At 69.8% G+C, this 112,588-nt stretch carries 108 protein-coding genes and 1 pseudogene (1 of these 109 running past the window's edge); 51 read left to right on the forward strand and 58 right to left on the reverse strand.

What is annotated here, in order from left to right; all coding sequences use genetic code 11:
- Window positions 1-118: 118 nt before the first annotated feature.
- From AQJ91_RS06360 to AQJ91_RS06370, 3 genes are read right to left on the reverse strand one after another with little or no spacing between them, the layout of a single operon-like run.
- Window positions 119-1,126, reverse strand: coding sequence for an ABC transporter permease (locus AQJ91_RS06360; protein ID WP_067017295.1), 1,008 nt, complete (start codon window positions 1,124-1,126; stop codon window positions 119-121).
- Window positions 1,119-2,042, reverse strand: coding sequence for an ABC transporter permease (locus AQJ91_RS06365; protein ID WP_067017297.1), 924 nt, complete (start codon window positions 2,040-2,042; stop codon window positions 1,119-1,121). Before AQJ91_RS06365 ends, AQJ91_RS06360 begins: the two co-directional genes overlap by 8 nt.
- Window positions 2,043-2,048: 6 nt before the next feature.
- Entirely contained in the window at window positions 2,049-3,665 is a 1,617-nt protein-coding gene (locus tag AQJ91_RS06370) for a peptide ABC transporter substrate-binding protein (protein WP_067017299.1), read from the reverse strand.
- Window positions 3,666-4,012: 347 nt separating this feature from the next.
- Between AQJ91_RS06370 and AQJ91_RS06375 the strand changes: the two genes are divergently transcribed.
- Genes AQJ91_RS06375 through AQJ91_RS06395 form a run of 5 tightly spaced genes read left to right on the forward strand, consistent with a single transcriptional unit; the run spans window position 4,013 to window position 9,958 of the window.
- Window positions 4,013-5,857 carry an ABC transporter substrate-binding protein gene (locus AQJ91_RS06375; RefSeq protein ID WP_067017301.1) on the forward strand — a complete coding sequence of 615 codons (1,845 nt, stop codon included), beginning with the start codon at window positions 4,013-4,015 and terminating at the stop codon, window positions 5,855-5,857.
- 6 nt (window positions 5,858-5,863) lie between these two features.
- Complete coding sequence (locus tag AQJ91_RS06380) at window positions 5,864-6,916, forward strand: ABC transporter permease (protein ID WP_067017302.1); 1,053 nt, start codon at window positions 5,864-5,866, stop codon at window positions 6,914-6,916.
- Entirely contained in the window at window positions 6,913-7,830 is a 918-nt protein-coding gene (locus AQJ91_RS06385; RefSeq protein WP_067017303.1) for an ABC transporter permease, read from the forward strand. Before AQJ91_RS06380 ends, AQJ91_RS06385 begins: the two co-directional genes overlap by 4 nt.
- Entirely contained in the window at window positions 7,827-8,972 is a 1,146-nt protein-coding gene (locus AQJ91_RS06390; RefSeq protein WP_067017314.1) for an ABC transporter ATP-binding protein, read from the forward strand. The genes AQJ91_RS06385 and AQJ91_RS06390 overlap by 4 nt, the downstream gene beginning before the upstream one ends.
- Complete coding sequence (locus tag AQJ91_RS06395) at window positions 8,969-9,958, forward strand: ABC transporter ATP-binding protein (RefSeq protein ID WP_067017316.1); 990 nt, start codon at window positions 8,969-8,971, stop codon at window positions 9,956-9,958. Before AQJ91_RS06390 ends, AQJ91_RS06395 begins: the two co-directional genes overlap by 4 nt.
- On the opposite strand, the gene AQJ91_RS06400 is transcribed toward AQJ91_RS06395, so the two are convergent.
- The 3 genes from AQJ91_RS06400 to AQJ91_RS06410 are packed head-to-tail and all read right to left on the reverse strand — an operon-like array spanning window position 9,948 to window position 11,494.
- Complete coding sequence (locus AQJ91_RS06400) at window positions 9,948-10,343, reverse strand: VOC family protein (protein ID WP_067017318.1); 396 nt, start codon at window positions 10,341-10,343, stop codon at window positions 9,948-9,950. The genes AQJ91_RS06395 and AQJ91_RS06400 overlap by 11 nt on opposite strands.
- Window positions 10,344-10,377: 34 nt before the next feature.
- The gene (locus tag AQJ91_RS06405) at window positions 10,378-10,578 is read right to left on the reverse strand and encodes a DUF397 domain-containing protein (protein WP_067017320.1); all 201 of its coding nucleotides are present in this window, start codon (window positions 10,576-10,578) and stop codon (window positions 10,378-10,380) included.
- Between the two features lie 10 nt (window positions 10,579-10,588).
- On the reverse strand, window positions 10,589-11,494 hold the full coding sequence (locus tag AQJ91_RS06410) for a DUF5753 domain-containing protein (RefSeq protein ID WP_324617976.1): 906 nt from the start codon (window positions 11,492-11,494) through the stop codon (window positions 10,589-10,591).
- 108 nt (window positions 11,495-11,602) lie between these two features.
- Here AQJ91_RS06410 and AQJ91_RS06415 point away from each other — a divergent pair, with 108 nt between their 5' ends.
- The 4 genes from AQJ91_RS06415 to AQJ91_RS06430 all read left to right on the forward strand — a co-directional run bounded on the left by AQJ91_RS06415 (window position 11,603) and on the right by AQJ91_RS06430 (window position 13,701).
- Window positions 11,603-12,019, forward strand: coding sequence for an ATP-binding protein (locus tag AQJ91_RS06415; RefSeq protein WP_067017321.1), 417 nt, complete (start codon window positions 11,603-11,605; stop codon window positions 12,017-12,019).
- Between the two features lie 484 nt (window positions 12,020-12,503).
- Window positions 12,504-12,896 (forward strand): DUF6247 family protein, encoded by a 393-nt coding sequence (locus tag AQJ91_RS06420; RefSeq protein WP_067017322.1) that lies wholly within the window; start codon window positions 12,504-12,506, stop codon window positions 12,894-12,896.
- Window positions 12,897-13,051: 155 nt separating this feature from the next.
- Window positions 13,052-13,321: a hypothetical protein gene (locus AQJ91_RS06425; protein WP_067017325.1), complete on the forward strand. Its 270-nt coding sequence runs from the start codon at window positions 13,052-13,054 to the stop codon at window positions 13,319-13,321.
- Complete coding sequence (locus AQJ91_RS06430) at window positions 13,318-13,701, forward strand: hypothetical protein (RefSeq protein ID WP_067017328.1); 384 nt, start codon at window positions 13,318-13,320, stop codon at window positions 13,699-13,701. The genes AQJ91_RS06425 and AQJ91_RS06430 overlap by 4 nt, the downstream gene beginning before the upstream one ends.
- 103 nt (window positions 13,702-13,804) lie before the next feature.
- Here AQJ91_RS06430 and AQJ91_RS06435 read toward each other — a convergent pair whose 3' ends face one another.
- From AQJ91_RS06435 to AQJ91_RS06480, 10 genes are all read right to left on the reverse strand, one after another.
- Window positions 13,805-14,953, reverse strand: coding sequence for an ABC transporter ATP-binding protein (locus AQJ91_RS06435; protein WP_067017331.1), 1,149 nt, complete (start codon window positions 14,951-14,953; stop codon window positions 13,805-13,807).
- Entirely contained in the window at window positions 14,946-16,004 is a 1,059-nt protein-coding gene (locus AQJ91_RS06440) for an ABC transporter ATP-binding protein (RefSeq protein ID WP_067017332.1), read from the reverse strand. Before AQJ91_RS06440 ends, AQJ91_RS06435 begins: the two co-directional genes overlap by 8 nt.
- A 14-nt stretch (window positions 16,005-16,018) precedes the next feature.
- Window positions 16,019-16,978, reverse strand: coding sequence for an ABC transporter permease (locus AQJ91_RS06445; protein WP_067017333.1), 960 nt, complete (start codon window positions 16,976-16,978; stop codon window positions 16,019-16,021).
- Entirely contained in the window at window positions 16,971-17,900 is a 930-nt protein-coding gene (locus AQJ91_RS06450) for an ABC transporter permease (protein ID WP_067017334.1), read from the reverse strand. Before AQJ91_RS06450 ends, AQJ91_RS06445 begins: the two co-directional genes overlap by 8 nt.
- A 164-nt stretch (window positions 17,901-18,064) precedes the next feature.
- Window positions 18,065-19,684, reverse strand: coding sequence for a peptide ABC transporter substrate-binding protein (locus tag AQJ91_RS06455; protein WP_067017336.1), 1,620 nt, complete (start codon window positions 19,682-19,684; stop codon window positions 18,065-18,067).
- Window positions 19,685-20,250: 566 nt separating this feature from the next.
- The gene (typA, locus tag AQJ91_RS06460; protein ID WP_067017338.1) at window positions 20,251-22,158 is read right to left on the reverse strand and encodes a translational GTPase TypA; all 1,908 of its coding nucleotides are present in this window, start codon (window positions 22,156-22,158) and stop codon (window positions 20,251-20,253) included.
- 137 nt (window positions 22,159-22,295) lie between these two features.
- Window positions 22,296-22,910: a hypothetical protein gene (locus AQJ91_RS06465; protein WP_107122361.1), complete on the reverse strand. Its 615-nt coding sequence runs from the start codon at window positions 22,908-22,910 to the stop codon at window positions 22,296-22,298.
- Window positions 22,911-23,332: 422 nt separating this feature from the next.
- A complete protein-coding gene (locus AQJ91_RS06470; protein ID WP_234381850.1) occupies window positions 23,333-23,638 on the reverse strand; it encodes a helix-turn-helix domain-containing protein in 306 nt (101 codons plus the stop codon).
- Complete coding sequence (locus AQJ91_RS06475; protein WP_079084724.1) at window positions 23,635-23,985, reverse strand: type II toxin-antitoxin system RelE/ParE family toxin; 351 nt, start codon at window positions 23,983-23,985, stop codon at window positions 23,635-23,637. Before AQJ91_RS06475 ends, AQJ91_RS06470 begins: the two co-directional genes overlap by 4 nt.
- Before the next feature lie 87 nt (window positions 23,986-24,072).
- Window positions 24,073-26,289 carry an ABC transporter family substrate-binding protein gene (locus AQJ91_RS06480; protein ID WP_067017342.1) on the reverse strand — a complete coding sequence of 739 codons (2,217 nt, stop codon included), beginning with the start codon at window positions 26,287-26,289 and terminating at the stop codon, window positions 24,073-24,075.
- 337 nt (window positions 26,290-26,626) lie between these two features.
- Here AQJ91_RS06480 and AQJ91_RS06485 point away from each other — a divergent pair, with 337 nt between their 5' ends.
- Genes AQJ91_RS06485 through AQJ91_RS06500 form a run of 4 tightly spaced genes read left to right on the forward strand, consistent with a single transcriptional unit; the run spans window position 26,627 to window position 30,511 of the window.
- The gene (locus tag AQJ91_RS06485) at window positions 26,627-26,917 is read left to right on the forward strand and encodes a hypothetical protein (protein WP_067017344.1); all 291 of its coding nucleotides are present in this window, start codon (window positions 26,627-26,629) and stop codon (window positions 26,915-26,917) included.
- Window positions 26,918-26,946: 29 nt separating this feature from the next.
- Window positions 26,947-27,768, forward strand: coding sequence for a hypothetical protein (locus AQJ91_RS06490; protein WP_067017345.1), 822 nt, complete (start codon window positions 26,947-26,949; stop codon window positions 27,766-27,768).
- Window positions 27,768-29,744 carry a fumarate reductase/succinate dehydrogenase flavoprotein subunit gene (locus tag AQJ91_RS06495; protein WP_067017346.1) on the forward strand — a complete coding sequence of 659 codons (1,977 nt, stop codon included), beginning with the start codon at window positions 27,768-27,770 and terminating at the stop codon, window positions 29,742-29,744. Before AQJ91_RS06490 ends, AQJ91_RS06495 begins: the two co-directional genes overlap by 1 nt.
- The gene (locus AQJ91_RS06500; RefSeq protein WP_067017347.1) at window positions 29,741-30,511 is read left to right on the forward strand and encodes a succinate dehydrogenase/fumarate reductase iron-sulfur subunit; all 771 of its coding nucleotides are present in this window, start codon (window positions 29,741-29,743) and stop codon (window positions 30,509-30,511) included. Before AQJ91_RS06495 ends, AQJ91_RS06500 begins: the two co-directional genes overlap by 4 nt.
- A gap of 7 nt (window positions 30,512-30,518) precedes the next feature.
- Here AQJ91_RS06500 and AQJ91_RS06505 read toward each other — a convergent pair whose 3' ends face one another.
- The 3 genes from AQJ91_RS06505 to AQJ91_RS06515 all read right to left on the reverse strand — a co-directional run bounded on the left by AQJ91_RS06505 (window position 30,519) and on the right by AQJ91_RS06515 (window position 33,150).
- The gene (locus AQJ91_RS06505) at window positions 30,519-30,827 is read right to left on the reverse strand and encodes a hypothetical protein (RefSeq protein ID WP_067017352.1); all 309 of its coding nucleotides are present in this window, start codon (window positions 30,825-30,827) and stop codon (window positions 30,519-30,521) included.
- Complete coding sequence (locus tag AQJ91_RS06510) at window positions 30,824-31,552, reverse strand: phosphotransferase family protein (RefSeq protein ID WP_234381852.1); 729 nt, start codon at window positions 31,550-31,552, stop codon at window positions 30,824-30,826. The genes AQJ91_RS06505 and AQJ91_RS06510 overlap by 4 nt, the downstream gene beginning before the upstream one ends.
- 380 nt (window positions 31,553-31,932) lie before the next feature.
- Entirely contained in the window at window positions 31,933-33,150 is a 1,218-nt protein-coding gene (locus tag AQJ91_RS06515) for a glycoside hydrolase family 18 protein (protein ID WP_079084725.1), read from the reverse strand.
- 230 nt (window positions 33,151-33,380) lie between these two features.
- Here AQJ91_RS06515 and AQJ91_RS06520 point away from each other — a divergent pair, with 230 nt between their 5' ends.
- Together AQJ91_RS06520 and AQJ91_RS06525 are read left to right on the forward strand one after the other, a co-directional pair.
- The gene (locus AQJ91_RS06520; protein ID WP_234381906.1) at window positions 33,381-35,024 is read left to right on the forward strand and encodes a hypothetical protein; all 1,644 of its coding nucleotides are present in this window, start codon (window positions 33,381-33,383) and stop codon (window positions 35,022-35,024) included.
- Between the two features lie 105 nt (window positions 35,025-35,129).
- The gene (locus AQJ91_RS06525; RefSeq protein ID WP_067017356.1) at window positions 35,130-35,693 is read left to right on the forward strand and encodes a hypothetical protein; all 564 of its coding nucleotides are present in this window, start codon (window positions 35,130-35,132) and stop codon (window positions 35,691-35,693) included.
- Between the two features lie 40 nt (window positions 35,694-35,733).
- Here AQJ91_RS06525 and AQJ91_RS06530 read toward each other — a convergent pair whose 3' ends face one another.
- From AQJ91_RS06530 to AQJ91_RS06555, 6 genes are all read right to left on the reverse strand, one after another.
- Window positions 35,734-38,424, reverse strand: coding sequence for a SpoIIE family protein phosphatase (locus AQJ91_RS06530; RefSeq protein ID WP_067017358.1), 2,691 nt, complete (start codon window positions 38,422-38,424; stop codon window positions 35,734-35,736).
- Between the two features lie 260 nt (window positions 38,425-38,684).
- Window positions 38,685-39,116: an ATP-binding protein gene (locus tag AQJ91_RS06535; protein WP_067017360.1), complete on the reverse strand. Its 432-nt coding sequence runs from the start codon at window positions 39,114-39,116 to the stop codon at window positions 38,685-38,687.
- 172 nt (window positions 39,117-39,288) lie between these two features.
- The gene (locus AQJ91_RS06540; RefSeq protein ID WP_067017362.1) at window positions 39,289-39,690 is read right to left on the reverse strand and encodes a (deoxy)nucleoside triphosphate pyrophosphohydrolase; all 402 of its coding nucleotides are present in this window, start codon (window positions 39,688-39,690) and stop codon (window positions 39,289-39,291) included.
- Window positions 39,691-39,732: 42 nt separating this feature from the next.
- Window positions 39,733-39,960 (reverse strand): SPOR domain-containing protein, encoded by a 228-nt coding sequence (locus tag AQJ91_RS06545; RefSeq protein WP_067017364.1) that lies wholly within the window; start codon window positions 39,958-39,960, stop codon window positions 39,733-39,735.
- A 306-nt stretch (window positions 39,961-40,266) separates the two neighbouring features.
- A complete protein-coding gene (locus tag AQJ91_RS06550; protein WP_067017366.1) occupies window positions 40,267-41,019 on the reverse strand; it encodes a GntR family transcriptional regulator in 753 nt (250 codons plus the stop codon).
- A gap of 147 nt (window positions 41,020-41,166) precedes the next feature.
- A complete protein-coding gene (locus AQJ91_RS06555) occupies window positions 41,167-42,393 on the reverse strand; it encodes a DUF4190 domain-containing protein (protein WP_067017368.1) in 1,227 nt (408 codons plus the stop codon).
- Between the two features lie 148 nt (window positions 42,394-42,541).
- Here AQJ91_RS06555 and AQJ91_RS06560 point away from each other — a divergent pair, with 148 nt between their 5' ends.
- Complete coding sequence (locus AQJ91_RS06560) at window positions 42,542-43,747, forward strand: serpin family protein (protein ID WP_067017369.1); 1,206 nt, start codon at window positions 42,542-42,544, stop codon at window positions 43,745-43,747.
- Between the two features lie 5 nt (window positions 43,748-43,752).
- Window positions 43,753-44,937 carry a serpin family protein gene (locus tag AQJ91_RS06565; RefSeq protein WP_067017370.1) on the forward strand — a complete coding sequence of 395 codons (1,185 nt, stop codon included), beginning with the start codon at window positions 43,753-43,755 and terminating at the stop codon, window positions 44,935-44,937.
- Between the two features lie 27 nt (window positions 44,938-44,964).
- Here the strand turns inward: AQJ91_RS06565 and AQJ91_RS06570 are convergent, their stop codons facing one another.
- Together AQJ91_RS06570 and AQJ91_RS06575 are read right to left on the reverse strand one after the other, a co-directional pair.
- A complete protein-coding gene (locus AQJ91_RS06570) occupies window positions 44,965-46,533 on the reverse strand; it encodes a S8 family peptidase (protein ID WP_067017372.1) in 1,569 nt (522 codons plus the stop codon).
- 180 nt (window positions 46,534-46,713) lie between these two features.
- Window positions 46,714-48,897 carry a DEAD/DEAH box helicase gene (locus AQJ91_RS06575; protein ID WP_067018007.1) on the reverse strand — a complete coding sequence of 728 codons (2,184 nt, stop codon included), beginning with the start codon at window positions 48,895-48,897 and terminating at the stop codon, window positions 46,714-46,716.
- Window positions 48,898-49,000: 103 nt separating this feature from the next.
- Here AQJ91_RS06575 and AQJ91_RS55235 point away from each other — a divergent pair.
- From AQJ91_RS55235 to AQJ91_RS06605, 7 genes and pseudogenes are all read left to right on the forward strand, one after another.
- Window positions 49,001-49,124: pseudogene (locus AQJ91_RS55235) on the forward strand (LysR family transcriptional regulator); the annotation flags it as partial.
- A gap of 252 nt (window positions 49,125-49,376) precedes the next feature.
- Window positions 49,377-51,077, forward strand: a complete 1,701-nt coding sequence (locus AQJ91_RS06580) for a trypsin-like serine peptidase (protein WP_067017375.1) — start codon at window positions 49,377-49,379, stop codon at window positions 51,075-51,077.
- Window positions 51,078-51,150: 73 nt separating this feature from the next.
- Window positions 51,151-53,322 carry a tetratricopeptide repeat protein gene (locus AQJ91_RS06585; RefSeq protein ID WP_067017378.1) on the forward strand — a complete coding sequence of 724 codons (2,172 nt, stop codon included), beginning with the start codon at window positions 51,151-51,153 and terminating at the stop codon, window positions 53,320-53,322.
- A 74-nt stretch (window positions 53,323-53,396) separates the two neighbouring features.
- Window positions 53,397-54,809, forward strand: coding sequence for a vWA domain-containing protein (locus tag AQJ91_RS06590; RefSeq protein WP_067017380.1), 1,413 nt, complete (start codon window positions 53,397-53,399; stop codon window positions 54,807-54,809).
- Window positions 54,806-55,696: a hypothetical protein gene (locus tag AQJ91_RS06595; protein ID WP_159054499.1), complete on the forward strand. Its 891-nt coding sequence runs from the start codon at window positions 54,806-54,808 to the stop codon at window positions 55,694-55,696. The genes AQJ91_RS06590 and AQJ91_RS06595 overlap by 4 nt, the downstream gene beginning before the upstream one ends.
- On the forward strand, window positions 55,693-56,910 hold the full coding sequence (locus tag AQJ91_RS06600; RefSeq protein ID WP_067017382.1) for an extracellular solute-binding protein: 1,218 nt from the start codon (window positions 55,693-55,695) through the stop codon (window positions 56,908-56,910). Before AQJ91_RS06595 ends, AQJ91_RS06600 begins: the two co-directional genes overlap by 4 nt.
- Window positions 56,911-56,933: 23 nt before the next feature.
- On the forward strand, window positions 56,934-57,281 hold the full coding sequence (locus AQJ91_RS06605) for a CU044_2847 family protein (RefSeq protein WP_067017384.1): 348 nt from the start codon (window positions 56,934-56,936) through the stop codon (window positions 57,279-57,281).
- A gap of 320 nt (window positions 57,282-57,601) precedes the next feature.
- Here AQJ91_RS06605 and AQJ91_RS06610 read toward each other — a convergent pair whose 3' ends face one another.
- The 10 genes from AQJ91_RS06610 to AQJ91_RS06655 all read right to left on the reverse strand — a co-directional run bounded on the left by AQJ91_RS06610 (window position 57,602) and on the right by AQJ91_RS06655 (window position 65,716).
- Complete coding sequence (locus AQJ91_RS06610; protein ID WP_067017386.1) at window positions 57,602-59,287, reverse strand: Na(+)/H(+) antiporter subunit D; 1,686 nt, start codon at window positions 59,285-59,287, stop codon at window positions 57,602-57,604.
- Window positions 59,277-59,582, reverse strand: coding sequence for a hypothetical protein (locus tag AQJ91_RS06615; protein WP_067017388.1), 306 nt, complete (start codon window positions 59,580-59,582; stop codon window positions 59,277-59,279). The genes AQJ91_RS06610 and AQJ91_RS06615 overlap by 11 nt, the downstream gene beginning before the upstream one ends.
- Window positions 59,579-61,060, reverse strand: coding sequence for a proton-conducting transporter transmembrane domain-containing protein (locus AQJ91_RS06620; RefSeq protein ID WP_199847865.1), 1,482 nt, complete (start codon window positions 61,058-61,060; stop codon window positions 59,579-59,581). The genes AQJ91_RS06615 and AQJ91_RS06620 overlap by 4 nt, the downstream gene beginning before the upstream one ends.
- Window positions 61,053-62,531 carry a monovalent cation/H+ antiporter subunit D family protein gene (locus AQJ91_RS06625; protein ID WP_067017390.1) on the reverse strand — a complete coding sequence of 493 codons (1,479 nt, stop codon included), beginning with the start codon at window positions 62,529-62,531 and terminating at the stop codon, window positions 61,053-61,055. The genes AQJ91_RS06620 and AQJ91_RS06625 overlap by 8 nt, the downstream gene beginning before the upstream one ends.
- Complete coding sequence (locus AQJ91_RS06630; protein ID WP_199847866.1) at window positions 62,528-62,932, reverse strand: cation:proton antiporter subunit C; 405 nt, start codon at window positions 62,930-62,932, stop codon at window positions 62,528-62,530. The genes AQJ91_RS06625 and AQJ91_RS06630 overlap by 4 nt, the downstream gene beginning before the upstream one ends.
- On the reverse strand, window positions 62,929-63,921 hold the full coding sequence (locus AQJ91_RS06635; RefSeq protein WP_199847867.1) for a DUF4040 domain-containing protein: 993 nt from the start codon (window positions 63,919-63,921) through the stop codon (window positions 62,929-62,931). Before AQJ91_RS06635 ends, AQJ91_RS06630 begins: the two co-directional genes overlap by 4 nt.
- Entirely contained in the window at window positions 63,918-64,232 is a 315-nt protein-coding gene (mnhG, locus tag AQJ91_RS06640; protein ID WP_067017391.1) for a monovalent cation/H(+) antiporter subunit G, read from the reverse strand. The genes AQJ91_RS06635 and mnhG overlap by 4 nt, the downstream gene beginning before the upstream one ends.
- Window positions 64,229-64,510, reverse strand: coding sequence for an MrpF/PhaF family protein (locus AQJ91_RS06645; RefSeq protein WP_067017392.1), 282 nt, complete (start codon window positions 64,508-64,510; stop codon window positions 64,229-64,231). Before AQJ91_RS06645 ends, mnhG begins: the two co-directional genes overlap by 4 nt.
- Window positions 64,507-65,046 (reverse strand): Na+/H+ antiporter subunit E, encoded by a 540-nt coding sequence (locus tag AQJ91_RS06650; RefSeq protein ID WP_079084727.1) that lies wholly within the window; start codon window positions 65,044-65,046, stop codon window positions 64,507-64,509. The genes AQJ91_RS06645 and AQJ91_RS06650 overlap by 4 nt, the downstream gene beginning before the upstream one ends.
- A 208-nt stretch (window positions 65,047-65,254) precedes the next feature.
- A complete protein-coding gene (locus tag AQJ91_RS06655) occupies window positions 65,255-65,716 on the reverse strand; it encodes a CBS domain-containing protein (RefSeq protein WP_067017393.1) in 462 nt (153 codons plus the stop codon).
- A 245-nt stretch (window positions 65,717-65,961) separates the two neighbouring features.
- On the opposite strand from AQJ91_RS06655, the gene AQJ91_RS06660 reads away from it, so the two are divergent.
- Entirely contained in the window at window positions 65,962-67,128 is a 1,167-nt protein-coding gene (locus AQJ91_RS06660; protein ID WP_079084728.1) for a PucR family transcriptional regulator, read from the forward strand.
- Window positions 67,129-67,189: 61 nt separating this feature from the next.
- Here the strand turns inward: AQJ91_RS06660 and AQJ91_RS06665 are convergent, their stop codons facing one another.
- From AQJ91_RS06665 to AQJ91_RS06675, 3 genes are all read right to left on the reverse strand, one after another.
- Window positions 67,190-68,197, reverse strand: a complete 1,008-nt coding sequence (locus tag AQJ91_RS06665; RefSeq protein WP_067017398.1) for an SPFH domain-containing protein — start codon at window positions 68,195-68,197, stop codon at window positions 67,190-67,192.
- A 4-nt stretch (window positions 68,198-68,201) separates the two neighbouring features.
- On the reverse strand, window positions 68,202-68,633 hold the full coding sequence (locus tag AQJ91_RS06670; protein WP_067017400.1) for an NfeD family protein: 432 nt from the start codon (window positions 68,631-68,633) through the stop codon (window positions 68,202-68,204).
- Window positions 68,634-68,780: 147 nt separating this feature from the next.
- Window positions 68,781-70,220, reverse strand: a complete 1,440-nt coding sequence (locus AQJ91_RS06675) for an ATP-binding protein (RefSeq protein WP_067017401.1) — start codon at window positions 70,218-70,220, stop codon at window positions 68,781-68,783.
- Window positions 70,221-71,070: 850 nt separating this feature from the next.
- Here AQJ91_RS06675 and AQJ91_RS06685 point away from each other — a divergent pair.
- The 7 genes from AQJ91_RS06685 to AQJ91_RS53400 all read left to right on the forward strand — a co-directional run bounded on the left by AQJ91_RS06685 (window position 71,071) and on the right by AQJ91_RS53400 (window position 79,175).
- On the forward strand, window positions 71,071-71,451 hold the full coding sequence (locus AQJ91_RS06685) for a CPCC family cysteine-rich protein (RefSeq protein ID WP_067017403.1): 381 nt from the start codon (window positions 71,071-71,073) through the stop codon (window positions 71,449-71,451).
- Window positions 71,448-72,179: a HEAT repeat domain-containing protein gene (locus AQJ91_RS06690; RefSeq protein WP_067017404.1), complete on the forward strand. Its 732-nt coding sequence runs from the start codon at window positions 71,448-71,450 to the stop codon at window positions 72,177-72,179. The genes AQJ91_RS06685 and AQJ91_RS06690 overlap by 4 nt, the downstream gene beginning before the upstream one ends.
- 366 nt (window positions 72,180-72,545) lie before the next feature.
- Window positions 72,546-73,793, forward strand: a complete 1,248-nt coding sequence (locus AQJ91_RS06695) for a helix-turn-helix domain-containing protein (RefSeq protein ID WP_067018017.1) — start codon at window positions 72,546-72,548, stop codon at window positions 73,791-73,793.
- 308 nt (window positions 73,794-74,101) lie between these two features.
- Window positions 74,102-74,896, forward strand: a complete 795-nt coding sequence (locus AQJ91_RS06700) for a toll/interleukin-1 receptor domain-containing protein (RefSeq protein WP_055418048.1) — start codon at window positions 74,102-74,104, stop codon at window positions 74,894-74,896.
- Window positions 74,893-76,893 carry a hypothetical protein gene (locus AQJ91_RS06705; RefSeq protein WP_067017407.1) on the forward strand — a complete coding sequence of 667 codons (2,001 nt, stop codon included), beginning with the start codon at window positions 74,893-74,895 and terminating at the stop codon, window positions 76,891-76,893. Before AQJ91_RS06700 ends, AQJ91_RS06705 begins: the two co-directional genes overlap by 4 nt.
- Window positions 76,890-78,230 (forward strand): hypothetical protein, encoded by a 1,341-nt coding sequence (locus AQJ91_RS06710; RefSeq protein WP_067017408.1) that lies wholly within the window; start codon window positions 76,890-76,892, stop codon window positions 78,228-78,230. Before AQJ91_RS06705 ends, AQJ91_RS06710 begins: the two co-directional genes overlap by 4 nt.
- Window positions 78,231-78,728: 498 nt before the next feature.
- A complete protein-coding gene (locus tag AQJ91_RS53400; protein WP_055418051.1) occupies window positions 78,729-79,175 on the forward strand; it encodes a phosphoribosyltransferase in 447 nt (148 codons plus the stop codon).
- On the opposite strand, the gene AQJ91_RS53405 is transcribed toward AQJ91_RS53400, so the two are convergent.
- Window positions 79,153-79,506 (reverse strand): hypothetical protein, encoded by a 354-nt coding sequence (locus AQJ91_RS53405; RefSeq protein WP_159054500.1) that lies wholly within the window; start codon window positions 79,504-79,506, stop codon window positions 79,153-79,155. The genes AQJ91_RS53400 and AQJ91_RS53405 overlap by 23 nt on opposite strands.
- 153 nt (window positions 79,507-79,659) lie before the next feature.
- Here AQJ91_RS53405 and AQJ91_RS06720 point away from each other — a divergent pair, with 153 nt between their 5' ends.
- Window positions 79,660-80,724, forward strand: a complete 1,065-nt coding sequence (locus AQJ91_RS06720) for a serine/threonine-protein kinase (protein ID WP_067017409.1) — start codon at window positions 79,660-79,662, stop codon at window positions 80,722-80,724.
- Here the strand turns inward: AQJ91_RS06720 and AQJ91_RS06725 are convergent.
- Window positions 80,721-81,194: a hypothetical protein gene (locus AQJ91_RS06725; RefSeq protein ID WP_324617978.1), complete on the reverse strand. Its 474-nt coding sequence runs from the start codon at window positions 81,192-81,194 to the stop codon at window positions 80,721-80,723. The two genes, AQJ91_RS06720 and AQJ91_RS06725, sit on opposite strands and share 4 nt — an antisense overlap.
- Window positions 81,195-81,564: 370 nt before the next feature.
- Here AQJ91_RS06725 and AQJ91_RS06730 point away from each other — a divergent pair, with 370 nt between their 5' ends.
- Window positions 81,565-81,825, forward strand: a complete 261-nt coding sequence (locus tag AQJ91_RS06730) for a hypothetical protein (RefSeq protein WP_067017411.1) — start codon at window positions 81,565-81,567, stop codon at window positions 81,823-81,825.
- Between the two features lie 18 nt (window positions 81,826-81,843).
- Here AQJ91_RS06730 and AQJ91_RS06735 read toward each other — a convergent pair whose 3' ends face one another.
- The 3 genes from AQJ91_RS06735 to AQJ91_RS06745 are packed head-to-tail and all read right to left on the reverse strand — an operon-like array spanning window position 81,844 to window position 84,195.
- A complete protein-coding gene (locus tag AQJ91_RS06735; RefSeq protein ID WP_079084730.1) occupies window positions 81,844-82,305 on the reverse strand; it encodes a hypothetical protein in 462 nt (153 codons plus the stop codon).
- Window positions 82,302-82,838: an NUDIX domain-containing protein gene (locus tag AQJ91_RS06740; RefSeq protein WP_055418056.1), complete on the reverse strand. Its 537-nt coding sequence runs from the start codon at window positions 82,836-82,838 to the stop codon at window positions 82,302-82,304. The genes AQJ91_RS06735 and AQJ91_RS06740 overlap by 4 nt, the downstream gene beginning before the upstream one ends.
- A 1-nt stretch (window position 82,839) precedes the next feature.
- Entirely contained in the window at window positions 82,840-84,195 is a 1,356-nt protein-coding gene (locus AQJ91_RS06745) for an NsdA family TPR-like regulatory protein (RefSeq protein WP_067018021.1), read from the reverse strand.
- A gap of 223 nt (window positions 84,196-84,418) precedes the next feature.
- Between AQJ91_RS06745 and AQJ91_RS06750 the strand changes: the two genes are divergently transcribed.
- From AQJ91_RS06750 to AQJ91_RS06765, 4 genes are all read left to right on the forward strand, one after another.
- Window positions 84,419-85,168 (forward strand): hypothetical protein, encoded by a 750-nt coding sequence (locus AQJ91_RS06750; RefSeq protein WP_067017412.1) that lies wholly within the window; start codon window positions 84,419-84,421, stop codon window positions 85,166-85,168.
- 79 nt (window positions 85,169-85,247) lie between these two features.
- Window positions 85,248-86,159 carry a phosphotransferase family protein gene (locus tag AQJ91_RS06755; RefSeq protein WP_067017413.1) on the forward strand — a complete coding sequence of 304 codons (912 nt, stop codon included), beginning with the start codon at window positions 85,248-85,250 and terminating at the stop codon, window positions 86,157-86,159.
- Window position 86,160: 1 nt separating this feature from the next.
- The gene (locus AQJ91_RS06760; RefSeq protein WP_067017427.1) at window positions 86,161-86,853 is read left to right on the forward strand and encodes a class I SAM-dependent methyltransferase; all 693 of its coding nucleotides are present in this window, start codon (window positions 86,161-86,163) and stop codon (window positions 86,851-86,853) included.
- Window positions 86,854-86,887: 34 nt separating this feature from the next.
- Window positions 86,888-87,433 (forward strand): HAD domain-containing protein, encoded by a 546-nt coding sequence (locus AQJ91_RS06765; protein WP_067017428.1) that lies wholly within the window; start codon window positions 86,888-86,890, stop codon window positions 87,431-87,433.
- A gap of 66 nt (window positions 87,434-87,499) precedes the next feature.
- Here the strand turns inward: AQJ91_RS06765 and AQJ91_RS06770 are convergent, their stop codons facing one another.
- On the reverse strand, window positions 87,500-88,003 hold the full coding sequence (locus AQJ91_RS06770; protein ID WP_234381855.1) for a hypothetical protein: 504 nt from the start codon (window positions 88,001-88,003) through the stop codon (window positions 87,500-87,502).
- A 90-nt stretch (window positions 88,004-88,093) separates the two neighbouring features.
- Between AQJ91_RS06770 and AQJ91_RS06775 the strand changes: the two genes are divergently transcribed.
- Window positions 88,094-88,627 (forward strand): hypothetical protein, encoded by a 534-nt coding sequence (locus AQJ91_RS06775; RefSeq protein ID WP_067017429.1) that lies wholly within the window; start codon window positions 88,094-88,096, stop codon window positions 88,625-88,627.
- 51 nt (window positions 88,628-88,678) lie between these two features.
- Here the strand turns inward: AQJ91_RS06775 and AQJ91_RS06780 are convergent, their stop codons facing one another.
- The 4 genes from AQJ91_RS06780 to AQJ91_RS06795 form a co-directional block, all read right to left on the reverse strand.
- Complete coding sequence (locus tag AQJ91_RS06780) at window positions 88,679-90,379, reverse strand: relaxase/mobilization nuclease domain-containing protein (RefSeq protein ID WP_067017430.1); 1,701 nt, start codon at window positions 90,377-90,379, stop codon at window positions 88,679-88,681.
- Window positions 90,369-90,944, reverse strand: coding sequence for a MobC domain-containing protein (locus tag AQJ91_RS06785; protein WP_067017431.1), 576 nt, complete (start codon window positions 90,942-90,944; stop codon window positions 90,369-90,371). The genes AQJ91_RS06780 and AQJ91_RS06785 overlap by 11 nt, the downstream gene beginning before the upstream one ends.
- A 315-nt stretch (window positions 90,945-91,259) precedes the next feature.
- A complete protein-coding gene (locus tag AQJ91_RS06790) occupies window positions 91,260-92,513 on the reverse strand; it encodes a DUF3631 domain-containing protein (protein WP_067017432.1) in 1,254 nt (417 codons plus the stop codon).
- A gap of 484 nt (window positions 92,514-92,997) precedes the next feature.
- Window positions 92,998-93,192, reverse strand: coding sequence for a helix-turn-helix transcriptional regulator (locus AQJ91_RS06795; RefSeq protein WP_067017435.1), 195 nt, complete (start codon window positions 93,190-93,192; stop codon window positions 92,998-93,000).
- A gap of 121 nt (window positions 93,193-93,313) precedes the next feature.
- Between AQJ91_RS06795 and AQJ91_RS06800 the strand changes: the two genes are divergently transcribed.
- Window positions 93,314-93,814 (forward strand): helix-turn-helix transcriptional regulator, encoded by a 501-nt coding sequence (locus AQJ91_RS06800; protein WP_067017437.1) that lies wholly within the window; start codon window positions 93,314-93,316, stop codon window positions 93,812-93,814.
- 24 nt (window positions 93,815-93,838) lie between these two features.
- Entirely contained in the window at window positions 93,839-94,957 is a 1,119-nt protein-coding gene (locus AQJ91_RS06805; RefSeq protein WP_067017438.1) for a tyrosine-type recombinase/integrase, read from the forward strand.
- A 108-nt stretch (window positions 94,958-95,065) separates the two neighbouring features.
- Here the strand turns inward: AQJ91_RS06805 and ychF are convergent, their stop codons facing one another.
- The gene (gene ychF / locus AQJ91_RS06810; protein ID WP_067017439.1) at window positions 95,066-96,154 is read right to left on the reverse strand and encodes a redox-regulated ATPase YchF; all 1,089 of its coding nucleotides are present in this window, start codon (window positions 96,152-96,154) and stop codon (window positions 95,066-95,068) included.
- A gap of 343 nt (window positions 96,155-96,497) precedes the next feature.
- Here ychF and AQJ91_RS06815 point away from each other — a divergent pair, with 343 nt between their 5' ends.
- Window positions 96,498-96,893: a DUF6542 domain-containing protein gene (locus tag AQJ91_RS06815; protein ID WP_067017440.1), complete on the forward strand. Its 396-nt coding sequence runs from the start codon at window positions 96,498-96,500 to the stop codon at window positions 96,891-96,893.
- A 7-nt stretch (window positions 96,894-96,900) separates the two neighbouring features.
- On the opposite strand, the gene ppgK is transcribed toward AQJ91_RS06815, so the two are convergent.
- On the reverse strand, window positions 96,901-97,647 hold the full coding sequence (gene ppgK / locus AQJ91_RS06820) for a polyphosphate--glucose phosphotransferase (protein WP_067017441.1): 747 nt from the start codon (window positions 97,645-97,647) through the stop codon (window positions 96,901-96,903).
- A 29-nt stretch (window positions 97,648-97,676) separates the two neighbouring features.
- Window positions 97,677-98,702, reverse strand: coding sequence for a 4-hydroxy-3-methylbut-2-enyl diphosphate reductase (locus AQJ91_RS06825; RefSeq protein WP_107122362.1), 1,026 nt, complete (start codon window positions 98,700-98,702; stop codon window positions 97,677-97,679).
- Window positions 98,703-98,782: 80 nt separating this feature from the next.
- On the opposite strand from AQJ91_RS06825, the gene xseA reads away from it, so the two are divergent.
- From xseA to AQJ91_RS06840, 3 genes are all read left to right on the forward strand, one after another.
- On the forward strand, window positions 98,783-99,991 hold the full coding sequence (gene xseA, locus AQJ91_RS06830) for an exodeoxyribonuclease VII large subunit (protein WP_067017444.1): 1,209 nt from the start codon (window positions 98,783-98,785) through the stop codon (window positions 99,989-99,991).
- Between the two features lie 9 nt (window positions 99,992-100,000).
- Window positions 100,001-100,240 (forward strand): exodeoxyribonuclease VII small subunit, encoded by a 240-nt coding sequence (locus AQJ91_RS06835; protein WP_067017445.1) that lies wholly within the window; start codon window positions 100,001-100,003, stop codon window positions 100,238-100,240.
- A gap of 129 nt (window positions 100,241-100,369) precedes the next feature.
- Window positions 100,370-100,960: a malonic semialdehyde reductase gene (locus AQJ91_RS06840; protein WP_067017446.1), complete on the forward strand. Its 591-nt coding sequence runs from the start codon at window positions 100,370-100,372 to the stop codon at window positions 100,958-100,960.
- A gap of 68 nt (window positions 100,961-101,028) precedes the next feature.
- On the opposite strand, the gene AQJ91_RS06845 is transcribed toward AQJ91_RS06840, so the two are convergent.
- Window positions 101,029-101,550: a DUF4245 domain-containing protein gene (locus tag AQJ91_RS06845; RefSeq protein WP_067017447.1), complete on the reverse strand. Its 522-nt coding sequence runs from the start codon at window positions 101,548-101,550 to the stop codon at window positions 101,029-101,031.
- Between the two features lie 125 nt (window positions 101,551-101,675).
- On the opposite strand from AQJ91_RS06845, the gene glpX reads away from it, so the two are divergent.
- Window positions 101,676-102,710 (forward strand): class II fructose-bisphosphatase, encoded by a 1,035-nt coding sequence (gene glpX, locus AQJ91_RS06850; RefSeq protein WP_067017448.1) that lies wholly within the window; start codon window positions 101,676-101,678, stop codon window positions 102,708-102,710.
- Between the two features lie 71 nt (window positions 102,711-102,781).
- Here the strand turns inward: glpX and AQJ91_RS06855 are convergent, their stop codons facing one another.
- Together AQJ91_RS06855 and AQJ91_RS06860 are read right to left on the reverse strand one after the other, a co-directional pair.
- Complete coding sequence (locus tag AQJ91_RS06855; RefSeq protein ID WP_067017449.1) at window positions 102,782-103,162, reverse strand: WhiB family transcriptional regulator; 381 nt, start codon at window positions 103,160-103,162, stop codon at window positions 102,782-102,784.
- Between the two features lie 163 nt (window positions 103,163-103,325).
- On the reverse strand, window positions 103,326-104,051 hold the full coding sequence (locus AQJ91_RS06860) for a DUF1707 SHOCT-like domain-containing protein (protein WP_067017451.1): 726 nt from the start codon (window positions 104,049-104,051) through the stop codon (window positions 103,326-103,328).
- A gap of 156 nt (window positions 104,052-104,207) precedes the next feature.
- Here AQJ91_RS06860 and AQJ91_RS06865 point away from each other — a divergent pair, with 156 nt between their 5' ends.
- Window positions 104,208-105,899, forward strand: coding sequence for a fumarate hydratase (locus AQJ91_RS06865; protein WP_107122370.1), 1,692 nt, complete (start codon window positions 104,208-104,210; stop codon window positions 105,897-105,899).
- 454 nt (window positions 105,900-106,353) lie between these two features.
- Here the strand turns inward: AQJ91_RS06865 and AQJ91_RS06870 are convergent, their stop codons facing one another.
- Window positions 106,354-106,635, reverse strand: a complete 282-nt coding sequence (locus AQJ91_RS06870) for a DUF397 domain-containing protein (RefSeq protein WP_067017453.1) — start codon at window positions 106,633-106,635, stop codon at window positions 106,354-106,356.
- Window positions 106,628-107,428 (reverse strand): helix-turn-helix domain-containing protein, encoded by an 801-nt coding sequence (locus AQJ91_RS06875; RefSeq protein ID WP_067017454.1) that lies wholly within the window; start codon window positions 107,426-107,428, stop codon window positions 106,628-106,630. The genes AQJ91_RS06870 and AQJ91_RS06875 overlap by 8 nt, the downstream gene beginning before the upstream one ends.
- A gap of 115 nt (window positions 107,429-107,543) precedes the next feature.
- On the opposite strand from AQJ91_RS06875, the gene AQJ91_RS06880 reads away from it, so the two are divergent.
- From AQJ91_RS06880 to AQJ91_RS06895, 4 genes are all read left to right on the forward strand, one after another.
- Window positions 107,544-108,929, forward strand: coding sequence for a class II fumarate hydratase (locus tag AQJ91_RS06880; RefSeq protein ID WP_067017455.1), 1,386 nt, complete (start codon window positions 107,544-107,546; stop codon window positions 108,927-108,929).
- Window positions 108,930-109,001: 72 nt separating this feature from the next.
- Window positions 109,002-109,694 carry a cytidylyl-2-hydroxypropylphosphonate hydrolase gene (fomD, locus tag AQJ91_RS06885; RefSeq protein ID WP_199847868.1) on the forward strand — a complete coding sequence of 231 codons (693 nt, stop codon included), beginning with the start codon at window positions 109,002-109,004 and terminating at the stop codon, window positions 109,692-109,694.
- A 295-nt stretch (window positions 109,695-109,989) separates the two neighbouring features.
- The gene (locus tag AQJ91_RS06890) at window positions 109,990-112,071 is read left to right on the forward strand and encodes an ATP-binding SpoIIE family protein phosphatase (RefSeq protein ID WP_079084733.1); all 2,082 of its coding nucleotides are present in this window, start codon (window positions 109,990-109,992) and stop codon (window positions 112,069-112,071) included.
- 93 nt (window positions 112,072-112,164) lie between these two features.
- A protein-coding gene (locus AQJ91_RS06895; protein WP_067017461.1) for a catalase crosses the window boundary here: on the forward strand, window positions 112,165-112,588 show its start. The gene runs 1,040 nt beyond the window's last position; only the first 424 of its 1,464 coding nucleotides appear in the window; its start codon is at window positions 112,165-112,167; its stop codon lies off the right edge, out of view.

The following is a 112,588-nucleotide window of genomic DNA, read 5'->3' on the forward strand; positions in this document are numbered from 1 at the left end:
GGTCGAAGACGTCGCGCACCCGGTCCCCAGGCGCGACGCCGGAGCGGTACGGCCAGCTCAGGACAGTCCCCTGGTGGGCCTCGCCCGGCGCCTCACGCACTGCCCGTGTCATCACCCGTCACCTCAGCTTCGGGTCAAGGGCGTCGCGGACCGCGTCGCCGAGCATGATGAAGGCCAGGACCGTGATCGCGAGGGCGCCGGAGGGCCAGAGGAGGGCGTGGGGGGCGTTGCGGATGTAGGGGGAGGCTGCGGAGATGTCGATTCCCCAGGACACGCTCGGTGGTTTCAGGCCTACGCCCAGGTACGACAGGGTCGCCTCCAGTGCGATGTACGTGCCCAGCGCGATGGTCGCCACGACGATCACCGGGGCGACCGCGTTGGGTGCGATGTGCCGGAGCATCAGGCGGGAGTTGGAGGCGCCCAGGGCGCGGGCGGCCTGGACGTAGTCGTTCTGTTTGGCGGTGATGACCGAGCCGCGGGCGATGCGGGAGAGCTGCGGCCAGCCCAGCAGCACCATGAACCCGATGACCGGCCAGACCGTGCTGCTGGTCACCACCGACAGCAGGACAAGGCCGCCCAGGACGACCGGGATCGCGAAGAAGACGTCCGTGATCCGCGACAGGATCGAGTCCCAGGTTCCGCCGAAGAACCCGGCGAGCGCGCCCAGGACCGAGCCGAGGATCGCGACGCCGAGGGTGGCGCAGACGCCGACCGTGACGGACGTACGGGCGCCGTAGACGGTGCGTGTGTAGACGTCGCAGCCCTGGCCGTCGTAGCCGAAGGGATGGCCGGGCTGGGAGCCCCCCTGGGCCTTGGCGAGGTCGCACTTGAGGGGGCTGCCGGAGGCGATCGCCGAGGGCCACAGGGAGATGACGACCAGGAAGAGGATGATCAGGCCCGAGATGATGAAGACGGGGTTGCGGCGCAGGTCGCGCCAGGCGTCCGACGAGAGGGAGCGAGGCTTGCCGGCAGGGCCTGTGTCCTCCGGGCCGCCCGGTGCCCGTCCGCCGGAGGCGGCTGATGGATGCTGCTCCAGGGTCTCCGCCTCGCCCGTCGCCAGGTCCATCGTGCCGCCCATGCCGGTGCCCGCGACGGCGCCGTCCTTCTCGTACGGCTGCTCAGGCATAGCGGATCCTCGGGTCGAGTACGGCGTAGAGGAGGTCGACGACCAGGTTGGCGACCAGGAAGACCAGGACGAGGACGGTCACGAAGCCGACGACGGTCTGGGTGTTCTGGCGGAGGATGCCCTGGTAGAGCTGGTAGCCGACGCCGTGGATGTTGAAGATCCGCTCGGTGACGATCGCGCCGCTCATGAGGAATCCGATGTCGGCGCCGATGAAGGTGACGACCGGGATCAGGGAGTTGCGCAGGAGGTGCCGGATCACCACCCGGTGCCGGGGCAGCCCCTTGGCGACGGCCGTACGGACGTAGTCGGACCGCCGGTTCTCCGCGATGGAGGTGCGGGTCAGGCGGGTCACGTAGGCGAGCGACACCGAGGCCAGGACGAGGCCGGGGAGGATCAGCTCGTCGAAGGGGGCCTCCGGGGAGACGGACGGTCTGATCCAGCCCCACTCCACGCCGAGCAGCAGCTGGAGCAGCAGGCCGGTGACGAAGGTGGGGACCGAGATGACGACGAGGGTGAACAGGAGCACCGACGTGTCGACGGGGTGGCCGCGCCGCAGACCGGTGACGACCCCCAGGGTGACGCCGATGACGATCTCGAAGAGGATCGCCACGACGGTCAGCCGGATGGTGACGGGGAACGCCGACCCCATCAGCTCGGTGACCTCCTGGCCGTTGAACGCCGTACCGAAGTCGCCGGTGAAGACGTTCCCCATATAGGTCAGGTATTGCTGCCACACGGGCTTGTCGAGGCCGAACTCCTTGCGCAGCTGGGCGGCCGTCGCCGGGTCGCACTGCCGGTCACCGCACAGGCCCGCGATGGGGTCGCCCATCACGTTCACCATCAGGAAGATCAACAGCGTGGCGCCGATGAACACCGGGATCATCTGCAGCAGACGCCGGACGACGTACCGTCCCATGCGGGCTCAGCTGACCTTGATCTCGTTGTAGACGGGGACGCTGAACGGGTTGAGTGCCACGTCGGAGAGGCGGTCCGACCAGCCGGCGCTGCCGTTCTGGTACCAGAGCGGGATGGCGGCCATGTTGTCGCGGACGACTTCCTCGGCCTGCTGGAAGAGCTCGATCGCCTTGCGGGTGCCGGTCTCCGCGTTGGCCTCGTTGACTAGCCTGTCGAACTCCTTGTCGGACCACTTGCCGTCGTTGGAGGAGGCGTCGGTGTAGTAGAGCGGTTCCAGGAAGTTCTGGATCAGCGGGTAGTCCATCTGCCAGCCCGCCCGGAAGAGGCCCGAGAGCTTCTGCTGCGAGGCCTGGCTGCGGAAGTCGGCGAAGGTGCCGACCGGGTTGCCGACGCAGGCCCTCTCGTTGTCCAGGGCGTTGTTGATGGAGTTGCAGACGGCGTCGACCCACAGTTTGTGGGAGCCGGCGTCGGCGTTGTACGTGATCCTCACCTGGCCGCCGGGGATGCCGCCGCCCTCGGCGATCAGCTCCTTGGCCTCTTCGGCGTCGTACTGGCACCACTCACCGCACAACCCCTCCTTGTAGCCGCCCTCCTCGCCCAGGACCGGGGAGGTCCAGTCGGTGGCCGGGGTGCGGGTCTTCTGGAAGATGGTGTCGGTGATCTGGTCGCGGTCGATCGCCCGGGACAGGCCCTTGCGGACCTTGTCGGAGCCGGCCTTGTTCCAGTCCGCGTCGTAGAACGGGAAGGCGAGGGTCTGGATGATGCCGGCGGGGGTGTTCAGATACCGGTCGCCGAGGTCGCTCTTGACGTTCTTGAGCTGCTGGGCGGGCACGTCGTCGACGAGATCCAGGTTGCCGGCCATCAGGTCGGTGTAGGCGGTGTTGTTGTCGGTGTAGACCTTGAGGGTGACGCCGCCGTTCTCGGCCTTGTCGTCGCCGGGGTAGTCGTCCCATTTCTTCAGGGCCATCTGTGAGCCTTTGGTGTACGACTCGACGGCGTACGGGCCGTTGCCGATCGGCTTGTTCAGGAAACCGGCGTGGTCGTCGAAGAAGGCCTGGGGCAGCGGGTAGAAGGCGGTGTACCCGAGGGTGTCGGGGAAGGTGGAGAACTTCTGCGTCAGCTCGACGGTGAAGGTCCTCTCGCCGGTGACCTTCAGCCCGGACAGGGTGTCGGCGCTCTGCTCGCCCTCCTCCGGGTGGACCTTGTCGTAGCCCTCGATGTACTGGAAGAAGGGGGCGTTCTTCTGGTTGTTCTTCAGGCCGGCGCCGTAGTTCCAGGCGTCGACGAAGGACTTCGCGGTGACCTTCTCACCATTGCTGAAGGTCCAGCCGTCCTTGACGGTGATGGTGAAGTTCTGCGAGTCGGTGGTCTCGATCTTCTCGGCGAGCATGTCGTTCGCGGCGCCGGTCCTGGGGTCGTACCGCTTCAGGCCGCGGAAGATCATGTCCATCACCTTGCCGCCCTGCACCTCGTTGGTGTTGGCCGGCTCCAGCGGGTTCTGCGGGTCGGTCCACGAGGAGCTGAGCACCGCGCCGCCGTCGCTCCCGTCGCCTCCGCAGGCCGTCGCCGCGAGGGCGACCGCCACCGCGCATGCGGCCCGTCTGGCGTGCGTGGCTCCACTCATGGAGTACCTCCTCTTGACCGCGCCGCCGGTGAGCGCTGTGGCGCCGGCGCGGGAGCGTTGATCCATTACCGGTCAATATCGCCACAAAGAGCACTTTGTGCACATCAGCGACACCCGCATGGGCGCACCGACTGGGAACAGCCCGCCGGGAAACCGGCGGGCCGCTCTGCCGTCAGGGCCTCACCAGGGACTCTTCAGTGGTGTGGACCAATGAGGGCTGAGGTGCCGTCAACTTCTTGTTTCCGCAGGCCACAAGGGGTACGTGCGCCGTTGACGCGTGCAGACCGGCGCTGATAAACACTCTCAACCAGCCGTCCCTGTGCGATCGATGACGCGAGGTCAGATCCATGAGCACACCAGACCAGCACGGCAGAGTGAACGCACGTGTCCCTCGACTCCTCGCCCTGACCGGAGCCGCCGCCCTCACCCTCACGGCCGGTTTCGCGACCCCGCTCGATCCTGCCCCCCGGCAGGCCGCCGCCGCGGACGGCGACAAGGTGCTCACCGTGGCGGTCGCGCAGAGCGTCGACTCCCTGAGCCCCTTCCTGGCGGCGCGTCTGGTCAGTACCAGCATCCACCGGCTGATGTACGAGTACCTGATCAACTACGACCCCAAGGACAACCATGCCGTCCCGGGCCTGGCCACCAGGTGGGAGCCGTCGCCGGACAAGCTGACCTGGACGTACACGATCCGCACCGACTCCAAGTGGTCGGACGGCCGGCAGGCCACCGCCGAGGACGCGGCCTGGACGTTCAACAAGATGATGACCGACGACGACGCGGCCACCGCCAACGGCAGCTTCGTCACCAACTTCGAGAAGGTCACCGCCCCCAGCCCGACCCAGCTGGTCGTCAGGCTGAAGAAACCGCAGGCCACCATGGCCGCCCTCGATGTGCCGATCGTGCCCAGGCACGTGTGGGAGAAGGTCGACGACTTCTCCGAGTTCAACAACGACAAGAGTTTCCCGGTCGTGGGGAACGGGCCGTACATCCTCACCGACTACAAACCCGACAGTTACGTCCGGCTCAAGCCCAACAAGACGTTCTGGCGCGGCGCCCCGAAGTTCGACGAGCTGGTCTTCAAGTACTACAAGGACGGCGACGCCGCCGTCGCCGCCCTGCAGAAGGGCGAGGTCTCCTTCGTCTCCAACCTGACGCCCGCCCAGGCGGCGTCCCTCAAGACCCAGGACGACATCCGCGTCAACGACGCCCCCGGCCGCCGCTTCTACGCCCTCGCCACCAACCCGGGCGCCCGGGCGAGGAACGGCCAGAAGTTCGGCGACGGCCACCCCTCCCTGCTGGACGAGCGGGTGCGGCACGCCCTCTTCATGGCGGTCGATCGGAAGACCGTCATCGACAAGGTCTTCCAGGGCCACGCGGTGGAAGGTGAGGGGTACATCCCGCCTCGCTTCTCCACCTACTTCTGGGAGCCGTCCGACGGCCAGACGCTCGCCTACGACCCGGCCAAGGCCGCCCAGCTCCTCGACCAGGCCGGCTACAAGAAGAACGGTGACGGGAAGCGTCTCGGCAAGGACGGCAAACCCATCAACTACCGCATCCTGTGCCACGCCACCGACCCCAACGACAAGGCGATCGGCCAGTATCTGCAGGAGTGGTGGGGTGAACTGGGCATCGGCGTCACCCTCAACTGTCTCGACAACGTGAGCGATCCCTGGCTCGCGGGGACCTACGACCTCGCCTTCGACGGCTGGTCCGTCAACCCGGACCCGGACTTCGTCCTGTCCATCCACACCTGCGCCGCCCTGCCCGCCACCCCCAAGGACACCGGCGCCACCGACAACTTCATCTGCGACAAGCAGTACGACGACCTGTACGCGAAGCAGCTCGCCGAGTACGACCCCGCCAAACGGGCGGACATCGTCAAGCAGATGGAGTCACGGCTGTACGACCTCGGGTACATGAACGTCATGGCGTACCCGAACGCGGTCGAGGCCTACCGCACGGACCAGATCAAGTCGATCACCACCATGCCCGAGAAAGCGGGCAACATCATGGGTCAGGACGGTTACTGGAGTTGGTGGTCGGCGGTCCCGGCCGACTCGGGCGGCTCCTCCGACAGCTCCGGTTCCACCGGCGTCGTCGTCGGGGCCGTCGCGGGTGCCGCGGTGCTCGTCGGCGCGGGCGTGTTCTTCGCGCTGCGCCGCCGCGCCACCGCCGAGGACCGCGAGTAGCCGCTGATGACCGCCGACGCCACATCCGCCCCGGCCGCCAAGGCCGCCGCACCGGCGGCCCGCGGCCCACGGGCCCGCACCACCACGGGGTATCTGCGCTACGGCGCCGGCAAGGTGGGCGGCGCCGTCGTCTCCCTGCTCGCCGTCCTCGTCACCGGGTTCTTCCTGTTCCGGCTGATCCCCGGCGACCCGGTCAAGACCATGACGGGCGGCCGGCCCATCTCCGCCGAGCAACTGGCCGCCTACCGGAAGGAGTTCGGGCTCGACCTGCCCCTGTGGGAGCAGTTCACCGACTACTGCGGCAAGGCGCTCACCGGCGATCTCGGCACGTCGTACCAGGTCCGGGCGCCCGTCATCGACAAGATCTCCGAGGCGCTGCCCAACACCCTGCTGCTCACCGGCACCGCGTTCGTGCTGTACACCGTGCTCGGCATCGTCCTGGGGACGCGTTCGGCGTGGCGCAACGGCGGGCTCGGCGACCGGCTCAACACCGGGCTGGCGCTGACGCTCTACTCGATCCCGTCGTTCTGGCTGGGGCTGCTGCTGATCATCGTGTTCTCGGTGGGCATCGGCCCGATCCCGGGCCTGTTCCCGACCGGTGGCATGGAGTCGGGGGGCGAGGAGGGCTTCGCGTACGTCCTCGATGTCGCCCACCATCTGGTCCTGCCGGTCGTCACGCTGGTCGCGGTCGAGTACGGGCAGACGCTGCTGGTCGCCCGGTCGGCGCTGCTCGACGAGATGGGCAGTGACTATCTGACCACCGCGCGGGCCAAGGGGCTCCGGGACGATCTGGTGCGGCGGCGGCATGCCGTGCCGAACGCCCTGCTGCCGACCGTGACGCTGGTCTTCGTCAACCTCGGGCGGACGGTGGCCGGGGTGATCCTGGTCGAGACCGTGTTCTCCTGGCCGGGGCTCGGCGGGCTCTTCTACCAGGCCCTGAGCGTGCCCGACCTGCCGCTGGTGCAGGGCCTGTTCCTCTTCTTCGCCTCGGCGGTGATCGTCATGAACACCCTGGCCGATCTGGTCTATCCGCTGCTCGACCCGAGGGTGGGCCGATGACGACCGAGACGAAAGGGGTGACGGCCGGTCCGCGCGCGCTCGCCTGGCAGCGGCGGCGCCGGTCCGCCGTACGGTTCTGGCAGCAGTACCGCACCCATCGCGCCGGTCTGGCCGGCCTGGCCGGGCTCGCCTTCTTCGCGCTGCTGGCGCTGACCGCGCCGCTGACGGTCGGCTCCGACGTGTCCAGCGTGACCGGGGCGCCGGGGCGGCCGATGGAGAGCCCGAGCGGTGAATTCCCGCTGGGGACCGATCAGTTCGGGCGGAATCTGCTGGGCTTGGTGGTGTGGGGCTCGCGGGTCTCGCTGCTGGTCGGGCTGCTCGCGGCCGCGCTGTCGGTGGCGATCGGCGCGCTGGTCGGGATCACCGCGGGGCACTTCAAAGGGGCGTACGCCACCGTACTGATGCGGATCACCGACTGGTTCCTGGTGATGCCGACGCTGGTCCTGGCCATCGCGCTGGCGACCGTCATGTCCCGTTCGCTGGGCACGGTCGTGCTGGCGATCGGGGTGACGTCCTGGCCGACCACGGCCCGGCTGGTGCGGGCGCAGACGCTGGCGGTGGAGTCACGGCCGTACATCGAACGCGCGAAGGCGCTCGGCGGCGGGCACTGGCACATCATGTCCCGGCACGTGCTGCCCAATGTCATGCCGCTGGTGCTGGCCCAGACGACGCTGATGATCTCCTCCTCCATCCTCGCCGAGGCGACGCTCGCCTTCCTGGGGCTGGGCGATCCGACGGTGGTGTCCTGGGGCGGCCTGCTCCAGGACGCGCGGGAAGCGGGCGCGGTGAGCTCCGGGAACTGGTGGTATCTGGTGCCGCCGGGCATCGCGATCGCGGTGGTCGCGCTGGCGTTCACGCTGTGCGGGCGTGCGGTGGAGTCCGTGCTCAACCCCAGGCTGGGGGTGGCCCGTTGACGCTGCTGGAGGTCCGGAACCTCGAGGTGACCTATCCGGGCGGGGCGGCCGCCGTACGCGGGGTGGATCTGTCGCTGGCGGCCGGGCAGAAGCTCGGCATCGCGGGCGAGTCGGGGTGCGGCAAGTCCACGCTCGCCCTGGCGCTCCTACGACTGCTGCCGGCCGGGACGCGGATCGGCGGCGAGGTCCTGCTGGACGGCGAGGACGTGCTCACCATGAAGTGGGGCCGGGTACGCGCGGTCCGCTGGGCGGGCGCCTCCATCGTCTTCCAGGGCGCGATGCACTCGCTCAACGCCGTGCACCGCGTCGGCGACCAGATCGCCGAGCCGATCCTGCTGCACCGGAAGGCGACGGCGGCGGGCGCGAAGAGGAAGGTCGGCGAGCTCCTGGAGCACGTGGGCCTCCCGGCGGCCCGCGCATCGGCGTACCCGCACGAGCTCTCCGGCGGGCAGCGCCAACGCGTCATGATCGCCATGGCACTGGCCTGCGACCCACGCCTGATCATCGCCGACGAGCCGACCACGGCCCTGGACGTGATGATCCAGGCGCAGATCCTGCGGCTGATCGAACAGCTGGTCGCGGAGCAGGACTTGGGCCTCATCATGATCAGCCACGACCTGGCGGTCCTCGCCGACACCTGCGACCGGCTCGCGGTGATGTACGCGGGGCGCGTGGTCGAGGAGGGCCCGGCGAGGGAGATCTACGAGGACGCCCGACACCCGTACGGCAAGGCGCTGTCGGAGGCATTCCCGAGGATCGGCGACCCGGCATCGCGGTTCGCGCCACGCGGCCTGCCCGGCGACCCACCGGACCCGGCGGCCGTGCCCTCCGGGTGCTCCTTCCATCCGCGCTGCCCGGTCGCGCTGGAGTCCTGCGCGGTGGACGACCAGGTACTGCGGGAGGCGGGCGCGGAGCGGCGGGCGGCTTGCGTGCACGTGGCGGGGGCGGGGGCCGGGGCGTCCGCGATAGCTGCGGGGGCCGACGGAGGCCCCACCACGGCGGCGTACGGCGTCGCAGGGCCCGCAGGCACAGCGGGGGACCCCCCGCCCACAGCGCAGGACACCGGCGGCCCGGTCGCCGGGTCCGTGGAGGAGACGAGAGGGTCGGCGACCTCGGCCGGCGAGCCGAGGAGTGCTTCATGACGACGTCGCCGTCCCTGCTCGCCGCCCAGGACCTGCATGTCGCCTTTCCCGGTCGGCACGGCGCCGCTTCCGCCCGTGCGGTGGACGGCGTCGAACTCGACATCGGGGCCGGGGAGATCGTGGCGCTGGTCGGCGAGTCGGGGTGCGGCAAGACGACGCTGGCCCGTGCGCTGCTGGGCCTGGTGCCGCCGACGCGAGGGCGCGTCGTCTTTCGCGGGGAGCCGCTGACGTACTCCTCGCGCGCCCTGAAGGCGTACCGGCGGCGCGTCCAGCTGATCCTCCAGGATCCGACCGGATCGCTGAACCCGCGGCACACGGTGTACGACGCGGTGGCCGAGGGGCTCAGGATCCACGGGTACGGCGGCGACGAGCGGGCGGCGGTGGCGGAGGCCCTGTCCCGTGCGGGTCTGCGGCCCCCCGAGCGTTTCCTCCTCCGCTACCCGCACGAACTCTCCGGCGGCCAGCGCCAACGCGTCGTCATCGCGGGCGCGTTGGTCCTCGAACCCGAACTGCTCGTCGCCGACGAGCCGGTGGCCTCCCTGGACGCCTCCGTACGCGGCGAGATCCTCGCCCTGCTGCTGCGGCTGCGCGCCGACCTCGGTCTGTCGGCGCTGGTGGTCACGCACGACCTGGGGCTCGCGTGGAACATCGCCGATCGCGTGGCGGTGATGTACCTGGGCCGGATCGTCGAGACGGGCGCCGTGGAGCAGGTCCTGACGGCGCCCCGACACCCGTACACCCAGGCCCTGTTGTCGGTCCTGCCGGAAGCCCCCGGTGATCCGGTCGTGCTCACCGGCGAACCCCCGGACCCGTCCCGCATCCCCTCCGGGTGCCGCTTCCACGCCCGGTGCCAGATCCTGGCGGGCGGGGAGGCGGAACGGGTGGGGGTCGCGGACGCCTGCCGGAGCGAGGATCCCGAGGTGCTGGGCGGGGGTGGGGAGGCACAGGTGGCCTGTCACTGGGCGCGGGCCGGGATCACGGCCTGACGTCGGCCTCGGCCACCAGCTCGACCTCGAAGCCGTCGGTGTTCGCAAGGTACGCGGCGTAGTGCTCCGGACCGCCCGCGTGCGGGTAGCGGTCCGCGAAGAGCGGCGTCCAACCGTGGTCCGGACTCTCGGCATCCAGCGCGTCGACCTCCTCGCGGGTTCCGGCGTGGAAGGCGAGGTGGTTGAGGCCGGGGCGGGTGCGGTCGTGGTCCGCGGCAGTCAGCGCCAGTGACTGCTCCACGACCAGGTACGCCGTCCCCTGACGCCAGCTGCGGCCGTGCTGCCAGTCCTGGTACGGGTCGTAGCCGAGCCGGGTGAGCAACCAGCCCCATTCGCGGGTCGCGCGGGGCAGGTCGGGGACCCACAGCTCGATGTGGTGGAGCAATCTCTTCGGTCCCTCTCCTGGGCGCGGCAGGGCTTCAGCCCTGAGCGGTGCCTATCGCGCCATCCCTGACAGCACGGAGCAGAGCACCGAGGGCGGTGGCGGACGTCTGGACGACGGTCGCCGGATCTTCGCTCTCGCGGAGGTGGGGGTGGCCTGCGGGGCAGGTGGCGAGTTCGACGCAGTTCGCCGCCCCTCCTTCGCTGAAGCTCGACTTCTGCCACTTGAGCTCGGACATGTGCGCCTTTCTACAACAGGGGGTACAGGATGCGTTGCAAGAGGCTGAGCGAATTCCTGGCCGCTTGCGCCTCCGGCGACGCCTCGGGGCGGACAGCAGGTAGCGCCTCCCCGGTCAACGTAGCGAACCGGTTCCGGTATTTGGCCAGAGCATCCGGATCGTCCAGGTAGAGCGTCTTCTCGATGTGGGAAACCAGGGCGGTCGACAACTCCCGCTCCTCCGGCTCGATCAGCACGAATCCAGTGCCGAACGCGATCGGACCGTCAAACGGCAGAATCTGGATGGTCACATGCGGAAGCCGGGACAGTTCCACGAGGTGCAGCAACTGATCACGCATCACCTCGGGTGCGCCCAAGGTCACGCTGAGAGCGGCCTCGTGGATGACAGCGTGCAGAACCGGCGGGCGCTCGCCGGTCAACAGAGCTCCGCGCCGAACCCTGAAGCGGACGGCAGCGTCCTGCTGCTCTGGAGGCATCGGCCGGTAGGGACCACGGTGAAGGACTTCAGCGTAGCTCTGCGTCTGAAGGATGCCCGGAACGAACATGGGCTCATAGGTGACCACGGAGCGGGCAGCGTCCTCCAGTTCAGCGAGGTCCAGGTGCGCGGCACCCAGTACGCCTCGGTACTCGCTCCACCATCCCTTGCCTGACCTCTGACCGAAATCGATCAGCGCATCCATAAAGGTATGAGAACTCATACCAGCGGCTTGACCGAGACGCCGGACCCGTTCCGCAGACAAACCGGTCTTCCCCGCCTCAACGCTGCTGAGCTGGGGTTGCCTCACACCAAGCAGAGCGGCCGCCTCGGTCGACGACAACCGCGCTCGCTCACGCAGCCTGCGTAGTTCCGCACCGAAACGCCTTTGCCGGTACGTCGGTTCAGCCCTGAGCCCCACGCGTCTCCTCCTCATCCTCATCCATCAGGTATCCACCGTCTCATCCAAGTAGGTTGAATAACTCACACCATCTCCCTTACTGTATGTGAGGCGTCAGTCACAGTCGAACCGCACCCTGGAGGCTGCCACATGCGCAAGCCTGAAACCCCCCAACCCCTTTGGACCTACGGCCTGACAATCCCCCACGACCCCCGCGCCGTCGGCGTTGTCCGGGCGACGATCCGCAGCATTCTCTCCGCCGCGAAGCTCAACTGCATCGTCGACACCGTGGAGTTGCTGGTCTCCGAGGTTGTCACCAACGCCTACCAGCACTCCGCCATGGAGACCCACGTCAGCATGGAACGCACTCCGGAGGACTTCCGTGTCACGGTCTGGGACCACGGCTTGGGCACCCCGATGCCCCTGGCCCCTGCCGCCCACGACGAACGCGGACGCGGACTCGGCATCGTCGAGGCGTGCGCCGATCAGTGGGGCGTACGGGGCTACCCGCACGGCAAGGCCATGTGGTTCACCGTCGCACCGAAGGGCAACGGGGACCCGGCGTGAGTTGTCCACAGGCCCAGCCCGCACCGCGGGCTCGCAGGTACGCAGCGGGCAGCGGGCAGCGGGCAGCGGGCAGCGGGCAGCGGGCAGCGGGCAGCGGGCAGCGGGCAGCGGGCAGACCACCGTATCGCCCCGAGGAGACAGCCCATCAGCACCGCCGCACACCCCGGCAGCACCCCGAAGAACGTACGGGCTGTTTCCGCAGCGGGACTCGTACCGCTGTAGGACACTCCTCGCAGGACGAGGGGACACCAAGGAGCAGTGGATCGTGAGCGCACAGCACGCGGAGACGCCGGGACCTGAGGCGCCGCCGTTGGGAACCATCGGGAACATTCGAGCCGCTCTTCGGTCCGGACATGGTTTTCCCGGCGACCAGGAGTCGTTCGAAGCAGATCTTCAGCGCGCGCTGGAGGCATCCCGACTTCGATGTCGCCGTACAGGAGGGCATCGACCTCACGGCCCTTTTGAAGCGGGAGGCTCGGGGCCGATGAGTGGCGTGATCGCCGCCGCACACCCCGGTTCCGGCGACTCTGTCACCCTCCAGCCGGCCAATACCCCGGAAGACCTACGGGCCGTCCTCGCGCAGCTGGCGCCCGACGCCCTGCCCACGTTCGACGCCGAACGCTCCGCGGCGCTGCAACAAGCACGCGAGCAGGTCAGCGCCGCTCCGATGCGCCGTTTCTCTGGACAGTGGGCGGTGTACGCAGCAGTGGAACGGCATCCCGAGCTTGCCGCCAGGCTGCGCTCCCTGGAAGCACGCGCTACCACCACCGAGAGTCTCAACGAAGCACGGGCCATCGCGGCCGAGATAGGCCGGATCTTCGACGTGGCCTGCGCGGAGGCCGGGATCGAGTTGCGTACTTCCTCGCCACGAACCTGACCGGGCTGCGGCAGGAACGGCGTGAGACGGACCGCGAAGGTGGGCGAGGCACCCCGAAGCGGCAACCCGAGAAAGACGCTGAGCCAGCCAGCGCCAATCTCACGACATGACGTTTGCACCCTCACCGAAGGTATTCCCCTCGGCATACTCCCCGAATGGACACCACGATCAAGGTCGACTCCAAGACCCGCGACCGCCTCGCCGTCCTCGCGGAGGCCCATCGTACGACCATGCGCGCCCTCATCGAGGAGTTCGCCGAGAGCACGCTCACCCCCGCCGAGCTGAAGGAGCGCGCCGATCGCACCGCCGTCTACCTCGCCGAGCACTTCGGTGTGACCGTCACGGACGACAGCAGCGCCGAGGTCCTGCGCAGGGTGCGCAGCCAGGTGGTGGCACACCACGCGGCCGAGCAGGGTGCCGCGTGATCCGGGAGCACTACATCCTCGACTCCGACACACTGCTCGCCCTGGGTGGGCACCGTCAGGTCTCCGGCCTCGTCCACGCGGCCCAGCTCGAACCCGGTGTGTTCCTCCACACGCCGGTGCTCTCGGTCATCGAAGCCGAGCGTGAGAGGGCGGGCATCCCGATGCACATCGGGCAGCTCGGTATCACGACCGTCGACCTCGATTACCCGGCTGCCCTCTCCTGCTGCCAACTCCACGCCGACGGCGTGCCGTTCGGTACGGCGGCGGCGATCGAAGCGGCCCGTCGGGTGGGCGAGGACTACGAGGCCCCGTTCGTTGCGACGGTCCGGCTGGAACTGTACGAGAAGCGGTACGTCCGTGTTGTCGACCTGAACCGCTGACGGTTCTGGCAGGGCGCAGGATGCCTGTGGGCTGTTCGAAGAAAAGCCGGTTCCCGGCGCCTGGACATCGGCGCCGGGAACCAAGGGACGTACCCGTACGGGATCAGGCCGCGTGCACGACGTCCTTCTCCTCCGCGAAGTGGCACGCCGACTCATGCGCCGCGGGAGTGTCCTCGCCCTGGAAGCGCTCCGGAATCGCCAGCAGCGGGACCTCCTCGGCGCACTGGTCCTGGGCCTTCCAGCAGCGGGTGCGGAAGCGGCAGCCGGACGGCGGGTTGGCCGGGGAGGGCACGTCGCCGGTGAGGATGATGCGCTCGCGACCTTCGCGGGCGTCCGGGTCGGGGACCGGGACCGCCGACAGCAGCGCCTGGGTGTAGGGGTGCGTCGGGTGGTCGTAGATCTGCTGGTCGGTGCCGATCTCGGCCATCTTGCCGAGGTACATCACGCCGACGCGGTCGGAGATGTGCCGGACGATGGACAGGTCGTGGGCGATGAAGAGATAGGAGAGGTTGAACTCGTCCTGCAACTTCTCCATCAGGTTGATGACCTGTGCCTGGACCGACACGTCCAGCGCCGACACCGGCTCGTCGCAGATGATGATCTCCGGGTTGAGCGCCAGGCCGCGCGCGATGCCGATGCGCTGGCGCTGACCGCCGGAGAACTGGTGCGGGTAGCGGTTGATGTACTCCGGGTTCAGGCCGACGACGTCCAGGAGGTCCTGGACCTTCCTGCGCCGGTCGCCCTTCGGGGCCACCTCAGGGTGGATCTCGAAGGGTTCCCCGATGATGTCGCCCACCGTCATACGGGGGTTGAGGGACGTGTACGGGTCCTGGAACACCATCTGGATGTTGCGGCGTACGGCCTTCAGGGCGCGCCCGGACAGCTTGGTGATGTCCTGGCCCTTGTAGAAGATCTCGCCGGCCGTTGCCCGCTCCAGGTTCATCAGGAGCTTGGCGACCGTCGACTTGCCGCAGCCGGACTCACCCACGATGCCCAGGGTCTCGCCCTGGTGCAGGTCGAAGGAGATCCCGTCGACGGCCTTGACCGCGCCGATCTGCCTCTTGAACAGGATGCCCTGGGTGAGCGGGAAGTGCTTGACCAGGCCGCGCACTTGGAGGATGGGCTCCCCACGCTCGACGGGGGCCTCGATCGCGGCGACCGCCTCCGCCTCGGTGTGCGCGTCGGCGACGTCCACCTCGGAGACGCTCGGTGTGGCGTCGACCGGCTCGTTCTGCTTGCTGAGCTCAGCCATGGATCGTCTCCTTCCAGAAGTGACAGGCCGAGCCGCGGCCGACCAGTTCGCCGCCGTCCCGCTCGGTGACCGGCTGCAGGGCCGGGATGTCGGTACGGCAGATGTCCTGCGCCATCGGGCAGCGCGGGTTGAACGCGCAGCCGCTCGGAATGCGTGTCAGGTTCGGCGGCAGCCCCTTGATCGCGTACAGCTCCTGGCCCTTCTGGTCCAGGCGCGGAATCGAGTCCAGCAGGCCCTTGGTGTACGGGTGCGCCGGGCGCTTGTACAGCTCGTGGACCGGAGCCCGCTCCACGATCCGGCCCGCGTACATCACCGCGATCTTGTCGGCGACGTCGGCGACCACGCCAAGGTCGTGGGTGATGAGCATCAGGCCCATGTGATATTCGCGCTGCAGCTCAGCCAGCAGGTCCATCACCTGGGCCTGGACCGTCACGTCGAGCGCTGTGGTGGGCTCGTCGGCGATGATCAGGTCCGGCTCCAGGGAAAGCGCCATGGCGATCATGATGCGCTGGCGCATACCGCCGGAGAACTGGTGCGGGTAGTCGTTGACGCGCGCGGCGGCAGCCGGGATCTTCACCCGGTCCATCATCTCGATCGCCTTGGCCTTGGCGTCCTTCTTGGAGAGGCCCAGGTGCACGCGGAACATCTCGCCGAGCTGGTAGCCGACGGAGTAGACCGGGTTCAGCGACGACAGCGCGTCCTGGAAGATCATGGCGATCCGCGCGCCGCGCAGCTTGCGCCGTTCCTCGTCGGACATCTTCAGCATGTCCTGGCCACGGAAGAGGATCTCACCCTTGGTGATGCGGCCGGGAGGCATGTCCAGGATGCCCATGATCGCCTGGGCGGTGACGGACTTGCCGGAACCCGACTCGCCCAGAACAGCGAGCGTCTCCCCGGCCTTCACCGAGTAGTTCACACCGTTGACCGCTTTGGCGACGCCGTCCCGCGTGTGGAACTCCACGTGGAGGTCGCGGACTTCCAGCAGCGGTTCTCCGCTGTCCGGATCGTCCCCCTGATATGGGCTCATGGGAGCCTCGTCGATGAGAGTCATCGTGTACGCCTCCCTCAGCGCAGCTTCGGGTCGAGGGCGTTGCGCACGGCATCGCCGAACATCAGGAACGAGAGCACCGTGATGGAGACCAGGACGGACGGCATGATCAGCACGTAGGGCGCGTTGCGGATCGACTGGAAGCCGCGTGAGACGTCCACACCCCAGGAGACCACCGGCTCGCTCAGGCCCACGCCCAGGAAGGACAGGGTGGCCTCGGCCCCGATGTAGCCGCCGAGTGAAATGGTGGCGACGACGATGATCGGGGCCAGCGCGTTGGGCAGGATGTGGCGCAGCAGGATCCGGCTCGTGGAGGCGCCGAGCGCCTTGGCGGCGACGACGTAGTCGGCCTGCTTGACGCTGATCACCGCACCGCGGGCGACACGGGCGATGGTGGTCCAGCCCAGGAAGGAGATCGCCAGGATCACCACCCATACGGTGCGCTTGTCGAAGGTGGTCAGGATGACCATGGCGCCGAGCAGGAACGGGATGCCGAAGAAAATGTCCGTGAGCCGGGACAGCAGGGTGTCCCAGATACCCCCGAAGTAGCCGGCGAGCATGCCGAGCACGCTGCCCACGGCCGTCACGATCAGGGTGACGAGGACGCCGACCAGGATGGAGGCTCGGGCGCCGTAGACCATGCGGGTCCACACCGAGCGGCCCTGGATGTCGTAGCCGAACCAGTCGGGCTGCATGATGTGGGACCAGTTCGGCGGCTTGAGGTAGTTGTTGGCCAGGTCCGCCTCGGTGGGCGAGCCGTCGGCGAACAGACTGGGGAACACAGCCATCGTCACCAGCATCACGATCAGCAGGGACGAGGCCAGGAAGAGCGGACTGCGGCGCAGATCATGCCAGGCGTCGGACCACAGGCTGCGGGCCTTGCCCGTGCCGTTGCCGGTCTCCGGTTCGACGGTGGCGGGCACCGGTGTGTCTGCGACTTTGCTGTTCTGGGAGTCGACGGCGGTCTTCTCAGGCATACCGGATCCTCGGGTCCAGGACCGCGTACAGCAGGTCGACGAGCAGGCTGCAGATCAGATAGACGACCACGATGAGGCTGACCACCCCCACGACGGTCGAGCCCTCGCGGTGGCCGAGCGCGTCGAAGACCAGATTGCCGATGCCGTGGATGTTGAAGATGCCCTCGGTGACCACAGCCCCGGCCATGAGCGTGCCGAGGTCGGTCCCGAGGTAGGTGACCACGGGGATCATCGAGTTGCGCAACAGGTGAACGCCGATCACCCGGCGCCGGGGCAGCCCCTTGGCGATGGCCGTGCGGATGTAGTCGGAGCGCAGGTTCTCGGCGACCGACGTGCGGGTGAGCCGGGCCACATAGGCCAGCGAGAGTGCGCCGAGCACCGTCGCGGGAAGCAGCAGCTCGGTCCAGCTCTCGTCGAGGGACACGTTCGGCTCGACGAGGTCGAGTTGGAAGGCGAAGAAGTACTGGGCCATGCGACCGAGCACGAAGGAGGGGACGGACACCAGCACCAGGGTGAGGAGCAGCAGCCCGCGGTCGCGGAGGCTGTTCGGGCGCAGTCCGGCGATCACGCCCAGGGAGATGCCGACGACGGTCGTGAACACCAGGGCGAACAGCGCGAGTTGGACAGTGACCGGCCAGGCTTCGGCGATGACGTCGGCCACCGGACGTCCGGAGGCTATCTGTCGGCCGAAGTCGCCCTGTACCAGCCCTGTGAGATAGTCCCAGTACTGCAGCCAGATCGGCTGGTCCAGGCCGAGTTCCGCCTTGAGTGCCGCGATCTGTACGGGGTCCGAGTACTGCTCGCCGGCGAGTGCGCGTACGGGATCTCCGGGCAGCGCGTACATCATCAGGAACACCAGTGCGGTGGATCCGATGAAGACTGGGATCATCTGGAGCAGTCGTCTGGCGACATAGTGCCCCATGGGTGCCTCCATGGTCGGGGGGTGGAACTGCGGGGTCGTCCGCTTCCGGACACGAGCCGGGAAGTGAGCCCCACACGTCCGGCGCGCAGAGCGTTGGTGTGCTCTGCGCGCCGGACGGTCGTACGAGGTGACGCCGTACGGTGTGCGAAACCGCGACCGTCAGGTCACTTGGCCGTCACGTCGTACAGCTTGTACTGGCCGTGCCAGTCGATGTCGACGTTGTCGACCTTCTCGCCGTGGCCACCGTTCATCTCGTAGAACCAGAGCGGGATGGACGGCATGTAGTTGAGGAGGTCCTTCTCGACCTCCTGGTACGCCTTGACATACGAGTCGAGGTCCTTGGCCGCGTCGGCCGCGGCCATCGCGTCGTCGACCTCCTTGTTGGAGAAGCGGCCGTTGTTGGACTCGGCGTCCGTGTGGTACAGCTCCTTGAGGAAGTTGCCGTTGAGCGGGTAGTCGCCCAGCCAGCCACCGCGGTACATCGACTTGACCTCGTCGTTGTCGCGGGCCTCGAGGTCGGTGGCGAAGTCCGGCTTGGCGTCGCCCTCGCAGGCCACACCGGTGGCCTTGGTGATGGAGTTGCAGACCGCGGTGACCCACTCGGCGTGGCCGCCGTCGGTGTTGTACTGGATGAAGACCTTGTTGCCCGGGATACCGCCGCCGTCCTTGATGAGCTTCTTGGCCTTGGCGGGGTCGTACTTGAACACGTCGGTGTCCAGGGTCTGCTTGCCCTGCGCACCCGGGGCGACCCAGCCGTCGGCGGGGGTGCGGGTGCCCTGCAGCACGGTCTTGGTGATCGTGTCACGGTCGATCGCCATCGACAGACCCTGGATGACCTTCGGGTCGACGTCCTTGAAGGTCTTGGAGTAGAACGCCGGGACCAGCGTCTGAATAGCCGCGTACGGCTTGGCGATGGCCCGGTCTCCCAGGTCCTGCTCGTACTTGGCGAGGTCCGTGGGGCCGACCTGGTCGATGATGTCCAGGTTGCCGGACAGCAGGTCCTGGTAGGCGGCCTCGGGGGTCGAGTACGCCTTGTACTGGACACCGGCGTTCTTGGCCTTGTTGGAGCCCTTGTAGTCGGCGTACGCCTTGACCTGGAAGAGCTTCTTGTGGTCCCACTTCTCGAACTCGTAGGGACCGTTGCCGACCGGCTTCTCGCCGAACGCCTTCGGGTCGCTGAAGAACGCCTCCGGCAGCGGCGCGAAGGTCGAGTAGCCCAACTTGTACTCGTAGTAGGGCAGAGCGGCGGAGAGTTCGATGGTGAAGGTCGTGTCGTCGACCACCTTCAGGCCGGACATGGTGTCCGCCTTCGCCTTGGCGCCTTCCTTGGCCGGGTGAACGTCCTCGTAGCCCGCGATGTCGGCGAACCAGAAGGAGTTCTGCTGCGCGTTGTCGACATGTGCGGACCAGTTCCACGCCTTGACGTACGACTCGGCGGTGACCGGCGTGCCGTCGTGGAACTTCCAGCCGTCCTTGAGCTTGACGGTCCAGGTCTTGGAGTCCTCGGTGGAGATGGACTCCGCGTTGAGGTACTCGATCCCGCCCTTCTCATCGAAGGTCAGCAGCCCGGCGAACAGTGCGTCGAGAATGTAACCGCCGTTGGACTCATTGGTGTCCGAGGGAATGATGCCCTTCTGGGGCTCTCCCACGTTGATGGACACGTAGCGGGTCTTACTGGACTCGCTGCCCTCGTCTTCGCCGCCATCGCCGGAGCTGCAGGCGGTGGCTGCCAGCGCCACGACTATCGCGCCGGCAAGCCACTTCGCGCTGTTGGCACCGCGCATGGGTTCCTCCTCATAAGTCCACTTGACCACTACAGGAGGGGCACATGACACAACACCGCACCGCCCCCTAGGACGGCGACGATCGAAGAGTGCCCCCCGCACACTCGCGAGTCCACGCCCCCTACACGTGACCCGCCAGTACGAGTTCTACGCGCCTAACTATCTGCCATGCACCACGACCGAACCACACCCGTTTGGTCTCGGTTCGATCACACCTGGTGCCTACTTCTTCCAAAATCCGGACAAACACTTTGCCGAAAGATCCCTGCGAAACGGACTTGTTACACATCTACCGGAGGTAGGTGTCCGGAATCCGGACGCATGGAGTAAAAAATCGGTTGCGGAGAGCGCCACCGCCACGCAAGGTGCGCGGCCAACACGCAACCGCCACAGGGCGGATCCGTTCCCCGGCGTGAACGGCCAGCATCGACACAGCAGGCCCACAGAAGGGTAGTGGGAGAGCGGCGCACCACAGCGCCATCTCCCGTAAATCGAGGGTTATCCCTGCACCGAAAACACCGGGCGCCACCGCGTGGTGGCGCCCGGTGTTTTCGGTGCAGGCCGCGTCAGCCGTGCTTGGCGCGGCTCGCGGAGCGGGCGCGCTCACGGGCGTCCAGGTTCACCTTGCGGATGCGGACCGCCTCCGGGGTGACCTCCACGCACTCGTCGTCGCGGCAGAACTCCAGGGACTGCTCCAGGGAGAGCTTGCGGGGCGGGACGATCGCCTCGAACGAGTCGGCCGAGGACGACCGCATGTTCGTGAGCTTCTTCTCCTTGGTGATGTTCACGTCCATGTCGTCGGAGCGCGAGTTCTCGCCGACGATCATGCCCTCGTACACCTCGGTGCCGGGGTCGGTGAACAGCACGCCGCGCTCCTGGAGGTTCGTCATCGCGAACGCGGTGACGGCGCCGGCGCGGTCGGCGACGAGCGAGCCGTTGTTACGGGTCGTCAGAACGCCGAACCACGGCTCGTGGCCCTCGTGGATGGAGTGGGCGATGCCCGTGCCGCGCGTGCCGGTCAGGAACTCGGTACGGAAGCCGATGAGGCCGCGGGACGGGACGACGAACTCCATGCGGACCCAACCGGAGCCGTGGTTGGACATGTTGTCCATACGGCCCTTGCGGACGCCCATGAGCTGTGTGACGGCGCCCATGTGCTCCTCGGGCACGTCGATCGTCATGCGCTCGACCGGCTCGTACACCTTGCCGTCGACGAGCTTGGTGACGACCTGCGGCTTGCCGATGGTCAGCTCGAAGCCCTCGCGGCGCATCTGCTCGACCAGGATGGCCAGCGCGAGCTCACCACGGCCCTGGACCTCCCAGGCGTCCGGGCGCTCGGTGTCGAGCACGCGCAGCGAGACGTTGCCGACCAGCTCGCGGTCCAGACGGTCCTTGACCTGGCGAGCGGTGACCTTGCGGTCCTTGACCGCGGCCTTGTTGTCGGCGCCCTTGCCGGTGCCGCCACGGCCGACCAGCGGCGAGGTGTTCGTACCGATGGTCATCGAGATCGCCGGCTCGTCGACCGTGATGAGCGGCAGCGCGATCGGGTTCTCGGGGTCGGCGAGGGTCTCGCCGATCATGATCTCCGGGATACCGGCCACGGCACAGATGTCACCGGGGCCCGCCTTCTCGGCCGGCTTGCGGGTGAGCGCCTCGGTCATCATCAGCTCGGTGATGCGCACGTTGGACATCGTGCCGTCGCGCTTGATCCACGTGACGGTCTGGCCCTTGCGCAGCTCGCCCTGCTCGACGCGGAGCAGCGCGATACGGCCGAGGAAGTTGTCGGCGTCCAGGTTGGTGACGTGCGCCTGGAGCGGGGCCTCCACGTCGTACTCCGGAGCCGGGACGTGCGACAGGATCGTGGAGAAGAACGGCTCCAGGCTGTCGCTGTCGGCCGGGACGGTGCCGTCCTCCGGCTTGGTCAGCGAGGCCACACCGTCACGCGCACACGCGTAGACGATGGGGAACTCGATCTGGTCCTCGTCGGCGTCGAGGTCGAGGAAGAGGTCGTACGCCTCGTTGACGACCTCGTCGATGCGCGAGTCGGGGCGGTCCGTCTTGTTGATGCACAGGATGACGGGCAGGCGGGCCTGCAGCGCCTTGCGCAGCACGAAGCGGGTCTGCGGCAGCGGCCCCTCGGAGGCGTCGACCAGCAGCACCACGGCATCCACCATGGACAGGCCGCGCTCGACCTCGCCGCCGAAGTCGGCGTGGCCCGGGGTGTCGATGATGTTGATGGTGATGACGTCGCCGCCATCCTTCGGGTGGTACTTCACGGCCGTGTTCTTGGCCAGGATCGTGATGCCCTTCTCACGTTCCAGGTCGTTCGAGTCCATCATGCGGTCGTCGAGCGATTCGGCGGCGTGCGCGGCGAAGGCACCGGCCTGCTTCAGCATGGCGTCGACGAGGGTCGTCTTCCCGTGGTCGACGTGGGCGACGATGGCGACGTTGCGGATGTCGTGGCGCGTGGCCATATTGCGGCGTACTCCCGGCTTGAGTGGATGGCCTGCGCGTACGTCTGTGTTACGCGGACCCTGCCGGGCTGGACACGCCACGGCCTTACCCCATGGTACGTGGCCGCAGCGGCAAGGGCTCGCCGGGCCGGATCGGGTCAGGCGGCCTTGGTGGCCGGGGATCCTTCCGGGCAGGTCCGGACGGCGGCGTCACGGCCGGTCGTGATGTCCGAGGGCTCTGAGGCGCAGGGGAGGAAGCCGGAGCCGGTCCCGTCCCACGTGCGTACATGGCCCTTGATCGGCTCGCCGCTCCCGCAGGTGTACGTGAAGTCGGCGTCGACCAGCTTGATGTAGCCCCACGCGTAGTACGCGCCCTTGTGGTCTCCGGTCGCCGACTCGAAGTAATGCTCGTCCTCGAGTCCGTACGTCTCGGTCGGGTCCGCGAGCGGCTCCTCGACCTTCAGGTGCCTGCCCAGCGCCTTGATCACGCCGGCCGCGTCGACGCCCTTGGGCGGGACGCTCACCGTGGGCCGGTAGACCGTGTCGTCGACGCGCTTGAGCTTGGCCGAGTACGACGCGGTCGTCTTCTCGAAGAAGATCGGGTCGGCGAGCTCGGTCAGCTTCTCCGAACGCTGGACGCCGGACCAGGTGTACGTCCCGTCCGTGCAGGCCTCGGCCCGGTCGTCCGTACCGCCGGTGCAGGCGGTCAGCCCCGCCACCATCACCACCGCGGCCAGTCCCGCCGCACAGGTCCTCCGTGTGATGCCGCGCATACGTCGGCTCCTCTTCCCCCGAGACGCGGACGCGGTCGACGCCCACCCCATGATCACTGTTGCCATCATGGTGCGGGCGCCGGGGACGGGCGGCAAGCGTTTTGAGAGATCTCTGAGCTATGGCGATACGTCAGCCGTCGGACGGCGACGCGCTCGCCGGCGGCTACGCCCCCTTCTTCAGGAAGCCCATGTCCTCGTAGAGGGGGGTCGCGAAGCCGAAGGCGCCGGCGTTCGCGACGTTCTTCTTCGCGGCCGTCAGCTGAGGGCGCTGGTAGAGGGGGATCGAGCCCGCCGCCGCCCAGATCCGGGCGTGGGTCTTGGGCTACAAGTCCTTGAAGGGCTCGTGGTCCCGCCGTCAACCCGCTTGAGATCAGGCGGGCGAACTGCCGCATGCGGGCCCGCCTGTCCAATGAGAGCAGCGGTCATGCGCTCCTGGCCTGCTGCGCCAGCTCCACTCTCAGTTCTAGCCCGAGGGCCCGGGCGAGGCGGTCGAGGACAGGAATCGTCGGTACGGTGCCGCCACCCTCGAAGCGTGCCACGGCCGACTGGGTCATGCCCGCCCGGCGTCCGAGCTCCTGCTGTGACAGCCCCAGGTCCTGGCGCTGCTTGCGGACCGCCTCGCCGAGAGCGAAGCGCAACTGTGCCGCCGCGTACTCCTCCTCGATCTCGGGAGTCATGGCCCGGGCCCGGCGGGCCTCTGCGAGGCCGGTTCGCCTGGTCTCCGTCACAGCTCCTCCTCGTCCACGGTGTGGCCTTCCGCCTGGCATCGCTTCATGGCCTGGCGCGCCCGCTCGACTTCGGCGAACTCCTGCATCCTCGTCTTGCGGAACACAGTGAGCATGATGATGCGGCGTCCCGAAGCGATCCAGTACGTGATCCTTACGCGCTCGCCGCCGCAGTAGAAGCGCAGCTCTCTGAGTTTGCCGTCGAGCTGACGTGTGTACGGCTCACCAAGATGGACTCCCCGCTGCTCCAGCAAGTCGAGATGCATGAGAGCTTGCGCCCAGCGTTTGTCATCGAGCCCGGCCAGCCAGTCGGCAGCCTCCGGCTCCAGTTCGACGGTACCCCATGTCATAGCATCGACGCTATTACCGTAGGGGCCCCACCGCCCCGGAGCGGCCACAGGATCACCCGATCATGCAGTAGTTCCCCACCAAGACCGTCACTTCCTCGGCGACGCGCTCGCCGCCGCCTTCGCCCCCTTCGCCAGGAAGCCCATGTCCTCGTAGACCGGGGTCTCGAAGCCGAAGGCGCCGGCGTTCACGACGTTCTTCTTCGCGGCCGTCAGCTGAGGGCGCTGGTAGAGGGGGATCGAGCCTGCCGCCGCCCAGATCCGGGCGTCGGCCTTGCGGATCAGGCCGCGGCTCTCGTTCTCGTCCAGCGTCGAGAGGGCCTGGTCGAAGAGCTGGTCGACCTGGTCGGTTCCGACCCGCGTGTAGTTCTGCTCGACGTTCAGGGAGCCGTCGGCGGCCGGGACCGGCTTGGCGTAGATCGGGCGGGCGTCGGTGGCGGGGAACGCGGACGCCGGCCAGGAGTACAGGGCGAGGTCGTACTGGCCGGACGCGATGTGGTCCTTGAAGTAGCTCTCGTCGGCGACCTTGGCGGTCTCGGTGCGGATGCCGACCTTCGCCAACATGCGGGAGATCCGGTCGGCCACGGTATGCAGCGCCTGCGAGCCCGGTCCCGACGGGAGCACGAAGCGGAGGGTGAGGGCCTTGCCGTCCTTGGCCAGCCGGTTGATCTCGGCGCCGGCGGGGGCGGCGGTGCCCTTGGGGGCGTACGCGCCGGGGGCGCCTCCCTGCTTCAGATTCTGGTTGGCGTACTGCCTGCCGTCCTGGGCGTGATTCCGGGCGTCCTCGTCGCTGACCTCCTTGTCCTGCTCGCGGCCGGTCTCGTCCCCCGCCTTGTCGTCGTCGCCGACGATGTACGTGCCGTCGTCGCCGCCCGCCGACTCCTTCTCGGCCTTCGCACCCTTCTCGCCCTTCGAGCCGGCCGCCTTCTCGCCCTCCTTCTTCTCCTCCTTGACCGGCCCGCCCCGCACCCAGCCGGCGTCCGCGAGCAGCGCCTGCGCCTTGGCCGTGTCCTGGCCGCCGAGCGCGCCGCTGTTGTCGGCGTACGCGGCCTGCCCGGCCAGCGCGAGGTGGCTGCCGACCGGCTCGGCGGGCAGGCCGAGGGGGCGCAGGACGGCCTTGGCGAGGGCCTCCCGGTCGAGGGCGCGAGCGACGGCGCGGCGGACGCGCTCGTCGGCGAGGGGGCCGTCGGCGCCGTTGAGGGCGAGCTGGGTGTAGGCGGGTTCCAGGGACTTGCGGACCTCGAAGCCCTGGAGGGCGGTCTGCTGGCGGGCGTACTGGGCGACAGCCCCGCGCTGCTTCTCGCGGGCGCCGGTCTCCTCGTCGGCGGCCTCGCTGTCGGAGCCGCTGGACACGGCCGGGGGGCGCAGGGCGTCGGCGCCGGTGCGGTCGCTGCCGGGGCCCATCAGCGGGGTGCCGGTGCTCCGGGGACCGGCCGCGAGGGTGATGCGCCGGACGGCCTCGGGGTCGATCTCGGCCAGGTCGAGCTTGCCGGCGGCCAGCTCGGCGGCCCGCTTGTCGCGGGGTACGGCCCGCAGCACGATCTCGGACAGCTTGGCCCGGTGGCCCCACCAGCGCGGATTGCGGGCGAGGGTGACCTGGTCGGCCTTGCGGTCGACCTTCTTCAAGGTGAAGGGACCGGCGGTGACCTTGAGCTTGCGGCGCGCGCCGTCGTTGAAGGAGTCGGGCGTGCCCATGACGTCCTTCGGGTACAGCGGCGAGAACAGGGAGCGCCAGTCGGTGTACGGCCGGGCGAAGGTGACCCGGACCTCGAGGTCGTTGGCACCGCGTTCGATCTTCTCGATGCGGTCGTAGCCGGCGTTGCGGGCGGTCCAGTAGGCGGTGTCCTTGCCGGACAGGGCGCGCGACTGGGCGGCGAAGTCGGCGGCGCCGATCTCGCGGCCGTCGCTCCAGACGGCCGCCTGGTTGAGCTTGTAGAGGACGACCTGCTTGGGCTCGGTCTCGACGACCTTGGCCGACTCCAGGTAGTCCGGGTTCCGCTCCGGCCGCCCGTTCGCGTCGACCCGGAACATCGACGGCAGCACGGCCTGCGCTACGCGGGTGGTGGCGGCGTCGGCGTCCGCCTGGAAGGTGTTCAGCGTCTCCGGTACGGCGTCCACGGCCCAGCGCAGGGTGCCGCCGTCGGCGACCTGGGCGCGGACGGCGGGGGCGATGTCCTGTCCGGCCAGTGGCCTGCCCGCCGGATCCTCGGAACTGCAGCCGGCTAGCGCGGGCACCGCGAGCGCGCCCGCGGTGAGGAAGGCGACCGAGCGCATGACCGCGCACAGGCCGACGCCGTCGTAGGACATCTCTGCTACCTCCGGGGAGCCGCCCCAACGTGAGAGCGGGGAGTTATGATCACGTTTGGGGGTATTTAGAGCTGATCAGATGTATGCGGCCACTGAAGAGGAAAGGGTTCTTCAGCCGACGGCGACACGGCGACGGAGGGCGGGAAGCTCACCCGTGTGGAGCAACGCACAACGGGTGGCGCCCGGCGCGCAGCGGGGTGCACGGGCGTGTGAAGGAGGCGTGCAATCCGCCAATCGATGCACATCCCTTCACATGGCTGGGTGTGACGCGCAACACTCGCAGGCGCATGAACGTTGCCGCCTTGGGCCTCAGAACCCGCGGAAGTGAGGGCAAGTCATGTCCGTGCACGATGAACTGACGTCAGTCCAGCGCCACCTCGAGGAGGTGCTCCGCTCGGTAGGGCGGCTGGAACAGCAGATCGGCAGCGCCGGGCTCGAGATGCGCCGGGTCCACGTCGACGCCGACCACCTGCGCGAGAGCGTCGCGCTGCTGCGCGAGGCGGCTGACAAGCCGGCCACGCAGAAGCGCCCCGATCTCGTCACCATCCCGGACACGCCGTACGACGACTCGCTGTGGGTCGACACCGACGACGAGGGCCTCGGCGCGCATCACGGTCCGGAGCACTGAGCGCCCCCGACACCGACCGGAGTCATGCATTGGCCACTGGTACGGAACCCCAACCGAAGAGCGGCGGCGTACGCACCCGTACGCGCGCCGCGATCACCGCCCCGCATCTGCGGACCGACCGCTGGTGGCTGGCCCCCGCCGCCACCGCCGCCGGCCTGCTGGCCTTCGTCGTCTACTCGACGTGGCGGGCCTTCGCCGACGCGGACTACTACGCGGCGCCGTACGTCTCGCCGTTCTACTCGCCCTGTCTGGCGGAGAACTGTGAGCCCATGCGCGCCGGGCCGAACGCCGACCTGTTCGGGAGCTGGTGGGGCCTCTCCCCCGCGATCATCATCCTGATCTTCCCGCTCGGCTTCCGCCTGACCTGCTACTACTACCGCAAGGCCTATTACCGGGGCTTCTGGATGTCGCCCCCGGCCTGCGCGGTCGCGGAGCCGCACAAGAAGTACACCGGCGAGACCCGCTTCCCGCTGATCCTGCAGAACATCCACCGCTACTTCTTCTACGCCGCGATCGTCGTCGCCGGGATCCTGACCTACGACACGGTGCTCGCCTTCCGCGACGAGCACTACGAGTGGGGCCACATGGGCCTCGGCACTCTGGTCTTCCTGGTCAACATCGTGCTGATCTGGGCGTACACCCTCTCCTGCCACTCCTGCCGGCACATCGTCGGCGGCCAGCTCAAGCACTTCTCCAAGCACCCCGTGCGCTACCGGATGTGGCAGTGGGTCGGGAAGCTGAACGCCCGCCACATGCTGCTCGCCTGGACGTCCCTGGTGAGCGTGGCGCTCGCCGACTTCTACGTCTATCTCGTCGCGTCCGGTGTCTTCGATGATCCGAGGTTGTTCTGATGTCCGTGGTCGACCGGCAGGAGTGGGACGTCGTCGTGGTCGGTGCCGGCGGCGCCGGGCTGCGGGCCGCGATCGAGGCGCGTGAGCGGGGTGCCCGTACGGCGGTGATCTGCAAGTCGCTGTTCGGCAAGGCGCACACGGTGATGGCCGAGGGCGGCATCGCGGCGGCGATGGCCAACGTCAACGAGCACGACAACTGGCAGGTCCACTTCCGCGACACCATGCGCGGCGGCAAGTTCCTCAACCAGTGGCGGATGGCCGAACTGCACGCCCAGGAGGCCCCGGACCGGGTGTGGGAGCTGGAGACCTGGGGCGCGCTGTTCGACCGCACCAAGGACGGCCGGATCTCGCAGCGCAACTTCGGCGGCCACGAGTACCCACGCCTGGCACACGTCGGCGACCGCACCGGCCTGGAACTCATCCGCACGCTCCAGCAGAAGATCGTCTCGCTCCAGCAGCAGGACAAGAAGGAGACCGGCGACTACGAGTCCCGTCTGAAGGTCTTCCAGGAGTGCACGGTCACCCGGGTACTGAAGGACACAGCATCCAATAGCGGCTCCGCCGCGGGCCGGGTCTCCGGCGTCTTCGCCTACGACCGTGAGACCGGCCGTTTCTTCGTCCTGGAAGCACCCTCCGTGGTGATCGCGACGGGCGGCATCGGCAAGTCCTTCAAGGTGACGTCGAACTCGTGGGAGTACACGGGCGACGGCCACGCGCTCGCGCTGCTGGCCGGGGCGCCCCTGCTGAACATGGAGTTCGTGCAGTTCCACCCGACGGGCATGGTCTGGCCGCCGTCGGTGAAGGGCATCCTCGTCACCGAGTCCGTGCGCGGCGACGGCGGGGTGCTGCGCAACTCCGAGGGCAAGCGGTTCATGTTCGACTACATCCCCGACGTCTTCAAGGAGAAGTACGCCCAGTCGGAGGAGGAGGGCGACCGCTGGTACGACGACCCGGACAACAACCGGCGTCCCCCTGAACTGCTCCCCCGCGACGAGGTGGCCAGGGCCATCAACGCCGAGGTGAAGGCGGGCCGCGGCTCCCCGCACGGCGGCGTGTTCCTGGACGTGTCGACACGGATGCCGGCCGAGGTCATCAAGCGCCGGCTCCCCTCCATGTACCACCAGTTCAAGGAGCTGGCGGACGTGGACATCACGGCGGAGGCGATGGAGGTCGGGCCCACCTGTCACTACGTGATGGGCGGCATCGCGGTCGAGTCGGACACGGCGGCGGCACGGGGCGTACCCGGCCTCTTCGCGGCGGGCGAGGTGGCCGGCGGCATGCACGGCTCGAACCGCCTCGGTGGAAATTCACTGTCCGACCTGCTGGTGTTCGGACGCCGGGCGGGCTGGCACGCGGCCGAGTACGCGGCGGCGCTGGCCTTCGAACGCCCCGAGGTCGACGACACGCAGGTCGACGCGGCGGCCGCGGAGGCACTGCGCCCGTTCTCGGCGGAGGGTCCCGCGCCGGGGGAGCCGGAGGAGGACACCGGACGCCCGCCGGAGAACCCGTACACCCTCCACCAGGAACTCCAGCAGACCATGAACGACCTGGTCGGCATCATCCGCCGCGAGGGCGAGATGGCTCAGGCCCTGGAGAAGCTGGCGGAGCTACGGGTACGGGCACGCCGGGCCGGCGTCGAGGGCCACCGCCAGTTCAACCCGGGCTGGCACCTCGCCCTCGACCTGCGGAACATGCTGCTGGTCAGCGAGTGCGTGGCCCGGGCGGCACTGGAGCGCACGGAGTCGCGCGGCGGGCACACCCGCGAGGACCACCCCACCATGGAACGCGAGTGGCGCCGGCTCAACCTCCTGTGCGCGCTGACCGACCCGACGGGCGGACTGGCGGCGACGGACCCGGTCCGCGGCCAGATCACCCTCACCCGCGAGACCACCGACCCCATCCGCCCCGACCTGCTCGCCCTCTTCGAGAAGGAGGAGCTGGTCAAGTACCTCGCCGAAGAGGAGCTCTACGAGTGAGCAGCTACGAGGCCCGCTTCAAGGTCTGGCGGGGCGACGTCAAGGGCGGCGGCCTGGAGGACTTCAAGGTCGAGGTGAACGACGGCGAGGTGGTGCTGGACATCATCCACCGCCTCCAGGCCACGCAGGCACCGGACCTGGCCGTGCGCTGGAACTGCAAGGCAGGCAAGTGCGGTTCGTGCTCGGCGGAGATCAACGGGCGGCCGCGGCTGATGTGCATGACGCGGATGTCGGTGTTCGGGCGGGAGGAGACGATCACGGTGACGCCGCTCAGGGCGTTCCCGGTGGTCCGCGACCTCGTCACGGACGTCGGCTTCAACTACACGAAGGCGCGGGAGGTCCCGTCCTTCGTACCACCGGAGGGTGTGGGCCCCGGCGAGTACCGGATGATGCAGGAGGACGTGGACCGGTCGCAGGAGTTCCGCAAGTGCATCGAGTGCTTCCTGTGCCAGGACACCTGCCATGTGGTCCGCGACCACGAGGAGAACAAACCGGCGTTCGCCGGCCCGCGCTTCCTGATGCGGGTCGCGGAACTCGACATGCACCCGCTGGACGCGGCCGCGGAGACGGGCCTGGACCGCAAGAGCACGGCCCAGGACGAACACGGTCTCGGCTACTGCAACATCACCAAGTGCTGCACGGAGGTCTGCCCCGAGGGCATCAAGATCACGGACAACGCGCTGATCCCCTTGAAGGAGCGGGCTGTCGACCGGAAGTACGACCCGTTGGTGTGGCTGGGGTCGAAGATCGGGAGGCGGTCTTCCTAGGGCCTGTTCAGGAGGTGGTACGGCGGCCCGGGCGCTGGGCCAGCAGCTGCAGGATCACGCCGACGAAGAACACTCCCAGGCCGGTGAACGCGACGGTGGCGTAGGCGCTGAGCGAGAGGTCGAGGGGGCCGGCGGACATGTAGCCGGTCATGCCGACGGAGCTGACCAGCATGCCGTACCCCCACAGCTTCGGCCGCAGCACCCTGCGCCTGCCGAACGGCAGCACCCAGCCCCTCCTGATCGCCGCGACGCCCATCACGGCACCCGCCGTCACGACCAGTACGGCCAGGGTCACCAGCAGCCCGTGCAGGGTCATGCGCGCTCCACGAAGGTCCGGGTCAGGGTCAGGATCTGATCGAGGCTGTCCTCCGCGATGGCGCGCAGGAACGCCGGGTCGTGGAAGTCTCCGACGTCGAGGAGGCGCAGGGGGCCGGCGACGAGGGACAGGTGCATCGCGAGACGGTACAGCCGCAGTCGGTGTTCGTCGAGGCCGGGGGCGCGAAGAGCGTCGTAGTGCGGACCGAAGCGCTGGCGCAGGAGGACGTGCTCCCACTCGACGTCGAAGTACAGCAGCCCCTCAATGTCGATGAGGGCGAGGTCGCCGTCGGCGGTCAGGAGGACGTGGTCGCCGCCGAGTTCACCGTGGATGAGGGTGAGGCGGCGGTTGGTGCGGGGCCGGACCTCCGCGGCCGGCTTCCGCAGGCTTTCGTCCAGTTGGGTGTGTACTGCGGCGACGCGGGGCTCACGGTCGACGAGTTGGCCCAGGTCGCGCAACGCCCCGTCGAGGACGCGCCGCTCGCACGAACTGTCGTATGAGGTACCGCCGTTGTCGACGTGGGCGACCTTGCCGAGGCGGGGGCCGGTGCAGGCGTGCAGTCGGTCGAGCAGGTCCCTCATGCGGGCCAGGGCCTCGGGGGCGGCGTGCGGGTCGCGGGCCAGCAGGTCCTCCAGGGTGGGGCCCGGGAGGTCCTCCACGACCGCGGCGTCCGCGGGGAGGTGGGTGTGGGTGGGATCCGCGTGCAGGAGACGCGGGGTGCGCACGCCGGCCTCGGTCAGCCGGTCGTGCGCCGCGGTGAGGAGGCCGAGGCCGGTGCCGTGGGAGAAGGGGTCGCGGGGGTCGGAGGGGCCGGCGTTCCAGTAGTCCTCGTCCGCGGACCAGACGTAGGCGATGGCTGTGGTGTCGTCGTCGCAGGTGAGGCGGTAGACGCCCTTCTTCGTGCCGCCGCGATGGGGGTCCCCCCGCTCGAGCGAAGCCGAGAGTGGGGGAGGGTTATGGCGGTGAGGGTGCGGGTGGGGCCGAGGGCGGTGCGGGTGAGGGGGGCGAAGTCGTTGCGGGTGAGGTGCTTGCGGGCGGGTTGCTTGCGGGCGGCGGTCACGTGGTTGTTCGTCGCAGCGGGGGTGGCCCGGCCGCAGGCGGTTTTCTAGCGGACCCAGCCCTTGCGGTACGCCGTCCAGTCCTCCTCCGTCGCGGCGAAGTCCACGTACAGGGCCACGCCGAAGTTGGCCCGGTCGGCGTCCGTGCGGGACAGGCCGAGGCGGGTGCCGCGGACGGCGGCGGCGACGGTCTCGGCGGCGGCGCGGTGGCCGAGCTTGTTCTCGTGGAAGAACGGCAGGCCCATGAGGAGGTCGGTGGACGGCGGGGTGACCTCCAGGGCGAGCGAGGTCTGCTGGGCGACATAGCCGCCGTACAGACTCTCCAACGGCTGCATCGTGTCGTACGACATCACCGCGATCTGGTCCACGCGGCGGGCGACCTGGCCGAAGAACTCCTGCGACCACCATTTGGGGTGGCCGGTGAGGGTGTCGGCGACGGAGTGCAGCGCCGGGAGCGGGTCGATCTGGTGGGCCGCGACGGAGAGGGGGACGTCGTGGGCGCGGGTGACTTCGCGCAGGTTGTCGAGGAGGTCGAGGTAGTCGGTGTCGCCGGAGTGGAGGGGTTCGAGGTCGAAGTGGGCGCCGTCGAAGCCGGTGTCGAGGATCTGGGTGGCGGAGCGGACGATGGCGTTCCGGGTGGCTTCGTCTTCGAGGTGCATGCCGTCCGGGGTCTCGGTGGCGAGCTTGTCGCCGAGCCAGGCCTGGACGCGGACGCCGGGGATCTTGGCGTGTACAGCTTCTGTCAGCCAACGTGCCCTGAGGTACGACGACTTGGGGAGGGTTCCGTTGTGCTCCAGGGGGCCTGCGTGGACGTACAGGTCGCGGATGCCGGTGCCTTTCAGGCGGGCGGCGAGGGCGTCGATGTCGGCGTCGCGTTTACGACCGTCGACCCAGGCGTGGCCCAGCCAGATCGCGTCGCGGCCTCTGGTGTACGTGCCTTCTGCGGGGTCGCCGGTGTAGTTGAGGCGTAGGGCGAGGCCGGTGGAGAGGAGGGGGAGGAGAAGGGCGAGGACCAGGATCAGGAGCGTGCGGGTTGCGCGGCGACGCCAAGGGTGTGAACGCCGAGTTTTCCCGCCCGGACCACCCGTGCGGGTTTCGTTGTCGGGTGCGGGTGGCCCTGGTGGGGCGTGCTCTTCGTTGGCGGGTGCGGGAGGTGGGGGGTGCTCGTTGGAAACGGGGGTGGACACCGCCGGCTCGGCCGCCTCACCCTTCGGCGTCGCGCCCGGCCCCGTCCCCGCGGGCTCGCCCGCCCCCGTCGCCCCCATGTGCCCCGCCCTCTCCATCCCGGCATCCCCTCATCCGTCGCCATCCGCCACTCCGGCCCACCCCTGACGCACCCCGGTCGCGCGGCCGCATTCCTGCTCATACGCTCCAAAATGTGACGTCACTATTGATTCGGGGCAGGCCGCGGCGGGTCCCCGCTCACATATCCGTGCGGGTCCTGCACACGCTGCTGGGCGTGCTGGCCGGGGTGGTGTGGCTGGTGTTGCCGGGGATGACGATCAGTACGGGTGTTCCGGTTGCGGTCTCTCCCGGCGGGCCCGTCGCGGGCGCCGTCGCGCAGGGGGAGAACGAGGACGAGACCTCCGCCGCCGACCTCGTCCTGCCGATCCTCGTGGCGAGCGCGGCGGTCGTGCTCGCGGGGTACGGGTATGTACGGCGGACACGGCGGGCGCGGAGTCGTACGACGCCCGGCGGGGTACTCGTGCGGCCTCCCGAGGCGTCGATCGCCCAGCTCGACGAGCAGGCACGGGCCTCACTCGTCGAGGCCGACGACTGTGTGCGCGTCAGTCGTGAGGAACTCCACTTCGCCGAGGCCCGGTTCGGAGGCGAGGCCGTCGGGCCGTTCGCTCAGGCCCTGCGGGACGCGGAGGCCGAGCTGGCGGCCGCTTTTCGGATGCGGCAGCAGTACGACGAGGGCGTGCCGGAGGGCGATGCAGCGCGGCGGCATGCGCTCGTGGGCGTCGTGGGGCGGTGCCAGGAGGCGGGACGGCTGCTGGACGGGCAGGCCGCCGGGTTCGACCAACTGCGCGGGTTGGAGGGCGGCTTGGGCGAGGCGCTGAACGTCGCCGAGGCGCGGTTCCGTGAGCTGGCCGGGCGTACGGGGGCCGCGGACGCGACGCTCACCGACCTCGCCAAGCGGTACGCCCCCTCGGTGACCGCCGGCGTCCTGGGCCATGTCGAACAGGCCAAGGACCGCCTGGTGTTCGCCACGTCACGGCTCAACCAGGCCCGTCAGACGGAGGATTTGGGAGAGGGCGAACGGGCGATCCGGCATCTGCGTTCCGCCGAGGGCGCCATCGCCCAGGCCGCCGCCCTCGTCGACGGCATCGACCGGCTCGCCGGGGACCTGGCCACGGCCGCGGCGATGGTGCCGGCCGGGTTGACGGGTGGGGAGGTGGAGATCGCCGGGGCGCGGAAGGCGGAGGGGGCGGTCTCTCCAGGTGAGCCGGGGTCAGTGGCGGGCGCGTATGCGGACGTATCGCCGGGCAGGGCAGCGGCAACGGTAGGCAGGCCACCTGATGGGTCACCCGGGGCACCCGCCCCACCCCCTGATGAACCCCTTGCCCCCCTGACCGCCACCGTCCCCCCAGGCGAACTGCACGCCCGCATCACCCACGCCGACCTCGCCCTGGCCGCCGTACGGGAAGAACTCACCGCGGGCCCGTACGACCCCCTGGACGCGCTCCGCCGGATCGTCGGCGCCGTCGCGCCCCTCGTCTCGGGGCGGGCCGGGGTGATGCCGGCCGGCGCTCTGCTCGTTGCCCGTAGTGCCGTCGGCGGTGCGGGGGATGTCGTGGGGACGCATCGGGGGGCCGTGGGGAGTGCCGCCCGGATCCGGCTGGCGGAGGCGGAGCGGCTGCTGGCTCCCCCGCCGTCGGCACCGGCCGGGCGGGGGCCGTATCAGGAGCTCGCCGATCTGCTCGCCGCCGACGCGCTGGCCCGGCAGGCCCGTGGGCTCGCCGAGCAGGACGTACGTCTGCACGGCAATCCGATGGCGGGAACGGCCGAGCACACGAGCGGGCTCGCCGGGGCCGTCCTCGGCGGAATCCTCCTCGGCGGAGAGCCGAACGGCGGCCCACCGCCAAGCTTCGGCGGCCCACACACCCGCGCCCGCCGACGCGGCCAGGTGTATTGACCCGCGTCAACAACCCTGCGGGTCAATACACCTGGACCCTTCTGCTGGTGGGCGGCGTCGAAAACGCGTGTCGGCGGAGCACGGCCCGGTGCGAGACTGCCGGCCATGACCGCACCTGAGCTCAGCGAACCGGACTACCTCCGGGAGATCGAGCGCCTCGCCCACCGGGTCACCGTCGAGGCGGCCGACGAAGGGTGGCTCTCGTTCGAGCCCTCGGCGGAACCGGACGACGCGACACCGCTCCGGTGCAGCGTGAACGCACTGGCCCGGGCGCTGCACAGGTACCACTTCGACGGCGACGGCTGTGTGGAGCAAGGCCGCTCCCCGGTCAGGCTCGTCGGTGCCACCGTGCTGAAGCCCGGACGCATGCCCGCCGGGACGGACGACACCTACGACGAGGTGTGTGCACGGCTCGGTGTCCCGCCGCGCCCGGAGGGGTGGGCCTTGTGGAACACCTGGGGTGACGGGGACCTGAAGGTCACCATGGTGGTGTCCGCGGTCGGGACGACCGAGGGGCTGCTCGAGAACTGGTCCCGCGGCAGGGCCGTCGATCCGGCGACCCCGTTGCCGTCCCAGATCGCCCTCGTACGGCGGGGCTGGACCGGCCCGATGACCTTTTCGCCGCGCGGCGTCCGCCGACTGGGACTCGACGGACAGCCGTTGTCCTAGGCGCCGTTGGCCGCCCCCGGAGGTGTCCCCCCGGAACCCGTCAGAACAAGCTCAGCAGCGCCTCCGCCGGATCCCTCAGTCCCGTCTCCCCGTCCGGCAGCGGCAGTTCGAACCACACCGTCTTGCCGCGTGGCGTGCGGCGTGAGCCCCAGGCCGCGCTGAGGAGGCCGACCAGTTGCAGGCCCCGGCCGCCCTCGTCCGTGTCGCGGGCGCGGCGGCGGCGGGGCTGGACCAGGCCGGAGTCCCAGACCTCGCAGACCAGGGTGCGGTCCAGGAGGAGGCGCAGTCTGATCTCGCCCTCGCCGTAGCGCAGGGCGTTGGTGACCAGTTCGCTGACCAGCAGTTCCGTCGTGTCGACCAAGGGTTCCAGGTCCCAGCTGAGGAGCCGGCCGCGGGCGTACTCGCGGGCCCGGCCCACACTGCGCGGCTCGCGCGGCAGCGTCCAGTCGCCGACCCAGTCGGCGGGCAGGCCCTGGACGCGGGCCATCAGCAGGGCGATGTCGTCCTCGCCGTGGTGGGTGTCGAGGGTGTTGAGGACGTGGTCGCAGACGTCCTCCAGGGGGCGGGAGGGGTCTGTGAGGGCTCCTACGAAGGCTTGCAGGCCCTCGTCCAGGGGGTGGTCGCGCGACTCCACCAGTCCATCCGTGTAGAGCGCGAGCAGCGCGCCCTCGGGGAGTTCCACCTCGACCTCCTCGAAGGGCTCCCCGCCCACGCCCAGCGGCATGCCGGGCGGCACGTCCAGCATCAGTGCCGCTTCGCCGGGTTCGACGAGGACGGGGGGCAGGTGGCCCGCGTTGGCGAAGGTGCAGCGCCTGGTCACCGAGTCGTAGACCGCGTAGACGCAGGTCGCCAGGTAGACCTCGGAGAGGTCCGCCTCGCGGGGGCGGCGGGCCGCCCGGGTCGCCTGCTGGACGCCGCCGGGGGCGCCCAGGCCGCGCGCGATCTCGTCCAACGCCGAGAGGACTTCCGCCGGTTCGAGGTCCAGGAGCGCCAGCGTGCGTACGGCCGAGCGGAGTTCGCCCATGGCCACCGCCGCGCGGAGGCCCCGGCCCATCACGTCCCCTACCACCAACGCCGTACGGTGGCCCGGGAGTTCTATGACGTCGAACCAGTCGCCGCCCACCTCGCTGGGGCGGTCGGCGGACGAGTTGCCCGGCAGGTAACGGCACGCGATGTCCAGGCCCGACGCCACCGGGTCGCCCGGCGGCAGCAACGACCGCTGCAGTATCAGCGCGCGCTCGTGCTCCCGGCGGTACAGGCGGGCGTTGTCGATACAGACGGCCGCACGTGCCGCCAGCTCCACCGCCAGGTCCTGGTCCCGGTCGCCGAACGGCTCGCTGCCCTTCGTACGGGCGAACTGCGCCAGTCCTACGACCGTGTCGTGGGCGACCATCGGCACGACCAGCGTGGACTGCACCAGGCCGCCCTCCTCGCCGGGGACGCGCAGCGGACGGGCGGTGCGCAGGGCGTCCGCGCAGGGCGAGTTGAAGGGGTAGTGGTGGACCGCGCCGACCGCGACGGGGGCTCCACCGCCGACGAAGGGGGCGTCGGACACCGCGCTCGCGAAGGCCACGCGGCGCAGTTCCGCGCTGCCGTCCGCCAGGCCGGGCGGGGTCTCGTCGCCGGCCAGCAGGCCCTGGTACAGGTCGACCGTCGCCAGGTCGCAGAAGCCGGGGACCACGACGTCGAGGAGTTCGCGGGCCGTGGTCTCCAGGTCGAGGGAGTTGCCGATGCGGGCGCCGGCCTCGTTGAGAAGGGCGAGATTGCGCCGCGCGGCGGCGGCCTCGCGGGCGGCCGCGCGGCGGGCGGTGATGTCGGTTCCGAGCCAGGCGATGCCGATGGGGCGGCCGGAACCGCTGTGCACGCGATAGAGGTTGATGGACCAGTGGCGGCGCTCGTCGGAGCCCGGCAGGAAGCCCGTGATGTGCATGTCCGTGATGGAGTCGCCGGTCTCCAGGACGCGCCGCAGGGTCGCGGTGACCCGCTCGGCCTCGGGGCGCGGGAGGTAGTCGTGGACGCCGTTGCCGCGGTGCTCGTCGGGGCTGCCGCCGAAGAGGGAGGCGAACCGCTGGTTGGCGCGGCGTACCCGCAGGTCGGGGTCGATCAGCAGGAAGCCGAAGGGAGTTTGACTGAAAATCGCCTGCGAGGCGGCGAGGTCGGTCTCCATGCTGCGGAGCGTGCGGACGTCGACGACGATGCAGACAGCGGCCTTCTCACCGTCCTCCGTCCGCGTCGGCATGACATAGACCTCGGCGAGTCCCTGCCGGCCGCGCTCTCCGTCACCGTCGGCCGGGTCCGGCATCCGGAACGGGACGACGCCCGTCCACTCCCGGCCGTCCAGGATCTCGGCCATCTTGCGCTGGCCCTGGTCGCGCAGGTCGGGGTCGATGAACGCCTCGATGGGGTCCATGCCGACGGCCTGTCCGGCGGGGATGCCGAAGAGGTGCTCGGCGCGCAGGCTCCACTGGTCGACGAGGCCGTCGGGGCCGATGGAGAAGGACGCGACCTTGATGTAGTCGTAGATCGAACCGGGCGGACTGCTCTGCCACATGGCGTCGCCGGGGGGTACGTCGTCCCGGTCCCGTCCGTCGCCCCGTCCGTCGCCGGAGGACAGCCCTGTCCGGCCCGCCGCACCGCTCGTCGCGTGCGCCGCGGACGTGCCCGCCGCGCCCGCCCCCGCGCCGTCCGACGGGTCCTCGGACTCCGTGGCCTTCGCTGGTATCTCGCTCACGCGAACCGTCCCCTCCAGCTCACCGCGCCCGGCACCGGTCACCGGCGGCGGCTGCCCGCAGTATCCAGCACTACGGCGCCGCACAACACGGTGTTCACGATCACAGCACGTTCCCGATGGTTTTCGGTCCCGTCTGCGGAAACACTTCCAGTCTTCTAACCAGCGGACACGCAGTCGAATCACGCGCGTCGACAACTACCAGTGGCCTGAACCAGTAGGTCGACAGGGCGGGGCCGGACGTACAGAGCGGGCGTGGGGGTTCACTCCGGTAGCGCGAGCTCGAACCACACCGTCTTGCCCGTGTTCCGGCCCGGGCGTGTGCCCCAGCGGTGGGAGGAGCGGGCGACGAGTTGCAGGCCGCGGCCGCTCTCGTCCTCGGGGCGGGCGACGCGTTCGCGGGGCAGCTCGGGGAGCGGGTCGGAGACCTCCACCAGCAGGACGTCGCCGAGGTCGGCGGGGCGGACCAGGCGTACGCCGATGGGGCCGGTGGCATGCCGCAGGGAGTTGGTGACCAGCTCGCTGACCAGCAGGGCCGTGATGTCGGAGACACTGTCGAGGCCCCAGTCGCGCAGGCGGCCGCGGACGGCGGCACGGGCGGCGCGTACGGCGCCGGGGTCCGCGGGGAACGACCACTCGGCGCAGTCGCCTTCGGTGTCGATCACGCCGATCACTTCCCAGGCCAGCAAGCCCACCCATGTCTGGTTCAGTGGGGTTAATGGGCACATACCCGATATGCGGCGCCCAGTATCGCCCGGGGCGGCGCACTGTGGCACGAACGGCGTACAAACGCGCGGGGGTAGCGCGTCGATGCCATGTGAGCGACGGGTTCCAAGGTTCCGCCGGTTGAACCCCCCGAGCGCGGGCTTACGCCCTCAACAGCCCCGCCACTTCCCGCACCGCCGCCACATCCTGGTCCAGCCACTCCACGTCCCACAGCTCCTCCGGCGTCAGCCAGCGCAGCGCGTCGTGGTCCTGCAGGGGCTTGGGGGCGGGGGAGCCGGGGAGCAGGCGGGCCGTCCATGCATGGAGGACGTACGGCGGCTTCAGGGGCCACTCCCCCGGCACCCGCCCGACAGGCTCGGTCTCGACGCCGAGTTCCTCACGCAGTTCGCGTACGAGGGCCGCGTCGGGGGTCTCCCCGGGCTCGACCTTTCCGCCGGGGAGTTCCCAGCGTCCGGCCAGCTCGGGGGGTGCGCTGCGGCGCGCGGCGAGCAGGCGGCCGGCGTCGAGCAGGGCGGCTCCCACCACCACGATCCGTTCGGTCATGCGCCGGAGCCTACGGGAGGCCGGCAGAGGGGCGGACGCGGGTCAGTTGACGGTACCCGTGCCGCTCTGGCCGTTCCGGCTGCTGTGACCGTTCTGGCTGCTCTGGTCGAGCTTCTCGACCCAGTACAGCTGCCTGTGGCCGCGACCGTCGAGGCTGTCCGCGATCTTCTGGGCCTCGGCCCGGGTCGCGTACCGGCCCACGCGGTAGCGATTGCCGTTGTCGTCCTGCCGTATCACGAGCCAGGGGAGAGTGATCGTGCCGTCGTTCATCGCGCCCCTCCACTTCCCACTCGCGGCCTGTGCCGTGCCCCACCCGGTAAGGAAACCGCAATCCGCATATGCCCGAGCCTACGCCTAACCTTTACGCAGCGAATACGGCTTTTCACAAAGAGGTACGCAACCAGCCAACACGTGGGGGGCGCACGGCAACGAATGCGCCGTGCACAGGGCTTGATGCGTCCGGTCGGCGGCGCTTCGGGCGCTCCGGGGCGACCTGCGAGAACGGCCAGATTCCAACGGCGGGCGGACGGGCGGGAGTCGGGTGGCAGGCAGGGGCAACTGCCGTAAGGGTGTGCGCTACTTCACCGGCAGGTGATAGGCGACCCGGTAGCGGTCCGCCGGGATCACCACGTCGGCCGTCTCGACCGGGCGGCCGGAGGCGTAGTACGTCCGCTGGACGACGATGACGACATGACCGGGGACGCCGCCCAGGGAGATGAGTTCCTCGGCGAGGCCGGGGCGGGCGCCGACCTCCTCCGTGACGTTGTCCACGACGACGTCGATGGCGGCCATGCGCTCGACGACGCCCATGCCGCCGAGGGGGCCCTCCTCGGGCAGCATCACGGGCGTACGGCCGGTGACGGCGAGGGGCTCCCAGGAGGTGGAGAGCATCATGGCCTCGCCGGCGTCCCGGAAGACGTACTTGGTGCACATCACGCGGTCACCGGGCCGGATGGAGAGCCGCTCGGCGACGGCGCCGCTCGCCTCGGCCTGCCGACTGCTGGACTCCCAGGTGCCGCGCGCCTCGCCGTCGGCCTGCTCCTGCCGGAACGGGGTGGCCCCGCCGGCCGGGCGGTAGCCGGAGCGGACGACACGGCGGGGTACGGGCCGCTCACGGACGTACGTCCCGGAACCGGAACGGCCCTCGACCAGGCCCTCGGCCATCAGCACCTTGCGCGCCTCGAGCGCGACAGTGTCCGAGACGCCGTACTCCTCGCGGATCCTGGCCTGGGACGGGAGGCGGGTGTGCGGGGGCAGCGAACCGTCGACGATCTTCTTGCGGAGATCACCCGCGACGCGCAGGTACGCCGGCTGCTCACCGAATGTCACTGGCCGCTCCCATCAGGTTGTACAGACAGCAACAGCGTGGCAACCGTGGGTTGTGCCATGCAAGCAAAGGCCAGAGAATCACTCGATGTGATGACTTGTGCGTGCGGAGGGCTTTACGCAGGCAGTTTCTCCCCGCTATGGCCGTGATCACACCTGGAGTTGACCGCTGTCCGCGCTGCCGACGCCGCTGTCGTCGTCCTCGTCGTAGAACGGCACGGTGTCGGCCAGGCCCAGAGCCTTGCGGGCGGTGATCGTGGTCCTGCCGTCGACGTACCCGTAGCCGTTGTCGTAGTGCTCGTAGAACGTGTCCGCGTCGCCGGCCTCGGCCGCCTTCGCCCAGTCCTCGCGGGCGTCCTCCATGTCCGCGACCAGAGCGGCGACGGGCTTCTTCGCGCCGGCCTGCCAGGTGTGGTCCCGCAGCGCCTCGATCTGCTCGCCGAGCACGGTCTCGACGTCGCCCGCCCAGTCCCGGTTGCCCGGCAGATCGTCCTCGGGGTAGTCCTCGGGCTCCTCGTAGAGCACGTCGTCGACGGCGTTGAGCGCCTTGAGGAGGGCGAGCTGGTCCGCGTCGAGGGTCGTCTCGTCGCTGCGCAGGGAGCCGGCGGCCAGGCTGCCCTTCTCCTCCACGTTGCCGAACAGGCAGGTGATCTCGCGGTCGCCGAAGCTCCAGCTCTGCCGGGACGGCATCAGGTAGTACACGTCCACGTCCTCCGGTACGGCCCAGCCGTCCATGGCGTACGTGTACTGGAGCGTGTAGCACTTGTCCTCGGCGATGTCGGTGACCTTGGCGTCACCGGGGTAGGAGTCGCCCGGCAGGTCGACCACGGCGAACACCTCGCCGTCGTGCCGGCCGGAGCAGGGAACCTCCTCGACGTCGTAGGTCGCGCCCTCCAGGGAGCCGCTGGGCGAGTCGAAGCAGTCGCCCTCGGCGAGCGAGTAGGCGGTGCCGTCGCCCTTCGCGGCGTCCTTGAACCCGTCCCAGGCGTCGGACACGAAGCCCGTGGACAGCGACAGCGCCCACAACCCGACCCAGACGGTCGACAGCACGGACCCGGCAACCGCCATGCCCTTGCCGCGCTCACCCTTCCGCTTGATCTGCCGCAGCCCGATCAGGCCGAGGACCAGCCCCACGCCGGGGAGGAAGCACAGGAGGCCGAGGACGAGGGCGGCGATGGAGACGCCGTTGACGGGCGGCTCGGGGGCGCCGTACGGGCCGTAGGGGTGGTACGGGTACGGGCCCGGGGCGGCGGGATGGCCGTACGGCGGGAACTGCGGGTACTGGCCGCTCTGCGGGAACGGACCCTGCGGATACGGCCCCTGGGGCTCTTGAGACCCTTGTGGCTGGTGGGGCCCGGGGGCCGGAGGTATGGACACGGGTACCGTGCTCCTGGTTCGGACGGCTCGGACGGCGATGCAGGGGCGGTTCGGAGACACCCGGGGGCGCTTGAGGGGGCGCTTCGGAGCTGCTTCAGAACTGGCGTACGACTGGGCGCATGGTAAGCGTGGGGCGACGGGGGGCGGTATGCGGATCACGAATGCGACGATCCGGGCGGTGAACGGGCTGACCGCCCGCTGGGCGGGGGCCGTGGACGGCCAGAACGTCTTCTCGGCGGCGGGCGTGTGGCCGTTGCTCGCCTTCCTGGCGGACGGGGCCGACGGTCCGGCGCGCGAGGAGCTGGCCGACGCGTTGGGGATGTCCGCGGACCGGTCGGCGGGCGCCGCACGGGAGTTGCTCGCCGGGATGGGGGCGCTGCGAGGGCTGGACCCCGCACTCGGGCTGTGGACGAAGCGGACGCTGGAGCTGCGGGAGCGGTGGGAGACGGGGCTGCCCGCCGGGGCGCACGGGGTGCTCACGGGGGACACGGCGGCCGACAAGGCGGCGCTGGACGCGTGGGCGGCGAAGGGCACGGGCGGGCTGATCGAGAAGATGCCCGTCGCGCTGACGCCCGACACCGAGCTGGTGCTGGCGAGTGCGCTGGCCTTGCGGACGCGGTGGCTGAGCCGCTTCCGGGAGGTGGCGCTGTGCCCGGAGACGGGGCCGTGGAGCGAGCGGACGCTGACCGGGCTGTACCGGACCAGCGCCGTGCTGGACCGGGTCGGCGTGGCCGACACCCCGGACGGGCACGTCACCGAGCTGAAGGTGCTGGGCGACAACGCCCTCGACGTCCATCTGCTGCTCGGCGAGGAGCGGATGACGCCCGGTCAGGTCCTGGGCGCGGGCGTGGACATCCTGGCCGGCCGGCATGCGGTCGTAGCGGGGCCTCACCTCCCCTACGGGGAGGTGGGGCCGGGTCTGCGCGTCGTGAAGGAGCGCAGCGAGCGGCCCGTACCGCCGACGCTGGACGTGGAGACCGTGGCGTTCGACCTGAGCGCGCGGCACGATCTGCTGGCGCTGCACCGCCTGTTCGGTCTCACCACGGCGAGGGATTCCGACCACGGCCACTTCCCCGGCATCAGCGGCTTCCCGCTGGCCATCGGCTCGGCCGAGCAGTCCGCCGTCGCGACGTTCGGCGCCCTGGGTTTCCGGGCCGCCGCGGTGACGGCCTTCGGAGCCATAGGAGCAGGCATACCCCAGCTCCGCTGGCTGGTCACCACCGTCAAGGCCACCTTCGACCGCCCCTTCGGCTTCCTCGCCCTGCACCGCCACTCGCGGCTGGTGCTGGCGGCGGGATGGGTCACGGACCCCCAGCCGTACCCCGAAGACCTGCTATACCCCGAGGAGTTCTGACCAGGATGAGCACGATCCACGCCGTCAACAGCCTGACCGCCCGCTGGGCCGGGACAGTCGAGGACGGCACCGTCTTCTCGGCCGCCGGTGTCTGGCCGCTGCTCGCCTTCCTGGCGGACGGGGCGGACGGCCCGGCCCGCGAGGAGCTGGCGGCGGCGCTCGGGGTGCCGGCGGACCAGGCGGCCGCCGCGGCACGGGAGTTGCTGGCCGCGATGGACTCCATGGAAGGACTGGACGCCGCCCTCGGCCTGTGGACCAGCCGGACGCTTGAGCTGCACGAGCGCTGGACGGCCGGTCTGCCCGCCCCGGCCCGCGGCGTCCTCACCGCCGACCCGGAGGCCGACCAGCGGAACCTGGACGCCTGGGCGGCGAAGCACACGAACGGTCTGATCGAGCGCATGCCGGTCGAGGTCACGGGCGACACCGAACTGCTCCTGGCCGACGCCCTGGTCCTGCGCACACGATGGCTGCGCCCCTTCGAGAGGTGCCCGCTGCGGCCGGCCGCCGGGCCCTGGCAGGGCCGCACCCTGCGTGGTCTGCACCGCCGGAGCATCCGCCTGGACCGGATCGGCGTGGCCGCCACCCAGGGCGGCCAGGTCACCGAGCTGAAGGTGCTCGGCGACAACGGCATCGACGTCCATCTGCTGCTCGGCGACGAGCGGATGACGCCCGGTCAGGTGCTGGGCGCGGGCGTCGCCCTGGTCGACCGCCGGCTGACGGCCGTACCGGGTTCGCGGCTGCCGCACGGGCAGGCGGGCCCCGGCGTGCACGTCGAGGAGCAGCAGTGCACGAGTCCGCAGCCGCCGAGTCTGGACGTACGGACGGTGGCGTACGACGTGACGGCCGACCACGATCTGCTGCACCGGCACGCCCTGTTCGGGCTGACGACGGCACGGAACACCGCCTACGGCCACTTCCCCGGCGTCAGTGCCGCGCCGCTGGCCGTCGCGGCGGCCGGGCAGTCCGCCCTGGCCCGCTTCCACGAGCTGGGCTTCGAGGCCGCGGCGGTGACGGCGGTAGCCGCCACGCGCGGGGGTGCGCCGCCCGCGCGGCGGTACCTGACCACCGTGGTCCAGGCCGTCTTCGACCGCCCCTTCGGGTTCCTCGCCGTGCACCGTGAGACTCGGCTCGTCCTCGCGGCGGGCTGGGTCACCGACCCGGAGCCCTACCGCGAGGACGGCTACCGCTGATCTACGGAGCCTGCGGGGCCTTCGGGGCTAGAACTGCAGCGCCCAGGCGTCGATCCGCCCGGTGTCCAGTGCCGCGTTGTCGCTGACCCGCAGACGCCACGTGCCGTTGGCGACCTCGGAGGAGGCGTTCACGGAGTACGTGGTGTTGATGTTGTCCGCGCTGCCGCCGGTGCCGTACGCCTTGAGGGTGTAGGCCGTGCCGTCGGGGGCGGTCAGCTGGACCTGGAGGTCGCCGATGTACGTGTGGACGATGTTGACCTCGACGGCCAGCGCCGAGGGCGCGTTGCCGGTGACGCCGGAGACGGTCACCGGGGACTCGGCCGTGGAGTTGTCGCTGATCGTGTAGTCGGCGGTGTTCTCGAAGCGCGGCCCGGTCGGGGGCGGCGTCGTCGAGCCGTCGCCGACGTACAGGAGCCGGTTCGGCGATCCGGTGCCCGGGCTGGTGACGACGCCGGTGGTGGCGGCGGACGTCAGCGCGGTGGAGACCTGGGCGGGGGTGGCCGTGGGGTTGTCGGCCAGGTAGAGGGCGACGGCGCCCGCGACGTGCGGGGTCGCCATCGACGTACCGGAGATGGTGTTGGTCGCCGAGTCGCTGGTGTTCCAGCTGGAGGTGATGGACGAGCCGGGCGCGAACAGGTCGAGGACGGTGCCGAAGTTGGAGTAGCTGGCCTTGGCGTCGCCGGACGTGGTGGCGCCGACCGTGATCGCCTCGGTCACGCGGGCCGGGGACCGGGTGGAGGCGTTGACGGTCTCGTTGCCGGCCGCGACGGCGAAGGTGACGCCGGAGGCGATGGCGTTGCGTACGGCCGTGTCGAGGGCGGTGTCGACGCCGCCGCCGAGGGACATGTTGGCGACGGCCGGCTTGACGGCGTTCTGGGCGACCCAGTCGATGCCCGCGACGACCTGGGCGGTGGTGCCGGAGCCGGAGTTGTTCAGCACCCGGACGCCGACGATCTTCGCCTTCTTGGCGACGCCGTACGAGGTGCCCGCGACCGTGCCGGCGACGTGGGTGCCGTGGCCGTGGCCGTCCTGGGCGGTGTTGTCGTTGTCGATGGCGTCGTAGCCGTAGGAGGCGCGGCCGCCGAAGTCGCTGTGGGTGATGCGGACGCCGGTGTCGATGACGTACGCGGTCACGCCGGTCCCGGCCGAGTCCGGGTAGGTGTACGAGCTGTTGAGCGGGAGGGCCTTCTGGTCGATGCGGTCCAGGCCCCAGGAGGGCGGGCTGGGCTGGGTCGCCGCGATGTGGAAGGTGCGGTTCTGGACGACGGAGGCGACGGCCGGGTCCGCGGCGAGCCGCTTCGCCTCGGCCTCGGAGGCCTCGACCGCGTAGCCGTTCAGGGCCTTCTTGTACGTGCGCTCGATGTCGGCGCCGTACTCCTTGGCGAGGGCCCTGCCCTCGGCCGAGCCCGCCTTGGTGTCCGCCTTCAGGGTCACGAGGTAGCTGTCGGCGACGGCGTTCGCGGCGCCTTCGTACTGGATGCGGCCCTCGGGGGCGGCCGCGGCGGGGAGAGCGGAGACGAGTCCCGCGGTGAGTACCGCGGTGGCCGCCGCGCTGAGCACGGCCAGTCTTCGCCGGGTGTGACGCATCACTGCCATCTGAGGGGTCCTCCTCAATCGGTGGTGCGCTGGTGGGGGGTGGTGCAGGCATGACGAAGTCCGCCCCTTCAGACATGATCATGTCAATTCCAGGCCGAAATTCGTGCGCCAGCCGAAAGATTGAGGCCTCCACAGGAATTGCACAAGAGCCCCTGCAGCGGCATGCCCGCGGATCCGGGGTCAGTCGACGTCCTGACCAGCGAGTCTGCGCTGCTCCTGCTCCACGATCCGGCGGGCGAGGCCGGTGTCCGAGATGTCGACGGCGTCGGGGGTCGCGTCGGCGGTGTCGCTGCGGCGGGCGTAGGCGTCGAAGAGCCGGTTCTTGTTCTCCAGGATGCGCAGCAGACGCTCGTCGACACTGTCCGTCGCCAGCAGGCGGTGCACCTGGACCGTGCGGACCTGGCCCATGCGGTGCGCCCGGGCCACGGCTTGGTGTTCCAGGGTGGGCTTGACCTGCGGTTCGCACAGGATCACCACGGACGCGGCCTGCAGGTTGAGGCCGATGCCGCCGGCCTCGATCTGGCCGAGCAGCACCGCGTGCCCGTCGGCCGCCGTGAAGTCGTCGACCATGCGCTGGCGGCGGGCAGCCGGGACACCGCCGGAGATCGGGCCGAACACGCCGTCGCCCAGGGCGTTCTGGACGGTGACGAGGACGTCGCGGAAGTACGAGAACACCACGACCTTCAGGCTGTTCTCGGCGGCCTCCGCGACCAGTTCGCGCAGCCGCTGGAGCTTGGCGGACTTCTCGGGGTCGGCGTACGCGGCCCTGCGCATCGCCATGAAGTTCCCCTCGGCGACCGCCGCGCGGTACGCGTCCTGGTCCGCGGCGCTGAACTCCTCCCACTCATCGACCTGGAGCAGCGCGGGCAGTTCGGTGAGCACGTCCTGCTGGTTGCGGCGCAGATAGGCGGGCGCGACCGACCTGCGGAAGGCGTGCGGGCCCGCGACCGCGGCGCTGTCGCGAATCGCGGGGACCAGGTCCGGCTGGAGGTGGCGGACCAGGGTGCGGAACTCCTCGACGCGGTTCTCCATGGGCGTGCCCGTGAGGAACAGGACGCGGTCGCAGTGCCCGGTCCACACGGCGACCGCTCTGGCACGGCGGGTGTCCGGGTTCTTGACGTAGTGGGCCTCGTCCACGACGAGCAGGTCCGGCCCGGTGCCGTTTGGGGCGGGCAGGGTGTGCAGCACATCGAAGGTGGTGAGGGCGACACCGCCGCGCTCACGCCACTCGGCGTACGCTTCCTGCCGGTCCGGGCCGTGCACCGGCACCGGCCGCAGGGCGCTGCGCGAGCGGATCTCCCGCGTCCAGTTGATCAGCACGCTCGCCGGGCACACCACCAGGAAGTGGCTGTGCCCCTGAGCCGCGAGATGGGCGAGGACCGCGATGGCCTGGACGGTCTTGCCGAGCCCCATCTCGTCGCCGAGTACGACCCGGCGCTGGGCGAGCGCGAAGCGGGCGCCGAAGGACTGGTAGCCGCGCAGCGAGACCCGGCGGTGGGTGTCGTCCAGCGGCTGGGCGTGCACCCGCTCCGCCACCTCCGACGGCAGGAAGCCCTCGCTCGCCGCGACGTCCGAGCGGTGCTCGGCGACTTCGGCGAGCTCGCTGTAGTACTCCGCGGATCGCAGCTCGAAGTCGACCCAGGCCTCGATGTCGGAGGCCGGCGGGCGCAGCAGGTCGGTGGAGGCCTGGGCGAGCAGCAGCGGTACGTCGCGGGCTGCCGCGTCGGCCGTCAGCTCGCGCAGCTCGGCGACCGCCGCGAGGGCGGCCTCCCGGCGGCGCCGGCCGGTGAGCGCCAGGCGCAGCCGGCCAGTTGCCGGCCGGGCCGCCGGCAGCAGCTCGCCGAGCCTCACGTCGAGCCGCTCGGCGGTCTCCACGGCCCGGCTCAGTTCGGGGCCGGCCTCGACGAGCCGGTGCAGCGCGACGACCAGGGCGGCGGTGCGGGGCTCCGGATGATCGACGTCGATCCGCACCGACACGGTCTCCTCGACCGCCTGCGCGATCTGCCGTGCGGCGGCGAGGGCCTGGTCGGCGGTCTGGGCGCCGACGCCAGGGATCTGCCGCAGCTCGTACCGGCCCGCCTCGTACACCGCGCGCACCGTGGCGAGTCCGGCCGCCTCGACGGCCGCCAGCCGCAGCCGGCCCTCGGTGGCGTCCTTGAGCCGGGCGACCGGGATGGACTCCAGCTCCTTCGCCACCAGTTCGTCCCTGAGCGGCGCCAGGGCGGAGCGGACGGCGTCGAGGGCGCGGGCGTGGTCGGCGCGGACGGTGCGCGCGGCGTCGTACAGCCGCAGGCCCCGCGCGTACACCTCCCGGGCCCGCCGCCCCGTGGGCGGAGAGACATCGCGCGGCCCCTCGCCGACCACGCCCGCACTCTCGCCGCCCCTCTCCCCGACCTCCACGACGCCTCCCCTCACACTCGGTCGCCCCGGTCAGCACATCTTTGCACCGGGGACTGACAGTGCGGGCTACTGGCTCGCACCGGAGGAACGGGGCGGCCGTCCGCCACGCGTCGGGGCGGAGATCGCCGGCACCGAGGAGACGTACGGGGCCCTGGTCGCGGGCCTCGGCATCTGCCTGGTCGCCGCCCCGACCTCGTCCCCTCCCCCGGCCTGGCCCGCTGCCGGCCAGCCACGGCGTGGCGCAAGCCGCCGGCGTCCTACGACGTCGAGGTCTCGGCGAACGGGCGGGCCTGGCGCACCCCGGACGGGAGCGCGGTCCGGTACGCCCGGGTGAGCGTGCGCGGGAGGCGGAGCTCGCCGAACTCGACGTCCACAGCCGGTGATCAGCCGGTCCCGCGCAACAACTCGGGTCGATGAGGCGGGTGTTGCCCTACCGTGGGCCCATGGCGCTGCATGACCACAGGGACGATCCGTGGCGGGTGAGGGTGGACGACGAAGAGGGCACGCCCTGTGGCGCCGGGGTGCTGCTCGACGACCGGCATGTCCTCACCTGCGCACACGTCGTCCGGTACGCCGGAGCGGCTCCCGGGGGCACCACGGCCCGGGTGCGGATCAGAAGCGTGGCGTGCCGCCCGGAGTGGACCCGCACCGCGCGGGTCGCCCCGGGAACATGGGTGCACGAGCACGGCACACAGCGCGGCGACGTGGCGCTGCTCGAACTCGACGAGCCGACCGGGTGCGGCACCCGGACCACGCTGTGGAAGGCGCCCATCTCCGGGGGCACGGTGCGGGTGTACGGCTTCCCCCACGCCGAACCGCTGGGCATGGGGACGGACGCGAAGCTGGCGGGATCCGGCGGCCGTTACAGCGAGCGGGGGCTGCTGAAACGCGTCCGCGAGGGCGATCCGTGGATCGAGCCCGGTTATTCGGGCGCCGGTGTGATGGCGCTGGGCGGCGCGTTCGACGGGCGGGTCATCGGCATCGTGGTGGCCGACTACATCGACGGCGACGCGAAGGCCGCCTGGATGCTGCCGACCGAGACGGTGCTGACGTACCTGCCCCGGATCGCGGAGTTCACCGGCGGCGACCGCACCGACGAGCTGAGCTCGTCCCGCGGTGAGTTGACCGACGACGTGCTGGGCGACCCGCTGCGGCTCGCCCTTACGCAGGAGCTCACCCGGCTGCTCGACAGCGACTGGTCGGGCACCGTCGTCGTCGGCACCGGCGGCACGACCGCGGTGGGCGACTCCTGGCTCGTCCGTCTCGTACGGACGGCCGATCCGGTGGCCCGGGCCACCGCCTCCGACGCGGAACTCACCGGCGCGCCCGGGGACACGGTCCTCGGAGTGGGCTCGATCGACGCGGCATACGACGCGCGCGGCAGGTCGGTCGCCGATGTGTGCGGCTATCTGTCGCGCCGGTTCGGGCTCCCCGGCGGGGAGGCCCGCGAGGTGCTGCGGCGGCTGCTGCGCCACAGTCCGCCCGCCTGTCTGGTGGTGGGCGGCGTCGACCGGGCGCAGGACCCTCAGGCCCTGGTCGGGGAACTGCTGGGGCCGCTGGCCGCCCGGGCCCGGTCGCGGGGCGTCCGTCTCGTCCTCGGCTTCGAGGGCACGCCGCCGGCCGACCTGGCCCGCGACGTGTCCCTGGACCCCGAACCGCTCAGCGGATCCGCCGTCGGCGTCGGGGCCGCCGCGGAGGTCCAGGCGGTCGTCGCACAGCTCGCCGCCGAGGAGGACGCCGCGTCCGCGCTGGACCAGGAGTGGGGCATGCGGTTCTTCGCCCCGCCACGGCTGCCGCCCCGCGCCGCGCCCCGGCTTCGGGTCCGGCTGGCCGTGGCCCGTGCGACGGAGCCCAACCCCGAACTCGCCGCGGTCCACGACCAGGCCGTCGCGGCCCGCGCCGCCGTGGCCCGCTTCGACCGCGAGCTGCGCCGGCTGGCCGAGAGCCACGAGGACCTCTCCGCGCGCCTGGAACTGCACCGCGTACGGGCCGCGCGGTACTTCGGCGACGAGGACCGGCGGCTCGGCGAGCTCCACGCCCCGGCGGCCCGCGCGCTGCAGATCGTGCCGATCGACCTCGCGGCGGCCCGCAAGCTGGTCCGGCGCTATACCGACGAGGTCAACCGCCGGATCGAAGAAGGGTGACGAGGAAGACCAGCGAGCCGAGGAAGCCGGTGGAAGCCGGTGGAAGACAGGGAAGGGGGAGGACGCCGTGCGGATGTGCAATCGCCCCGACTGCGGGCGTGGCGAGATCGACGAGCAGGGCTTCTGCGACGTGTGCGACCGGGAGCCGCTGCCGGCGGACCGCGCCGGACCGGCGGCCCGCGCACCGCAGCCGGCCCGCGCCCCGCAGCCGGCCCGGGGGCCGAGCGTCGGCGTGGCGCATGTGCGCCCGGACCCCTGGTACGGCCTCGGCCTGGTCGACTCCGATCAGGCCCCCGAAGCCGCGGACGTCCCGCGCCGGTCGGCGGACCCCGTCCCCGAGGAGCACCGCTACTGCGCCAACCCCTCCTGCATGCAACCGGTCGGCCGCGGACACGACGGCGAGCCGGGCCGGACCACGGGCTTCTGCCCCCACTGCGGCACCGGTTTCGACTTCAGCCAGCCCGGCGGCCGCACCATCGCCGGACGCTACGACCTCCAGCTCGTCCTCGGCTCGGGAGCGTACGGCGCGGCCTTCCTCGCCCATGACCGCAATCTGGCGACGGATGTCGTCCTCAAGGCCCTGAACAAGTCGGTCGCCAGGACCGCCCTGCACGAGCGGGACGTCCTGGTCGGGCTCCGACACGACAGCATCGTCCGCATCCTCGGGTACGAGCGCCAGGGGCCGCATCTCGTCCTCGAGTACGTTCCGGGCGTACCGCTCTCGGCCCGCGACGGCGACCGGCTGGAGACCCTCCTCGCCCACGGTGTCCGCGTCCTCCAGGCGCTCGACTACCTGCACGCCCGGGGCCTGCTGCACTGCGACGTCAAGCCCCTGAACATCATCCGGTTCCGGGAGGAGAGCCCGGCGGGCGCGCTCGACCGGGTGCGGCTCATCGACTTCGGCGCGGTGCGCAGCCAGAAGGACACGGGACGGATCGTGGCGTGCACCCCGGCGTACGCGCCGCCGGAGGACGATCCGGATCATCTGCGCCCCGCCCCGGGCTTCGACCTGTACGGGCTGGGCATGACGCTGCGCGAGGTGTGCCGCTCCCGCTGGACCGACCGCTCGGCTCCGGGCGTCGACTCGCTGCACCTGCTGCTGGACCGCGCCACGGACGTCGAGAGACCGTGGCGGCGGTTCGTGTCGGCCCGTCAGTTCGCCGAGCAGCTCAGCGGTGTCATCCGGCAGGTCGTGGCGGGACCGCCGGCGCATCGTCAGGTGGCCCGCCCGTCGGCCCTGTTCGGTTCGATGCCCGAACCGCTGCACGGCGGGCTGGGGGCGGCCCGGCCGCTGGCCCACTGGGTCGGGGCGGAGCCGGACGAGGACGGGACGCTGACGCTGCGCGCGGCGTTCTCCTCGCCCGAGCCCGGCGACATCGCCGCCGCGCTCCCGGTCCCGCTGTCCGATCCCGACGACCCGGGCATGGCGGGCTCGGCCGGAACGGCGCTGGCCGAGTGTCGGCTCGCCCTGCGCAGAAAGGACTCTGCGCAGGCGGAGCGGACGCTCTCGGCGGCGGGCCTGCCCAACTGGCACTGGTTGCACGCCTGGTACTCCGGACTGATCGCGCTGGCCCGCGCGGACGCGCCACGGGCGGCCGCCGAGTTCATCCAGGTGCGCACGGCACTCCCGGGCGAGCTGATCCCGCAGCTCGCCCTCGGTCTGTGCGCCGAGCTCCGCGGGGACCACGCTGCCGCCCGGTCGTACTACGGGGCGGTCTTCGACACGACCCCCGCGCTCGGCGCGGCGGGCTTCGGCCTGGCCCGCGTGCACGTGCTGGCCGGCGAGCGCGCGAAGGCCGTGGCCACCGCCGAACGACTGGCACAGGAGTTCCGCTACGAGCGGGAAGCGCGGGTGGCGGCCGTACGGCTGCGGGCCATGGTCCTCGGCGGTCCGTCCTCCCACCCGGCACCGACGGAGGACGACCTGGAGCGGGCCGGGGCGTCCCTGGTCGGCCTCTCCGTGGACCGGGCGGCGGCGGCCGGGCTGCGCGCCGAGATCCGGTACGCGAAGTTCCTGCGCGACCACGACCGCGTGAAGCTGTCCGACGCGATCCGCGAACTCGCCCCGCACGCACCCACCGAGCGTGAGTACGTCGCGCTGGTGGACCTGGCGAACCGGCTGCGTCCCCCGCTCCGGTGGAGATGGTCCGGACGCCGTGGCAGAACCGGTCATTCCCGTTTCGGAGAAACACCCGGGACGCTAAGCTCCGATACGCCAAGTGGAGGACGCGGACACGCTCCGTAAGGGACACGCAGCGACGCGATCGGGTGGTGCCGGTGGGGGACAGGTCGCCATGGGGGCTCAGCTTTGCCCTGGAAGTGGACGCACCCTCGGATCTGGCCTACGACGAGAGGCGGGCGGACGCCCTCATCACCGTCACGGCACGCTCCACCGCGCAGCCGGCCCCGGAGACGCCGGGTGCCGAAATCCTCATCATGGACCGGTCGTTGTCCATGTCCGGCCACAAGCTGGACGAAGCGAAACGCGCGATGTGCGCGGCCATCGACACCCTGCGGGACGGCACCCTCCTGGGTATCGTCGCGGGCCACCACAAGGCCGAGGTGATCTTCCCGGCCACCGGTGGACTGGCCCGTGTCGACGCCGCGACGAGGGAGGACGCCAAGCTCCGGGTCATCGGCCAGCTGGCCGAGGGCGGTACGGCGATCGGCCGGTGGCTGGACTGCGCCCGCCGGCTCTTCTCGTCGGCGGCCTCCCCCGGCACCGTGCGCCACGCGGTGCTCTACACGGACGGCAACGACGAGCACGAATCGCCCGAACAGCTCGGCGAGGTACTCACCGCGTGCACCGACCGGTTCGTCTGCGACGCACGCGGGCTGGGCGACGACTGGCGCTACGCCGAGCTGCTGCGCATCACCGAGGCCCTGCACGGCACCGCCGAGGCCGTCGTCACCGTCTCCGACCTCACCGAGGACTTCACCCGGCTGATGCGACAGGCGCAGCGCATCGTCGTGCCCCGGGTGTATCTGGGCCTGCGCCTGAACGACCGGTTCCAGCTCGCCTTCGTACGGCAGACCCGCCCCGTCGAGGCCGAACTGACGGCACGTCAGCAGCATGACGGTGAGACACACGTCCCGCTCGGCTCCTGGCCGCCGGAGGCCCGCCAGTACCAGGTCTCCCTCCGCTTCGACCCCGACGCGCTGACCGTCGACGAGAACCTGCGCGCCGCCCGCATCACCCTGCACGCCGAGCGCCCCGACGGCACGCGCTCACCGTGCTCCGAGACCGCGGCCATGGTCGTACGGCGCCGGTCGACACCCCATGTCGGCATCCCCCGGTCCCCCGACCTGACCCGGGTCGAGAACGAACGCGAGCTCGGCATGGCGATGCGCGCCTGCGCCGACGCCCATCTGCGCGGTGACCTCGACCGGGCGGACCAGGAGCTGCTCCTCGCGATCGGCCTCGCCGAAGACCTCCGGGACACCGGGCGGTTACGGCTGCTGCGCGCGGTGGCGACGACCGGTCCCGACGGCCGGCTGCGGGTGCGGCGCGACGTGTCCCGGGGGGAGATGCAGGGCATCGGGGTCGACTCGACCAAGACCGCGGCGCCCCAGGTCGACGCGATCGAACTCCCGCCGGGCGATGCCCCGTTGCCGCGGGTGTGCGCGCGCTGCGGGACGACGGCCATGTCGCCCACCGCCAGGTTCTGCGAGAAGTGCGGTCACCGTTTCGGGGCCGCCGGGCCGGCCGGTGAGCCGGCGGACGCTTCGTGAGCGCGGCGAGACGGCCCTTCGGGACGAGGCACCCGATCGTGGTGCTGCGCCGGCTCAGAGCGGGCGTGCTGGGCATGGTGGCCCTGTCGGCGCTGCTGTATCTGGTGGTGGTCAACCGGGCGGGCGAGCAGATCGCCGCCGCCCAGCGCACGCGTGCGGCCATCGCGGACATCCAGGAGGCGCACGTCGAGGCCGGGAAGGCGAACGACGCGCTGGAGAAGGCCTCCAGGACCCGGGCGGTCAACCTGATCGGGCCGGGCGCCGAGTTCGACAACGCCACCGCCCGCGTGGGCACCCTCCTCACCTCGGCGACCGGGGGCAACGCGGCCGGGGAGCAGGGACTGCACCACTTCCAGTTCGTCCAGGGCCAGTTGAAGACCTGCGTGCAGCTGGCCAACAGCGCGGGCGACGACGGCGTGGTGTGGGCGCGCGACGCACTGGACGACGAGCCGGAGACGGACGGCGCGGACGAGGTCCGGTTCACCGGCGGCCTGATGGAATCGCTCGAAGACCTCAGGGAGATCGAGTCCACCGCCCTCGACGAACAGCTCCGGTCGCGCTGGCTGAACCCCTCCCTCCTGTGGCCCCTGCTCCTCGCCCCGGTGGCCGTCATGCTGCTGCTGGTCGTCGCGACCGGCCTGGTCGTCGCCCGCCACTTCCGGCGCTACCCCCACCCGGCGCTCGGCGTGGCGCTGCTGGCGACCGCGTCCGTCGCCGTCACCACCTGTGTGCTGACCCGGGTCGGCCAGGACGAACTCGACGATCCGCTGCTGGCGGGCGAAGGGTGGATCATGGCGATCGCGCTGCTTCTGCTCCTCGGCGCGGGTGCGCTCGCGTACCTGGCCTACCGTCCCCGTATCGCCGAGTACAGGTTCCCGCGCTCATGAGCAGGCTGACGGAATCGCTCGCGCGCTGTGCCCTGGTCCTCGGGCTGCTCCTGGCGGCGGCCGGGTGCGGTGCGCCGGAGAAGGACCGGGTGACGGTCATGGTCCCCTGGTCCGATGCCGAGTTCCAGGCGTTCCACTCGGTCATCAAGACGTTCGAGGACCGCTACGGCATCGACGTCGACGTGCAGGTCACCCGCGCCCTGACCCAGCAGCTCGACGCCGCGGTGGCCGCGGACGCGGCGCCCGACCTGGCCGTGCTGCCGAGTGTCGGAGCGATCGCCAAGTACCAGGCGGGCGATTCCCTCAGGCCACTCGACGTCGACACGTCCTCGTTCGTCGAGCCGCTCCGCGAGCTGGCCATGGCGGACGGCGACGTCTACGCGGTCCCCGTCAAGGCCGACATCAAGAGCCTCGTCTGGTACGACCACAAGGTCACCAAGAAGCCGCCCGCGACCTGGGCCGCACTCGGGGCCAGGCCCGAGAGCTGGTGTCTCGGCCTGGAGTCCGGCCCGACGTCCGGCTGGCCCGGAGCGGACTGGATCGCGGACATCCTGCTCGCCGAAGAGGGCGTCGGCACCTACAAGGCCTGGGTCTCGGGCGGCAAGTGGGACTCGCCACCGGTCAGGGACGCGTGGAAGACGTGGCAGGACCTCGTCGGCGGCGGCACCCTCAAGGGCGCGTCCACCCGCAGGTTCAGCGAGGCCGCCGACGGAATGGCCGACAACACGTGTTCCCTCGGGCATGGCACGCTGTCCGCGATGGCCTTCCCGCTGGACCAGGTCGACAGGTACGCGTACGTGACGCCCTCCCCCGATCAAGTGCTAGAGGTCTCGGCGGACTTCGTCGGAAAGTTCACCGACAACAAGAGCGCCGACACGCTCATCTCCTACCTGGCGAGCCCTCAAGCCCAGCGGGCCTGGGTGAACGGACCCGGATACGCGCTCTCCGCCAACGAGGAGGTGACGCAGTACGACAACAGCACTCAGGCGCGGATAGCGGGGATGCTCCGCTCCGGTCACACGCTCTGCTTCAGCGCCGCCGACGCGATGGATCCCGACGTGTCCGCCGCCTTCTACCGGGCGGTCCTGAACTTCGCGGACGGCGCAGAACTGACCGGCCTGCTGCAAGCGCTCGACAGAGTCAGCAAGGAGATGCGGGACCCGCCGCCGCCCTCCCCGCCCTCCCCGCTCTGCGGCACCCCGAACAAAGACTGACCCGTACGCGCCCAGGAGGCCCCATGCCGGACGCCGTCCAGTTCACCCTCTCCGACGGAACCGTCGTCCTCGTCGCCCCGCCTGCCCGCGCCGGCACCGGAGCCGTGGGACTCGGCACCCGCCTGGAGAGCGCGGGGAGGTCCCTGAGCGAGGCGCTCGCACCGGTCACCGCCGCCGCGTCCGAGGTGATCGGCGGGTTCCGGTCCCTCGCCCAGCGGCCCGACGAGGTGGAGGTGACCTTCGGTGTCGTACTGGACGGCAAGCTCGGCGCCGTCCTGGCGAGCGCCAGTGCGGGTGCCCACCTCGACGTGACCCTCCGCTGGAACGCCACGGACCCGGCACCTCCCTCGGACGACGCCGGGCCCTCCTGACCGGCGCACCCGGCGAACAGCCGGAGCGGATGCGGCCGGTGGCGGGCTTGTCCGTCGGGTTGGGAGCAGTTCCTGTATTGGTCGGTCATCGTTGGCTGTTTCGGGCAGCGCGGTCTGCGGTGCGGGGCCTGACGGGTGAGCAACAGACCGCCAAGGCGGCAGGGGTACGGCGTCCAGCCCACGAAGGTCAGCCACTCACCACCCGCAGCCCTCCCGGCCTGCGGCCGTTGAGACGGTCGAGCGCGGTGGCCGTGGCCTCGTCGGCCGGCATGGGCCGGCGTGGCCGTGCCCCGGCCTGGTTCCACCGTGCCGGGCCACGGTTACAGCAGCGCCAGCAAGAGCACGGTCCCCAGCAGGAAGACGGCCCACCAGACCATCACATGGGTCGACCACGGCGTCGCCAGTTCTGCCTCCGGCCGCAACGGGCGGGTGGTCGCGCTCCACAGGTTCCTGCCGCGGTGGCGCAGAGGCGGGCCCAGAGCGCGGCGCAGCCGGGTGACGGCGTGGGACAGCGCGTGCCAACCGCGCGGCAGCACCCGGCGGTAGACCACGTCGGCGTCGAGGTTGACCGAGCGGAGCTCCGGTGGGTAGAGGCCGGTGCGGACCAGCAGGGTGAAGGCCATCGAGGCGAGCAGGAGCAGTTGCAGCTGGTTGATGACGTGCGGGGCGGTGTAGGGCACGTAGTCCACTGGGTGCGGGAGGAGTTCGTACAAGAGGTTCGGTGCCACCCCGATGCCTACGCAGATCAGCGCGGCCAGCGTCATGGCCACGCGCATGTTGAGCGGGGCCTCGGCCACTCGGTGACCCCGGTCGTGGGCGAAGAAGGCGAAGTACGGGATCTTGATGCCGGCGTGGTGGAAGACGCCGGCCGAGGCGAAGAGGAGCAGCAGCCAGACCACGGTCAGATGCTCCTGCCCGACCGCCTCCATGATCATCGACTTGGTCGCGAACGCGGAGAACAGCGGGAACGCGGAGATGGATGCCGCGCCGACCATGCACAGAGCCGCCGTCTGGGGCATGGACTTGTAGAGGCCGCCGAGTTCGGAACCCTTGGTGGTGCCCGTGCGCAGCAGCACCGCGCCCATGGCCATGAACAGCAGGCTCTTGAACACCATGTCCGCCACGGCGTGCGCGCTCGCACCGTTGACCCCGAGTGCGCCGCCGACCCCGACGCCCGCCACCATGAACCCCAGCTGGTTGATCATGCTGTAGGCGAGCACCCGGCGCAGGTCGTTCTCGATCACGGCGTAGAAGATCGGGAAGACCGTCATCGCGGCGCCGACCCAGATCAGCAGGTCGGTGCCCGGGAAGCCGCGCGCCAGCACATAGACCGCGAGCTTGGTCGTGAACGGGGACAGCGCCACCGCGCCGACGACCGTCGCCTCCGGGTAGGTGTCGGTCAGCCAGGCATGCAGGAGAGGGAAGGCGCACTTGATGCCCACCGCGAGCAGGATCAGGGCGTCTCCGGGGCCGTTCAGGCCGAGGTAGCCGAACGCGAGGCCCTCGCCGGCCTGGATCCGTAGCGCGATTCCGGCCAGCATCAGCAGGCCGGAGATCAATTGTGCGACCAGGTAGCGCATTCCGGCGCGGTAGCTGCGTTCGGTGCGGCCCGCCCAGATCAGGAAGGCCGAGGACAGGCCGGCGAGCTCCCAGAACACGAACAGGGTCACGAGGTCACCGGCGAGCGCGCCGCCGACCGCGGTGCCGGCGTAGAGCGGGATGACCGCCTGCTGCAGGGGGTCCCGCAGGTGCAGGGCGTAGATCGTGGTCAGCAGCGCGGCGACCAGGAAACCGGTGGCGAACAAGCGGGACAGGGCGTCGATCCGTACCGGGGTCAGCTCCAGGCCGAAGAGGGCGATGCCGGCGCCGGGGCCCTCGGGCAGCAGCCACAGTACGACCAGGCCCGCCACCGGCAGCAGCAGCATCAGGACGCGGCGCGGCAGCCCGCGCAGCAGGGGCACACCGGCGGCGCCGAGCATCAGCAGCAGAGCGGGGCTACTCGTCATCGCGGTCCCGTTCCGACGGCTCGTAGTAGTCCTCGTCGCGCCGCAGCAGCCGCCGCAGCCCCTTGGCCGTGAGCACGAGGGTCACGCTGCCCACGAAGCCGTAGACGGCGTAGAACGCGGGCCACCGTTCGACGGAGAAGTAGGGGTGCTTGGTGTAGAAGAAGTCGGCCAGCAGGGCCAGCGCACACAGCACGGCCAGGCCGTACACGATGCGGGTCACGTTGCGCGGCTCGTCCAGCCAGCGGCGGTCGTCGAGCTCGCGGTCGTCATCGACCGGACGGTGGTCGTCGCTCACGGCAGCTCCAGGGTCCCGGCCAGCGGTTCGAGTACGGCGTCCGCGCCGAAGAACAGCGCGACGCAGCCGAGCGCGGTCAGGGTCAGTGGCCCGGTCATCACGAGCGGGGCCTCACCGTGCGCCGGCAGGTCGGCCGGCGGCCGCAGGAACGCGCGCACCGCGATCGGCATCAGATAGGCCACGGCGAGCAGCGAGCCGACGAGCAGCACCGCGAGCGGGACGACCTGATCCGCCTCGGCCGTGCCGAGGAGCATCAGCCACTTGCTCCAGGTACCGCCCGTGGGAGGCAGGCCGATGATCGAGACCGTGGCCGTCAGGAACGCGGCGAACGTCCACGGCATGGTGCGGCCGAGCCCGTCGAGTTCGCTGACGCGGGTCTTCCCGGCCGTGACGGCGATGGCGCCCGCGCACAGGAACAGGGTGATCTTGCCGACCGCATGGGTGACCATGTGCAGGGCGCCACCCGCGGCGGCGACCTCGTGGGCCAGTGTCGCGGCCAGCACGATGTAGGCGAGCTGGCTGACCGTGGAGTAGGCCAGCCGGCGCTTGAGGTTGTCCGACCGTATCGCCACGATCGCGGCGGCGATCAGCGTGAACGAGGCCACCCACTTCATCGGCTCCGTGGCCCCGCTCTCGCGCAGGGTGTCCAGGCCGAACACGTACACGGCGACCTTCAGGACCGTGAAGACCCCGGCCTTGACCACGGCCACCGCGTGCAGCAGCGCCGACACCGGGGCGGGGGCCACCATGGCCGCGGGCAACCAGCGGTGTACCGGCATCAGCGCCGCCTTGCCGATGCCGAACAGGTAGAGCGCGAAGAGCAGGGTGAGCACCCCGGATCCGGCCTGGCCGGCCAGGATCCCGCCGAGCCGGAAGTCCGTGGTGCCGGCCAGGACCCAGGTCCAGATGATCGCGGGCAGCAGCAGTCCGATGGAGGTGACCAGGAGCATCACCACATACGTGCGTGCCCCGCGCCGGGCCTGCTTGTCGCCGTGGTGGGCCACCAGGGGCCAGGTCGCCAGGGTCATCAGCTCGTACCCGATGAACAGGGTGACCAGGTTGGCCGACAGCGCGATCCACATCGCGGACGCGATCGCCAGCGCGAAGAAGGCGAAGAACCTGTCCAGGGCGGGCTCTCGCGCGGCGCGCAGGTAACCGGCGGCGTAGACGGTGGTCACCGGCCAGAGCACCGCGGCGACCGAGGCGAACAGCAGGCCCAGCGGTTCGAGCGCGAACTCCAGCGACAGGCCGGGCAGCCACGTCCACAGCTCGAAGCGCAGGCCGTCGTCGGCCACGGGCCACAGGGCGAGCACCACGCCCGTCAGCGCGAGGCCGACGGCGACCGAAGCCGCCTCACGGGCGATCGGCCGGTGCCGCAGGAGCAGTACGGCACCACAGGCCAGCAGGGGAAGGGCCACCGCGGCCGGAAGGGCGGCGGCCCGGTCGGGGGAGGTCCAGGCGGCGGTCAGCTCAGCCACCCCCCTTGCCGAGCAGTGCTTCGGCCGCGGCGTCGGCGAGGTGGGCCGGCAGGGAGGCGTCGATCCCGAAATAGACCGACAGCAGGACGAGGAACCAGATGGCCGCGACCATCGACGCCGGTGGGCGCAGCGGTTCGGGCCCGTCGGGCGGCTCACGGAACCAGGCGACCTCGACGACACGACCGACGTAGACCAGGGCGAGCAGCGACCCGGCCAGCATGGCCACGAGCACGGGCCACTGGTCCCGCTCGACCAGCGCCGTCACCAGCGCCCACTTGCTGACGAAGCCCGCGGTCGGCGGCACCCCGACCAGGCCGAGGCCGGCCACCACGAACGCGGCGAACGTCCAGGGCATCCGGCGCCCGAGCCCGGCCAGGTCCGTCAGCCGGACCGAGCCGAGCCGCAGCAACAGCAGCCCGGCGATCGCGAACAGCGCGGCCTTGGTCACCGAATGCATGATCATGTACAGATACGCGGCGGAGACGCCGACCGTGGTGGCCAGGCTGACTCCGGCCACGATGTAGCCGACCTGCGCGACGCTGGACCAGGCCAGCACGTACCGGAGGTCGTCCTGGAAGCACGCGGCGGCGGAGCCCGCCAGGATTCCCAGACAGGCCAGGATCAGGCCGATCCGGTCGATGGGCATCGACCCGAACACCAGCGACGCGCCGAAGACGGTGAACGCGAACCGGCAGAACACGTAGATCGCGACCTTGGTGCCCGTCGCGGCGACGAACGTGCTCACGGCGGACGGCGCTTCCCCATAGGCCGCGGGCAACCAGGCATGCAGCGGGAAGACGGCCATCTTGACCGCGAGACCGACGAAGACGAAGACCACGGCGGCCTGCAGCGCGCGGTTGTCGTGACCGCCGGTCAGCCGCTGCGCCAGGTCGGCCATGTTCAGCGTGCCGGTGACCGCGTAGGCCAGGCCGATGCCGATCAGCAGGAACGTCGCCCCGATGGTGCCGATCACCAGGTAGCGGAAACTGGCCAGCAGCGCCTGCCTGCGGCGCCCCATCGCGATCATGGTGTAGGTCGAGAGCGAGCTGATCTCAAGGAACACGAAGGCGTTGAACACGTCCCCGGTGATGGCCAGGCCCAGCAGCCCGGCCAGGGTGAGACACAGGCATGCGTAGAGCAGCGGGGTACGCCTGGCGTCGAGCTCGGCCGCGACACTGCGACGGCTGTAGACCGCGACGACCACGGCGCTCAGCGACACCAGCAGCAGCACGGGGGTGTTGAAGCCGTTGACCACGAACTCGATGCCGTACGGCGCCTGCCAGTCGCCCATCGCGTACTGCAGCGCCCCGGTCCGGTCCACGCGCTCGGCCAGCCAGACGGCGCAGGTCAGGGAGGCCAGGGCGGCGACGAGGAACAGCAGCCATGCCACGAGCCGTGAGCGCAGCAGCACACAGAGCGGCGCGCAGAGCAGAGGGACCGCCACCTGCAGTGCCGGCAGCTGACCCGTCATGAGCCGCCGCCGTCCTGCTCGGCGGTGCGCTCACGGTCGTGCGCGGTAACACCTTCGGTGCTGTCGCGTTCGAGCACCTCGTCCTCCTCGACCGTGCCGTACGCCTCGAAGATGCGGGCGGCCAGGGCCAGCCCCACGGCGAGGGTGGCGACGCCGACCACGATGGCGGTGAGGATCAGCACCTGCGGCAGCGGGTGGGAGTAGGTCTCGACGTCGTCCGAGATGATCGGCGCGCTGCCCCCGTCCCGCTTGCCGAGGCCGATGTAGAAGAGGAAGACGCCGCCCTGGAAGAGGGCGAGGCCGATCAGTTTCTTCAGCAGGTTGCCGTGACTGATGACGACGTAGAGCCCGATCAGCATCAGGGCGAAGAACGTCCAGTAGACGTAGTGGGAGGCGATCACCGTGCCACCCCCCGGCCCGCGAAGCCGAAGAAGATCGTCGTCATCACCGACGCGACGGTGATGCCGATGGCCGTCTCGACCACGAGGATCCCGAGATGCTGCCCGGTCTCGGGGTGGCTCGCGAGGACGTCGTAGTCCAGGAAGGAGCCGCCGAGCAGCATGGTGGTCACGCCGAGCCCGATATAGACCAGCAGCCCGAGGGAGACCAGCGACCACAGCGCGGCACGAGGCACCACCTGCTGGGCCCGGTCCAGTCCGAACACCAGACCGTAGAGCACGAAGCCGGACGCGAAGATCACGCCGGCCTGGAAGCCGCCCCCGGGGCCGTAGTCGCCGTGGAAGAGCACGTAGAGCGCGAACAGCAGGATGAGCGGCATGAGCGCGCCGCTGACGACGCGGATGACGCGGTAGTCGGCGAGATGGAAGTCGGCGGTCGGCCGGGTCCGCTCCGGCCGGGCCAGCGGACCGAGCAGCGACAGTACGGCGAGCCCCGCGGTGAAGACGACGACCAGTTCACCCAGCGTGTCGAGCCCTCGGTAGCTGGCCAGCACCGAGGTGACGGTGTTGGGGATCCCGATGTCCTCCTGAGACTGGTGCAGGTACACGTCGGTGACGGGGTGGCGCTGCACGGGACTGTCTGCGGCGCCGAACTCGGGCAGGTCGAGACTGGCGTAGCCGAGCGTGCCGCCGACCAGCAGCACGGCGACCGCGCCGGGCAGGCGCCGCCGGCGGGGTGTGACGGACTCCCAGGAGCGGGTCAGCGCGAGCACACCGAGGATCAGCACCGTGCTGATGCCGACGCCGACCGCGGCTTCGGTGAACGCCACGTCCACGGCGTCGAGGAGGACGAAGACGCTCGCGGTGACCAGGCTGAACAACGCCGCCAGCATCGTGGCCTCGTAGAGCGCGCGCAGCCGCGTGATGGTCACAGCGGTCGCCATGAGGATGGCGAGCAGCGATACGTTGATCAGGGTGAAGGTCGTGCTCACTGGCGCGGGTCACCCTCCCGCCACATGGGCACGCCGTCCCGTCGCGCGGCGTGCGCCAGGATGTGCGTCGCGGTCGGACCGGTCAGCGCCAGGAAGAGCAGAATGATCAGCAGGCGGACCGCGGTGCTCCAGGCGTCCACCCGCAGCAGCAGGCCCAGCAGGATCAGCCCGGCACCGGCGGAGTCGGTGACACCGGCGGCGTGGATACGGGTGTAGAAGTCCGGGAAGCGCAGCATGCCCACCCCGCCGGAGAGCACGGCCAGGGCACCGGCGGCCAGCAGCACACCGCTGAGCACCTCAAGGACACTCACCCTCGTTCGCCCCCCTCCGCCTCGCTCAGCAGTTCCCGGTAGTGGGTCAGGCGCAGCACCGCGACGGTGGCGACGAAGTTGACCAGCGCGTAGAGGATCCCGATGTCGAGGAACTCGGGACGGCCGAAGAGAAAACCGGCCACCGCGACGAACAGCACGGTCTTGGTGCCGAACGTGTTGATCGCGAGGATGCGGTTGTAGAGGCCGGGGCCCATGAACGCGCGCAGCAGCGTGAGCACCATGGTGACCAGCAGCGCCGCCATGACGGCGAAGATCATCGTCGCGCCTCCGTCCGCCGCACCCGGCTCAGCATGCGCCCCTCTCGGAGCTCGTCGACACCGGCCCGCTCCAGGCTGTGCACCTCGATGTGGTCCGCCTCGATGTCCAGCGACAGCGTGCCCGGGGTCAGCGTGATCGAGTTCGCGTAGACCACCTGCGACAGCTCCGGCAGGTGCGCCGCCGGAGTCGACTCCACCACGGGTCTCAGATCCGGCCGCGGCGACCACACCTTCCGCACCACCGCGTACGTCGCGACGAGAACCTGCCCGCTCAACCACAGGAAGTACCGCGGCAGGCGCAGGGCGAAAGCGACCGTCACACTCTGGTGGTCGAGGCCGGCCCGCCGCATCAGCCAGCAGACCACGGCGACCGAGAGCGCACCGAGCGCCAGCAGTAGCGGCTCGAAGTGCCCGGAGAGCAGCAGCCAGAACACGACGGGGAACGGAACAGTCCGAAGGAATCGCATGATGCTCTTGCGCCGGGGGTGCTGCTGTGCGCTCGCGGCGCGGGTGGAGTCGCGGTCCAGCAGGCTCACACGGCTCCCTCACGGTCACGCCGACCGGTCGGCCGGTTGCCCAGAGCGGCGGTCTGCCGGGTGGGCCCGGCCCTCACACGCCGGGCGCCGACGGCTGGGACGTACCCCGCGGGGGGCGGGAGATCGAGAACCGTCGGTGTGCACCGGCCGAGAGGACCGCCGGCGCCCTTCCGCGAAGACGACCATGCGAGGTGCACATCCCTGGTCATCAGGGCGCGCCCTGAGCAGCGGTGGCGAGCAGCCCGAGCAGACGGTTGGCGGTGACGATCCCGAGGATCCCGCCCCCTTCCCGCTCGACCAGGGCGAACGGGCACTGGCGCCGTACCATCAACTCGGCGATCTCGACGGCCGTCGCCTGCGCTTCGACCTTCGGTATCCGGGACGGACCCCAGGTGAGGACGTCGCGGACGCGGGTGCCGGCCATCGCCGCCGCTATCCGGTCGGCATGCCCCTCGTCGATGACGTGGGTGAGGCCGGGATCGTCCAGGAAATAGTGGGGAAGCGCCGCCCGGAGCAGGTCGACCGACGACATACAGCCGATCACCTCACCCCGTTCATCGGCGACGACGAGGCCGGGCAGACCATGCCGGGAGACCATCTGCACGGCGGACAGGATGTCGTCGTCCGGGAGCGCGGTCGGCAAGGTCTCGATGACATCGGCGGCATGCATGAGTGTCTCCCGTCATCGAAACATCGGCACGGGCAACTCGCTTACCACGATTATCTGGTACTTCGTGAACGTGGCCAACGTCCGAGGTGGTCAATCACTGGCCCACATTCTTTGCCGACGACCGGCAAGAAGGGCTTCGCCACGCCGAAAGCGCCGATCTCCCGACGGACAGCCGGTAGTGGTTGGGCGCGCGACATAGCAAGCTGTCTGGTGTGCCACCGCATGAGAAGAGGATCGAGCTCGCCATGACAGGGGGAACACCTCCGGACCCCGCCGGGGCGGGGTCGCCCAGCGTGGCGGACCTCGTCGGACGGGCGAGCGACGAGGCCCGCGGCGTGCCGGCGGATCTCCTGGAGGGATACCTGACCGTGCTCGCGAAGGTCAGCGCGGGAGGACGGCTCTGCCCGGACGAACTCCGCCGCCGACGCGACATCGGCGCCCGGGCGGCCGAGCGGAACGTGCCCATGCGTGGTGTCGTCGACCTCTACCTGAGCGCGACGTGGCTGGCCTGGCCCTCGTTGCCCGGTGTGCGGGAGGCCACGGGCGCGGATGCGCTGCGCCGGATCGGCGAGGCCGTCTTCCGCGCCGCCGACGCGACGATCACGGCGGTGGCGGAAGGGTACGAAGAGGCCCAGCGCTGGTCACTGCGTCAGGAGGAGTCGTTCCGGCGTGAGTTCGTCGACGACCTCCTCGACGGGCGCAATGTGGAGACACTGGTGGGACGTGCCGAGCGGTACGGCCTGCGGCTCGCCGGCAGCTATGTGGTGATCGTGGCGGCGGGCCCGCAGCCGTTCGTCGACGGCGGCCCGATGACCCGCCAGGTGGAGTCCATCGTCAGCCTCGGCCCCGCGAGCAGAGACGTCCTCGTGACGACCAGGGACGGTCTGCTGGTGTGCATCGTGCCCGACCTGCACGGCACCGTGGAGGAGTTCGTCACGCGCGTCATGGAGAGCCTCCGGCCCGACGGCGCCTGGCGGCTCGGCATCGGACGCCCGCAGCGCGGGCCGGGCGGTGCCGTCCGCTCCTTCGAGCAGGCCCGGCAAGCACTCCACATCGGCCAACGCCTGCAACTGCCCGGTCAGGTGCACCGGGCGTCCGACCTCCTCGTCTACCAGGTGCTGATCCGGGACAGGAGCGCGCTCGCCGACCTCGTCGAGGTCGTCCTGGAGCCGATAAGGAAGGCACGCACCGGCCCCGGCACGCTGCTGCACACGCTGGCGGCGTACTACGCTGCGGACCGGGTGGCGACCGTAGCGGCGCGCGAACTGCACGTCGGGGTACGGACCGTGACCTACCGACTCGACCGGGTCGAGGAACTGACCGGGTACTCGGTGCACGACCCGCAGCAGAGCTTCACGCTGCAGGTCGCCGTCCTCGGTGCACAACTGCTCGGCTGGCCCGAGGGATCCTGACCTTTCCCGGGCCGACCGGTGGGGCGGGTCGCCCTGGCGTCGGGACTCGGCCTCCAGGCGATCACACCCCGCGATCGGCCCTGGCTGCGTCGGCGAGGGCCGCGGCAGCCGCTTCGGCGGCCTGAGCCGCGTCGTCGGCGGCCTGGGCAGCCATGTCGTCCGACGGTTTCTCACGGGTGGCCGGCGACTGGGGCAGCACTTCGCTGAAGGCGCGGGTCACGCCCTGGAGTGCGGCGGTCATCTCGCTGGGGATCACCCAGAAGGTGCTGCCCGGGCCTTGCGCGAGTTGGGGCAGCATCTGGAGGTACTGGTAGGCGAGCAGCTTGGGGTCGGGGTCGTTGCGATGCACGGCCTGGAACACCTCGTCGATGGCCCGGGACTGGCCCTCGGCCTGGAGGATCGCGGCGGTGCGATTACCCTCCGCGCGCAGGACGGCGGCCTGCTTGTCGCCTTCGGCGGTGAGAATCTGCGACTGGCGCTGCCCTTCGGCCCCGAGAATCGCGGCCCGCTTGTCCCGCTCGGCTCGCATCTGCTTCTGCATTGCGTCCTTGATGGACTGCGGAGGGTCGATGGCCTTGATCTCCACCCGGTTGACCCTCAGCCCCCACTTGCCGGTGGCCTCGTCCAGCACGCCACGAAGCTGGCTGTTGATGGTGTCCCGTGAGGTAAGAGTCTTTTCCAGATCCATCGATCCCACGACGTTGCGCAACGTGGTGACGGTGAGCTGCTCGACCGCCTGAAGGAAATTCGCGATCTCGTAGAAAGCCGCTCGCGGGTCGGTGACCTGGAAGTACAGGACGGTGTCGATCTCGACGACCAGATTGTCCTCGGTGATGACCGGCTGCGGCTTGAAGGAGACGACCTGTTCCCGCAGGTCGATCACCGGGTGAACGCGGTCGATATAAGGGATGACGAGGCTGAGGCCGGGCTTCAGGGTCCGGTGGTAGCGGCCGAGTCGCTCGACATTACGAGCGCGTGCTTGGGGCACGATACGGACCGCCCGCACCACGGTGAAAACCGCGATGAGCGCGACGATCAGGCCGGCAACGAAGAACGCGGAGGTTTCCATGGCTTCAGTCCCGGGGGTAGACGATCGCGGTGGCGCCGCTGATCTCTATGACGTCGACGGTCGCTCCAGCAGCAATCACCAGCGTCTCGTCGTAGGCGCGGGCCGTCCATTCCTCGCCGTCGATACGGACCCTGCCGCCCAGGCCCGTCACCTCCGAGACGACATGGGCGGCCCTGCCGACCAGTGCGTCTGTACCGAATCGCGCCACTTGGGGCTGGAGCACGTGACGCACCGCGACAGGACGCACGAACACCACGGTGACTGTGGCGACGACGGTGAACACCAAGAGCTGGAAGGGCAGCGGCAGCCCGACCGCAGCGGACCCCGCCGTGACCAACGCGGCCGCACCCAGCATTCCGAGCGCGGCGGTAAGGGTGAAGATCTCCGCCGCGGCGAACACGGCTGCGATGATCAACCAGATCAGCCATAGATCCATTGCGTGCCTCTTCTGACCGGCGCGGGCGCGAAGGGCACCACAAGCGGCCACTCCGCACCTTTATATTAGTTTTTACCCATACGGCGAAGATCACTCATTTCACACAGGCGGTCCAGGCCGACACCTCGCCCCGCACCTTCTCCGCACTCATCGGGGCTGCCACGCCCGTACGAGGTCCTCCGGTCCCCAGTGCGCGGTCAGTGGCAGATCATCAGCCACCCCGCAGCGGGAGACCGCGACCAGCGGAGTGTCCGGGGTGGTACCGGGGACAGCGAGCATGTCGCGTACCAAGGCGTCGTACTCATGACGGCCGAAGGGCTGGGTCTCCAGCCACTTGACCGACCCGACGAAGTGCACCTGCCGGGCCACCGGCTCGCGGTCTGCACCAATGAGGTCGATCTCGGGGTTGTTCTGACGGTTCCACCAACCGCCGATGGCCTCGGTCTCGGGCCACTCGTCAGTGGGCATCAGACGCAGCAAGGAGTCACGGATCAGTGGCTCGACCGCTCGCCCGCGCCAGGTGGTCCATGACCGCTCGATGCGTTCCAGCGCCAAGTCACCGCGGCCACGCTCGATGAGTGGGATGGCGCGTGCCAGGAAAGCCAGCCAGAACCGCAGATACGGGTCGGCGATCCGGTAGCGCTTGTTCTTGCTGTCCGGCTTGACGGACAGGGGGAGATCAGCGGCCAGGACTCGCTTTGCCTGCAGCATGGCCAGCAGCGGGGAGAGCGTGCCGGACGGCAGCGCGCTGGCGCCGCCGGCCTGGGCTGCGATCGCGCTGAACGTGCGCTCACCACTGCCAACCGCTTCCAGTACGGCCCGTGAGTGCGAAGCCTCGGGGAATTCGCCCAGCAGGGACAGCTCGCCGGCCACCAGCAGGGGTGAGAGAGGATTAGCGACCGAAGCCTGCAAGAAGGCCGTACGTCCCATACCCGGCCGCCATGACTGCACGATCTCGGGGAATCCTCCAGTGAGCAACTGGGCGTCGACGGCTCTGGCGGCGTCGAGCCCGGTCATGGCCTGCACGTCGGCCAGATTCAGGGGACGGACGGTCATTTTCGCTGCCCGGCCGAAGAACGGGCGCCCGTACGACTGCAGCGCCTCCATCACCGACGTATCGCTGCCGACCAGCAGCAGAAGCACGGGCTTGGAAGACAGGTGACGGTCCCACACGGTCTGGAGTGCGCCCTCGAATTCCTGATCCTGCTCGACCAGCCAGGGCACCTCGTCAATCACCGCGATGCTGGGTGAGTCGTCGGGTACCGCGAGCGCCAGCGAGCGCAGGGCCTGGTTCCAGTCCTGCGCCTGGAGGCCGGCGACCAGCTCAACCCCCGGCAGTGGCGACTGCGCGAGGGTCGCGGCAAAGTCGGCGCGCTCAGTCACAGGGTTACGTCCCCGGGTGGCCTGGAACACCACATACGGTGCTCCCGAGCGGTCGCAGAACTCCTGGGCCAGTCGCGACTTCCCCACTCGGCGCCGGCCCGTCATGATCACAGCCCGCCCCCGAGTGGCTCCAACACCCTCTGCCACTGTCCGGTACTGCTCGGCCAGCAGTTCAAGATCTCCGGCCCGACCTTGGAACTCCATGACGCACCCCCAGGGGCAATTAACGTAGATGGATTATTACGTAGATTGAATCTTACTTCGCCCCCCTATCCCGGCACGGGCAAAAACCAGGGGTCCACAGCGTCACAACGCCTTGACGTCCTTCTTGCTGATGTCCACACCGGCGCAGCGACGTTGAAGCGGAACATCTGCAACAGGCTCTCACCTGCGAAAGCTGGCTCCTGCGAGATCCAAGTCAGCACAGAATCAGCACCGGCGACAGACCCGGCCCGTATGCGGCCAGGAAGGGCGGCCGCTCGTTGACGATCTCGTGGCCCGGGCCTCGCCGAGTCGCTGCGGCTGAGCCATGACCACACTGCCCGACTGGATGCGCCCGCCGCGCGGGGAAGGCTGGTTCGTTGCGACGGCGCGATCAGCCTCACCGCCGCCGAACGCCGTCGGCTGCGCATCCTGCGCGAGGCTCGCAACCTCGTCGCCCACCGCGTCCCCCTCGACGGTGACCGGCTCCGCCACCTGGTCGAGGAGCTGTGCCGTTGACATGAAGGCGCCGAGAAAACCCAGCACCATCCCAGCACGGGAAACAGCAAGGGTCGACTCCCGGAAGAGCCGACCCCATCAGACCTGCATGTTTGGCAGGCCGGCAACGTGGTGTTATTTGATCCGCTCAGACGTTGAAGCGGAACGTCTGCGGACCGATCCTGACCTGCGACGGATCCCCCTCCAGGGCCCTGACCTGGGGTTTCCTGGTTGGCGTGCGTTGGCTCCCGACGGCCGTTTACGGGTGCCCTGCGGACTGGCTGCGGACTGGCCGGGGGTGCCGAGGCGGAGAAATCCATGGCGCACCGGCCAGACCTGCAACGAGACTGCGCAGGTGAGCGACCGCTACCCCTGTCCCTGCTGCGGGCACCGCGTGCTCGACGCCATGCCCGGCTCCTACGAGATCTGCCCCGTCTGCTTCTGGGAGGACGACGGGGTCCAGTTCCGCTGGCCGACCATGCCCGGCGGAGCGAACCAGATCTCCCTGATCGAGGCCCAGCGCAACTATCAGGACTTCGGCGCCTGCGACCAGCACGGCCGGCGGTACGTCCGCCCGCCGGCCGAGGACGAGCCGCTCGCCCCCGCCTGGCGCCCCATCGACCTGACACGCGACTCCTTCGAGGACTGGTCAGCCGAGGACCGCGTCCCGTGGCCCGAGGACCGCTCGGTGCTCTGCTGGTGGCTGCCCACCTTCTGGCGGCGCGATCACCCATGACCACTCACATCGAGAGACTCCTCCAGCAGCTCGACGACTCGTCCGGCCCGTCGTACGACGCCCGCGCGGAACTGATCGGCATCGGCTCTGCCGCCATCCCCGCCATCATCGACGGACTGCCCTCCCTCGGCGGCTTCGGTCAGCTGACCGCCATCGAGGTCTTCGAAGAGGTGGCGGACCCCCGCTGCGGCCCCGCGCTGATCGCCCTCCTGCACAGCGACGACTCCACCGTCCGGGAATGGGCGGCGATGGCCCTGGCCAGCCTGAAGATCGACGACGCGGTCGAGCCCGTGCGCAGCGCCTATCGCGCCTGCCTGGAACGGGCGACGCCACCGGACTGGAGCGAGCCGGAAGGCATCCGCTGGGCCCTGACCGAACTCGGCGCACGCACCCCCGTCGTCCCACCGCTTACTGCTCACCTACGAGCCACCGCTGCGGACAACGCTCCGGGCTGGCCCTCGGCCCGCTTCACCGAGATCATCAACGACCTGGCCGACCACGCCCAGGTGATCCTCTACTCCCAGTTCTGGCGAGTTGACAGCGGCGGCACGTACGGGATCTCCGGCACCGGCCTGGACTGGGAAATCGACTGGACTGCGCCCTGGGAGCACCTGGTCGAAGAGGCCCGCACGTGGTCCCTGCTGGAAGCCTCCGAAGCCCCCGTCGGCGACAACACCTTCGTCGTCCCCACCTGGATCGACCGTACCGACCTGTACCCGGATAAGTGACCGATGCCGTTCCGGCACCCGCGGAGACCAGCTGCGGCTACGTAGTCGAGCGCTGTGACTTCGCGAAGGACGGGACCCCGCCCATGGGCCTGTCGCTCTCGAACACTTTGTTCCGATCATGGTCAATCCCGGTCGCCCCGAGGAACGGGCAGGGAACAACGAAGAACGAAAGAGGCAACGGGCAACACCGTCGAACCCCGATTCTCCAAACGAGGGTCGTGCCAGACTCAGTTTCGGACGCGAAGCGAAACGACACCGTTACAGCAAGTGTTCACCATCGGGTTTCGCGTCGACCGGTGGTCGTCTGATGACGGCTCCCGTGAGGGCGGACGGCTCTCGCGGTCACTGTTCAAGGGGAGGTTGATGATGAGCACGACTTTACGTTTTGGCCCGGAACTTCGCCGTTTACGAGTGGAAGCGGGGCTAACTCTTACCGAGTTCTCCGTGGCGCTCAACTACGACAAGGGGCACCTCAGCAAGGTCGAGCGCGGAGAGCGTTCCACGTCCCCCGAACTGGCCCGGCGGTGTGACGCCCTTCTCGGCGCGGACGGCGAACTGCAGCGCTTGGTCGTCCGCCCCGAAGCGGACTCGGGCTCCGCCGCCTCCCCCGCCGGTCCCTGCCGCTGGCTAGTCGGGCGTCGGGCAGTCCTCTCGGCGGGCACGGGAGTGCTGATCGACCTCAGCCTGAAACTCGGCGGTCAGGCGTTGTCCTACGCCGACGACCCCCTCCTGGGCTCCTACCGCATGCAATTCGACCAGCTGCGGAAGCTCGGCCAGTCCACCGCTCCCAAGATCTTGCTCCCCCTGTTGGAGACGCAGACCCGCATGGTCGCCGGGCTCGCCTCCGACGCCCGGTCCGCCTCCCGGGCCCCTGCGTTCCTGCTCGCCTCACGGTTCGCGGAGTTCACCGGCTGGATGGCCCAGGAGGCCGGGGACAGCGACGCAGCACTCGGCTGGACGGGCGAGGCCGTCGAATTGGCGCGCGCCGGGGGTGACCCGTACCTCGGTTCCTACGCACTGGTGCGGCGCGCCCTGGTCACAATGTACGGCGGGGACGCCGCTGGCACCGTCGCCCTGGCCCGCCGTGCCCAGAGCAGCGAACTCCCACCGCGCATCAGGGGACTCGCGGCCCAACGAGAGGCCCAAGGGCACGCGGTCGTCGGCAACGAAGTCGACTGCCTCCGCAGCCTCGATAGGGCGCGGGAACTGCTCGCCGACGATGACGCCCTCAACGGCGCCGAGCCCGTGATCGGCACCTCACACGTGAGCGATCCGGCGGCGATGTCGACCGGCTGGTGTCTGCACGACCTCGGGCGCCCCAAGACTGCTGCCGAGGTACTCGACCGAGAGTACCGCCGCCTTCCGCCGCACGCGCTGCGTACCCGCGCCCGGTACGGCTTCCGCAGGTCCCTGGCACATGCCGCCTCCGGGGAGGTCGAGCACGCGTGCGCGATCGCCGGGGAGCTCCTGGGAGTGATGCCGGCCGTGCCCTCGGCGACGGTGAACAGCGACGTCCGACGCCTCTCACGGGAACTGTCCCGGTTTCGGAGCAGCCGCGCCGTGCGTGATCTACAACCCGCGCTGGCGCGCGTACTCGCTCCCGCGCACGACTGACAGCCGCTCCACGACCGACACGGACTCGAGCCGCCCGGCTCGCCCCACTACCGCCCCCTCCGGCCCTCCGGATCCCATGATCCCCGCGGGCCTCTCTGATTCCCGCCCGACGCGTCGCATCGCGTCCCCCGGCTTCTCCGGGCTGCCCGCAGCCAGTGACGCACAGGCGGTGCCCCTCCATTCGCATGCCCTCCCGTGGACGCGCCATGCCGTCACACGGTCGGGACGCCATGGCTCGGGTGAACCGAAACCCCCGGTCCACAGCCCTGTGCCCGTTCACTCGCCTTTCTCTCACGAAGGGAACCTTCATGCCCGACGTCTTCGTCAACTACCGCACAGGCGACGAGGAATCCGCCGCGACCATGATCGCCCGGGAGCTCACCCGGAGGTTCGGCGACGAGCGGATCTTCTTCGCCAGCAACTCAATTGATCCCGGACGCCGTTTCCCGGCGGAACTGGTCAGAGCGGTGGAGGAGTGCGAGGCGCTCCTCGCCGTGATCGGCCCGCGCTGGGCGGAGGTACGGGGGACCGACGGCCGCCCCGCGCTCGAAGCCGAACAGGACTGGACCCGTCGCGAGATCCAGACCGCGCTCGACCGCGGGATCCTGGTGATCCCCGTGCTCGTCGGAAAGGCCACGCGGATCGACCGCACCGTCCTTCCGGACGATCTGCTGGAGCTGGCGGACTTCCAGTACAGGCGGTTCGACCACCGCAACGCCGAATCGGACCTGACGACGCTCGGAGACACCCTCGCCCGGCTGCTGCCCGAGCTGAGCAGGGTGGACCGCGACGGCCGTGCGGCAAGGGAGCGGACGGAGGCGAAGTCACACGAGAAGTCGGCCCGGGACACCGGGCACATCAGGATGCGGACGCGTGACGTCGAACAGCGCGTGCGCGGCGGCATCGGAAACCTCAACGGAGACCTGTCCGGCACCTTCGTCAACGAGCCGCAGGGGCCCGTGAACACCGGCCGGGGCCACCAGTACAACGCGCCTCACTTCGAGGGCGACAACACCGGGGTCCAGTTCACCGCCGGCGACAACAGCGGTACGGTCCACCAGCGCTTCGAGCGCGAGCGCCGACGCTGGGACGACGGGCGATGACCGAGCAGGACCGCGTCACCGTCACCGATCCGCACGGCCCGGTGAACAACGGCGAGGGGCATCAGTACGTCTTCTACGGCGCTGCCACGGACTGGATGACCCGCAAAGGGGTCGAGTCCCTCCGGATCGCCCTCGAGGACCGGGTGCGCCTGGCCGACCGGTTCGTTCCCCCTAGGGGCTACCGCATCGCCGCCGACCACTTGGAGAAACCAGGATCGGTGGTGCTGCTGGAGGGACCGCCCGGCAGCGGCCGCCGTGCCGCGGCAATCATGCTGCTGCACGGGGTCGGGGATGACAGGAACACCGACGAGGAGAGGGTTCGGGTCGAGGAGCTTCCCGCCACAGCCAAGGACGAGAACAGGAACGACAAGCCACTCACCCCCGGCGAGGGGGACCGTTTCCTTCTCGACCTCTCCGGGATCACCGACGAAGAGGAGTACACCAGGGCCCAGCGCCGTCTGGCCGTGCACCGGTCGAAGGTCCAGGAGGCGGGGGCCCACATGGTCGTCGTCCTGCCGTCGGTCATGGAGTACGCCCATGCGCCGGACTTCGAACCGCACAGGGTGAAGCTGGAGCGCCCCCGGGGCGTCGCTGTCGTCACCCGGTACCTCCGCATGGACCGGATGGCCTTCCACCCTGCGGATCTGAGGAGCGCCGGCCTCCAACACCTGTGTGACCGCTCCCCCATGCGGGAACTGGCGCGGCTCGCGAGGCTGGTGAAGGCCGCTCGCGACAGTGGCCGGTTCGGATCCGACTTCGCGGGATGGCTCGACCAGGCGATGCACGCGGTGACCGACCGTGCCGGTGAGGTGGGTCAGCAGATGGTCGCGGTCCGCACCGCGCCCGAGCGGGCCTTGCTGCTCGCGGCGGCAGTGTTCGAAGGATCTCGCGCAGACACCGTTTACGAGGCATGGCAACGCCTATTGAAGGAAGTGGGGCACAAGGAGGAGGTGACCTCCGAGTTCGCGCAGACGGACTTCGGGGAGCGGTTGAAAGCGCTCGGGATCGAACGGGCCCCGGACGGACGGCTCCGCTTCGAGCGGCTGGCCTACGCCGACGCGGTGCGGACGTACTTCTGGGCGAACTTCCCCGGGGTACGCAACGGCCTCAGGGACTGGATCGGCTCTGCCGCCGAGCTGGACGGCCTGACCACCGACGACCAGGTGGACGTCGTCGTCCGCTTCGGCGAGCGGTCTCTGGCCGTCCGGCGGCCCGACGACCTCTTCGGCCTCGTGGTGCGCTGGGCGAACGACGCGGCCAGGGCGTCCAGCGATCCGCGAGCCGCGACAGCTCTCGAACTCGGTCTCCGTCACGAGGAGTTCGGGGGGTGGTTCCGCAGGCGGATGTACGAGTGCGTCACGAGGTCCGGCTCCTTGTCTGACGGCCTGGCCCGTGTCTTGACAACCGCCTGTCACCAGAGCCTCGGCGCGACGCACCCAGATCAAGCAGTGGTGCGCCTCCACCACCTCGCCGTACGGAGGGAGGGGGCAGCGCACGGGGCCCGGGAAGCGCTTCTCGACCTCGCCGGCCGTGACCGTCGGCTCTACCGACTGCTGATCGACCGCCTGCGGGACCGGGCACGTCAGGAACAACCCGGGGCACATTCCCATCTCCACCTGCTCGCAGAGCTGTTGAGGAGCGACCGAGCGCCGGACCCACCCCGCTGGCCGGACCTGTTCCTGGGCTGGAAGACGGTGTTCTCGCAACCGCCGACGGAACTCTGGAACCCGCTGGTGAGCAGCTGGCTGGACGCCGTGGCGGACGACCGCACGCAAGAGATGGCGCTGGACGTGATGGTCAGGGCGACGCACGGCCGCACGGCCGCCCTCCACCGCCTCTACGTCATCGCCTGCGGCTGGGCACGGTCTGCGCGCCACCCGTCCCGGGCGGCCGTCGCCGCCCTCTTCTGGCGGCACATCGACCAAGCGCAGTACGCCCGCCCGGAGAGTAAGGAGCGTGCGGGCGCCGAACCACGGATCACGGAAGAGGAACGATGAAACACCGTTTTCCCAGCCTGCTGTTCGTCGCTCTCTGCGGCCTCGCACCGGCCGTGCTCGGACACTTTCTGGACTGGTCGGCATGGTTGTGGGGCTTTATGTCCATGGTCACGGCCTCCGGTTCCCTGCTGCTCGTGATGACGGTCCTCAGCGGTGGCCACACGTCCGCCGACCCGTACGAGCCCGGGGAGCCCGAGCCGCCCGCGGTGCCGACGGAGCAGCCGTACCAGGAGGCACGGGTGGTCGACGCGGCGCTGTCGAGCGCGACGAACGGCTACGACTTCCTCTTCTCCGCCACCGTGTGGTGGAGGCCGGTCCCCGACCACGCCGGCCAGGCAGACAGTGCCTCCTCAGCCCTCGCCGTGTCCTCGGTCGTCAGCCGGGCCCTGGAGGTCGTCCGTCACGAGGAACCCGGCCGGGCCAGCTTCGCACGGTACCTCTTGGAGGGGCAGCTGGGCATTCTGCTCCCCGACCTGAGCGGACGGGTGAAGGCCATGGCGGCCGATGTGACGCTGACCCTCGCCCCCGCCGACCGCGAACGCCTGCAGAAGCTGAACGACCTTCGCAAGGACGAGGAGATCTGGGAGTACGAGCGTCAGCACGAGCGCAACAAGCGGCGCTACCTCGGTGACGACGTGCTCAAGAGCGCGGGCAGCGCGGTGGTGTGGTGGCTCGCCCGCCACGAGAACGAAATCGAGAAGGCGGTCGACATGATCGGCCCGCTCGCACAGGTCGCGGCGGCGGCCAACGACGAGGAAGTGCCCGAGCTATTCCGCCACCTGCTCGTCCCACCCGTGAGCGCACGGAGCGAAGCGACCGTCGGGGGCCCGCTGTGGGACGGGGACGACCACGGAGGAGGGGTTTTCGACCGCGAGGAGGAAGTAGGGGTCTCGGATCGACTGCGCCTGTTGCTGACGGAGGCGGGCCTGAAGCCGGACATGGACGGGTACACGGTGCTCGCGCACCGCGTAATGAGGTTCTTGAAAACGGAGGGGCTGGACGAGGCCGCCGCCGAGATCAGGCGGGCCTTTGGCCTGGCTCCCGGCGATGGCCCGGAGGACGAGCCTTCGAGCGAGGGGAACACTACCGGCCCCTGGCCGCCCCGCTCCCCGGCCCCCGAAGGCCCGCCGTTCACCGACCCGGACGTGGCCCCCGGTGCGAGCACGTTCACACCGAGGACGGCGGAGGGCAGCGCGAACGCCGGTGACCGGGACCAGGATCGGTGGGAGACGAGCGAGGACGACACTCCGCCTCCCCACTTCTGGGACCCGTCGCACAGCCCGCACCGGCCCGCCGAACCCCGCCCACGGAACGAGGACGACGAGAACGGGGTCTGATCCGGTAGACGGTCAGCTCGCCGAGGCTCCCCTTCACCGCACACCGCGGCAGGGGAGCCTCTCCTGTCCTGCGAGACCCTCACCGGGTCCGTCCGTTGGCCTGGGTTCGACCTGCGTTGGCGCCACGATGCGGCGCAAGGGATGGTGGCCATCGGGTTCGTCTTCCCACACGGCCGGGTCACCGTCTTCAACGCGCTCGACGAGAACGGCCTGAGCTTCATGGCGCCCGAGCCCTTCTACGAGTGCCACTCCCTGGAGTAGCTGCCCTTGGATGTCTTCTGGATGCTGCTGCGCTCACGTGCTTGATCGGCAATCGGTACCACTCTCCCTGGAGACGTGTTACACCTCAGGACGGGTGATGGGTAGCCGTTCGGCTTGCCGCGCGCAGCAGCCGAAGGCAGTGTCGTTGGTAACGGAATCAGCGTCGGTATTGGCACGCCGCCGTTGCCCATCAAGACTGCACATACCGAAAGCCAGCGATCCTATGGGGGTGTACCGATGAGCGATCTGTTGGACGCCGTGGACACGGCTCACAGCAACATCGAGCGCCTCACCGATCCGGGTGCACTACGCGACGCCACCGAGCAAGTGATCGCTGTCGCTCGCCAGTGCGGCGCCCAAGCGGTCCTTGCCGCCAGCCCCGTTGCCGAGCGCTTGGTCGGCGCGCTCCTGTCGTCATGCAGCGACTTGGTCAGCTTGTCCTCGCAGGCAGCCGCAGCCTCACAGAACGTACTGATCGTGGACGTCAACCTTGCCAGCGGCACTACGGTGGCGCAGGCCGCCCGCCACGCCCGCAGCCGCGGAGCACGGCGTATCCACGCAGTCGTCCTCCATCAACTGACCGCGGTTGCAGCGCAGGCCGCAGACTGCGGCGTAGATGCATTGGACGTCCTCGGAGAACGACCGCCGACCCGCTCTTTGTCTACGACAGATTCGGGTCTGTAGTAGATGCAGCGGGCAAACCCGTAAGGGCCGCAGCAGCGGCCACCGATCGCTTAGAGTCCAGCGTCTTACCGCGTGCCAGTGCCTCCGCCTTGCTCAGGCCAAGCGCCTCGCCGACTTCCTTGCCGTTGCGGTACACAACCTGCTGGATCTTGTGATCGCGACACACGTATCCGAGAGCACCTTCGATCATGAGGCGATGTCGGGGTGCCGCCTTGCGGTTCCCGGCGGGACTAACGTCCGCAACGCAGATCACCACGGCGTTGGGATTCAAGGCCGAGAGCTTGCTACTGAGCATGCGCCCCAGGTCTTCAACCTGGTCGATGACCTCCAACGCCGCCGTTCGAAGCTCACAAGCCTCCTGAATCTGGGGCTCGTCCTGCGATCCTCCCAGGACAACGCAGGTAACTACAGGGCCTCGCCCTGCCGCTGGAAAGCCCACACTGATCCCAAGTACCTCCATGCACAGCACTATAGAGTGACAGGCATGTCGGGAACGGTCATCGCCCAGGTCGGCAACCACCAGGTCGGGAACCGCATCAGTGATCGCTACAAGGTGCTGGAACACCTCGGGGGCGGGGCTGGTGGCCAGGTCTATCGGGTCGAGGACGAGCATCTGCGCGCAGAGGTGGCGCTCAAGCTCTTCGAACCGCAGTCAGGTCAGCCAGCCACGTGGGACGAAGCCCAGGCGCTCAAGGAGCTGCAGAGCCAGTACCTCCTCCCCGTCTACAACGCCGACATCGCCAGCGGGACCGACATCCGCTACATCACGATGCCCGTCATGGACGGCGATCTTGAAACCGCTTCAGTACCGTTCGGCATCGACATCGCCAAGGCGGTGCGCTGGGGCCAGCAGCTCGGGCACGGACTTGAGCGCGTCCACGCCGCCGGCCTACTGCATCGCGACGTCAAACCAGGCAACGCGTTCGTCGACACCGGCAAAAACGTCCTGCTGGGAGATCTTGGTTTTGCCGCGCGGATGGATGCCGACGGCTATACCGCCGCGAACGGAACATACGCCACCGTAGCTCCGGAGGTACTGAGTACAGGCAAATGCTCGGTGGCCTCAGACGTCTACTCGCTGGCTGCCACCATGTTCTACCTCCTGTCCGGGCAGTACCCGAACGGGCCGATAACCCTGGGACGAAGCGCCCGCAGGGAGCGAATTCTCCACGGCCAGTTCGACAAACTGCGCGATGTCGCCCCGCATGTCTCCCAGGGCCTCGGCAGCGTCGTCGAGCGAGGACTCTCTCTCGATCCAGTTGCTCGTCCCAGCAGCGCGCAAGCTCTCGCAAACCAACTCGCTCAATGTGTACGCCCTCACAGACCTTGGCGCCGCGTCACACCCCACGACGGTCACGACCAATGCTTTGAAGGGGGCGCCACCAACACGGCGAAGGCAGTCTCGGTCTGCGCGGTACAGGACGCACGTGGGCGCTACGGCGTCGAGGTGCGCCACGAGACAGGCCGGCGAGCACGCCAGCACGAGAAGAGCGGACTCCAACGAGACAGCCTTCCTGCCGCTTTGCGCACTGTGCTTCGCAACCTCTAGCACGGTATTGAGGACGGCAGAATTCCATACCGTGCTGTCCCGCCCGCCAGCACGAGTGAGCGGGTTACTGGCTGCCTTCCCGGGGCGCTACACACGCTTACGGGCGGAAGCAGCCACGGCCTCAGCAGCCGAAGCTGCGGATCGAAGCAGACAAGCCCCATCGATGCCGCGAGGTCCGCAGCGTAGGCCGACGCTTCCTCGGCCATGCTGTACCGCATTGGGAAGTAGATGAACGGCCCGGCCGCCTCGCCGATCAACGGCCCCGTCGACCAAGGGGAGGTGTCCTCCTCGTCCTCCGTGAGATCCACCCATCGCGCCAAGAGCCCAGCAACGTACTCCGCGATACGCGGTGACGGTGGAAACTCTTCCTCCGTGTCGATGTAGCGGTCGTACAGCTGGGTGAGGACCTCGCCCGCGATCACATCGTCAGCGGGCTTGCTGCCTTCCCACACCGCCAGGTCGTAGCTCATGGCCGAACTGTGCCACGCCCTACTGACAGTACCGCTTAGCGTCGATCAGCAGGCCAGCCGCACCAGACGTCCGAGGGAGCTGTTACGTTCCGCCCATGACCGCACCAGACGATCTACTCCTTCGGATCGAGCAGGAGCCTTCCCTTGCTGCCGCGCTCGCCTGGCCTGGCGACTTCGACATCGAGCGCCGGGACCCCATTGAGGACCTTGCCCTTGGCTTCCCCTGCACCCGATAGCCGGCTGCGGCGCTGGCGGCACCTACTTCCTGTGCGGGGAAGCCGGGGCCGAGGAGAGGCCCGTCCTGTACGCCGACTCGGAGGGCCAGGCGACACTGATCGGCGCCGACCTCGTCGAGGCCATCGCCCTCATCGTGGTCCTGCCCTTCTGGCGCGACCTGGTGAAGGGCTTCGCGATCAGCGAGCTCGGCTCGGGCCTTCGGGCCGACCACCCAGACTTCGACGCCGAGCGCGACCGCCTTCTGCACGCCCTCGGGCTTGCCTCCCTCTCCGAGGAGGAGGCTGCCGCTCGCCTGCTGGCTGTGGCCGCACGCACGGCCCCGGACTACGTGCCGTGCGTACCTGACGACGATCACCTGCCGTACGAGCTTCTGTTTCCGAGCGGCCCCGCCTAGCGAAGCCAGCGCTTGACGTCAGTACCGGGCGATGACCTGTCGCAGGTCCGTGCCCAGGAGGTCCTCCAGCGCCTGGACGGTGGCTGGCGGTAGTGGCAGCTCGCATTCTGGGTCTGTGGTGACGAGGCTGTACCTGGCGAAACCCGCAGCCTCGACGTAGTCGAGGGCGTTCAAGTCCGTCTGGGCAGAGCAACAGGACATCGTCACGGCAAGCGCGTCGAAATAGCCGTCTGGAAGCGTTGCCGTGTCCATCGCGTCGCCCCACCAGTCTTCGATGTCGAAGCCGCATACGGGGCACCGGACACCACACCAGTTCTCCCCGGGATCAATGAAGGCTGTGCCGGGGATGTGCCAGACGTCGTAACCGCCCAACTCCTCAGGAACCAGTTGTCGTAGCCGGGCTTGCGCAGCCTCGCTCGCAGCGGGCGCAGGCGAAAAGTGCGGGTCCTTGGGTATGAGGTGGAGCAGCGTGATGCTCACGCTGCCGACCAGCCGTCCAGCGAGACCTCCGAGCCGTCATTCAGGTAATGGTGGAGGGCGCTGGCCGTGGTATCCACGAACGCCTCGGGGATGGCGTTGGCGTCGACCCAGCGGACCTGGGAGTGCTTGCGGGGTTCGCGGTTCTCGGGTTCGCCGGTCCATTCGTGGGCGGCGAAGACGACCGTGAGGAAGCCGTTGGGGGCCTCGACGCCCCAAGCGCCGTGGATGATGTGGGCGACCTTGAGGGACTCGGGCTTCACCGTGAGGCCAGTCTCCTCGTAGAGCTCGCGGACCGCGGTTTCGGTGATGGGCTCGCCGGGCTCGCTCTTGCCGACGGGGAGGTCCCACATTCCCTGGGCGAACTTGGCGTTCTCGCTGCGCTGGAGGAGGACTACGCGGTTGGTGGCCTTGTCGTGGACGATGACCGCGGCGACCAGCAGGGTCATCGATTCGAGCGCCGGCTTGAGGGCCTTCGGCTGGTCGTCGGTCTGCTGGGCCACGGTGTTCCCTTCGTCGGGCGGGTTGTTGGGCATGTTAGGCGAGGGCCTCGCGGGCGCGGCGAGCGAGATCAGCGGCACCGGGCACTTTGCGCCTCTGGTAGACCGCGAGAGTGGAGCGGATCGAGGTGATCGCCTTGCGGGTGCGGTCGGAGGTCATGCCCTCCATGAGGACCAGGGCCTGGGTCCAGGCGGCAACGGCCTCGTCGGCGCGTGCCTGGGCGGCGAGGCTGTCGCCGAGGTCTGCGTGGGTGAGGGCGTGGACGCGCTTGTACTTCTCCGGGTCCCAGCGGGTGAGGGCGTCTCGGTGCTGCTGTTCGGTGCCGATGTGGTCGGCGAGGTCAGTCAGGGTGCGGGCGGTGTGGCTGGCCACGGTGCCCGCGGCGGGGCCGCTCACACGGGAGTAGCTGGGCTGAGGGCCGTCGTCCCGTAGGAGGGCGTCCTCGGCGGCGAGCAGGGCGCGTGCGGCCGACGGGTTCTCGTTGGTGGCGGCGTAGGCGCGGGCGTGGGTGATGTGGAGGAGTGCTTCCGTCTGGCCGTCGACGTGGCCGAGGCCGCGCTTCAAAGCCCCTTCGACGAGGTCGACGCAGTGGTGGGGCTGTTTGAGGCTGAGGGCCTGGTGGGCGAGGGCACGCATCATCCAGGCGGCGTGGCCGAAGGGGTCGGCTTCGCAGGCGAGCTTGTAGCCGACCTGGTAGTAGCGCTGGGCGGCACCTTCCTCGCCGAGGTCGTGGTGCTTCCACCCTGCGAGGTAGGCGAGTTCGGCGACAGCGCCGAAGGCGGCCCGGCGTAAGGCTTCGCTGGGGAAGCGTCCCCGCAGCATGGGGGCGGCTGTGTCGGCGAGGTACGCGGTGACGGTGGTCAGGCCGTGCCCGCCGCCGAGGCGCTCGTCGGCGGCGGTGAAGGCCGCGGTGATCTGCCGGACGACATCCACGTCCTCCGCGCCGACCAGGGACGTGCCAGTACGGGCGCGGAGCATGCGGGCGGTGGCTTCGTGGTCGTAACCGAGCGGCATGGCGACGCCGGCGGTGGTGAAGGCCGCGATGGTGAGGAAGCGGCGGCGCTCGACGTCGGCCCGGCCCAGGTCGGTAGCCGCGAGCACTGGGTCGGATTCCGCCGGCGCTTCGTCATCGCTGGCCTGGAGGCCGATCTCGGTCTGGGTGACCGTGCGCCCCGCTCGGCGGGACAGCGCCTCGGCCAGGTACTGGCCTACCCGGCCGGACGGGGCACGGGTGCCGTTCACCCAGTGCGAGATGGCCGACTTGTTGGTCTGGAGGATCTCGCCGTTCTCGGCGGCGATGCGCCGCACGTCTCTGGCGAGGGTCTCGTAGGTGCAGTCGACCGCCGCGATGACGTCGCGCAGACGGGAGTTGGGTTCTTGCTGCGCCGCCACGATCGCCTCCACTCCGGAGCTGTAAACCGCGTATACCGCTTCAACTGCCTTCCACCGTACCCACTGAGCGTGACCACCGGTTCACTTATCAGCAGCCGCCCGGAACGGCACGACCGTGATCCAGGCTCCCCCTTGGTCCGAGCGGCACCCCGAAGTTCCGTACGCCCACACCGGGCTCGGGCATTCGTGTGCCCGGACCCGGCCGATCAGAGACGGAGACACGGTGACCACCATCGAGACCACGGCTATCCCGGTCGAGCTGCCCGAGGCGTTCGACCCGCGCTGGAGCCGCTTGCCCGGCATCCAGGTCGACGGCCGGCGCATCATGATCGACCCGGCCGAGTACTTCTTCCGCTTCGAGTCCAACACGTGGCTCGTCGCCGACTGGGAGCTGGTCAAGGCCCAGCTCCTGGACGTGGACGAGACGACCGAGAGCGCGGTCGAGCAGCTCGCGCTCGGCTTCATCAAGCACCACGGTGAGTCCACCTCCGACGCGGCCCGCGTCCTGGCCACCGCGTACGAGGTGTACGCCTACCTCTTCCGCGACGAGCACCTGGCCAGCCTCGGCCTGCCGCAGATCACCGCCACCCACCTACGGATGCTCCGCGAGGCCGCCACGCTCATGGCGCTCAACAAGGTCGAGCTCGACGGGCACATCTCCAACGTCGGCCCGTGCTGGTTCTTCCCCGCCGCCACCTCCGTCGTCTTCGACCTGGACGACGAGACGGGCGGGATGCTCGACGAGGTCTACCACGGCGGCTGGTTCAACGAGCACCGCCGCATCGAGTCCATCAAGGCCCACGCCGCCCTCGGAGGCCGACTCGTGCACGGCTGCCAGTCCGTGCCGGACCAGTCCGGCGGCGTGGTCGCGCCCTACGGTGCCTCGATGGCGAACTTCCGCGACGACCTCGCCGCGTTCAAGGCGGGCTGGATCGAGCAGGTCTACGCCCACCGCGTGAACCCCGCCGCGTAGCCCACCACCCGATCAGGCTCCGGGGCGGGTCGACATCCCTCGCCCGCCCCGGACGCCACCATCACCCCGGAGCCCGCCCGTGACCACGAACCCCAGCGCCGAACTCCTCGACAACCTGCTCACCGCGACCGGCCAGACCACAGCTGTACGGGAGGAGGTGCGCGTGTGGTCCATGTCCGGCGTCGAGCGCGTGGCCTTCCCCGACGGCTCCACGGCCATCTTCAAGTACGCCAAGAAGCCATTCGACAGTGAGGACCAGACCCTCCGGCTGGCCCACACCCTCGGCGTTCCCGTCCCCCAGGTCCATGCCTCCGCCGTCCTGGACGGCTGGCTCGGCATGCTCATGGAGGACCTCGGGCCGTCCGTCCGCGAGGCCGACGACCTCGACGGCGTGGCCGCGGCCGTGGTTCTGCACGGCACCCGTACGGCTCCGCCCTTGCCCGTCCTCGACCAGGAGCGACTGCGCATGCTGCCGACCCGTGCGCTGGAGCATCTCGAACGGCTGCGCAAGGCCGACCGGTGGCAGGACGCCGACGACATCGAGGACGCGCTCGACCGGATCGCCCAGGCCGCCGAGGCCCGCTCGGCCGGAGCGACGCTAGAACCGTTCGGATGGGTGCACTCTGAGTTCCACCCCACCAGCCTCCACATCGGCGAGCGCGGCTGGAGGCTGCTCGACTTCGCCCGCGCCTTCACCGGCCCCGGTCTGCTCGACCTCGCCAGCTGGCACGGCACCATCGAGCCCCCGCACCCTGTGCGCCTGCGCGTCTTCCTGGAGCAGTACGTCACCGCCGGCGGCACCCCCGACGCCCTCGCCCCGCGCGGCGGGCTCACCGCCGAGAACTGGGCCCTGGGCTGGCACCGCATGTGGGCCGTCGAGTGGTTCATGGAGCAGGCCATCCGCTGGATCAACGACCCGGCCACGGACCCCGCCTACATCAAGGCCGTCCGCCGCCACCTCACCGACGTCCTCCACCTCCTGGAGATCTGACGTGCTCGCCCAGGCATCCCCCTGGCACGCCCACGCCCTCCAGCGCACCGCCGCCGGACTCGCCGAACCCCTTTCCGTACCCGCCCGGATGGAATGGACCACGAGACCCGGCCAAGGTCCCGGCGCCGAGATCCTCGGCTCCGACCTGCGCGGCAAGCGACTCCTGGAACTCGGCTGCGGCCCCGGCCACAACGCCGCCCACCTCGCCACCCGCCACGGTGCCCACGTCACCGGCGTCGACCTGGTCGGCCTCCAGGTCCGCCGCGCCCGCTCCCACTACGGACGGCTGAACAACCTCACCTTCGTCGCCGGCCACGCCCTGCACTACCTGCACGCCTCCAACGAGCAGTTCGACGCGATCTACTCCGTCTTCGGCGCCGTCGGGCTCGTCGCGCCCGAGCTCCTGCTCCCGGCCATCGCCCAGCGCCTCACGCCCGGCCGGGTGCTCGCCTTCTCCGTCCCCCACCCGCAGCGCGGCGGCCGCAGCCCCTCGGGCGACGACCGGCCCCGCCGCGACCACGTCACCCTCCCCGACCGCACCCGCCTCCCCATCGCCCGCTGGGAGTTCTCCAGGGACCGGTGGGAGAAGCACCTCAGCCAGGCGGGCTTCTGGCTCACCTCGGCCCAGGAGTTCCACGACCCCCGCATGGGCCACTGGCCCACCACCCTGCTGATCCGCGCTCGCAAGCTCTGACCAGCTATTCGCCCGGCTTCCCCTGGAGGAACCGATGCGCCCGCCCTACCTGCTCCTCGACATCGACGGCGTCCTCATACCCTTCCCCGACGCAGAGGGCTCGACCCCGGCCACCCACGCCCGCCACGACGTCGTCCCCACCGGCCGCAGCGCCGACAACCCGGTCACCGTCTGGCTCAACCCCGACCACGGCCGCCTGCTCATGGACGTGATCCGCACCGGCCTGGTCACCCCCGTCTGGTGCACCAGCTGGCGGCAGGACGCCACCACCCTCATCGGCCCGCTTCTGCGCCTCCCTGACCTGCCGTACGTCGACCTGCCGCGCCCCCAGATCACCACCAGCCACCCCAACGGCTACCTCTGGAAGCGCGACCACGTCGACGCCTGGCTGGACGACGCCCCCGCCGTCTGGATCGACGACGACTTCACCGGCCTCGACCATGAATGGGCGGTGGAGCGCACTGTCAAGGGAACGGCGACCCTCCTCATTCAGCCCGACCCGCACCTCGGTCTACAGCCCGAGCACCTGACCGAGGTCACGAGGTGGGTTGCGCAGTTACACACAGCCCGCGCCGCCTGACGACTGATGCCCTCGCTGTCACGAGTAGCGAGGGCATCCGGGTGCGCTGCGGGGCCTGCACCAGGGCTACTGCCACAAGTCCGCTCCATCGCGCCCACTCGGGTCCATGGCCAAGAGATCTTCGTGCAGGCCCGAGAGGGCTCGACCAGTCGGGGCGCCGTCTTCGACTGACTCCATGACGAGCCAGCCGACATCGATGCCCGATACGTTCAGATCACTCCCGGTGTCGAGCTCATCGAGCGTTGCGAAAACTGCCTCATAGGCGACCGCTCGTGCCAGGCGAACGAGATCCTCCTTGTTCGCCCCAGCAGCAAGGAGCCGCTGGGCAACAGGAAGCTGATCGATGGCATCCGGATCGGCCCAACCGCCGATCGGACCGCGCCACAGACTTCGCAGCAACGTGAACCGCGCGAGGTGTGGAAGGTCCTCACAGATCTCCGACTTGGCCCAGTCGCCGGCATCGGCTGCGCCGAGTGCTTCGAATCGGGCGCGCAGCGACTCCGCTGTCGCCCTTCCACGCGCGTCCAGACTGTTCAGCCAAGCCTGCCACTCGTTTGAGGATTCACTCACCGTGACAGCATGCCCCACGCGTATCTCGGCTGGAGATCCGCCAGCACTATCAGCAGCTTGGCAGCCCAAGCCGATCGCTACTCTGTTCGCATGATCGTGAACGGAGATCGCCAGTTCCCCGCCGCGCTCGCCGCTGCCATGGCAGTCCGGCTCGAGTGCATTGGCGAGGATGGTGTCGACTTCGAACCCTACGAGTCCTTCCTGACCGCCGATGAGACCACCGACTGGTTCCGCGCGTGGACAGGCAACAGCGAGCTGAACGGTGACGACTTCCGCGTATTTGGCCAGGATGGCACCGGCGGGAACGTAGCGTTCTGGCTGGTTCGTCCACGTCGGGAGCTGGTGGAGCAGCCCGTTGTCTTCCTGGGCTCCGAAGGAGAGACGGGCGTTGTCGCTCGCGACCTGGGCGCCTTCCTGTGGCTGCTAGCTGACGGCTTCGGCCCGTGGGAAGCAGCCACCTCATACGAGCCCGAGCCGGATTGGGCTCCACAGGTCAATCGCGACCTGACGGCCATCGCGGAGCAATTCGCTCCGGACCGCCGCGCGTCGGCAACGGCGATCATCGCGCAGGCCACACGAGAGTTTCCCGACTTCGACGACACCATCATGAAGCTCTGCCGTTAAACCCGACCCGATGCCCCCGCCAGGACGCGTGGCGAGGGCATCTGACTGGTGTCAGCGGCGCCGACTGCGCTCTTCGGGCTTCGTGGCCACTGGCGTGGCCAGAGGGTGTGGCGTGGCGGACATGGACGTCGTTCCGCTGGTGGTGGTGCTTCGGCTGCGAGCCGCTTGCGTTCGCCGGTTCGGCTGAGCGGTGATGCGCCAGTTGAGGACCTCGGCGGGGTGCTCGGCGCTGTCGAGTTCTCGCTGGGTGCCCACTTCGGCCAGGAGGCGTCGGGGGTTGTGGCCGGCGGTCTCGGCGTGGGCGAGGGTTGTGGTCAGGGCGATCCAAGCGGGGTCAGCGAGGATTCGGTCGGCGTGGTCGGGGAGGGCCGCACGAACGTCCTGCTCGAAGCGGCGGGCGGTCGCGGCTCGCGGTGCGCGGCGGGCCAGGTCAGCCAGGACGGGTGCGGCGGCCTGCTGGTAGCCCGCCTGGAGGTGGCGGAAGGCTTCCTCGGCCGCAGCGGCCTGCTGCTCGTGGCCACGCTGCTCGTGCCACTTGGCGGCGGCGCGGGCCAGATGCACGGTGGCGAAGAGCAGGGCGATGGCGAGTCCGCCCGGCTCGCCGGAGGCGTAGGCGAGTTCCTTGGCGGCCTTGCGCAGGGCGGTGGCAGCCTCGTGGTCGGCACGGATGGCGGAGCGGCGAGCGCGGTTGAACGCCATCGCCGCTGAACGCAGTTCCGCCCGGTGAGGGCCGGTCGTGGCGCTGGCGATGTTGTACAGGGCATCGCCGAAGGCGGCCAGGTGGCCCTGGGCGGCCGCATCGTCACCGGAGTCGAGCACGGTGCGTGCCGTGTCTATGGCGGTGGTGGTGTGCCGCCATAGGGCGGCGGGGTCCGCGACATGCCGGGGGCGGTCGGCCACCTTCTGGTCGGGGAGGCGTTCGCGTAGGCGGTTGATGGAGAGGTCGGGGGCGAGTTTGGAGCCGCCGTACCAGACGGGTTCGCCGGCCGCGTTGGTGTCGCCGGGTGCGGCGAGGCTGTAGCCGATGACGTCGCCGGTCTCGGGTCCGAGGCGTGTCTTGACCTTGATGCCGAGGGACTGCAGCACGGTGAAGTAGTCGGCTTCGGTTCGTACGGCGGCGGCGACCGCGTACGCCTGCTCGCGCAGCCAGTGCCGTGCTGTGACCGTCTGGCCCTGGCGCTCGGCCTTGGCGCGTTCGGCGCCTGTGGGGGTGCGGGGCGCGGTGAGGTCGCCGGACTTCAGGTGGCGCAGGCCGAACTCGGCTTCGATCTTGCGGCATTCGGCTTGGGCTCGTTGTCCGTCGTGGTGGGTGCGGGGGCGGCGTCCGTCGGTGCGGACGGTGGTGGCCATGAGGTGGATGTGGTCGTCGGCGTGGCGCACCGCGATCCACCGGCATGCCTTCTCGTCGCCTTCGGGGGCGATGCCTGTGGCGTGAACGATGCGGCGGGCGACCTCGGCCCACTCGGCGTCGGTGAGGTAGCGGTCGCCGGGCGCGGTGCGGACCGGGCAGTGCCAGACGTGCTGGGGTGGTTTCTTGCCGCCCAGTTCGCGGGTGCGCAGGTCGACGTGGTGGTCGAGGCGCTTGGCGAGCTGGGTGTAGGTGGCTGCCGGGTCGCGGCCGGGGTCGGGGGCGCCGGCCATGTCCCAGGCGGCGACTATGTGAGGGTCGGTGTGTTCGTCGCGGCGGCCTGGGCCGAAGAGGTAGGCGATCAGTCCGCGGGTGTTGGAGCCGGTGGAGACGTCAGGAACCATGGGCGGTGCCTTCCGTCAGGAGCTGGTCGATCAGCTGGTAGCTGCTCTCGGCGGCTTGCTCGACGCGGTCCAGCACCGCTTCGGCGCGCTCGGGCACGGTTCCTCGGTGGATGGCTGCGGTGATCTGGTTGAGGTTGCTGCCGATGCGGTTCAGCGCGACCGTGTGTGCATCGAGGGCCTCGATCAGCGGGCGGACTGGGTCGTCCTCCGGGCTGCCGACCAGGCCCGCCTTGCCGAGGGCGACGGCCAGAGCGGCGTCGCCGACGAATCCGGCAAATTTCTGGCCGCGCTGGTGAGCGGCGGCGCTGATCACGCTTACAGCGGTCCGGGTGAAGCGAATGGTCTTCTCCTGGTCGCGCTTCTCCACGGTGCGCTTGCGGTTCATCAGGGCGGGCAGGACGGGGGCGTCGAGGTCCCGCCAGGAGGGCTGCTCGGCGGGCGGTTGGACATCGGCCGGCGGCTGGGTGCTTGGGGCGACGGAGTTGGGTGCGGGCGGGCAGCTGGTCTCGGCTACACCCTCCTCTGGCTCGGGCGCCCCCTGGCGCTCGGCCTTCTCCTCCGCCACCCCTGGGGCGGGGGCAAGCGCGGACGAAGCCTCGTTAGAGGCTCGTTCGCTCCAGCTTGCTGCTGATCGGCGGGTCAGGCCGAAGAATCCTTTGAGGCGGCGGGTGGGAAGGCTGTCGGTGCTCGTTTCGGGCATGGTGGTGCTCCGGTGGTCGTGTGGGGTGGGGCTTCGTCACGTCCGTTGCATCCGTCCCGTAGCTGGTCAGGACAGGTACGGAAGCGGTCGCAGGTACGGAGTGATCCGTATCCGCGAGGAACTCCGTCCCCGCGCTGACCTGCGCGGGGACGGATGCGACGGATTGATACGGAGCTGGTGTCAGCGAGTGGGCCTGGGGCCGGCAGGCCCGCCGGGCGGCCCGATGGGCAACGTCCCCGACGGAGGCGCCGGTGGCTTGCCCTGGGCTCGACGTGCGACCACGGTCTCGCCGGCTGCGGGGATCGGCTGGGCGGGGTCGGGGCAGTAGCGGGCCCAGGCGTCGAGGAACTGGTTACGGGCGTACGCCTTGGCCTGCCTGCCGTTCTCGAAGCGGTGGTTGGCCGGGCTGATGCCGAAGTCGCGCAGCAGGTTGGCCAGGTGGTAGGCGTTCAGGCCCTTCGTGCCGTACTCGGCCCAGGGCGCTTCTGCGTCCTGGATGAGGGCGGCGAGCAGATCGTGGCTGCGCAGAGCCTCCCGGTCGCCCTGCTGCTCGAAGGCGCGGCGGATGTCCCGGAGCAACCGGGTCTTCAGGGTCGTCTGCTCGTCCTGGACCACCTCGTTCCGGGTCATCGCCAGGCAGGCGGCACGGGCCTGGGCGGGCCAGTGGCCGCCGGCCAGGTCGGCGACGATCACCAGGGGCTCCCAGGTGTCCGCGGCCCGGTCTTCGACCGGCATCGGTGGCACCAGCCGGTGCGCTGTCCCGCGCAGCGGGGTCAGCCACGCGGCCAGTCGGTCGCGCAGCGCGTTCAGTTCCGGGACGGAGTGCCGGGAGCGGAAGGGGGCGACCTTCTCGCCGGGCTTGCGCTTCTGCATGCGGAGCACGACGGCGCGATCCATGATCGTGTCCGGCAGGTCGCCGATGCCTGCCAGTGCGGCCATGGCGAAGGTGGGGAACGCGGTGGGCTTGTGTTCCGGGCCGGATATCCGCCAGGCGGGGCGGTTGCGCTGGTGTCCGGCGTTCAGCAGGCCGCGGAGGTCCTCCTTGTCGCCGGCCTTGGGGCCGAAGATGGTGTCGGCCTCGTCCACCAGGAGCGTCGGCGGGTCCTCGCCGATGATCCGGAAGACCACCGCCGGCGAGGTGTTCACCGTCATCATCGGCCGGGACACGGTCTCGTGGAGCACGTCCAGGACCCGGGACTTGCCGCACCCCTTGGTCGGTCCCACCACCGCCAGGCGCGGTGCGTGCTGGAGAGCCGGCTGGATATGGGAGGCCGCCACCCAGAGGGTGACTGCGGTCAATACCTCCTCGCTCGGCAGCACCACGTACCGGCCGATCGCCGCACGTAGGTCATCCAGCAGCGCGGCTCCTTCTTCGGCCGTCTCGCCGCCCGTACCAGCGCGGTCCCCGGTCCCCGATCCGCCGTCGGGGACCACGGTCCCCGCAGATGCGCGGGGACCGTGGCTCTCAAGATTGGCTCGGAGAGCGCCGTGCTCGCCCGGGATTCGGGGACCGGGCTCGGGGACCGGCGGACGGGAAGTCACTGTCCGGTCCCCGGTGTCCGATTCGGCGGGACCGGTCCCCAAGGCGCTGACCTGCACTGGTGCCGCGCTGGGTGTGTTTCGGTCCCCGACTGGAACACCCGTCGAAGCAGGGGACCGTGACTCCGTTCGGTCCCCGTTGCGCCAGGGGATGCCCTGGCCGGGGACCGCGGGGGCGGGCCAGACAACCTCGGATGCGTTCGAGGTGGCGGGGGACGTAGGGTCCTCCATAGACGTTCCTCTCAGGTGAGGGACAGGACGGACAAGGTCCCGCCCCTCACCGGTTCGTTCGTTCAGGGATGGGCGACGTGCAGGGGAATCCCCGGCCCTCGGCGTTGGCGCGCCGGGGGCCGTTGCTGTGTCCGGGACTGCTGGCGGCTCACGAGGCCAGACCCCACTCGTCCTGGCCCTCGATCAGCGTGCGCTCATAGCGCAGCAGCTCCGCCTCGGGGTAGAGCACCCGCTTGCCGATCTTGATGCCACGCGGCCCCTTCTGGATGTGGCGCCAGTAGCGGACGGTGCTCTCGGCCGTGCGGTAGCGCTCGGCGACCTCGGCGGTGGTCAGGTATCGCATGCATTCCCATTCGGGTAGGTGGCGATTCGATCTGCATAAAGGTGTACCCCAGGATCGGCGGTTACCCAAATCGGGAAGCTCATGTTTCAATTGGGATAGCGACGGTGACGATGGAGGTTTGATGGCAGGCGACAGGCCCGAGGGCGGCGAGGTGCCGCTGCTCTACAGCGAGGGAAACGTGGCCGCGCGCGTGGCCCTGGAGCGCGAGGTCAGAGGGTGGAGCACGACCGAGCTGGCTGAGCGGGTGACCAGAGCGGGCGTGAAGATGAACCAGACGGCGGTCTGGCGCATCGAGAACGGCACCCCTCGCCGGCGCATCAACCTCGACGAGGCCCTCGCCTTCTCCCGCGTCTTCGAGCTTCCTCTTGAAGAGCTGATGTCCCCGCCCCTGGAGGGGCTCGACATCGACAGCCGGCGGTTCGTCCAGGAAGCCGTCGAAGCGTTCTATGAGGCCCGAGACGCGCGCGACCGTCTCCATCACGCCGTGGTCGCCATCGCCGACCACATCAAGGCCCATCCCGACAGCTCGCGGGCGATCCACGAGCAGTGCCTCCGCCTCATGGGCGACGAGCGGGACGCTCGCACCCTCAGCGGCGACATCGAGGACGGCGGCCACTACTGACAACCGACACGAAGGAGAGGCCACTTGGCCAACATCCAGAAGCGCCCCAACGGCAAATGGCGGGCCCGCTACCGCGACCTCGACGGCAAGGAACACGCCCGCCACTTCGAGCGGAAGATCGACGCCCAGCGGTGGATCGACGAGGTCACGGCCAGCATGGTCACCGGCCAGTACGTCGACCCGCGATCGGCAAAGAAGCCCTTCAAGGAGTACGCGGAAGAATGGCGGGCCATCCAGCCGCACCGGCCTTCCACGGCCAAGGCGGTTGCCCAGCACCTGCGCTGCTACGTCTACCCAGCTTGGGAGAAACGGGCACTCGGCGCTATCAAGCCGGGCGACGTACAGAGCTGGGTCACCAGCCTCACCACCACGCACGGGCTGGCCGCCAGCACCTCACGGACGGTCTTCAACACGGTCAACGCCGTCTTCCGGGCGGCCGTCCGTGACCGGATGATCCCTCACAACCCGTGCGCCGAGGCGAAGCTGCCCTCGGCGCCCCGGAAGAAGATCGTGCCCCTGGCCGTCGAGCAGGTGCGGACGCTGTCCGAGGAGATACCCGCGCGATACAAGGGCCTCGTGCTGCTCGGCGCGGCCACCGGGCTCCGCCCCGGCGAGCTGTTCGGCCTCCAGCTCCGGCACATGGACCTGTCGCACGCGACTGTCTCGGTCGAGCAGCAGATTCAGCAGACCGCCAAGCACGGCGTGTACGTCTGCCCGCCCAAGACCGATCGCTCGCACCGCACGGTCCCGCTCCCCCGCATGGCGGTGGATGCGATGAAGGCCCACCTGCGGGACTTTCCCGCCGATGGGCCCGAGGGCTGGATCTTCACGGCGCCGCAGGGCGGACCCGTGGTCTACACGCACTTCATGGACGCGTCCTGGCGGCCCGCCTGCGCGAAGGCCGGCATCCCGAAGGGCACCGGACCCCACGCCCTCCGGCACCACTACGCCAGCCTGCTGATCAAGCACGGCGAGTCCGTGAAGACGGTCTCCGAGCGTCTCGGCCACACCAATGCGGCCATGACGCTGAACATCTACACCCACCTGTGGCCCGACTCCGAGGAGCGGACCCGGGCCGCCGTCGACAAGGCGTACGCGGACCAGTCCGCCGATGCCCAGCCGCAGGTCGACGAAGCGGCGTAGCCGCTCCCCCGCGCACTGACCGAAGTCAGCGCGCTGCGGACTCTGTGCGGACCGCAAAGGCCGCCCAGCCCGCTCCGTCGCAGGTCAGACGGCCTTTCGCCGAACGTATTAGACGTTGAAGCGGAACTCCACCACGTCCCCGTCCTGCATCACGTAGTCCTTGCCCTCCATACGCGCCTTGCCCTTGGCGCGGGCCTCGGCGACCGAGCCGGTGTCCACCAGGTCGGCGAAGGAGATGACCTCGGCCTTGATGAAGCCCTTCTGGAAGTCGGTGTGGATGACGCCGGCGGCCTCGGGGGCGGTGGCGCCCTTCTTGATGGTCCAGGCGCGGGATTCCTTGGGGCCGGCCGTGAGGTACGTCTGCAGCCCGAGGGTGTTGAAGCCGACGTGGGCGAGCGTGGCGAGGCCGGGCTCCTCGACGCCGACGGACTGGAGGAGCTCCAGGGCCTCCTCCTCGTCGAGCTCGGCGAGGTCGGCCTCGAGCTTGGCGTTGAGGAAGATCGCCTCGGCGGGGGCGACCAGGGCACGCTGCTCGTTCTTGAAGTCCTCGTCGGTCAGCTCGTCCTCGTCGACGTTGAAGACGTAGAGGAACGGCTTGACGGTGAGCAGGTGCAGGTCGTGGAGGAGGGCCTCCTGCTCCGAGTCCTGCCGGATGCCCGCGGCGAACAGGGTCTGGCCCGCGTCCAGGATCTCCTTCGCCGCCTCGACCGCGGCCACCTTCGGCGCGATGTCCTTCTTGATCCGCGACTCCTTCTGGAGGCGGGGCAGGACCTTCTCGATGGTCTGGAGGTCGGCGAGGATCAGCTCGGTGTTGATCGTCTCGATGTCGTCCTTGGGCGAGACCTTGCCGTCGACGTGGACGACGTTCTCGTCCTTGAAGGCGCGGATGACCTGGCAGATCGCGTCGGACTCACGGATGTTCGCGAGGAACTTGTTGCCCAGGCCCTCGCCCTCGGACGCGCCGCGCACGATGCCGGCGATGTCGACGAAGTCGACGGTCGCCGGGAGGATGCGCTGGGAGCCGAAGATCCCGGCGAGCTGGGTGAGCCGGGCGTCCGGGACGCCGACGACACCGACGTTCGGCTCGATCGTGGCGAACGGGTAGTTGGCCGCCAGCACGTCGTTCTTGGTCAGGGCGTTGAACAGGGTCGACTTGCCGACATTCGGCAGACCGACGATTCCGATCGTGAGCGACACGTTGCGACTTCCCGTACGTGAGAGGGCTGAAGAGGGCTGGGCTGCGGGCCCGGTCCTTCACCGACACACGGGCCGATCCCCCAGTCTACGGCGTGCCGCGCCCCGCCCCGGCGTACGTATCGAACGCTTGGCCAAGCCCTGTCCCCCGGCGTGTCTGAGGGGCGATTCGGCACATAAACCGACCTAAGTTGGTCCAGTGGAGCAACACAGGACGCGACCCGTACAGCACAGCCCGCGACGCAGCACTCCCCGGCTGCCCCCGCAGGCGGCGCGGTCCGGGGGCGAGCGCCGTCCGGCGGCGGTACGGCGGCCCGGGCCACCGCCGAGGCAGGCGGTACGGCGGATGCCCAACCCGCGGCTGACCGGGTTGGGCGGCGGGCTGTTCTGCGGGGCGCTGATGTTCCTGCTGGGCTGTCTGGACGCGCTGCTGTTCGGGGGGTCACCGACGGTGTACGGGGTGCTGTTCCTGCCGGTGTGCGCGCTGACGGCGCTGTGGATCCGCCGGGGCGACCTGGTGACCGCGCCGGTCGTCGTACCGATCGCCTTCATGGCGGGGCTGATCCCGGTGGCCGACGCGGGCGACGGCGCGGGCGACCGTGTGATGGGCCTGGTGACGGCCCTCGCCACGGAGGCGGGGTGGCTGTACGGGGGGACCCTCATCGCCGGCCTGATCGCGACGGTACGGAAGGTGGCCCTGATGAACCGACGTCGGATGACGGGCCACCGTCCCCCGGTGTGACCGCCGCCTACCCCGCCTTCGCCGCCCGCATGGCCGCCCCCACGATCCCCGCGTTGTTCTGCAGCTGTGCCGGGACGATCTCCGCCTTGATGCCCTCGATGTGGGGCAGGAACTTCTGGGATTTCCGGCTGACGCCGCCGCCGATGATGAACAGTTCCGGGGAGAACAGCATCTCGACGTGGGCGAGGTACTTCTGGACGCGGTGGGCCCAGTGCTCCCAGCTGAGGTCCTCGTCCTCCCTGGCCTTGCTGGACGCCCGCTTCTCCGCGTCGTGGCCGTGCAGTTCCAGATGCCCCAGCTCGGTGTTCGGGACGAGGACGCCGTCGACGAAGACCGCGCTGCCGATGCCCGTACCGAAGGTGAGGAGGATCACCGGGCCGCGGCGGTCGCGGCCCGCGCCGAAGGACATCTCGGCGACGCCCGCCGCGTCCGCGTCGTTGAGCACCGTCACCGGGAGGCCGCCGAGCCGCTCGCCGAACAACGCGCGCGCGTCCATGTCGATCCATGCCTTGTCGACGTTCGCCGCGGTGCGGATCGTGGCGCCGCCGGTGACCACCCCCGGGAAGGTCAGCCCGACCGGCCCCGTCCAGCCGAAGTGTTCGACGACCTGCTTGACGCCGTCGGCCACCGCGTCCGGCGTCGCCGGCTGCGGAGTGAGCACTTTGCAGCGCTCCTCCGCCAGGTCGCCCCTGTCCAGGTCCACGGGAGCGCCCTTGATCCCGGATCCACCGATGTCCACGCCGAAGATGTGCATGGCCCTACGTTACGACGGACGACTGACGGTCACTCTGCGGAGGTGCCCCCGGCGTTCGCGCCCGTGCGCTCGGCGATCAGCGCCGCCGCCTCTTCGCGCAGGTCGCGGCGGAGCTCCTTCGGCAGGGAGAACGTGATGGACTCCTCGGCCGCCCTGACCAGCTCGACGTCGCCGTAGCCGCGCTCGGCGAGCCACTCCAGGACCTCCTCGACAAGCACCTCCGGGACGGAGGCGCCGGAGGTGACGCCCACCGTCGTCACGCCCTCCAGCCAGGCCTCGTCGATCTCGCTCGCGAAGTCCACGAGGTACGCCTCGCGGGAGCCGGCGAGCTTGGCGACCTCGACGAGCCGCTTGGAGTTGGAGGAGTTGCGGGAGCCGACCACGATGACCAGCTCGGACTCGGCGCCCATCTGCTTCACCGCGAGCTGACGGTTCTGCGTGGCGTAGCAGATGTCGTCGCTCGGCGGGGAGATGAGCTGCGGGAACTTGTCCTTGAGCGCGTCGACGGTCTCCATGGTCTCGTCGACGGAGAGGGTGGTCTGGGAGAGCCAGACCACCTTCGACTCGTCGCGGACCTCGATCTTGGCGACGTCTTCCGGGCCGTCGACGAGCTGGATGTGGTCGGGGGCCTCGCCGGAGGTGCCGATGACCTCCTCGTGGCCCTCGTGGCCGATCAGGAGGATGTCGTAGTCCTCGCCCGCGAACCGGACGGCTTCCTTGTGGACCTTGGTGACGAGCGGGCAGGTCGCGTCGATGGTGGCCAGCTGACCGCGCCTGGCCTCTTCGTGGACGGTCGGGGCGACGCCGTGCGCGGAGAACATGACGATGTTCCCCGGCGGGACCTCCTCCGTCTGCTCGACGAAGATGGCGCCCTTCTTCTCCAGGGTCTGCACGACGTACTTGTTGTGGACGATCTCGTGCCGGACGTAGACCGGGGCTCCGTACTGCTCGAGGGCTTTCTCGACGGCGATCACGGCGCGGTCCACACCCGCGCAGTAACCACGGGGGGCGGCGAGCAGGACACGGCGGCCAGGCGAAGCAGTCATGCACCCCATCGTAAGGCCGCGTTCGGCGGGCCGGAGATCGCGTGGGTGACGGTCGGCCGGATGTCGGTGGGGGCCGTTACGCTCGCGGCATGGCTGTGAACTCGTCGCCCGAAACTCCCCTGCCCGTCGGTGAGGTGTCGCGGCTCATCGGGGGGTGGATCGACCGGCTCGGTGCCGTGTGGGTGGAGGGGCAGATCACACAGCTGTCGCGGCGGCCCGGCGCGGGGGTCGTGTTTCTGACGTTGCGTGATCCGTCGTACGACATCTCCGTGAGCGTCACCTGCTATCGCCAGGTGTTCGACGCGGTCGCCGACATCGTCACCGAGGGCGCCCGGGTCGTCGTACTCGCCAAACCCGAGTGGTACGCCCCGCGCGGACAGCTGTCGCTGCGGGCCGCCGAGATAAAGCCCGTGGGGGTCGGTGAACTGCTCGCCCGGCTTGAGCAGTTGAAGAAGGCCCTCGCCGGGGAAGGGCTCTTCGCTCCCCAGCGGAAGAAGGCCCTGCCCTTCCTGCCCCAGCTCGTCGGGCTGGTCTGCGGGCGCGCCTCCGCCGCGGAGCGGGACGTCCTGGAGAACGCCCGGCACCGCTGGCCGGCCGTCCGCTTCGAGGTGCGCAACGTCGCCGTGCAGGGCGTCCACGCCGTGCCGCAGGTCGTGCAGGCGGTGAAGGAGCTCGACGCCATCGACGACGTGGACGTGATCATCGTCGCGCGCGGGGGCGGCAGCGTGGAGGACCTCCTGCCCTTCTCCGACGAGCAGCTCGTACGCGCCGTCGCCGCCTGCCGTACGCCCGTCGTGTCCGCCATCGGACACGAGCCCGACACCCCTCTCCTCGACTACGTCGCCGATCTGCGCGCCTCCACCCCCACCGACGCAGCCAAGAAGGTCGTACCGGACGTGGGCGAGGAGTACGAGCGCGTGCGGCTGCTGCGCGACCGGGCCCGGCGGTGTGTGCACGCGATCGTGGACCGGGAGGAGCGGGGGCTCGCGCAGGCCCTGTCCCGGCCGTCGATAGAGGATCCGCACCGGATGATCGACGAGCGCGCCGACCATGTCGCCGCGCTCCTCGACCGGGGGCGGCGCACCCTCGGGCACCTCCTGGACCGCGCCGACTCCGAGCTGACGCACACGCACGCGCGCGTGGTGGGCCTCTCCCCGGCGGCGACCCTGAAGCGGGGGTACGCCGTGCTGCAGAAGGCCGACGGGCACGTGGTCCGCGATCCGGGCGAGGTCACGGCCGACGAGGCGCTGCGCGCGCGAGTCGCCGAGGGCGAGTTCTCCGTACGAGTCGATACATAGGGTGGGCGAATGACCGGCAAGGTGGACGAGGCGCTCGGGTACGAGCAGGCGCGGGACGAGTTGATCGAGGTCGTGCGGCGGCTGGAGGCGGGCGGTACGACGCTGGAGGAGTCCCTCGCGCTCTGGGAGCGGGGCGAGGAGCTGGCCAAGGTGTGCCGGCGTTGGCTGGACGGGGCCCGGGCCCGGCTGGACGCGGCCCTGGCCGAGGAGGAAGCGGCCGAGGCGGAGGAAGAGGGCGGCACGTCCTAGTCAGGTGTGAAGCGGATCACCTACCTTCCCCATTTGTTGAAGGTTGAACTTGTCTCGCGTACCGTCGGTTCCGTCAACCGGTCCCCGGTCCGTTTCCCGGCCCGACGCACATCCCGAGAAGGTTCACGCATGTCTCTCGTTCTTGACTCCGCCGCCCAGGACCTGCTGTTCCGTGAGGCCCGCACCGCGAACACCTTCACCGACGAGCCGGTGACCGACGAGCAGATCCAGGCGATCTACGACCTGGTCAAGTACGGCCCGACCGCCTTCAACCAGACCCCGCTGCGCATCACGCTGGTCCGCTCCGCCGAGGCCCGCGAGCGCCTGGTGAAGCACATGGCCGAGGGCAACCAGCCCAAGACCGCCACCGCCCCGCTGGTCGCGATCCTCTCCGCGGACAACGAGTTCCACGAGGAGCTGCCGGAGCTCTTCCCGCACTTCCCGCAGGCCAAGGACCTCTTCTTCGCCGAGCGCTCCGCCCGTGAGGGTGCCGCCACGCTGAACGCCGCCCTGCAGGCCGCGTACTTCATCATCGGCGTCCGCGCCGCCGGCCTCGCCGCCGGTCCGATGACCGGTCTCGACTTCGCGGGCGTCCAGAAGGAGTTCCTGGACGGCGACCACACCCCGCTGATGGTGATGAACATCGGCAAGCCGGGCGAGGACGCCTGGTTCCCGCGCTCGCCGCGGCTGACGTACGGCGAGGTCATCACCACCGTCTAACAACCAGTAGTGACATGAGGAGGCCCCCGGCGGTGCACCGCCGGGGGCCTCCTCATGCGCTCCCGCGCTCACTCCGTCTTCAGCGCTCGCGCCATCTCCGTGAGCTGCTCCAGCGAGCCCGTGCCCGCCACCACCGTGGTCGAGTCCTTCTCCGTGAGGACCAGCGCGTCGTAGCGGCCGCCGGTGTAGCGGGTCCACGTCCGGTCACCGATCTGCCGGGTGGTCTTCGACTCCTCGCCGCCCTGCGTGGCTTCCTCGATGAACGCCGACGGCTTCTGGGTCGACTGCTCGACCTGTACGTAATCCCCGTCGGGGGCGTGGAAGCCGAGGTGCCAGGCGTCGAACTGGTCGCCCTGGAAGCGGACGGAGGTGGCCTTCCAGGTGTCGGGCAGCCCCTCGGGGGCGGCCACCGGGTAGGACGCCGCCCGGCGTGCCGTGAGCAGCTCGACGCGATAGTCGACCCGCCTGACATCGGGCTCGGAGTCGTCGTGCGGGACGAAGACGTATATGACTCCCGCCGCGAGACTGATCAGGCCCAGGGAGAGCACCATGTCCCGGACCGTCTTCTGCTTGCCGTTCGAACCTGCCACGCCCCCTATCGTCGCAGGTGCCCGGCGCGCTCATCCGTGGGGTCCCCTGCTCATTTTGTCTGCCTGACGATAGAGTCGGGCCAACACCCTCATCCGGCCGTCGTCGTACAGAAAGGTGCGCTCCGATGACCGAGCATCATCATTTGCCGTCCGAGCTTGAAGTCCCCAGCGAAGCCCCCGACCGCAACCTCGCCCTGGAACTCGTCCGGGTCACCGAAGCCGCCGCGATGGCTGCGGGCCGCTGGGTGGGGCGCGGCGACAAGAACGGCGCCGACGGTGCCGCGGTGCGTGCCATGCGGACCCTCGTCCACACCGTGTCGATGAACGGCGTCGTCGTCATCGGTGAGGGCGAGAAGGACGAGGCGCCGATGCTCTTCAACGGGGAGCGGGTCGGTGACGGGACCGGGCCCGAGTGCGACATCGCCGTCGATCCGATCGACGGGACCACCCTGACCGCGAAGGGCATGCCGAACGCGATCGCCGTCCTTGCGGCCGCGGACCGGGGGTCGATGTTCGACCCGTCCGCCGTGTTCTACATGGACAAGCTCGTGACCGGCCCCGAGGCCGCCGACTTCGTGGACATCAACGCGCCCGTGGCGGTCAACATCCGCCGGGTCGCCAAGGCGAAGCGGTCCACGCCGGAGGACGTCACGGTCGTGATCCTCGACCGTCCTCGGCACGAGGGCATCATCGAGGAGATCCGGGAGACCGGTGCGCGCATCAAGCTGATCTCCGACGGTGACGTCGCCGGCTCGATCCTGGCGCTGCGTGAGGGCACCGGTATCGATCTGCTGCTCGGCGTCGGCGGCACTCCCGAGGGCATCATCTCGGCCTGTGCCGTGAAGTGTCTGGGCGGCACGATCCAGGGCAAGCTGTGGCCGAAGGACGACGAGGAGAGGCAGCGGGCGATCGATGCGGGGCACGATCTCGACCGTGTGCTGACCACCGACGACCTCGTCTCCGGCGACAATGTCTTCTTCGTCGCTACGGGGATCACCGACGGTGAGTTGATGCGGGGGGTGCGGTATCGGTCGGAGACCGCTACGACCGACTCGATCGTGATGCGGTCGAAGTCCGGGACGGTTCGGCGGATCGACTCCGAGCATCGGCTCAGCAAGCTGCGGGCGTACAGCGCGATTGACTTCGATCGGGCGAAGTAGCGCCCCGCGCCCCTAAAAGGCCAGACAGGGCGCCCCCGGTGCGGTGGGGGCGCCCTCTGGCGTATGTCGGCCTAGCCCGCTGCCGCTATGCGGCCGCCCGTGGCCCTCGCTGCCTTCTTCAGCTCCATGTCGCGGCGCCTGCGCCTCGCCAGGACCACTCGGCGTTCCGCGGCGGTGAGGCCGCCCCAGACGCCGTAGGGCTCGGGTTGGAGTAGTGCGTGTTCTCGGCACTCGACCATGACGGGACAGCGTGCGCAGACCCGCTTGGCGGCCTCCTCGCGGGACAGTCGGGCGGCGGTGGGCTCTTTCGAGGGGGCGAAGAACAGGCTGGCCTCGTCGCGCCGGCACACGGCCTCGGTGTGCCAAGGCGCTTCTTGGTCCCTGTCTCGCACTGGCACCCGCTGGGCCGGAACGGCAGCTACCTGCAGGGACGAATGCGGCGGTTGCAGCACGGTCTACTCCTGACGACGGCTTCGCGAGCGAGAGACGATGCAGCAAGGTCTACCCGCTGTACGCGTGCCTATGCAGGCAGTTCCGAACCGCTGGATTTCGGGGGGCCGTGTGCGGTGCCGTGAGCGGAACGGTTCACTTCGGTTGCGGTCCGATTCGCAACCGTCAACGGTCCAGATGTTTGCGCAAACTCCTGTCGACCTTGTGCTGAACCCGATCGAGGATGTCCGCCACGAGGCTGCCCCGCTTCGGTCGGCCCTCGACACTGCCCAGGACGGCCCACCCGTCGACGTACACCACGGGAGCGTCCGTCTCGGCCGCGTCGAGCGAGTCCACGTCGAAGTCGCCCAGGACGCCGCCGCCGGTGCCGCGCAGCGAGACGTTCTCCGGGACGCGGACCTCGACGCTGCCGAAGACCGAGATCGCCTTGATGACGACCTGGCGGTACTCGAAGAGCGCCTCGCTGAGATCTATCTCGACGCTGCCGAAGATCGCGTACGCGTGGATGCGGCGGCCCGCCCGGAAGCGGCCCTTGCGGGTGGCGGCACTGAAGACCGCCACCACGTTGTCGTCCGGGTTGTGCGGGATCGCGTCCGTGGGGCGGCTGGGCGCCGGGGAGGCGTACGCGCGCGTGGCGTGCTCCTGGTGGGCGGCGGGCAAGTCACGTATGAAGACGTCCAGTTCGCCGACCGTCTTGGCGCTCAGCACGCCCTCGACGCGCTCGGAGTGCTCCTCCGCGGTCAGGCGGCCCTCGGCCAGGGCCTCGCGCAGGATGTCCGCGATGCGGTCACGGTCGGCGTCCGAGGCGCGCAGTTCGGAAACGCGCGGTGCCACGCGCGGTGCCGCGTCCGACGCCGTGTCCGACTGCTGTGCGTGCTTCTGAAGGTCCACGGCAGCAGCGTACCGAAACACGATAGATCGCGATAGTCCCAGCAGTTGTCGAACTGAGCCTTACCTCACAGGCTCGCCGCCGGTGGCAGGTTCTACGCTGGTGGGCGCCGCCAATGGAGGCCGGCCGCGCTGTCTGTCGAGTGAGGAATGGGCGACATGCCATCTAGTTCCCCCCCAACCCGCCCTGCGTTCGCGTACACCGATCTGCTCCCCATGGGAGAGGACACCACCCCGTACCGGCTGGTGGCCTCCGAGGGTGTGTCCACCTTCGAGGCCGACGGGCGGACCTTCCTCAAGGTGGAGCCGGAGGCGCTGCGCAAGCTGGCAGAGGAGGCCATCCACGACATCCAGCACTATCTGCGGCCCGCGCACCTGGCTCAGCTGCGGCGCATCATCGACGACCCCGAGGCGTCCGGCAACGACAAGTTCGTGGCCCTGGACCTGCTGAAGAACGCGAACATCGCGGCGGCGGGTGTCCTGCCGATGTGCCAGGACACCGGTACGGCGATCGTCATGGGCAAGCGCGGGCAGAACGTGCTCACCGAGGGCGGCGACGAGGCGGCACTGAGCCGCGGCATCTACGAGGCGTACAAGAACCTGAACCTGCGCTACTCGCAGATGGCTCCGCTCACCATGTGGGAGGAGAAGAACACCGGGTCGAACCTGCCGGCCCAGATCGAGCTGTACGCCACCGACGGCGGCGCCTACAAGTTCCTGTTCATGGCGAAGGGCGGCGGCTCCGCCAACAAGTCGTTCCTCTACCAGGAGACGAAGGCCGTCCTGAACGAGGCCTCCATGATGAAGTTCCTGGAGGAGAAGATCCGTTCGCTGGGTACGGCCGCCTGTCCGCCGTACCACCTGGCGATCGTGGTGGGTGGTACGAGCGCCGAGTACGCCCTCAAGACCGCGAAGTACGCCTCCGCGCACTACCTGGACGAGATCCCCGCCGAGGGCTCACCGCTCGGCCACGGCTTCCGGGACAAGGAGCTGGAGGAGAAGGTCTTCGAGCTGACGCAGAAGATCGGGATCGGGGCGCAGTTCGGCGGCAAGTACTTCTGCCACGACGTGCGCGTGGTGCGGCTGCCGCGGCACGGGGCGTCCTGCCCGGTCGCCATCGCCGTGTCCTGCTCCGCCGACCGGCAGGCCGTCGCGAAGATCACCGCCGAGGGTGTGTTCCTGGAGCAGCTGGAGACCGACCCGGCGCGGTTCCTGCCGGAGACGACGGACGAGCACCTCGACGAGTCCTCCGACGTCGTCAAGATCGACCTGAACCAGCCCATGGAGTCGATCCTCGCCGAGCTGACCAAGTACCCGGTGAAGACCCGGCTGTCCCTCACCGGTCCGCTGGTCGTGGCCCGTGACATCGCGCATGCCAAGATCAAGGAGCGGCTGGACGCGGGCGAGGAGATGCCGCAGTACCTGAAGGACCACCCGGTGTACTACGCCGGTCCGGCGAAGACGCCTGAGGGTTACGCGTCGGGTTCCTTCGGCCCTACGACCGCCGGGCGCATGGACTCCTACGTCGAGCAGTTCCAGGCGGCGGGGGGCTCCAAGGTGATGCTGGCGAAGGGCAACCGCAGCAGCCAGGTCACCGACGCGTGTGACGCCCACGGTGGCTTCTACCTCGGTTCCATCGGCGGGCCGGCCGCGCGGCTCGCCCAGGACTGCATCAAGAAGGTCGAGGTCGTCGAGTACGAGGAGCTCGGCATGGAGGCGGTCTGGAAGATCGAGGTCGAGGACTTCCCGGCGTTCATCGTCGTGGACGACAAGGGCAACGACTTCTTCCAAGATCCGGCGCCGGCGCCTACGTTCACGTCGATTCCGGTACGGGGGCCGGGGCTGGCGTAAAGGGGCTCCGCCCCCTGGACCCCCGGCCTATGCCCACCCACAGCCCGTTTACGGTCGGGAAAGAGGTTCACCTCGCCTCGCGACTCGGTCGCGAAAGGTGGCCCGTGGCAGCGTGTTCAGCGGCTGACGCGGAACTCCAGCTTCTGGTAATCCGGGTCTTCCAAGTTGAGCGGTGCGCGGACGCCGGGCGCCACTGGTAAGCCGCGAGGATGTGACAGTTTCCGCGGGAGTGTCACATCCCCGGCTTACGAGGGCCCTGCGGGCGGACGTCGACCAACAGGGGCGCACCGCTCAAGTTCGAAGACCCGGTAATCCCCGCCACCGGTCGCGCGGATGTAACCGCGCGCCGCCTCGTAGTCGCCACCGGACCGGTGATGCCTGAGGCAGGGAAGCATGCGCTGCCTCCTGTGGGGTGGTGGATCTCCCCCCTCTTCCCTACCTCACTCTCCGACGGTCACTTCAGGTCCGCCTCCTGGAGGGCGGTGACGAACGAGGTCCAGGCGGACGGGGCGAAGACGATCGCCGGGCCGTGTGGGGTCTTGGAGTCCCGGACGGGGAGCCCGTGGGGCTGATCGTCGAGGACTTCAAGGCAGTCGCCGTCGTTGCCGCCGCTGTAAGAGGATTTGCGCCAACCGTCCAGCACTTCGAGGCAGTCGCCTGCGTTCCCTCCGCTGTAAGAAGACTTTCGCCAGCCCTTCAGCGCGGAGGCATCAGCGATGATGTACTGCTCAGTCATGGTGGCCGTATTCCTTCGCGATCGACCGCATCAGGGCCAATGACTCCTTCTGCGACAGGGCGTCTCCCAGCACGAGATCGTAGGCGGCCTGGATGCGCTCGACCAGAGCCGGTTCGTCGTGCACCGTTCCGGTGAGGAATGCTTCGACGTAGACAGCCGGGGGCTGGTCCTCGAACCACATCAGCTTGGCCTGGCTTACGAGCAGCGGGTGACAGCCGACGCCGAAAGGCACGACGTGCACCCGGATCCGCTCGTCCTGCACCAGCCGTACGAGGTGGGTGATCTGTTCCGCCATCACCTTTGGGCCGCCGATCGGCCGCCGCAGCACCGCCTCGTCCAGCAGTACCCAGATCACGGGCATGTTGGGGTCGTCGAGAATCCGCGCCCGATCGAGCCGGGTGGCAACGTCCTTGGCTCGCTCCTCCTTGCCCACAGGCGGATACGAAGCGTCCCGCAACACGGCATCCGCGTACGCCTCGGTCTGGAGAAAGCCGGGCACGAACGACAGCGCGAACTCCCGGATGACGGACGCCTGTTGCTCCAATTCCAGCGCGGCACCGAAATGCGCCGCCACCGGCCTGCGATCATTCCCCGGCCGAAAACTGCTCAGCGCACCGCCGGTGTTCAGCACCGCGTCCAACCGCCGCGCATCCTCCTTCGACGGCACCCGCCGCCCCGCCTCGATATGCGCGATGTGCGTCCGAGACATGATCGCCTCGTCCGCCAACTGCTGCTGCGTCTTACCCGCCGCCTCCCGCTGCTGCCGAAGCCAGTCGCCGTACGTCGTCCCCATGCGCACCCCTTCGTGACACACCACTTACGCACCGCCACTGTCAGTGTGCACAGAACGCCCACCCCACGTGGCGTAAATCCGGAACATCCCCGGCCCCCCGATCGCTGTACCCGGCATGAGCGACTACCGCATCGAGCACGACTCCATGGGCGAGGTCCGCGTCCCCGTCGACGCCAAGTGGCGTGCCCAGACACAGCGTGCCGTCGAGAACTTCCCCGTCTCCGGCCAGCGCATCGAGCGCGCCCATATCGAGGCCCTCGCCCGGATCAAGGGCGCCGCCGCCAAGGTGAACGCGCGGCTCGGGGTGCTCGACAAGGATGTCGCCGAGGCCGTTCAGGAGGCGGCCGGTGAGGTCGCCGAGGGACGGTGGGACGAGCACTTCCCGGTTGACGTCTTCCAGACCGGGTCCGGGACCTCGTCGAACATGAACACCAACGAGGTCATCGCCACCCTCGCGACCGAGCGGCTCGGGCGGGCCGTGCATCCCAACGACCACGTCAACGCCTCCCAGTCGTCCAACGACGTCTTCCCGTCCTCCATCCACATCGCCGCCACCGCCGCCGTCACTCGCGACCTGATCCCGGCCCTGGACCATCTCGCCGGGTCGCTGGAACGGAAGGCCGAGGAGTTCGCCGACGTCGTCAAGTCGGGGCGCACGCATCTCATGGACGCCACGCCGGTGACGCTGGGCCAGGAGTTCGGGGGCTACGCCGCCCAGATCCGCTACGGCATCGAGCGGCTGTACGCCTCCCTCCCCCGGCTCGCCGAACTGCCCCTTGGCGGCACCGCCGTGGGCACCGGCATCAACACGCCCCCCGGCTTCTCCGCCGCCGTCATCGAGGAGGTCGCCCGCGCCACCGGGCTGCCGCTCACCGAGGCCCGCGACCACTTCGAGGCGCAGGGTGCCCGGGACGGCATCGTCGAGACCAGTGGGCAGCTGCGGACGATCGCGGTCGGGCTGACGAAGATCGCGAACGACCTGCGCTGGATGTCGTCCGGGCCGCGTACCGGGCTCGCCGAGATCTCGCTCCCCGACCTCCAGCCCGGGTCGTCGATCATGCCGGGCAAGGTCAACCCCGTCGTCCCGGAGGCCGTGCTCATGGTCGCCGCGCAGGTCGTCGGGAACGACGCAACCGTCGCCACCGCCGGGGCCGCGGGGAACTTCGAGCTCAACGTGATGCTTCCGGTCATCGCGAAGAACGTCCTGGAGTCAATCCGGCTGCTCGCCAACGTCTCCCGGCTGCTCGCAGACCGGACCGTCGACGGCATCGTCGCGCACCGGGAACGCGCCCTCGAATACGCCGAGTCCTCACCCTCCGTGGTCACCCCGCTCAACAAGTACATCGGGTACGAGGAGGCCGCCAAGGTCGCCAAGAAGGCGCTCGCGGAGCGGAAGACCATCCGCCAAGTCGTCCTGGACAGCGGTTATGTGGAGCGCGGTGACCTCACCGTCGAACAGCTCGACGAGGCTCTCGATGTCCTGCGGATGACACGTCCGTAACCAGTCGTCGCCCCGGCGAGAACCGCGACGCGCGCCGCAGCGTCGTTTGGCCATGGCACCTAATATCTGGTCATGGCAGACGGTGGAGCGGTGACGGCGGTGGAAGCGGACGGGTCGACGGCGTACTGGGCACCCGGGAGTCAGATCCTGTGGCGGTACCGGGAGAACGCCGGCGCGCAGTTCCACATCGCACGCCCCGTGACCGTCGTGCGCGACAGCTCCGAAGTGCTCGCCGTGTGGCTGGCGCCCGGCACCGAGTGCGTCAAGCCCGTGCTCGCCGACGGAACACCGGTCCACCTGGAGCCGCTGGAGTCGCGCTACACCAAGCCCCGGACCGTACAGCGCGACCGCTGGTTCGGCACGGGTGTGCTGAAGCTGGCGCGGCCCGGCGAGCCCTGGTCGGTGTGGCTGTTCTGGGAGCCGGGCTGGCAGTTCAAGAACTGGTACGTGAACCTGGAGGAGCCGCTGACCCGTTGGGGGGGCGGTGTGGACTCCGAGGACCACTTCCTGGACATCTCGGTGCACCCGGACCGCAGTTGGCGCTGGCGGGACGAGGACGAGTTCGCGCAGGCCCAGCAGGACGGGCTGATGGATGCCCGGCTGGCCGAACAGGTGCGGTCGGCGGGGCGGTCCGCGGTCGAGATGATCCGCTCCTGGGGGCCGCCGTTCACGGACGGCTGGCAGCACTGGCGCCCGGATCCGGCCTGGGCTGTACCGTCACTTCCGGAGGACTGGGACCGCACTCCCGCGCATCTGTCCACATGAGACCCTTGATGCGCCCCCGGTGCACAACCGTAGGATCGTCCTCCGCAAGGGCGTACGGCAGCAACTACTTGAGCTTGCGCCGGGCTTGACCGATCGTCACCGAGGGGCGGCAGGACGTGAGCGAGGGGTACGAGGGCAAGGGCCCTGAGGACCGCAGACGGTCCACCGGTGGCACAGGAACAGCCTCTGACCACGCGGGAATTCCGTTCCTGGGGCAGGTATTCCGGGTATCGGCATTTCGGCGGGACCAACTGCACACCTGCTGTGCAGCCCTGGACGGACGGATTCGACACGCGTGACGGAGCACCCGACCTCCTACGAGCGCCCCCAGCCGGGCGTCGACCCCGCGGACCCCCGCGGGGCGTTCGCACGTACCTCGACGCCCCCGTGCCCCACCCCCGGCGCCTTACCCGCACAGGCCCGTACCGGAGAGACACCCACCCCCTCCACGCAGGGCACCACCGCACCGTCCGGCAATGACAAGGCCCCTGTGAGCAACGGTCCCGAACACTCCCAGCCCGCCACCGCCGCCGAGGCCGACACCCATCGGCCCCGGCCCGTGCCCGAGGCGATCCCGGCCCAGCCCGGCACCGAGCAGGCCCCCGCGCCCGCCGAGCGCCGCTCCGGGCAGGGTCTGCCGCCCGGGCGGCCCACGCCGATGCGGCGGGACGGCGACCGGCTGCGGTTCGTGGGCGCCGCCACCCGGCGGATCGCCCGCGGTATCGACCTCGACGAGATCGTGATGGGGCTGTGCCGGGCGACCGTGCCCACCTTCTCCGACGCGATCCTCGTCTATCTGCGCGATCCGCTGCCGGTCGGCGACGAGCGGCCCACCGGTCCCCTCGTGCTGCGGCTGCGCCGCACCGACCGGATCCCGGAGGAACGGGACACCGACAACGCCGGTTTCCTGCCCGCTCAGCCGCCGGAGCCGACCGAGCTGACGGAACTGTCCGCCGTCACCGCCGAGTTGTGCGAAGTACGGCCCGGCGGCGCGCTCGCGGAGGTGCTGCGGGGCGTCCGTCCCGTCTTCACCGACGTGTCGGCCGTCCGCGCCGCCCTGCCCGAACTCCTCGGCGACGGCGGCCAATCCATCGTGCCGAACGGCCAGCGCGCCATCCTCGCGCCGCTGCGCGGCCGGCGCCGGGTCATCGGCGCCGCCGTCTTCCTGCGCCGCCCGGAGCGCCCGCCCTTCGAGCCCGACGACCTCCTCGTCGCCGCCCAGCTCGCCACCCACAGCGCGCTCGGCATCGACAAGGCGGTGCTGTACGGCCGTGAGGCGTACATCGCCGACGAGCTGCAGCGCACCATGCTCCCGGAGACGCTGCCCCGCCCTACGGGCGTACGGCTGGCGTCGCGCTACCTTCCCGCCGCCGAGACCGCGCGCGTCGGCGGCGACTGGTACGACGCGATCCCGCTGCCGGGCAGCCGGGTGGCGCTGGTGGTGGGTGACGTCATGGGGCACTCCATGACCAGCGCGGCCATCATGGGCCAGCTGCGGACCACCGCCCAGACCCTGGCCGGGCTGGACCTGCCGCCGCAGGAGGTCCTGCACCACCTCGACGAGCAGGCCCAGCGCCTCGGCACCGACCGCATGGCGACCTGCCTCTACGCCGTCTACGACCCGGTGTCGCACCGCATCACCATCGCCAACGCCGGGCATCCCCCGCCGGTCCTGCTGCACCTGGGCGGCCGTGCCGAGGTGCTGCGGGTGCCGCCGGGCGCGCCGATCGGCGTCGGCGGCGTCGACTTCGAGGCCGTGGAACTGGACGCGCCGGCCGGAGCGACCCTGCTCCTCTACACCGACGGGCTGGTCGAATCCCGGCTCCGCGACGTGTGGACCGGCATAGAGCAGCTGCGGGAGAAGCTCGCCGCGACCGCACAGCTCACCGGGCCCGACCATCCGCCGCCCCTGGAAGCCCTGTGCGACGAGGTGCTGGACATGCTCGGGCCGGGCGACCGGGACGACGACATCGCGCTGCTCGCCGCCCGCTTCGACGGGATCGCGCCGAGCGACGTGGCGTACTGGTTCCTGGAACCGGAGGACGCGGCCCCCGGCCGGGCCCGGCGGCTCGCCCGGCGCGCGCTGTCCCGGTGGGGCCTTGAGGACCTCACCGACTCGGTCGAGCTGCTGGTCAGCGAGGTCGTGACGAACGCCGTGCGCTATGCGTCGCGGCCGGTCACGCTGCGGTTGCTGCGCACGGATGTGCTGCGCTGTGAGGTGGGGGACGACGTGCCCCAGCTGCCGCGGCTTCGGCAGGCGCGGGCCACGGATGAGGGCGGGCGTGGGCTGTATCTGGTGAACAAGCTGGCCAGGCGGTGGGGGGCTACGCGGTTGAGCACGGGGAAGGTGGTCTGGTTCGAGCTGAACCGGAGTTAGACATGATCCAAAAGGTGCCGATGTCCCGATGCCGGAGTTGACTGGCTGGGGTGAGCGAAGCGACCTGACGACCTCATGATGGGGAGGACGATCATGACGCAGACGCCCCAGCAGGCTCCGTACACCACCAACAACGCCGGTGTCCCGGTGGAGAGCGACGAACACTCGCTCACCGTGGGGCGCGACGGCCCGATCCTGCTGCACGACCACTATCTGATCGAGAAGATGGCCCAGTTCAACCGGGAACGGGTCCCCGAACGGGTGGTGCACGCCAAGGGAGCCGGCGCATACGGCACCTTCGAAGTGACCAACGACGTCAGTCAGTTCACCAAGGCGATCGTGTTCCAGCCCGGCAAGCGGACCGACATGCTGGCCCGCTTCTCCACCGTGGCCGGCGAGCAGGGCAGCCCGGACACCTGGCGCGACCCGCGTGGCTTCGCGCTCAAGTTCTACACGGAAGTCGGCAACTACGACCTGGTCTGCAACAACACACCGATCTTCTTCGTACGCGACACGA

Origin of the sequence: Streptomyces dysideae, from assembly GCF_001514305.1 — a bacterium.
In the GTDB taxonomy this organism is placed as follows: domain Bacteria; phylum Actinomycetota; class Actinomycetes; order Streptomycetales; family Streptomycetaceae; genus Streptomyces; species Streptomyces dysideae.

Excerpts from the sequence above, each read along its gene's own strand:
- AQJ91_RS06360 (WP_067017295.1), bottom strand. The coding sequence starts at position 1,126 with ATGCCTGAGCAGCCGTACGAGAAGGACGGCGCCGTCGCGGGCACCGGC.
- AQJ91_RS06365 (WP_067017297.1), bottom strand. The coding sequence starts at position 2,042 with ATGGGACGGTACGTCGTCCGGCGTCTGCTGCAGATGATCCCGGTGTTC.
- AQJ91_RS06370 (WP_067017299.1), bottom strand. The coding sequence starts at position 3,665 with ATGAGTGGAGCCACGCACGCCAGACGGGCCGCATGCGCGGTGGCGGTC.
- AQJ91_RS06375 (WP_067017301.1), top strand. The coding sequence starts at position 4,013 with ATGAGCACACCAGACCAGCACGGCAGAGTGAACGCACGTGTCCCTCGA.
- AQJ91_RS06380 (WP_067017302.1), top strand. The coding sequence starts at position 5,864 with ATGACCGCCGACGCCACATCCGCCCCGGCCGCCAAGGCCGCCGCACCG.
- AQJ91_RS06385 (WP_067017303.1), top strand. The coding sequence starts at position 6,913 with ATGACGACCGAGACGAAAGGGGTGACGGCCGGTCCGCGCGCGCTCGCC.
- AQJ91_RS06395 (WP_067017316.1), top strand. The coding sequence starts at position 8,969 with ATGACGACGTCGCCGTCCCTGCTCGCCGCCCAGGACCTGCATGTCGCC.
- AQJ91_RS06405 (WP_067017320.1), bottom strand. The coding sequence starts at position 10,578 with ATGTCCGAGCTCAAGTGGCAGAAGTCGAGCTTCAGCGAAGGAGGGGCG.
- AQJ91_RS06410 (WP_324617976.1), bottom strand. The coding sequence starts at position 11,494 with ATGAGGATGAGGAGGAGACGCGTGGGGCTCAGGGCTGAACCGACGTAC.
- AQJ91_RS06415 (WP_067017321.1), top strand. The coding sequence starts at position 11,603 with ATGCGCAAGCCTGAAACCCCCCAACCCCTTTGGACCTACGGCCTGACA.
- AQJ91_RS06420 (WP_067017322.1), top strand. The coding sequence starts at position 12,504 with ATGAGTGGCGTGATCGCCGCCGCACACCCCGGTTCCGGCGACTCTGTC.
- AQJ91_RS06425 (WP_067017325.1), top strand. The coding sequence starts at position 13,052 with ATGGACACCACGATCAAGGTCGACTCCAAGACCCGCGACCGCCTCGCC.
- AQJ91_RS06435 (WP_067017331.1), bottom strand. The coding sequence starts at position 14,953 with ATGGCTGAGCTCAGCAAGCAGAACGAGCCGGTCGACGCCACACCGAGC.
- AQJ91_RS06440 (WP_067017332.1), bottom strand. The coding sequence starts at position 16,004 with ATGACTCTCATCGACGAGGCTCCCATGAGCCCATATCAGGGGGACGAT.
- AQJ91_RS06445 (WP_067017333.1), bottom strand. The coding sequence starts at position 16,978 with ATGCCTGAGAAGACCGCCGTCGACTCCCAGAACAGCAAAGTCGCAGAC.
- AQJ91_RS06450 (WP_067017334.1), bottom strand. The coding sequence starts at position 17,900 with ATGGGGCACTATGTCGCCAGACGACTGCTCCAGATGATCCCAGTCTTC.
- AQJ91_RS06455 (WP_067017336.1), bottom strand. The coding sequence starts at position 19,684 with ATGCGCGGTGCCAACAGCGCGAAGTGGCTTGCCGGCGCGATAGTCGTG.
- typA (WP_067017338.1), bottom strand. The coding sequence starts at position 22,158 with ATGGCCACGCGCCACGACATCCGCAACGTCGCCATCGTCGCCCACGTC.
- AQJ91_RS06465 (WP_107122361.1), bottom strand. The coding sequence starts at position 22,910 with ATGCGCGGCATCACACGGAGGACCTGTGCGGCGGGACTGGCCGCGGTG.
- AQJ91_RS06475 (WP_079084724.1), bottom strand. The coding sequence starts at position 23,985 with ATGACATGGGGTACCGTCGAACTGGAGCCGGAGGCTGCCGACTGGCTG.
- AQJ91_RS06480 (WP_067017342.1), bottom strand. The coding sequence starts at position 26,289 with ATGTCCTACGACGGCGTCGGCCTGTGCGCGGTCATGCGCTCGGTCGCC.
- AQJ91_RS06485 (WP_067017344.1), top strand. The coding sequence starts at position 26,627 with ATGTCCGTGCACGATGAACTGACGTCAGTCCAGCGCCACCTCGAGGAG.
- AQJ91_RS06495 (WP_067017346.1), top strand. The coding sequence starts at position 27,768 with ATGTCCGTGGTCGACCGGCAGGAGTGGGACGTCGTCGTGGTCGGTGCC.
- AQJ91_RS06505 (WP_067017352.1), bottom strand. The coding sequence starts at position 30,827 with ATGACCCTGCACGGGCTGCTGGTGACCCTGGCCGTACTGGTCGTGACG.
- AQJ91_RS06515 (WP_079084725.1), bottom strand. The coding sequence starts at position 33,150 with ATGGGGGCGACGGGGGCGGGCGAGCCCGCGGGGACGGGGCCGGGCGCG.
- AQJ91_RS06520 (WP_234381906.1), top strand. The coding sequence starts at position 33,381 with ATGACGATCAGTACGGGTGTTCCGGTTGCGGTCTCTCCCGGCGGGCCC.
- AQJ91_RS06525 (WP_067017356.1), top strand. The coding sequence starts at position 35,130 with ATGACCGCACCTGAGCTCAGCGAACCGGACTACCTCCGGGAGATCGAG.
- AQJ91_RS06540 (WP_067017362.1), bottom strand. The coding sequence starts at position 39,690 with ATGACCGAACGGATCGTGGTGGTGGGAGCCGCCCTGCTCGACGCCGGC.
- AQJ91_RS06545 (WP_067017364.1), bottom strand. The coding sequence starts at position 39,960 with ATGAACGACGGCACGATCACTCTCCCCTGGCTCGTGATACGGCAGGAC.
- AQJ91_RS06560 (WP_067017369.1), top strand. The coding sequence starts at position 42,542 with ATGCGGATCACGAATGCGACGATCCGGGCGGTGAACGGGCTGACCGCC.
- AQJ91_RS06565 (WP_067017370.1), top strand. The coding sequence starts at position 43,753 with ATGAGCACGATCCACGCCGTCAACAGCCTGACCGCCCGCTGGGCCGGG.
- AQJ91_RS06570 (WP_067017372.1), bottom strand. The coding sequence starts at position 46,533 with ATGGCAGTGATGCGTCACACCCGGCGAAGACTGGCCGTGCTCAGCGCG.
- AQJ91_RS06580 (WP_067017375.1), top strand. The coding sequence starts at position 49,377 with ATGGCGCTGCATGACCACAGGGACGATCCGTGGCGGGTGAGGGTGGAC.
- AQJ91_RS06585 (WP_067017378.1), top strand. The coding sequence starts at position 51,151 with ATGTGCAATCGCCCCGACTGCGGGCGTGGCGAGATCGACGAGCAGGGC.
- AQJ91_RS06600 (WP_067017382.1), top strand. The coding sequence starts at position 55,693 with ATGAGCAGGCTGACGGAATCGCTCGCGCGCTGTGCCCTGGTCCTCGGG.
- AQJ91_RS06605 (WP_067017384.1), top strand. The coding sequence starts at position 56,934 with ATGCCGGACGCCGTCCAGTTCACCCTCTCCGACGGAACCGTCGTCCTC.
- AQJ91_RS06610 (WP_067017386.1), bottom strand. The coding sequence starts at position 59,287 with ATGACGAGTAGCCCCGCTCTGCTGCTGATGCTCGGCGCCGCCGGTGTG.
- AQJ91_RS06625 (WP_067017390.1), bottom strand. The coding sequence starts at position 62,531 with ATGACGGGTCAGCTGCCGGCACTGCAGGTGGCGGTCCCTCTGCTCTGC.
- AQJ91_RS06645 (WP_067017392.1), bottom strand. The coding sequence starts at position 64,510 with ATGATCTTCGCCGTCATGGCGGCGCTGCTGGTCACCATGGTGCTCACG.
- AQJ91_RS06655 (WP_067017393.1), bottom strand. The coding sequence starts at position 65,716 with ATGCATGCCGCCGATGTCATCGAGACCTTGCCGACCGCGCTCCCGGAC.
- AQJ91_RS06660 (WP_079084728.1), top strand. The coding sequence starts at position 65,962 with ATGACAGGGGGAACACCTCCGGACCCCGCCGGGGCGGGGTCGCCCAGC.
- AQJ91_RS06665 (WP_067017398.1), bottom strand. The coding sequence starts at position 68,197 with ATGGAAACCTCCGCGTTCTTCGTTGCCGGCCTGATCGTCGCGCTCATC.
- AQJ91_RS06670 (WP_067017400.1), bottom strand. The coding sequence starts at position 68,633 with ATGGATCTATGGCTGATCTGGTTGATCATCGCAGCCGTGTTCGCCGCG.
- AQJ91_RS06675 (WP_067017401.1), bottom strand. The coding sequence starts at position 70,220 with ATGGAGTTCCAAGGTCGGGCCGGAGATCTTGAACTGCTGGCCGAGCAG.
- AQJ91_RS06690 (WP_067017404.1), top strand. The coding sequence starts at position 71,448 with ATGACCACTCACATCGAGAGACTCCTCCAGCAGCTCGACGACTCGTCC.
- AQJ91_RS06695 (WP_067018017.1), top strand. The coding sequence starts at position 72,546 with ATGAGCACGACTTTACGTTTTGGCCCGGAACTTCGCCGTTTACGAGTG.
- AQJ91_RS06700 (WP_055418048.1), top strand. The coding sequence starts at position 74,102 with ATGCCCGACGTCTTCGTCAACTACCGCACAGGCGACGAGGAATCCGCC.
- AQJ91_RS06705 (WP_067017407.1), top strand. The coding sequence starts at position 74,893 with ATGACCGAGCAGGACCGCGTCACCGTCACCGATCCGCACGGCCCGGTG.
- AQJ91_RS06710 (WP_067017408.1), top strand. The coding sequence starts at position 76,890 with ATGAAACACCGTTTTCCCAGCCTGCTGTTCGTCGCTCTCTGCGGCCTC.
- AQJ91_RS53400 (WP_055418051.1), top strand. The coding sequence starts at position 78,729 with ATGAGCGATCTGTTGGACGCCGTGGACACGGCTCACAGCAACATCGAG.
- AQJ91_RS06720 (WP_067017409.1), top strand. The coding sequence starts at position 79,660 with ATGTCGGGAACGGTCATCGCCCAGGTCGGCAACCACCAGGTCGGGAAC.
- AQJ91_RS06725 (WP_324617978.1), bottom strand. The coding sequence starts at position 81,194 with ATGAGCTACGACCTGGCGGTGTGGGAAGGCAGCAAGCCCGCTGACGAT.
- AQJ91_RS06740 (WP_055418056.1), bottom strand. The coding sequence starts at position 82,838 with ATGCCCAACAACCCGCCCGACGAAGGGAACACCGTGGCCCAGCAGACC.
- AQJ91_RS06765 (WP_067017428.1), top strand. The coding sequence starts at position 86,888 with ATGCGCCCGCCCTACCTGCTCCTCGACATCGACGGCGTCCTCATACCC.
- AQJ91_RS06775 (WP_067017429.1), top strand. The coding sequence starts at position 88,094 with ATGATCGTGAACGGAGATCGCCAGTTCCCCGCCGCGCTCGCCGCTGCC.
- AQJ91_RS06780 (WP_067017430.1), bottom strand. The coding sequence starts at position 90,379 with ATGGTTCCTGACGTCTCCACCGGCTCCAACACCCGCGGACTGATCGCC.
- AQJ91_RS06795 (WP_067017435.1), bottom strand. The coding sequence starts at position 93,192 with ATGCGATACCTGACCACCGCCGAGGTCGCCGAGCGCTACCGCACGGCC.
- AQJ91_RS06800 (WP_067017437.1), top strand. The coding sequence starts at position 93,314 with ATGGCAGGCGACAGGCCCGAGGGCGGCGAGGTGCCGCTGCTCTACAGC.
- AQJ91_RS06815 (WP_067017440.1), top strand. The coding sequence starts at position 96,498 with ATGCCCAACCCGCGGCTGACCGGGTTGGGCGGCGGGCTGTTCTGCGGG.
- ppgK (WP_067017441.1), bottom strand. The coding sequence starts at position 97,647 with ATGCACATCTTCGGCGTGGACATCGGTGGATCCGGGATCAAGGGCGCT.
- AQJ91_RS06825 (WP_107122362.1), bottom strand. The coding sequence starts at position 98,702 with ATGGGGTGCATGACTGCTTCGCCTGGCCGCCGTGTCCTGCTCGCCGCC.
- xseA (WP_067017444.1), top strand. The coding sequence starts at position 98,783 with ATGGCTGTGAACTCGTCGCCCGAAACTCCCCTGCCCGTCGGTGAGGTG.
- AQJ91_RS06835 (WP_067017445.1), top strand. The coding sequence starts at position 100,001 with ATGACCGGCAAGGTGGACGAGGCGCTCGGGTACGAGCAGGCGCGGGAC.
- AQJ91_RS06840 (WP_067017446.1), top strand. The coding sequence starts at position 100,370 with ATGTCTCTCGTTCTTGACTCCGCCGCCCAGGACCTGCTGTTCCGTGAG.
- glpX (WP_067017448.1), top strand. The coding sequence starts at position 101,676 with ATGACCGAGCATCATCATTTGCCGTCCGAGCTTGAAGTCCCCAGCGAA.
- AQJ91_RS06865 (WP_107122370.1), top strand. The coding sequence starts at position 104,208 with ATGCCATCTAGTTCCCCCCCAACCCGCCCTGCGTTCGCGTACACCGAT.
- AQJ91_RS06870 (WP_067017453.1), bottom strand. The coding sequence starts at position 106,635 with ATGACTGAGCAGTACATCATCGCTGATGCCTCCGCGCTGAAGGGCTGG.
- AQJ91_RS06875 (WP_067017454.1), bottom strand. The coding sequence starts at position 107,428 with ATGGGGACGACGTACGGCGACTGGCTTCGGCAGCAGCGGGAGGCGGCG.
- AQJ91_RS06880 (WP_067017455.1), top strand. The coding sequence starts at position 107,544 with ATGAGCGACTACCGCATCGAGCACGACTCCATGGGCGAGGTCCGCGTC.
- fomD (WP_199847868.1), top strand. The coding sequence starts at position 109,002 with ATGGCAGACGGTGGAGCGGTGACGGCGGTGGAAGCGGACGGGTCGACG.